The 90,250-nt window shown below is 63.2% G+C and carries 81 protein-coding genes; 54 read left to right on the top strand and 27 right to left on the bottom strand.

The features are described 5' to 3' along the window. Nucleotides 1-3,944, top strand: a 3,944-nt coding sequence (locus EWH21_RS15740; RefSeq protein WP_277698793.1) for a type I secretion C-terminal target domain-containing protein, incomplete at its 5' end; no start/stop codon positions are given. A 69-nt stretch (nucleotides 3,945-4,013) separates the two neighbouring features. Then, on the top strand, nucleotides 4,014-4,355 hold the full coding sequence (locus EWH21_RS15735) for a tryptophan synthase subunit beta (protein WP_277698792.1): 342 nt from the start codon (nucleotides 4,014-4,016) through the stop codon (nucleotides 4,353-4,355). A 72-nt stretch (nucleotides 4,356-4,427) separates the two neighbouring features. Here EWH21_RS15735 and lapD read toward each other — a convergent pair whose 3' ends face one another. The 4 genes from lapD to EWH21_RS15715 all read right to left on the bottom strand — a co-directional run bounded on the left by lapD (nucleotide 4,428) and on the right by EWH21_RS15715 (nucleotide 8,158). Continuing rightward, complete coding sequence (gene lapD / locus EWH21_RS15730) at nucleotides 4,428-6,374, bottom strand: cyclic di-GMP receptor LapD (protein ID WP_277698791.1); 1,947 nt, start codon at nucleotides 6,372-6,374, stop codon at nucleotides 4,428-4,430. A 10-nt stretch (nucleotides 6,375-6,384) separates the two neighbouring features. Further along, nucleotides 6,385-7,065 (bottom strand): cysteine protease LapG, encoded by a 681-nt coding sequence (gene lapG, locus EWH21_RS15725; protein ID WP_047587481.1) that lies wholly within the window; start codon nucleotides 7,063-7,065, stop codon nucleotides 6,385-6,387. A 72-nt stretch (nucleotides 7,066-7,137) separates the two neighbouring features. Further along, complete coding sequence (locus tag EWH21_RS15720; protein ID WP_037054230.1) at nucleotides 7,138-7,536, bottom strand: YbaN family protein; 399 nt, start codon at nucleotides 7,534-7,536, stop codon at nucleotides 7,138-7,140. A 37-nt stretch (nucleotides 7,537-7,573) separates the two neighbouring features. Then, entirely contained in the window at nucleotides 7,574-8,158 is a 585-nt protein-coding gene (locus tag EWH21_RS15715; RefSeq protein WP_037054229.1) for a YecA family protein, read from the bottom strand. A gap of 167 nt (nucleotides 8,159-8,325) precedes the next feature. Between EWH21_RS15715 and recQ the strand changes: the two genes are divergently transcribed. From recQ to EWH21_RS15695, 4 genes are all read left to right on the top strand, one after another. Further along, nucleotides 8,326-10,458: a DNA helicase RecQ gene (gene recQ, locus EWH21_RS15710; protein WP_277698790.1), complete on the top strand. Its 2,133-nt coding sequence runs from the start codon at nucleotides 8,326-8,328 to the stop codon at nucleotides 10,456-10,458. 74 nt (nucleotides 10,459-10,532) lie between these two features. Next, nucleotides 10,533-11,693, top strand: a complete 1,161-nt coding sequence (locus EWH21_RS15705) for a GGDEF domain-containing protein (protein ID WP_134678201.1) — start codon at nucleotides 10,533-10,535, stop codon at nucleotides 11,691-11,693. A gap of 121 nt (nucleotides 11,694-11,814) precedes the next feature. Continuing rightward, nucleotides 11,815-12,246, top strand: coding sequence for a MarR family transcriptional regulator (locus tag EWH21_RS15700; protein WP_037054223.1), 432 nt, complete (start codon nucleotides 11,815-11,817; stop codon nucleotides 12,244-12,246). 334 nt (nucleotides 12,247-12,580) lie between these two features. Next, entirely contained in the window at nucleotides 12,581-14,617 is a 2,037-nt protein-coding gene (locus EWH21_RS15695) for a FimV/HubP family polar landmark protein (RefSeq protein WP_277698789.1), read from the top strand. Between the two features lie 60 nt (nucleotides 14,618-14,677). Here the strand turns inward: EWH21_RS15695 and EWH21_RS15690 are convergent, their stop codons facing one another. Next, entirely contained in the window at nucleotides 14,678-16,864 is a 2,187-nt protein-coding gene (locus EWH21_RS15690) for a patatin-like phospholipase family protein (protein ID WP_277698788.1), read from the bottom strand. Nucleotides 16,865-16,936: 72 nt separating this feature from the next. On the opposite strand from EWH21_RS15690, the gene EWH21_RS15685 reads away from it, so the two are divergent. Both EWH21_RS15685 and EWH21_RS15680 read left to right on the top strand, forming a co-directional pair. Beyond that, nucleotides 16,937-17,221, top strand: coding sequence for a SelT/SelW/SelH family protein (locus EWH21_RS15685; RefSeq protein WP_134678199.1), 285 nt, complete (start codon nucleotides 16,937-16,939; stop codon nucleotides 17,219-17,221). A gap of 114 nt (nucleotides 17,222-17,335) precedes the next feature. Next, nucleotides 17,336-17,836 (top strand): hypothetical protein, encoded by a 501-nt coding sequence (locus EWH21_RS15680; protein WP_150609198.1) that lies wholly within the window; start codon nucleotides 17,336-17,338, stop codon nucleotides 17,834-17,836. A gap of 54 nt (nucleotides 17,837-17,890) precedes the next feature. Here EWH21_RS15680 and EWH21_RS15675 read toward each other — a convergent pair whose 3' ends face one another. From EWH21_RS15675 to EWH21_RS15665, 3 genes are all read right to left on the bottom strand, one after another. Next, complete coding sequence (locus EWH21_RS15675; RefSeq protein ID WP_277698787.1) at nucleotides 17,891-18,742, bottom strand: DMT family transporter; 852 nt, start codon at nucleotides 18,740-18,742, stop codon at nucleotides 17,891-17,893. Next, nucleotides 18,739-19,074, bottom strand: coding sequence for a tRNA-binding protein (locus tag EWH21_RS15670; RefSeq protein ID WP_277698786.1), 336 nt, complete (start codon nucleotides 19,072-19,074; stop codon nucleotides 18,739-18,741). The genes EWH21_RS15675 and EWH21_RS15670 overlap by 4 nt, the downstream gene beginning before the upstream one ends. 86 nt (nucleotides 19,075-19,160) lie before the next feature. After that, entirely contained in the window at nucleotides 19,161-19,925 is a 765-nt protein-coding gene (locus EWH21_RS15665) for an AraC family transcriptional regulator (RefSeq protein ID WP_037054212.1), read from the bottom strand. 134 nt (nucleotides 19,926-20,059) lie between these two features. On the opposite strand from EWH21_RS15665, the gene EWH21_RS15660 reads away from it, so the two are divergent. Further along, on the top strand, nucleotides 20,060-20,878 hold the full coding sequence (locus EWH21_RS15660; protein WP_277698785.1) for a UDP-2,3-diacylglucosamine diphosphatase: 819 nt from the start codon (nucleotides 20,060-20,062) through the stop codon (nucleotides 20,876-20,878). Then, on the top strand, nucleotides 20,875-21,915 hold the full coding sequence (locus tag EWH21_RS15655) for a glycosyltransferase family 1 protein (RefSeq protein WP_277698784.1): 1,041 nt from the start codon (nucleotides 20,875-20,877) through the stop codon (nucleotides 21,913-21,915). Before EWH21_RS15660 ends, EWH21_RS15655 begins: the two co-directional genes overlap by 4 nt. A 56-nt stretch (nucleotides 21,916-21,971) precedes the next feature. On the opposite strand, the gene EWH21_RS15650 is transcribed toward EWH21_RS15655, so the two are convergent. The 3 genes from EWH21_RS15650 to EWH21_RS15640 form a co-directional block, all read right to left on the bottom strand. Beyond that, nucleotides 21,972-23,360, bottom strand: a complete 1,389-nt coding sequence (locus EWH21_RS15650) for an adenylate/guanylate cyclase domain-containing protein (RefSeq protein ID WP_047584563.1) — start codon at nucleotides 23,358-23,360, stop codon at nucleotides 21,972-21,974. Nucleotides 23,361-23,519: 159 nt separating this feature from the next. Next, nucleotides 23,520-24,107 (bottom strand): HD domain-containing protein, encoded by a 588-nt coding sequence (locus EWH21_RS15645; RefSeq protein ID WP_277698783.1) that lies wholly within the window; start codon nucleotides 24,105-24,107, stop codon nucleotides 23,520-23,522. 39 nt (nucleotides 24,108-24,146) lie between these two features. Then, the gene (locus EWH21_RS15640) at nucleotides 24,147-24,464 is read right to left on the bottom strand and encodes an Mpo1-like protein (protein WP_037054201.1); all 318 of its coding nucleotides are present in this window, start codon (nucleotides 24,462-24,464) and stop codon (nucleotides 24,147-24,149) included. Nucleotides 24,465-24,597: 133 nt separating this feature from the next. Between EWH21_RS15640 and EWH21_RS15635 the strand changes: the two genes are divergently transcribed. Beyond that, complete coding sequence (locus tag EWH21_RS15635) at nucleotides 24,598-25,611, top strand: AraC family transcriptional regulator (protein ID WP_037054198.1); 1,014 nt, start codon at nucleotides 24,598-24,600, stop codon at nucleotides 25,609-25,611. Between the two features lie 18 nt (nucleotides 25,612-25,629). On the opposite strand, the gene EWH21_RS15630 is transcribed toward EWH21_RS15635, so the two are convergent. Together EWH21_RS15630 and EWH21_RS15625 are read right to left on the bottom strand one after the other, a co-directional pair. After that, nucleotides 25,630-27,084, bottom strand: coding sequence for a TrkH family potassium uptake protein (locus EWH21_RS15630; RefSeq protein ID WP_277698782.1), 1,455 nt, complete (start codon nucleotides 27,082-27,084; stop codon nucleotides 25,630-25,632). 3 nt (nucleotides 27,085-27,087) lie between these two features. Then, complete coding sequence (locus tag EWH21_RS15625) at nucleotides 27,088-28,542, bottom strand: TrkH family potassium uptake protein (protein WP_150609210.1); 1,455 nt, start codon at nucleotides 28,540-28,542, stop codon at nucleotides 27,088-27,090. 298 nt (nucleotides 28,543-28,840) lie between these two features. Between EWH21_RS15625 and EWH21_RS15620 the strand changes: the two genes are divergently transcribed. Further along, nucleotides 28,841-29,212 (top strand): YkgJ family cysteine cluster protein, encoded by a 372-nt coding sequence (locus EWH21_RS15620; protein WP_152488469.1) that lies wholly within the window; start codon nucleotides 28,841-28,843, stop codon nucleotides 29,210-29,212. A gap of 116 nt (nucleotides 29,213-29,328) precedes the next feature. Then, nucleotides 29,329-29,889, top strand: coding sequence for a nitroreductase (locus EWH21_RS15615; RefSeq protein ID WP_277698781.1), 561 nt, complete (start codon nucleotides 29,329-29,331; stop codon nucleotides 29,887-29,889). A 12-nt stretch (nucleotides 29,890-29,901) separates the two neighbouring features. On the opposite strand, the gene EWH21_RS15610 is transcribed toward EWH21_RS15615, so the two are convergent. The 5 genes from EWH21_RS15610 to EWH21_RS15590 all read right to left on the bottom strand — a co-directional run bounded on the left by EWH21_RS15610 (nucleotide 29,902) and on the right by EWH21_RS15590 (nucleotide 33,250). Further along, nucleotides 29,902-31,230 (bottom strand): HAMP domain-containing sensor histidine kinase, encoded by a 1,329-nt coding sequence (locus EWH21_RS15610; protein ID WP_277698780.1) that lies wholly within the window; start codon nucleotides 31,228-31,230, stop codon nucleotides 29,902-29,904. Between the two features lie 65 nt (nucleotides 31,231-31,295). Continuing rightward, nucleotides 31,296-31,709, bottom strand: a complete 414-nt coding sequence (locus EWH21_RS15605) for a Spy/CpxP family protein refolding chaperone (RefSeq protein WP_134678192.1) — start codon at nucleotides 31,707-31,709, stop codon at nucleotides 31,296-31,298. Nucleotides 31,710-31,847: 138 nt separating this feature from the next. Next, nucleotides 31,848-32,525, bottom strand: coding sequence for a response regulator transcription factor (locus tag EWH21_RS15600; protein WP_277698779.1), 678 nt, complete (start codon nucleotides 32,523-32,525; stop codon nucleotides 31,848-31,850). A 3-nt stretch (nucleotides 32,526-32,528) separates the two neighbouring features. Next, the gene (locus EWH21_RS15595; protein WP_277698778.1) at nucleotides 32,529-32,909 is read right to left on the bottom strand and encodes a translation initiation factor 2 (IF-2, GTPase); all 381 of its coding nucleotides are present in this window, start codon (nucleotides 32,907-32,909) and stop codon (nucleotides 32,529-32,531) included. A 41-nt stretch (nucleotides 32,910-32,950) separates the two neighbouring features. Further along, complete coding sequence (locus EWH21_RS15590; RefSeq protein ID WP_037054175.1) at nucleotides 32,951-33,250, bottom strand: YciI family protein; 300 nt, start codon at nucleotides 33,248-33,250, stop codon at nucleotides 32,951-32,953. 119 nt (nucleotides 33,251-33,369) lie between these two features. Between EWH21_RS15590 and EWH21_RS15585 the strand changes: the two genes are divergently transcribed. From EWH21_RS15585 to scpB, 6 genes are all read left to right on the top strand, one after another. Next, nucleotides 33,370-34,236 carry a PHP domain-containing protein gene (locus EWH21_RS15585; protein WP_037054174.1) on the top strand — a complete coding sequence of 289 codons (867 nt, stop codon included), beginning with the start codon at nucleotides 33,370-33,372 and terminating at the stop codon, nucleotides 34,234-34,236. Nucleotides 34,237-34,249: 13 nt separating this feature from the next. After that, nucleotides 34,250-34,876, top strand: a complete 627-nt coding sequence (locus EWH21_RS15580) for an L-threonylcarbamoyladenylate synthase (RefSeq protein WP_037054172.1) — start codon at nucleotides 34,250-34,252, stop codon at nucleotides 34,874-34,876. An 82-nt stretch (nucleotides 34,877-34,958) separates the two neighbouring features. Beyond that, entirely contained in the window at nucleotides 34,959-36,173 is a 1,215-nt protein-coding gene (locus EWH21_RS15575) for a tryptophan--tRNA ligase (protein WP_080756945.1), read from the top strand. A 139-nt stretch (nucleotides 36,174-36,312) separates the two neighbouring features. After that, on the top strand, nucleotides 36,313-37,026 hold the full coding sequence (locus EWH21_RS15570; RefSeq protein ID WP_167494400.1) for a ScpA family protein: 714 nt from the start codon (nucleotides 36,313-36,315) through the stop codon (nucleotides 37,024-37,026). 43 nt (nucleotides 37,027-37,069) lie between these two features. After that, on the top strand, nucleotides 37,070-37,963 hold the full coding sequence (locus EWH21_RS15565; protein WP_037054166.1) for a DUF4261 domain-containing protein: 894 nt from the start codon (nucleotides 37,070-37,072) through the stop codon (nucleotides 37,961-37,963). 80 nt (nucleotides 37,964-38,043) lie between these two features. After that, nucleotides 38,044-38,841 carry an SMC-Scp complex subunit ScpB gene (gene scpB / locus EWH21_RS15560; protein WP_277698777.1) on the top strand — a complete coding sequence of 266 codons (798 nt, stop codon included), beginning with the start codon at nucleotides 38,044-38,046 and terminating at the stop codon, nucleotides 38,839-38,841. An 18-nt stretch (nucleotides 38,842-38,859) separates the two neighbouring features. Here the strand turns inward: scpB and gltS are convergent, their stop codons facing one another. From gltS to EWH21_RS15545, 3 genes are read right to left on the bottom strand one after another with little or no spacing between them, the layout of a single operon-like run. Beyond that, nucleotides 38,860-40,071: a sodium/glutamate symporter gene (gltS, locus tag EWH21_RS15555; protein ID WP_277698776.1), complete on the bottom strand. Its 1,212-nt coding sequence runs from the start codon at nucleotides 40,069-40,071 to the stop codon at nucleotides 38,860-38,862. 35 nt (nucleotides 40,072-40,106) lie between these two features. Next, the gene (gene hutG / locus EWH21_RS15550; RefSeq protein WP_277698775.1) at nucleotides 40,107-41,048 is read right to left on the bottom strand and encodes a formimidoylglutamase; all 942 of its coding nucleotides are present in this window, start codon (nucleotides 41,046-41,048) and stop codon (nucleotides 40,107-40,109) included. A 20-nt stretch (nucleotides 41,049-41,068) separates the two neighbouring features. Next, complete coding sequence (locus EWH21_RS15545) at nucleotides 41,069-41,794, bottom strand: IclR family transcriptional regulator (protein ID WP_047588944.1); 726 nt, start codon at nucleotides 41,792-41,794, stop codon at nucleotides 41,069-41,071. 164 nt (nucleotides 41,795-41,958) lie between these two features. Between EWH21_RS15545 and rluB the strand changes: the two genes are divergently transcribed. Continuing rightward, nucleotides 41,959-43,074 (top strand): 23S rRNA pseudouridine(2605) synthase RluB, encoded by a 1,116-nt coding sequence (gene rluB / locus EWH21_RS15540; RefSeq protein ID WP_152488478.1) that lies wholly within the window; start codon nucleotides 41,959-41,961, stop codon nucleotides 43,072-43,074. 56 nt (nucleotides 43,075-43,130) lie between these two features. Here the strand turns inward: rluB and EWH21_RS15535 are convergent, their stop codons facing one another. The 5 genes from EWH21_RS15535 to EWH21_RS15515 form a co-directional block, all read right to left on the bottom strand. Continuing rightward, nucleotides 43,131-44,057, bottom strand: a complete 927-nt coding sequence (locus tag EWH21_RS15535; protein ID WP_150609223.1) for a GGDEF domain-containing protein — start codon at nucleotides 44,055-44,057, stop codon at nucleotides 43,131-43,133. Nucleotides 44,058-44,298: 241 nt separating this feature from the next. Continuing rightward, nucleotides 44,299-45,039 carry a YciK family oxidoreductase gene (locus EWH21_RS15530; protein ID WP_179553972.1) on the bottom strand — a complete coding sequence of 247 codons (741 nt, stop codon included), beginning with the start codon at nucleotides 45,037-45,039 and terminating at the stop codon, nucleotides 44,299-44,301. A 105-nt stretch (nucleotides 45,040-45,144) separates the two neighbouring features. After that, nucleotides 45,145-45,816 (bottom strand): N-acetylmuramic acid 6-phosphate phosphatase MupP, encoded by a 672-nt coding sequence (mupP, locus tag EWH21_RS15525; protein ID WP_037054143.1) that lies wholly within the window; start codon nucleotides 45,814-45,816, stop codon nucleotides 45,145-45,147. Then, a complete protein-coding gene (gene ubiG, locus EWH21_RS15520) occupies nucleotides 45,816-46,514 on the bottom strand; it encodes a bifunctional 2-polyprenyl-6-hydroxyphenol methylase/3-demethylubiquinol 3-O-methyltransferase UbiG (RefSeq protein WP_277698774.1) in 699 nt (232 codons plus the stop codon). The genes mupP and ubiG overlap by 1 nt, the downstream gene beginning before the upstream one ends. A 91-nt stretch (nucleotides 46,515-46,605) precedes the next feature. Further along, nucleotides 46,606-47,946, bottom strand: a complete 1,341-nt coding sequence (locus EWH21_RS15515) for a TRZ/ATZ family hydrolase (protein WP_277698773.1) — start codon at nucleotides 47,944-47,946, stop codon at nucleotides 46,606-46,608. A gap of 159 nt (nucleotides 47,947-48,105) precedes the next feature. Between EWH21_RS15515 and mtnA the strand changes: the two genes are divergently transcribed. From mtnA to EWH21_RS15345, 34 genes are all read left to right on the top strand, one after another. Then, nucleotides 48,106-49,182 carry an S-methyl-5-thioribose-1-phosphate isomerase gene (gene mtnA, locus EWH21_RS15510; RefSeq protein WP_277698772.1) on the top strand — a complete coding sequence of 359 codons (1,077 nt, stop codon included), beginning with the start codon at nucleotides 48,106-48,108 and terminating at the stop codon, nucleotides 49,180-49,182. Between the two features lie 224 nt (nucleotides 49,183-49,406). Next, complete coding sequence (gene gyrA, locus EWH21_RS15505) at nucleotides 49,407-52,178, top strand: DNA gyrase subunit A (protein ID WP_277698771.1); 2,772 nt, start codon at nucleotides 49,407-49,409, stop codon at nucleotides 52,176-52,178. A gap of 119 nt (nucleotides 52,179-52,297) precedes the next feature. Beyond that, nucleotides 52,298-53,383, top strand: coding sequence for a 3-phosphoserine/phosphohydroxythreonine transaminase (serC, locus tag EWH21_RS15500; RefSeq protein WP_277698770.1), 1,086 nt, complete (start codon nucleotides 52,298-52,300; stop codon nucleotides 53,381-53,383). Then, nucleotides 53,376-54,479, top strand: a complete 1,104-nt coding sequence (gene pheA / locus EWH21_RS15495; RefSeq protein ID WP_172979143.1) for a prephenate dehydratase — start codon at nucleotides 53,376-53,378, stop codon at nucleotides 54,477-54,479. The genes serC and pheA overlap by 8 nt, the downstream gene beginning before the upstream one ends. An 87-nt stretch (nucleotides 54,480-54,566) precedes the next feature. Then, nucleotides 54,567-55,676 (top strand): histidinol-phosphate transaminase, encoded by a 1,110-nt coding sequence (hisC, locus tag EWH21_RS15490; RefSeq protein WP_277698769.1) that lies wholly within the window; start codon nucleotides 54,567-54,569, stop codon nucleotides 55,674-55,676. Beyond that, nucleotides 55,673-57,913, top strand: coding sequence for a bifunctional prephenate dehydrogenase/3-phosphoshikimate 1-carboxyvinyltransferase (locus tag EWH21_RS15485; RefSeq protein ID WP_134678180.1), 2,241 nt, complete (start codon nucleotides 55,673-55,675; stop codon nucleotides 57,911-57,913). Before hisC ends, EWH21_RS15485 begins: the two co-directional genes overlap by 4 nt. Beyond that, nucleotides 57,910-58,575, top strand: a complete 666-nt coding sequence (gene cmk / locus EWH21_RS15480) for a (d)CMP kinase (RefSeq protein WP_277698768.1) — start codon at nucleotides 57,910-57,912, stop codon at nucleotides 58,573-58,575. Before EWH21_RS15485 ends, cmk begins: the two co-directional genes overlap by 4 nt. A 148-nt stretch (nucleotides 58,576-58,723) precedes the next feature. Next, nucleotides 58,724-60,406, top strand: coding sequence for a 30S ribosomal protein S1 (gene rpsA / locus EWH21_RS15475; RefSeq protein WP_047588966.1), 1,683 nt, complete (start codon nucleotides 58,724-58,726; stop codon nucleotides 60,404-60,406). 266 nt (nucleotides 60,407-60,672) lie between these two features. Next, nucleotides 60,673-60,957, top strand: coding sequence for an integration host factor subunit beta (gene ihfB / locus EWH21_RS15470; protein WP_003243558.1), 285 nt, complete (start codon nucleotides 60,673-60,675; stop codon nucleotides 60,955-60,957). Between the two features lie 618 nt (nucleotides 60,958-61,575). Then, nucleotides 61,576-62,895 (top strand): UDP-N-acetyl-D-glucosamine 6-dehydrogenase, encoded by a 1,320-nt coding sequence (gene wbpA, locus EWH21_RS15465; protein WP_277698767.1) that lies wholly within the window; start codon nucleotides 61,576-61,578, stop codon nucleotides 62,893-62,895. A 64-nt stretch (nucleotides 62,896-62,959) separates the two neighbouring features. After that, a complete protein-coding gene (locus EWH21_RS15460) occupies nucleotides 62,960-63,910 on the top strand; it encodes a Gfo/Idh/MocA family oxidoreductase (protein WP_277698766.1) in 951 nt (316 codons plus the stop codon). Nucleotides 63,911-63,914: 4 nt separating this feature from the next. Next, a complete protein-coding gene (gene wbpD / locus EWH21_RS15455) occupies nucleotides 63,915-64,499 on the top strand; it encodes a UDP-2-acetamido-3-amino-2,3-dideoxy-D-glucuronate N-acetyltransferase (RefSeq protein ID WP_277698765.1) in 585 nt (194 codons plus the stop codon). Beyond that, nucleotides 64,496-65,584 (top strand): DegT/DnrJ/EryC1/StrS family aminotransferase, encoded by a 1,089-nt coding sequence (locus EWH21_RS15450; RefSeq protein ID WP_277698764.1) that lies wholly within the window; start codon nucleotides 64,496-64,498, stop codon nucleotides 65,582-65,584. The genes wbpD and EWH21_RS15450 overlap by 4 nt, the downstream gene beginning before the upstream one ends. Next, nucleotides 65,581-66,663, top strand: a complete 1,083-nt coding sequence (wecB, locus tag EWH21_RS15445; RefSeq protein ID WP_277698763.1) for a UDP-N-acetylglucosamine 2-epimerase (non-hydrolyzing) — start codon at nucleotides 65,581-65,583, stop codon at nucleotides 66,661-66,663. The genes EWH21_RS15450 and wecB (EWH21_RS15445) overlap by 4 nt, the downstream gene beginning before the upstream one ends. A gap of 129 nt (nucleotides 66,664-66,792) precedes the next feature. Further along, the gene (locus EWH21_RS15440; protein WP_277698762.1) at nucleotides 66,793-67,929 is read left to right on the top strand and encodes a DegT/DnrJ/EryC1/StrS family aminotransferase; all 1,137 of its coding nucleotides are present in this window, start codon (nucleotides 66,793-66,795) and stop codon (nucleotides 67,927-67,929) included. Continuing rightward, the gene (locus EWH21_RS15435) at nucleotides 67,919-68,425 is read left to right on the top strand and encodes an acyltransferase (RefSeq protein WP_175254280.1); all 507 of its coding nucleotides are present in this window, start codon (nucleotides 67,919-67,921) and stop codon (nucleotides 68,423-68,425) included. Before EWH21_RS15440 ends, EWH21_RS15435 begins: the two co-directional genes overlap by 11 nt. Beyond that, nucleotides 68,394-69,383, top strand: a complete 990-nt coding sequence (locus EWH21_RS15430; protein WP_277700624.1) for a Gfo/Idh/MocA family oxidoreductase — start codon at nucleotides 68,394-68,396, stop codon at nucleotides 69,381-69,383. Before EWH21_RS15435 ends, EWH21_RS15430 begins: the two co-directional genes overlap by 32 nt. Next, nucleotides 69,380-70,357, top strand: coding sequence for an NAD-dependent epimerase/dehydratase family protein (locus tag EWH21_RS15425; protein WP_277698761.1), 978 nt, complete (start codon nucleotides 69,380-69,382; stop codon nucleotides 70,355-70,357). Before EWH21_RS15430 ends, EWH21_RS15425 begins: the two co-directional genes overlap by 4 nt. Beyond that, nucleotides 70,354-71,442: a DegT/DnrJ/EryC1/StrS family aminotransferase gene (locus tag EWH21_RS15420; RefSeq protein ID WP_277698760.1), complete on the top strand. Its 1,089-nt coding sequence runs from the start codon at nucleotides 70,354-70,356 to the stop codon at nucleotides 71,440-71,442. Before EWH21_RS15425 ends, EWH21_RS15420 begins: the two co-directional genes overlap by 4 nt. 13 nt (nucleotides 71,443-71,455) lie before the next feature. Beyond that, complete coding sequence (locus tag EWH21_RS15415; RefSeq protein ID WP_277698759.1) at nucleotides 71,456-71,968, top strand: acyltransferase; 513 nt, start codon at nucleotides 71,456-71,458, stop codon at nucleotides 71,966-71,968. After that, nucleotides 71,965-73,299 (top strand): hypothetical protein, encoded by a 1,335-nt coding sequence (locus tag EWH21_RS15410; protein ID WP_277698758.1) that lies wholly within the window; start codon nucleotides 71,965-71,967, stop codon nucleotides 73,297-73,299. Before EWH21_RS15415 ends, EWH21_RS15410 begins: the two co-directional genes overlap by 4 nt. Next, complete coding sequence (locus tag EWH21_RS15405) at nucleotides 73,292-74,752, top strand: oligosaccharide flippase family protein (RefSeq protein ID WP_277698757.1); 1,461 nt, start codon at nucleotides 73,292-73,294, stop codon at nucleotides 74,750-74,752. The genes EWH21_RS15410 and EWH21_RS15405 overlap by 8 nt, the downstream gene beginning before the upstream one ends. A 99-nt stretch (nucleotides 74,753-74,851) precedes the next feature. Beyond that, nucleotides 74,852-76,681, top strand: coding sequence for an asparagine synthase (glutamine-hydrolyzing) (gene asnB / locus EWH21_RS15400; protein WP_277698756.1), 1,830 nt, complete (start codon nucleotides 74,852-74,854; stop codon nucleotides 76,679-76,681). Between the two features lie 61 nt (nucleotides 76,682-76,742). Next, complete coding sequence (locus tag EWH21_RS15395) at nucleotides 76,743-78,047, top strand: glycosyltransferase (protein WP_175254288.1); 1,305 nt, start codon at nucleotides 76,743-76,745, stop codon at nucleotides 78,045-78,047. Further along, nucleotides 78,044-79,261: a glycosyltransferase family 4 protein gene (locus tag EWH21_RS15390; protein ID WP_277698755.1), complete on the top strand. Its 1,218-nt coding sequence runs from the start codon at nucleotides 78,044-78,046 to the stop codon at nucleotides 79,259-79,261. Before EWH21_RS15395 ends, EWH21_RS15390 begins: the two co-directional genes overlap by 4 nt. Next, entirely contained in the window at nucleotides 79,262-81,673 is a 2,412-nt protein-coding gene (locus EWH21_RS15385) for a hypothetical protein (protein ID WP_277698754.1), read from the top strand. 8 nt (nucleotides 81,674-81,681) lie between these two features. After that, a complete protein-coding gene (locus tag EWH21_RS15380) occupies nucleotides 81,682-82,539 on the top strand; it encodes an SDR family oxidoreductase (protein WP_206596539.1) in 858 nt (285 codons plus the stop codon). 119 nt (nucleotides 82,540-82,658) lie between these two features. Beyond that, entirely contained in the window at nucleotides 82,659-83,669 is a 1,011-nt protein-coding gene (locus EWH21_RS15375; protein ID WP_277698753.1) for a nucleoside-diphosphate sugar epimerase/dehydratase, read from the top strand. Beyond that, the gene (gene wecB, locus EWH21_RS15370) at nucleotides 83,662-84,789 is read left to right on the top strand and encodes a UDP-N-acetylglucosamine 2-epimerase (non-hydrolyzing) (protein WP_277698752.1); all 1,128 of its coding nucleotides are present in this window, start codon (nucleotides 83,662-83,664) and stop codon (nucleotides 84,787-84,789) included. Before EWH21_RS15375 ends, wecB (EWH21_RS15370) begins: the two co-directional genes overlap by 8 nt. A gap of 2 nt (nucleotides 84,790-84,791) precedes the next feature. Beyond that, complete coding sequence (locus EWH21_RS15365; protein ID WP_277698751.1) at nucleotides 84,792-85,754, top strand: SDR family oxidoreductase; 963 nt, start codon at nucleotides 84,792-84,794, stop codon at nucleotides 85,752-85,754. Continuing rightward, entirely contained in the window at nucleotides 85,751-86,767 is a 1,017-nt protein-coding gene (locus tag EWH21_RS15360) for a glycosyltransferase family 4 protein (protein ID WP_277698750.1), read from the top strand. Before EWH21_RS15365 ends, EWH21_RS15360 begins: the two co-directional genes overlap by 4 nt. Then, nucleotides 86,764-87,351 (top strand): acetyltransferase, encoded by a 588-nt coding sequence (locus tag EWH21_RS15355; protein ID WP_277698749.1) that lies wholly within the window; start codon nucleotides 86,764-86,766, stop codon nucleotides 87,349-87,351. The genes EWH21_RS15360 and EWH21_RS15355 overlap by 4 nt, the downstream gene beginning before the upstream one ends. 9 nt (nucleotides 87,352-87,360) lie before the next feature. Then, entirely contained in the window at nucleotides 87,361-89,361 is a 2,001-nt protein-coding gene (locus tag EWH21_RS15350; protein ID WP_277698748.1) for a nucleoside-diphosphate sugar epimerase/dehydratase, read from the top strand. Nucleotides 89,362-89,450: 89 nt separating this feature from the next. Next, on the top strand, nucleotides 89,451-89,774 hold the full coding sequence (locus EWH21_RS15345; protein ID WP_175254297.1) for a helix-hairpin-helix domain-containing protein: 324 nt from the start codon (nucleotides 89,451-89,453) through the stop codon (nucleotides 89,772-89,774). Between the two features lie 272 nt (nucleotides 89,775-90,046). Here EWH21_RS15345 and EWH21_RS15340 read toward each other — a convergent pair. Further along, nucleotides 90,047-90,250 (bottom strand): IS3 family transposase (locus tag EWH21_RS15340; RefSeq protein WP_277698747.1); only part of this gene is annotated, 204 nt, incomplete at its 5' end.

Below are 90,250 nucleotides of genomic sequence, written 5' to 3'. Positions count from 1 at the left end.
GTGGCGGCCTGGTCGGCCTGTTCACCGCCAGTGGTGACTATGGCCAGGACGGTCCTGGCAGCCTCAGCACCAGCCTGTACTTCAGCGGCATCCCGGCGGGTGGCGAGCTGAGCACCAACCTGGAAGCCACCGATGGCGGCGCCATCGTGCTGCAGATGGATGGTGACGATGTGGTGGGTGTGGACGGCGACGGCCACGTGGTCTTCCGCCTGGAAATCATCGACACGCTCGATGGTCCGCAACTGCAGACCACCCTGTACGAAGCGATCCGCCATGACGGCACCACCACCACGTTCGACGAAGCGCTGAACCTGCTGCTCGGCGACGACGGTGCCAGCCTGGGCCTGACCTACGAAGTGGTGCGCACCGATGGTGATGGCGACCAGATCACCGCCTCGGAAACCCTGGTACTGGCTGACGAACAAGGCTCGATCCTGACCTTCGACGACGACGGCCCGACCGTGACTCCGCCCGAATGCGCCGAAGTCGAGGAGGTCAACGGCTACGTCACGCAAGGGGTCATCGAAGCCGACTACGGCAGTGACGGAGGTGGCTTCGACCTCTCCGCCAACGCCGGGCCGACCGCGGATGGCCTGTTCTATACCGTGGTCAAGCTGAACGGCGTGACGACGCTGACCGCAACGGTCGGTGACGCCAGCGGTGAGACGTTCTTCATCCTCACCGTGTATGACGACCCCGATGCGCTCGGCAACGGCAACAACTACCAGCTGGAGATCGTCAATTCGCGTCCGGTCACCACCGCCGACTTCAACCTGACGGGCATCTCTGCGGGGCAGCCGCAGCCGTCCTTCTACGTGGAAAGTGGCGAGGGCCTTGCGGTCACCCTGACGGGTAACGGCCTGGTCAATCCTTCCACGCAGGGGGTCGGTGTCGGTGGCAACAACCTCATCGACGTCGGCGAAGAGCTGCACATGACCTTCAGCGCCACCGTCTACTCGGCGGAGGTGGATGTGCAGAAGCTGTCCTCCGGTGACGAGCTGTTCTGGCAGGCCTATGACAGCAACGACGTCCTGGTGGCGGCGGGTACCTACACCGGCCAGGGCTCCGAGAGCTCGCTGTTCAGCTTCAACCTGGCCGATTCCGACTTCACCACCGGTTCGGCAGCGTCGCTGTTGAATGGCTTCATCAAGCTGACCTTCGGCTCCAATGACGGTGACTATCGGATTCAGGAAATCACCCTGGAGCAGACGTTCCTGCCTCCAGACCTCGATCTGTCCTTCCAGATCGATGTCGTCGACGGCGACAACGATACGGTGAGCACGCAGCTCGATGTCTGCTTCGTCGATGACACGCCGACTGGCGGCTACGCGTTCGACCTGGTCGACGAGGAAGGGCTGTCCGGCGGCATCATCGGTGGCGTCGAGGACGATGCCGGGGCTGCCACCACGGTGACCGGCAGTCTGGGCTACGACTACGGTGGCGATGGCTTCGGCAGCTTCACCTGGCTGACGGACGACCTGCCGAGCATCACCTCGGGTGGTCAGACGGTCGAGTACGTGGTCAGTGGCAATGGCCAGGTGCTGACGGCGCAGATCGAAGGCAGCGGACAGCCGGTGTTCACCGTGACGCTCACCAATCCGGCAACGGGTGGCTTCCAGTTCCAGCTGTTCGAGCCTCTGGACCATCCGGCCCCAGGCTCCGGGAGCGTGGAGAACAACCTGAACTTCGAGTTCGACTACCAGATGGTCGACGGCAATGGTTCACCGGCCGAGGGTGTGCTGGAAATCTCCGTGGATGACGACTCTCCACTGGCCCAGAACCTCAGCCAGAGCCGCGAGGCGTCCGGCGACGTCAACACCAACCTGCTGGTGGTGCTGGACGTTTCCGGCAGCATGAACAGCTCCGCTGACTTCGGCGGGCTGTCGCGCCTGGAGGCTGCCAAGCTGGCAGTGCTCGAACTGCTGGAGCAGTACGAGGCGATGGGTGACGTGAAGGTGAGGTTGGTGACATTCGCCAGCGGCGCGGCTGCCTACGGCACCACCTGGATGACGGTGGATGCGGCCAAGGCAGCGGTGATCGGCTTCCCGGAATCCTCCAACAGTGCGACGACCAACTACGATGCCGCGTTGGACACGGCGATGAGTGCCTGGCAGTCGGCTGGCAAGCTGACGCTCACCGACAACCCGGGCGAGCCGCTGCAGAACGTCTCGTACTTCCTGTCGGACGGTGTGCCGAACCAGCCGGATGGCAGCGCGGGTATCAACCCTGCCGAGGAGGCCGAATGGATCGACTTCCTCAATGCCCAGCACATCCAGTCCTACGCCCTGGGCATGGGACCGGCGGCAGAGGTCAATGACAACCCGCCCGGCAACTACAGCAACAACGATCAGCTCGATCCGATTGCCTACGATGGCACTTCAGGGAGCAACACCAATGCCATCGCGGTGAACGACTTCGCCGATCTGGAAGATGTTCTGGTCCAGACCGCGCAGGCGACACCGATCAGCGGCAATCTGACCGACGGCGTCAATGGCTTCGGTGCCGATGGCGGGCGGGTCAAGTCGGTGGTGGTCAATGGCGTGACCTACACCTTCAATGTCGGTGTCAACCCGACCATCACCGGTTCGGACGGCAGTGTGGTCAATGGCATGACCCTGAATCTGGTCCTGGCCGCCGGGGCGATGCTCTCGGTGAACATGGCGACGGGCGAGTACAGCTATGTGTCTGCCGCCAACGTGGGTAGCGGCACGACCCAGCAGGTCGGCTTCATCCTGATCGACAACGATGGCGACCAGAGCGGCCTGGCGAACCTGACCATCACGGTCGATCCGGCGGACGGCCCGATGGTGGCGCGCGATGACTATGTGATCGCACGCAGCAGCAGCTTCGACATCCCGGACTGGGCCCTGCTGGCCAATGACGGTGGGCCCAACAGCTCGATCCAGGCGATCACCAGCATCGTCTCGACTGCAGGCCTGACCGCAGTTCACGGCAGTTCCTCGGTCGCGGTGTCTTCGGCCAGCGATGGTGAGTCCTTCGTCTACCAGAGCCAGGCCGGAGGCCAGACTGCACAGGCCAAGGTGACGATCGTCGACATCGATAACAGCGGTTCGGTGGACGGCAGCTTCCTTGACGAAATACTCATCGATAGCAACAGCGGCAGGACCCTCAACGGCTACAGCGGTGACGACATCCTGATCGGCAATGGCGGCAATGACACGCTCAATGGCGGTGACGGTAACGACATCCTGGTGGGCGGTACGGGCAACGACACGCTCAACGGTGGCGATGGCAATGACACGGCCAGCTACATCGATGCCACCAGTGGGGTGAACATCACGCTGAACAACTCCGGCAACGCCAGTGGCGGTAGCGTGAGTGGCTGGGCCTCGGGTGATCAGTTGAGCAGTATCGAGAACCTGATCGGTTCGAACTTCAACGACACTCTCGTTGGCGGCAACCAGGACAACGTGCTTGGCGGCCTGTTGGGCAACGACACGCTGTACGGTGGCGGCGGTAACGATGTGCTGATCGGCGGTCGCGGTAACGACACCATGAGCGGTGGGTCGTTGGTCAACAGCAGTGGCCAGGACTCCTTCGTCTGGCTCAACGGCGACACGGGTATCGATACGGTGCTCAACTTCGTGCGCAACTTCAACGCGGGGGGCGACGGTGATCGCCTGGATCTCTCCGACCTGCTGGTCGGCGAGAATGGCTCCTCCGGCGATATCGGCAACCTGCTCGACTACCTGCAGATCACCTCCAGTGAGCTGCCCGGCCAGGGGACTTCGGCCTGGGATACGACGATCAAGATCAGTGCCATGGGCACGGGCGACTTCAGCAGCCCGGATCAGACCATCGTGTTGCAGGACGTCAACCTGCTGGGTGACAGCGGCGTGGGTGGATACGGTGCCGGGGGGGATACCGGTAGCGTGATCCTGGCCATGCTCAATGACGGTACTTTAAATGTAGATACGGTCTGACCTTCACTTATATGATCGACCCGCTACCTTTTCAGGTAGCGGGTTTTTTTTGGCCAGGAGAGAGCAGGCATGGTCTATGTACAGCGTGACGCCGCCGGGCGTTTGCTGCGAGTCGAATACGAACCCTTCGAGGGCATGACGGAAAACCTGGCAGTCGAAAGCGAAGAACTGCACAACTGGCTGGCCGCCAAGGAGGAGGTCAAGGCCCGCCTGGATAGCCTGAAACAATCCGACCTGGAGCTGGTGCGGGTACTCGAGGACGTCGTCAGCGTGCTGGTGGAGCGCGGTGTCATTCGCTACACGGACCTGCCTGAAGCGGCGCGCCAGAAACTCGACCAGCGTGCCATCGCCCGTGCCGAGATCGAAGGTCTCAGCGGTCTGCTCGGCGACGAAGAGCACCATCTGGTCTGATTCCCGGCGCTGCAGCGCCTGCCCCGCAGCGCACGAGGGCCATGCCGCTGCATCTGATCGGGGCGCCGGTCTCTAGCGATCGCTCCAGGGGGTGGGCGCACCGATCAGTCGGCCCATGGCCCCGTGGATGCCAAGTTCCGCCAGCACCGCGAGCTCTCCCTGCGTTTCCACCATCTCGGCGATCAATGGCAGGTCGATGCTGTTGGTCGCGCGATAGATGGCTTCGATGAACAGCCGCTTGTCGCTTTCCTGATCGATGGCCCGGATATAGGTGCCGTCGATCTTCAGGTAGGCCAGGCCCAGGTGCGTCAGGTTGCCGATCAGGCTGAAACGACCACCGAAGTGCTGCAGCCCCAGGTTGAAACCAAGCCCTCGAATGCTCTGGCTCAGGGCCTCCAGCTCGGCAGGCGGTGGCAGATAGTGTTCGTCGATCTCCAGCGTCATCAGGTGTGCCAGTTCTGTATGACGGCCGAGGACTTCCAGCAGGCGCGCCTTGTCCGTGGCGTTGCGCAATGTGGCCGCAGACAGGCTCAGGGCCAGCGGTCTGGGATGTCGCGCCAGGTGCTGCAGGCTGTGTTCGAGCATCGCCAGGTCGAAGCGCGCGGACCAGCCCAGGCGCTCGATCCAGGGCAGGAAGCGGCCGGCAGTGACCGCCTCGCCCTGCGCGTCGAGCAGGCGCGCCAGTACCTTGTACTGCATCACCGTGCCGCCGTGGCATTCGGCTACCGGCTGGAAATACAGCTGCAGCTTGCCCTGGTTCAGCGCGTCGTCGATCCAGCCGCGCCAGTCGTGCAGGCCCTGGTTGCTCTGCGCCGTGAAGTCGTCCAGGCGTGCCCAGCATCTGTCCGTGTGGCTCTGCGCCTGGGCCAGGGCCTGATCGGCGCGGCCGAGGACCGCAGTGGCTTGCTCGCCGGGGCGAAAGGCGGCGATGCCCAGGTGCGCGACCGGCTCGCAGTCGCTGGCACCGGTCTGCTTCAGGCTGTGCAGCGCGTCGCTGATCTCGTTCGCCAGGTGGTCCGCATCGTCGCCGCTCAGGCCCGGGGCGAGCAGGGTGAACTCGCCGCCACGGTTGCGCGACGCCAGCCACTTGCTGCGCCCCGGAGCGCTCAGCAGGTTGCGCAGTTGTTCGCCCAGCGCCTCGATCAGGGCGTCGGTGCGTTGTCCGCCCAGGCGCTGGTTGAGGCCGGCGAGATCGTTGACGCGCAGCAGCAGCAGGTAGCCCTCGGCATTCTGTTCGCTCTGCACCAGCTGATTGTTCAGGCGGATATCGAACTGGCGGCGGTTGGCCAGTCCGGTGAGGCTGTCCTGGTAGGCCTCGGCCCGCAGCTTCTCGCTGCGTGCGGCTTCCTCGGCGAACAGCGTCTTCAGCTTGTCGACCATCTGGTTCATCGCCAGTACCACGCGCTTGAGCTCCGGCGTGCGTGGTACCCGCGGCAGGGTGAGGAACTCCCGACGGGTGATGGCCTGTGCCTGACGCACCATGTTGTCCAGTGGACGCAGCTGCGTGCGCAGCAGCCAGCCGCCGAGGATGGCACTGACCAGGCCGCAGAGCATCAGCCAGAGCAGGCTGCCGATGGCACTGTCCCAGAGCCTGGCCAGGGCGAACTGCGGATGACTGAGCACCTCGACCCGCGCCGCCTGTTCCCAGCCGCGCATGATCAGCGCATCGCCGCCCTCGGGTTGCAGGTTCACCAGATCGATGAACCAGCCCGGAACGTTCTCCGGCCGGACGTCGTTGCTGCGTTCGACCACCACCTTGCCGTCGGCGATGTCGACCACACGGATGCTGGCGAAATAACCGCTGTCGAAGATCGAACTGACCATCAGCTCGAGCATCGCCGGGTCGTCGACATGCGGAGCCATCGACAGCCCCAGGGCGGTGGCGGCGTCCTGGGCGTGCGAGCGCAGCTGGCTGAGCAGTTGCTCGCGCGAGGTCTCGACGCTGGCCACGAAGCTGCCGGTGAAGGCCACCACGAGGAACAGGCAGATGGCCAGGAACAGTTGCTTGAGTAGAGACATGTCTTTCCTCCTAGCCTTCGCCCACGGCGAAGCCCTCGGCACGCATTTTTTTCAGGACGTCCTGCCAGCGCGAGAGCTTCTTCGAGTCGCTCTTGCGGGCGTTCGAACCCGGCAGGTAGAGCCCTTCGGCGTTGAAGGCGTACACCGGGAGCAGGTCCTTGCGCTGGGACGCGGGACGGATGTCGTTGATCAGGTTGTCGAGCACCAGCGGCTCGGCAGTCGGGCTGGCGTAATAGGTCAGCACCATGTGCGCCTGGTTGTAGTTCAGGGCCTTGACGTAGGTGATGCGCAGCTTCTCGCTGGGAATGCCGAGTCGGCGCAGGGTGAAGTACTTGGCCAGGGAGTAGTCCTCGCAGTCACCGGCACCCTTGACCAGCGCCTCGACCGGCGTGGCCCAGTAGTCGTTCTCGCGCCACAGCTTGATGTCGTCGACGAAGCGGAACTTGCGGTTGAAGAAGCGATTGACCTCGTTGAGCTTGTCGGCCTCGGTCAGCGCCGCGCTGCTCTTGATCAACGCCTCCCAGTCGAGGATGCGTTCGCGCGCCGGGCCGAGGCTACCGTAGCGACTCTCGGCATTCTTGAGAATCAGCGCGAAATCCCAGTCCGCCAGCGACAGGCCGGCCAGCAACCCGCCGCCGATCGAGAGGATCAGCAGCCGCCACCGCCATCCCTGAACGCGTAGCCGTCGCATGGGGTCGGGTCTCTGGGTCTGATCGAGGAAGTCTAGGCGATGGGCTGGCAATCTGCCGGCCGCCAGACGCCGTCAGCGGGTGCGCAGGGTTTTCTGCTTGAGGATGTACAGGCTGACCAGCACGGCGCTGGTCAGCATGAAGGCGCGCGCCCAGGGCAGCGGCACCAGGTAGCAGGAGAGGGCGATGCTCGCCCACATCAGCAGCAGGGCATAGACCTTACCCTTGAGCGGGATGCCCTGGCCTTCGAGGTAGTCGCGAATCCAGGGCCCGAGGTGCCGATGGGTGACCAGCCAGATGTAGAAGCGCCGTGAGCTGCGCACGAAGCAGGCCGCGGCCAGGAGCAGGAACGGGGTGGTGGGCAGCACCGGCAGGAAGATGCCGATGACGCCCAGAGCCACGCTCAGCCAGCCGATGCCCAGCAACAGGTAACGGACGCTGCGGTGGCGGCTGGGCTGGATATCACGTGGCATGGGCGGAAACAGCCGGGTTGACCCCGGCCGTGGCCAATCAGTGGCGGGGCTTGAGCAGCGCCGGCTTCTCTTCCGGTGCCTGGCACAGCAGGAACAGGGCGGTGAGCAGTTCCGGGATCTGGTCGATCATGCTGTCGACCAGGTCGCGGTCACGGGCGATCTCGGCGAACTCCTGCTGCTCGTCGAACAGACCGGAGCCGACCATGATCGGCAGCAGCAGCTCGCTGACTTCGTCTTCGGCGTCCTCGAACCACACGGCTTCGCGCAGGAACACACCTTCCATGAAACCGATGCACCAGCCGCGCAGGTCGGAGTCGTCCGGCTCGTCGCCCAGGTCCAGATCGCAAGGCAGCTCGGGTTCTTCCTCGCCAGCCAGCTGACGGGCGATATGCGCCTTGAGGTGAACCAGGGTGCTTTCGATCTCTTCGCGCTCGGCGTCGCTGCGGTAGTGCGGCGGCTCGGCGAACAGGGCGTCGATCCACTCGCGCTCGGGCACCTGGTCCGGGCAGATCGACAGGGCGGTGAGGTAGCCATGGGCGGCCACGTAGTCCAGCGCTTCTTCGTGCAGCTCGTCGGCATCGAGGAAGGCTTGCAGGCGGGACAGTTGCTCAGCGAAGGACATCGTGGGGCTACCTTGAAGGATTAAACGAGGCTGGATTCTAGTCTACACGGGGCCTTGCGGCCATAGCGGCAAGTCCGAGGGGGCAGAAAAAGAACGGCTTCGGACGGGGTGAGGAACCGTCACCGGCAAGAGTGCGGCATAATAGCCGGCTTCATTCGGAGGCCTTCATGCTCGACCACGCCCAGCGCATTCTCAAAGACGTTTTCGGCTACGACGCCTTTCGCGGCAATCAATCCGCGATCATCGAGCGCGTGGCCGGTGGTGGCGATGCCCTGGTGCTGATGCCCACGGGCGGCGGCAAGTCGCTGTGCTATCAGGTTCCCGCGCTGATGCGCGACGGCCTGGCCGTGGTGGTATCGCCGTTGATCGCGCTGATGGACGACCAGGTCGCGACGCTGGATGAGCTGGGTGTGGCGGCCGTGGCGCTGAACTCCACGCTGAGCCCCGATGAGCAGCGCGAAATCGCCGATCGCATCCGCCGTGGCCAGATCAAGATGCTCTACCTGGCTCCGGAGCGCCTGGTGCAGGCGCGGATGCTGAATTTCCTGCAGGGCCTCGACATCGCCCTGTTCGCCATCGACGAGGCGCACTGCGTGTCGCAGTGGGGGCATGATTTCCGCCCGGAGTACCTGCAGCTCGGCCAGCTCGCCGAACTGTTCCCGGCGGTGCCGCGCATCGCCCTGACCGCCACGGCGGACAAGCGTACCCGCGAGGAGATCGTCCAGCGCCTGCACCTGGAGCATGCCGAGCGCTTTCTCTCCAGCTTCGACCGGCCCAACATCTTCTATCGCATCCAGCCCAAGGATCAGCCACGCAAGCAGTTGCTGGGCTTTCTGGCGGCGCGCAAGGGCGATGCCGGCATCGTCTACTGCCTGTCGCGCAAGAAGGTCGAGGAGGTCGCCGATTTCCTCAGCAGCCAGGGCTTCCCGGCGCTGCCTTATCACGCGGGCTTGCCCAACGAGCTGCGGGCCTACCACCAGAAGCGCTTCCTCAATGAAGAAGGCCTGATCATGGTGGCCACCATCGCCTTCGGCATGGGCATCGACAAACCCAACGTGCGTTTCGTCTGCCACCTGGATCTGCCCAAGTCGCTGGAGGCCTATTACCAGGAAACCGGTCGTGCCGGGCGTGACGGCCTGCCTGCCGATGCCTGGATGGCCTACGGCCTGCAGGATGTGATCTTTCTCAAGCAGATGCTCAACAACTCCGAGGGCGACGAGCGCCACAAACGCATCGAGCAGCACAAGCTCGACGCCATGCTGGCCCTCTGCGAGGAGACCCGCTGCCGGCGCCAGGCGCTGCTGGCCTATTTCGACGAGGTGCTGGAACAGCCCTGCGGGCATTGCGACAACTGCATCGACGGCGTCGAAACCTGGGACGCCACCGAGCCGGCGCGGCAGGCGCTGTCGGCCATCTATCGCAGCGGCCAGCGCTACGGCGTCGGCCACCTGGTGGACATCCTGCTGGGGCGTGACAACGAGAAGATCCGCGCTTCCGGTCATCAGCACCTGGCGGTGTTCGGCGTGGGCAAGGGCTTCTCCGAGGTCGAGTGGCGCACCTTGTTCCGCCAGCTGGTCGCGCGTGGCCTGGCCGATGTCGACCTCGAGGGCTTCGGTGGCCTGCGCCTGGACGAGAGCTGCCGGCCGCTGCTGCGAGGCGAGGTTACCCTGCAACTGCGTCGCGAACCCAAGCCGGCGCAGGCGGTCAAGGCCTCCAGCAGTGCGGCCAGCCAGCTGGTGCAGGGGCATGAGCGGGAGATGTGGGAAGCCTTGCGCAGCCTGCGTCGCAAGCTGGCCGAGGAGCACAGCGTGCCGCCCTATGTGATCTTCCCCGATGCCACCCTGCTGGAGATGCTGCGCAGTCAGCCGGGTTCGCTGAGCGAGATGGCCGAGGTCAGCGGCGTGGGCGCGCGCAAGCTGGAGCGTTATGGTCAGGCCTTCCTCGAAGTGCTGGCTGGCAACGCCCAGGAGGAGGCACCGGCGCCGGTCGCGGACCTGCGTCACGAGCTGGTCAGCCTGGCACGCGCCGGCATGACCCCGGCGCAGATCGCCGGCCAGCTCAATTGCAGCGAGAAGAATGTCTACAGCCTGCTCGCCGAAGCCATCGCGCAGCAGCAACTGAGCCTGGAGCAGGCGCTGGACCTGCCGGAAGAGCTGCTGGGCGAGATCCAGGAGAGCTTCCTCGACGGTGAGGGCGAGTTGCCGGCGGTCAGTGAGATCGCGCCGCTGTTCGCCGGGCGGGTCGACGAGGCGGTGTTGTACTGCGTGCGCGCGGCCCTGCAGGCCGAGTTCGAACTCTAGCGGTTGGCTGTTTCTGGCGGCATCACGATGACGCGGCTAAGGTGTGGAGCAGGCCGCCTGACGACGAGGTAGCAGTGCCCAACTTTCACGCCTGGCTCGATGAAGTCCGCCCGAGCCCCTACGCAGACCAGCTGAGCCTGGGGTTTCGTGGTCTGCGCTTCGCGCGCGCGCTGGAGCGTGAATACCGCGCCCACCTGCTCGACGACAGCTTCGAACTCAAGCGTTTCGCGCTGAGTGTCGCCATGGTCATCTGGCTGGCACTGGCGGTGCTGGACCTGCTGGTGGTGCCCGCGTCGCACCTTGCCTGGGTGCTCGGCGTGAGGTTCGTGGTGCTGGTCATCCTGCTGGTCTGTGCCGCGCTGATCCTGCAGCGTCGCCACACCCATCTGCTGCTGCCGTTGAGCATGGCGTGCATCCTCACCCTGGGCGTGGGGGCCGCGCTGATCGTCGGCATCGTCCATCAGGTCGATCCCGGCTATCCCTACGAGGGGCTGCTGCTGGTGAGCATGGCCGCCTATTTCCTGGTGGGATTGCGCCTGAGCGAGGCGCTCGCCTGTTCGCTGGTCGTGCTGACGGCCTACGTGGTGGCGGAACTGCTCGCCGGCTTGCCGGCGGCGAGGCTGATCAACAATGTGCTGTTCCTCGCGTTCGGCAATCTCACCGGCGCCGTCGGTTGCTACCTGCTGGAATACAAATCGCGCGAGCACTTTCTGGTCAGTCGCCTGATGCGTCTGCTCGCCTATCACGACAGCCTCACCGGCCTGCACAACCGGCGCAGCTTCAACCGCCAGTTCGAGCGCCTGTGGCGCCAGGCGCAACGTGACGGCAAGCCGCTGGCTCTGCTGCTGTGCGACATCGACCACTTCAAGGCCTACAACGACTGTTACGGCCACCAGGCCGGCGATGCGGCCCTGCAGCGCGTGGGCATGCTCATCGAGCAGGCTGCACGGCGCCCGCTGGACATGGGCGTGCGCCTGGGTGGCGAGGAGTTCGCCTTGCTGCTGTTCGACATCGCTGCCGACGAGGCCCGGCAGCGTGCCGAGGCCCTGCGCCAGTCGCTGGAAGCGGCGGCCATCGCCCACCGCGGCTCCGACAGCGCCGAGGTGCTGACCATGTCCATCGGCGTCGCGTGCCTGACCCCGGGCGTCCAGGCCGAACTGGAGCAACTCTACGAGCAGGCGGACCGTGCGCTCTACGAGGCCAAGGCGTTCGGGCGCAATCAGGTCGCAGCCTGAGTAGGGGGCGTCGCCGTCGTATTCTGCAACGGACCGGCGAAATCCGCGCTTGCTCTGCGCCTCGGGTTATGGCTAGCTAGCTAATAATTAGTTTTTGACCTTTGTATGAGTTCGCTTGCCCATGTCTTACCCCGATCAACATCGCTTTGCCATGCAAGTCGCCCAACTGTCACGCGCGTGGCGCTCGGAACTGGACCGCCGCCTGGTCGGCCTGGGACTGTCCCAGGCCCGCTGGCTGGTGCTGCTGCACCTGGCCCGCTTCACTGAGATGCCCACCCAGCGCGAGCTCGCGCAGAGCGTGGGCGTGGAGGGGCCAACCCTGGCGCGCCTGCTCGACAGCCTGGAAAGCCAGGAACTGGTGACCCGCGTGGCGGTACCCGAGGACCGTCGCGCCAAGAAGATCGCGCTGCAACCCAAGGCGCAGCCGCTGATCGAGAAGATCGAAGCGATTTCCACCCAACTGCGCCATGAGGTCTTCGCCGGTATCGACGAAGACGACCTGCGGCGCTGCCAGCAGGTCCACGCGCGGGTGCTGGCCAACCTGGTGAAATGAGACCTGGTTGGCATTTTCATGCCCGCTCGGTCAAGCGCTTTTTGTGCCTTACTTTTGACTGAAGTTGGTTGATGGCACTGTGCTTTCGTCGGCAAACTGACGCCCAATCCGCTACTTTGTGAATTAGTAGCCATAATGCAATTCAGGACGGTCTGGACAGGGACTCTGTTGATCGTCCTTTGCGTTTTTCGAGGGCGCCAGCCTCCCGGCCAAGGGAAGCCCGGACAGGAAGTCGAGGAGGCGGCGTTCGAGCCTGGATAACCCTGGAGGTCACATGGCTCGGGTGCGTCAGTTGATGTTGGGTTTGGCGTCGGGTTCCGCTCTCTATTCGGGAATGGCACCGGCGCTTGGGTTGGGTGATATCACGCTGCATTCGGCGTTGAATCAGCCGTTGGAGGCCGAGATCGAGTTGCTCGAGGTCGGCGACCTGGGTGCGCAGGACGTACGCGTCGGCCTGGCGCCTGCCGAGGTATTCAGTCGTTCGGGTGTCGAGCGCCTGTACTTTCTCAACGACCTGCGCTTCACACCGCTGTTGCGCGGCTCGCGCAGCGTGATCCGGGTGGTGTCCAGTCGCCCGGTCCGTGAACCCTATCTGAACTTCATCGTCGAGGTGGCACGGCCCAGCGGCCAGTTGCTGCGTGAATACACCGTACTGCTCGATCCGCCGGGCTCCTCCGCCTATTCCTCGGTGGCAGCCTCCACTGCGGCGCCCGTTGCCCAGGCGCCTCGCCAGGCCGCACCGGCATCGTCGATACGTAGCGTGACGCCGCCGGCTGCCGTGGCGGGGCATCGTCATCAGGTGGTGCGCGGCGACAGCCTGTGGTCGATCGCGGCGCGTCTGCGCGAGGAGGGCAGCGGGCTGTCTCAGCAGGCGCTGATGGAAGGCATTCTTGCCCTCAATCCGGGGGCGTTCATCGGCGGCGACCCAGGCCTGCTGCAGGCCGGTGCCGACTTGCTGCTGCCCGATGCCGCGCGCGCCGCTGCGGCCAGCGCGCCGACCGCGCCCGTGGCGGAGCAAGCAGCGGAGCCCGTTGCCGAGAGCAGCCTCAGTGCCGAGGGGCCGGTGAGTGCGCCGCTGACCGCGCTGGAGCCGACGCCGGAGCAGACGGACAGCCTGCAACTGCTGGCCGAGAAACAGCGCCAGGTCGATCTGGAACTGGCCAGCCAGGCTGCCGAGAACCTGCAACTGCAGCAGGGCCTGGCCGAGTTGCAGCTGCAGGTTCAGCAACTGCAGGACCAGCTGGCGGCGAAAGACGCGCAACTGGCCGAGCTCGCCGCCGAGCGCACGCCGCAAGCGCCTGTCGTGCAACCCGCAGCCGAGGTGCCGGCCGAGCCGCAGGCACCGGCCACGGAAACAGGTGGCTGGTTCTCCACGCTGCTCGCCGGTGGCGCAGGTCTGTTGCTGCTGCTCGGTGCGCTGTTCTGGGCCACCCGGCGTCGCGAGAAGGCCTCGCCGGTGGTGCAGGTTGCCGCCAAGGCGCAGCCTGTGACTCGCCCCAGGGTCGTCGAGGCCGCGCCTGTCGCCGCCGTGGCGCCGGCCGCCAAGGTGACTCCGGCCCCGGTCGTGCAGCGCCCGCAGGCACCGACCGATCCGCTGGAGGCGGCCAACGTCTACATCGCCTATGGCCGCCTCAGCGAGGCGCGCGGCGAGTTGAACAAGGCGCTGCTGCAGGAGCCGCAACGCAGTGACCTGCGCTTCCGCCTGCTGGAAGTCCTGGCGCAGCAGGGCGATGGCCAGGCCTTCGCCCGCGAAGAAGCGGTTCTGCGCGCCGAGGGGTTCGACGAGGCGCGTCTCGACGCCCTGCAAGCCAGGCATCCCAACCTGCGGACGGCGCAGCCCGAGCCGAGCGAGCCTGTCGTTCAGGCAGCGGCGCCAGCACCGGACGAGCCGGTCATCGAGCCTGACTTTCAGCTCAACCTCGATGATCTGTCCCTGGATGCCGACTGGGACCTGGTCAGCCCGTTCTCGACCACCGTCCAGGCCAAGCCCAAGGCGGCCGCAGAGCCTGAGCTCGACGCGTCGTTCTCCAGCAACCTGCAGGAGCTGCCGGAGGTCTTCGAGCTGCCGCACGAGGATGAGCAACTGAGCGCGTTTGGCGAGATGGAGATGGTCCTGCTCGACGACGAGGAGCAGCTGGACGACAACTTCCTCGATGCGTTCGCCGGCGATGCCGATGCCACTGCCGCGCTGCAGGGGGATTTCGACCACCTGGCCGGCAACCCCGCGCACATGGCCAAGCTCAATCAGGCCCTGGCGTACATCAAGCAGGGCGATGTCGCCACCGCGTGTGACATCCTCAACGAGGTGATCGATCAGGGCGATGACGAGCAGAAGCGGGCCGCTCGCCAGTTGCTGGCGGAAATCGCCTGAGCCCGTTCACCGTGCTGGCCGACCAGGCCGCGCTCATGCGCGGCCTGGTCGTTGCTGGCCTCAGAAACTCTTGCCGAGGTTGAGGTACAGCGCTTTCTCGCGCTCGTCGTTGAAGCCGTAGCTGAAGTTCAGCGGTCCCAGGGGCGTGTCCAGGCCGAGGAAGACACTGGCGGCGTTGATGTAGCCGCTGTCGAAGGCATTGTCGTTGTTCCAGGCGCGGCCCCGTTCCAGCGAGAAGCCCAGGTAGAGCGGCAGGTCCAGTGGCAGCAGCGAACTCTGCGTCAGGCGACGGTAGTAGATCATGCGCGCCAGGGCCATGTTCTGCCCGCTCAGGGAGTCCTGACGAAAACCGGAGAGTTCCTGGGCACCACCGAGGATGAAGCCGGACGTCACCACCTCGGCTTCGTCCAGCGTGCGTCCGTAGCGACCACCTAGGAGCCAGGTGTTGGGGCCGTGGGTCAGCGCCTTGTTCAGCTCCAGCTGCCACTGCCTGTACTCGTCGTCCGAGCCCAGGCCCTTGTCGTACTGGCGCAACAGCAGGCCGATGTCTTCGCCCTTGATCGGGAAGTCGAGGTTGTCCAGGGTGTCGAAGGAGTACTTCAGTTCGTAGTAGCCCTCGCTGAAGCTGAAGCTGGGCAGGTCACGCTCGCCCACGCGCACGTCGGCCTCGCCCCAGGCCTGGCCGATGCCGAAGCGGATCTCGCCGTTGTTGGCGATCTGTCGGCCGAGATTGAGGCCGTAGCCATAGCGCTCCAGGCGGTATTCGGCGATGGGGTCGTTATCCAGTATCGCTTCGACGTTCTGCGCCTCGCCGAACAGGTAGGGGGCGACGAAGTAGCGTGAGCCGGCGTCGAGCGGCTGGTAGAACTCGCTGTACAGCTCCTGGCGGTCACCCAGCTGCAGGCGGGTGAGCCATTCGGCGCCGAGGGTGTTGATGCCGTTGACGCGGTAGCTGGCACCGATGTTGAAGGCGCTGTCGCCGCGCATGTCATCGGACAGGCTCAGCCCCAGGCGCAGGTAGTCGGTGCCGGTGCGCCTGCCACGGGCATCGATCACCAGGGCGCTGCCGCGCTGGTCCAGCGCCTCCACGCGGTACTGCACACGCTCGAAGTAGTCCAGGCCGTACAGCGTCCCCATGTCCTTCTGCAGACGCTCCACGTCGAGGGGTTCGCCCAGGGGCTGGCGGATGTGGCTACGGATGACCTCGTCGCCGACCTTGGAATCGTTCTCCACGTGGATTTCACGGATCACCGGGTTGCGCTGCTCGCGCGAGCGCGCCATGGCCAGTGCCGGGCTGCCGGCGTTGCTGGTGCGCAGGCGGGCGAGGCTTTCGGCCTTGATCTGCGTGGCGCGATAGCCGGCGAGGATCATCTGCTCGCCGCGATTGAAATCGGCGACCCCGAAGCCGGCCAGCGCCGGCTGGATCAGCACGTCGTCATCGACCAGGGTGGCCAGCTGTTCTTCGGAGTTCCTGCGCATCATCAGGTTGATCGACTGGTTCATCACATCGACCACGGTATGCAGTTCGTCGGCCGGCTTCAGCGGCATGCCGAGGTCGACCACGATGACATGGTCCACCCCCATCTGCCGTGCCACGTCGATCGGCACGTTGTTGAGCATGCCGCCATCGACCAGCAGGCGGCCGTCGACTTCCGTCGGCGCGAACACGGCAGGAATCGACATACTGGCGCGCATGACCTGCGGCAGGTGGCCGCTGCGCATGACCACCTGCTCGCCGCTGACCACGTCGGTGGCCACGGCCCGGTAGGGAATCGGCAGTTTGTCGAAGTCGCGGGTGGCGCTGCGGTGCACCAGCAGGCTTTCCAGCAGCAGCGCCAGGTTCTGCCCCTGGATCACGCCCAGCGGCAGGCCGAGGCTGCCGTCGTCGCGGAAGCTGAGCTTCTGCTTGATCAGGAAGTCGCGGTCATCCTGCTTGCGGCGAAAGGGGATGTCCTCGCGTGGCGGCGAATCGGACAGCGCCTGCTGCCAATCCAGCTCCAGGGCCAGGCGTTCCAGCTCTTCCACCGAATAGCCGGCGGCGTACAGCCCGCCGACGACGGCGCCCATGCTGGTGCCGGCGATGGCGTCGATGCGAATGCCTTGCTCCTCGAGCGCCTTGAGCACGCCGATGTGCGCCAGGCCTCGAGCCGCGCCACCGGAGAGCACCAGGCCGACGCGCTCGGCAGCGTGGCTGGGCAGGCCGTGAAGGGCGAGGAGACAGAACAGCGAGCAGAGCAGGCGGCGCATGACAGATACCGGGCGAGACGTATTCGAGGGCCGCTATTATAGGCACCGTCCGTCCAGTCCCAGAGCCTCTCCATGTCCGATAACAAGCCAGAAGTCATCATCACCTACTGCACCCAGTGCCAATGGCTGCTGCGCGCCGCCTGGCTGGCCCAGGAGCTGCTCAGCACCTTCTCCGACGAGCTGGGACGAGTCAGCCTGGAGCCGGGCACGGGAGGGGTGTTCCGCATCCTGTGCGATGGCCAGCAGGTCTGGGAGCGCAAGGCCGACGGCGGTTTTCCCGAAGCCAAGGAGCTCAAGCGGCGGGTGCGCGACCTGATCGACCCGGCGCGTGACCTGGGCCACAACGACCGTCCCTGAGGACCGTGTATCAGGAGTTTTACCCCCTCTTTACACAGGGCTTACCCCGCTGCCATAGCGGCGCGCGAATAATTTGCCTCGGGCCGATCAGGCCGTCACGTGAAGAGGTGAAACATGTCGCTGCAACGTTCAATGATCCTGGCCTTGATGACTCTGGCGCTGTCTACCCAGGCCCTGGCCGGTCCGCCCGGGCCTGGAGGTCCGGGTGGCCCTGGCGGGCCGGGCTGGGGCAATGCGGGTCCCGGTCCGGCTGGTGGACATCGCCACGGCCTGCCGGACGGCGCCCGTGAATTGTGGATCGGCAGCGCGCTGTATTTCGTCGCCGCTGGCACCTATTACCTGTGGAACGCCAATGCCCAGCGCTACGTCGTGGTCACGCCGCCACCTGCGGTGCAGGGCAACAGCGTCGCCAGCTATGAAGTGATCGCCTACCCGGCCAACGGCCAGAGCACCGAGCTGCAGGGGCGTGATCGCTACGAGTGCCACAGCTGGGCGGTGGGGCAGAGCGGTTTCGACCCCGCCACGGCGACCCGCCCGGTGGGGGCCGACTCCACCGAGCGTTACCGTCGCGCCCTGGGCGCCTGCCTGACGGGGCGTGGCTACAGCGTCAACTGAGCGGCTGACGTCCTTGGCGGGGTCGCTGCGCGCTGCAGCCTGATGCCGGCAGGCTCAGCGCGCCATCCGTGCCGAGACGAAGATGGCGCTGATGATCAGCAAGCCACCCGCGAGCATGCGCAGGGTGGGCTGTTCGCTGAACAGCCACCAGGCGAAGAGAATCCCGTAGACCGGCTCCAGGGCGAAGATCACCGCCGTGGTACGTGCCTTGAGCACACGCAGGCTGGCGACGAACAGGCTGTGCGCCAGGCCCGTGCAGAAGATCCCCAGCATCGCCAGCCAGAGCCAGTCCAGCGGGCGCAGGCTGGGCACCAGCGGGGCCGCGAGGGGCATGAACACGACGAGCACGGTGACGTTCTGGTACAGGGCCGCCTGTATCGGGTCGAGGCCATGTGTGCTGGCCCGATTGAGCAGCGACAGCAGGGCGAACAGCAGGCCCGACAACACGGCCCAGAGCAAGCCCACGGTGGCATCGCTGCCCAGGCTGAACTCGGGTGTCACCAGGATCAGCCCCAGGCACACCAGGGCGACCATGAGGAATTCGACGGGGCGTGTGCGCTCGCGGAACAGGGTGCCTTCGAGCAGTACGGTGAACGCCGGGAAGCTGGCGAAGCCCAGGGTGGCGATGGCCACGCCGGAGATTTTCACCGCCTCGAAGAAGGCCAGCCAGTGGCTGCCGAGCAGCAGGCCGCCGAGCACCAGCCGGGCCAGTTGGGGCCAGCTGGGGCGGGACGAGCCGGTGCGGCGCCAGAGCAGGGTCGCGAGGCCGAGGGCAAGCACGGCGAAGAAGGCGCGACCGCCGGCAATCATGTCCGGTGTGGTCGCCGCCAGTTTGCCGAAGATGCCCGACAGGCCGAACAGCAGGGCGCCCAGGTGAATCGCCAGCAGGGCGTTACGTTCCTTCATGCCAGACGCGCACCGTTGTCGAGCGGCTTGTCGAAGCCGGCGAGTACCACGCGGTTTTCGCTGTCGTAGACGCCCGTGACCAGCACTTCGGAGCGCACGCCGGCGATACGCTTGACGGGGAAGTTGCAGACGCACAGCACCTGGCGGCCGATCAGGCCGTCGCAGTCATAGTGTGCGGTGATCTGCGCGCTGGAGGTCCTGATGCCCAGCTCGCCAAGATCCACTTCCAGCACGTAGGCGGGTTTCAGCGCTTTTTCGTTGGGACGGGCGCTGCGAATGGTGCCGACGCGCAGCTCCACTTTTTCGAAATCCTGCCATTCGATGGTTTGCATGGGCTACTCCTCGGTGATGTCGCGCAGTCTAGAGGGGCTGGCGATGGCTGTCTGTCGCGGGAGTGACGGCTTTTGTCGCGAGGCTCTCAGCCGTGGCGCAGGGCCTGGCGATCGCGCCGCAGTTGCCGTGGGGTCATGCCCAGGTGGCGGGACAGCGCGGCGGTGAATGCACTTTGCGAGGTGTAGCCGACGCGGGCGGCGATCTCGCCGACGGGCAGTTCGCTGTCGCGCAGCAGCTGTTCGGCCCGTTGCAGGCGCAACTGGCGAATGTGTTCCATGGGCGTGCGCCCGGTATCGGCGAGAAAGCGGGCATGGAAGCGGGCGACCGACAGGCCGGCCAGCCGGGCCAGGTCGGCAACCTGCAACGGATGGGCGACATGCTGCTCGATGTAGTGGTCGAGCGCCGACAGCGGCAAGCGTGCCGCTTCGCCGGCGGGCTGCTGGCACGCCAGGCTGCCGAGCAGCAGGGCGGCGCCCTGGCCGGCGATCACCGCATCGTTGATCGGGCCGTTGGCCAGCCAGTTGAGCAACTGGCCCTGGGTCGGGTCGAGCTGCAGGGCGCCGGGGCGTTCGAGCAGGCGCTGGATGTTGTCCGCGTGATGGCCGAGCTGCCGTGCGAGCCAGTCGTTGGCTGGCAGGTCCAGCACCAGGCACTGGCTGCCACGCGGGCTGCCGCAGGTGTGGCGGGCCTCGGCCGGTACCACCGCCAGGTGATGACGCAGCACGCGGCTGCCCAGGCCCTCCACCTCGAACTGCAGCTCACCCGTCAGGCCGAACACCAACTGGGCGTGGTCATGGCTGTGGCAGAGCACTTCATGGCTGTAGTGGCGCAGGGACAGGGCAGGGAGCATGGCGGTTCCTCGGTGAGCGCAGGAGTGTAACGCCTTGGGGCGACGGCGTGCTGCGTCATCGAACGGTCTTTTGCCCGTCACAATCCTTTCACCGCCACGCCTCAAGCTCGTCTAAACCCAGCCGGAGGCAGCCCATGACCAGCGCCCAGCTCGCCAAGCCCACCCGCAAGCAACGTGTCCGCACCCTGTGGATCTCCGACGTGCATCTCGGCACTCGCGACTGTCAGGCCGAGCACCTGGCGGCCTTCCTCAAGCGCTATCACGCCGACCGCATCTACCTGGTGGGCGACATCATCGACGGCTGGAAGCTGCGCGGCGGTATCTACTGGCCGCAGGCGCACACCAACGTCATTCGCCGCCTGCTGACCATGAGCAAGCGGGGCACCGAGGTGATCTACGTCACCGGTAACCACGACGAGTTCCTGCGCCGTTATTCGAGCCTGCTGCTGGGCAACATCCAGCTGGTGGACGAGGTCGTGCACGTCACCGCCGATGGCCGCCAGCTGCTGGTCATCCATGGCGATCAGTTCGACGTGATCACCCGCTACCACCGCTGGCTGGCGTTTCTCGGCGACTCGGCCTACGAATTCACCCTGACCCTCAACCGCTGGCTGAACCACTGGCGCAGCCGCTGGGGCTACGGTTACTGGTCGCTGTCGGCGTACCTCAAGCACAAGGTCAAGACGGCGGTGAACTTCATCAGCGACTTCGAGGAAGCCATCGCACACGAGTGCGTCAAGCGTGGCCTGCAGGGCGTCGTCTGCGGTCATATCCACCACGCCGAGATCCGCCAGGTGAGTGGTGTCGAGTACATGAACTGCGGTGACTGGGTGGAGTCCTGCACGGCACTGATCGAGCACTGGGACGGGCAGATCGAACTCTACCGTCTGGCCGAGGCGCAGGCGCGCGAAGCCAGCGACGCGCAGGCCGTGGCGCTCGAGACCAGTGCATGAGAATACTGATCGTCTCCGATGCCTGGGCGCCTCAGGTCAATGGTGTGGTCACCAGCCTGGCGGCGCTGATCAGCGAGCTGCGCGGCCTCGGTCATCAGGTCAAGCTGCTGTCGCCCGCCGACTTCCGCTCCGTGCCGTGCCCGACCTACCCGGAGATTCCGCTGGTGTGGAATCTCTGGCGGGTCGGCGCGCTGATCCGCGACTTTCGCCCCGACTGCGTGCACCTGGCGACCGAAGGGCCGCTGGGCTGGGCGGCACGGCGCTGGCTGGTCAAGCGTGGTCTGGCCTTCTCCACGGCGATCCACACGCGCTTCCCCGAATATGTCAGCACCCGCTGGCCCTGGATCGCGCCGCGCTGGGGCTATGCCCTGCTGCGCGCCTTCCATCGCCCGAGCCAGGCGGTGCTGGTGACCACCGAACGCCTGCGCGAAGAGTTCGCCGGGTGGGACCTGCAGCGCCTGCAACTGTGGCGCAAGGGCGTGGATACCGGCCTGTTCAGCCCGAACGGGATGCGCCAGGCGAAGGCGCAGCCGGTGTTTCTCTACGTGGGGCGTATCGCGCCGGAAAAGAACCTGCAGGCGTTTCTCGACCTGGCTCTGCCCGGCGAGAAGCGTGTGGTAGGCGATGGCCCGCAGCGTGAAGCGCTGCAGCTGCGCTACCCGCAGGTGAGCTTTCTCGGCTATCGCCGTGGCCAGGCGCTGGCCGAGGCTTATCAGGACGCCTCGGTGCTGGTCTTCCCTTCGCGCACCGATACCTATGGCCTGGTGATGCTGGAGGCGCTGGCCTGTGGCACACCGGTTGCCGCGTTCCCCGTCGCGGGGCCGCTGGACGTGTTGCAGCAGGGACTCAGTGGCGTGATGGACGAGGACCTGGGCGCGGCCTGCCTGGCGGCCCTGGAACTGGATCGCGGGCGTTGCGCCGAGCTGGCGGCGGCACAGTCCTGGCGCGCCTCGGCGCTGGAATTCCTGGCGCTGCAGCCGCTGATCGACGGTGAGCCGGTGGTGCTGGACGAGGCCCTGGCGGATACCGCGCTCTAGGCGCTGTCCTAGCTACGCCGGGGGGGCGGGCAGCGCAGCTGCCCGGAGGGTTCAGCTCAGAGAATGACCTTGTCGCGCAGTTTCTCGGCCGCCTGGTTGAGCGCCTGGATCACGCGTTCCTTGTCGAAGTTCTGGATGCCGTTGGTGTCGAGGTACATGGAGAAGCCCGGCAGCTCGTGCTCGACGTAGCTGGAGGTGGCGCCCAGGTCGCGACGGAAATCCACCACCTGGTAGATCTGTACCGGACGGGTGAAGCCCTTGACCGTGATCTGGCCCTTGTCGCGGCACATGATCACATCCTTGACCAGCGAGTAGGTCTCGTGGGAGATGAGGATCTCGCCGGATTCCGCCGCGCTTTCCAGGCGGCTGGCGAGGTTCACGTCGCGGCCGATGATGGTGTAGTCCATGCGCGTGTCGGCGCCGAAGTTGCCCACCGTGCAGTAGCCGGTGTTGAGGCCCATGCGGATTTCCAGCGGCTTGGTGATGCCCTGGGCACGCCACTGCTGGCGTAGCACCTTCATGTGCTTGCGCATGGCGATGGCCATGGAAACCGCCGCTACCGCATCCTTCTTGGCGCCGTTGCTGCTGGGGTCGCCGAAGAACACCATGACGCAGTCGCCGATGAACTTGTCGATGGTGCCGCCGTACTTCAGGCAGATCTTCGACATCTCGTTGAGGTAGGTGTTGAGCAGGTCGGTCAGCGCTTCGGCTTCCAGCTCTTCGGAGAGCTCGGTGAAACCCTTGATGTCGGAGAAGAACACGGTGAGTTTCTTGCGCTGGGTCTCCAGGCGCACGGTCTTCTTGCCGGTGAAGATCGACTCCCACACCTGCGGGGACAGGTACTTGGCCAGGTTGCGGGCCAGGCGTGCGGCCTTTTCCTGCTCGCGCTTGATCTCGCTGCGCACCTGCGCCAGGCGCAATCCCTGCTGGTTGACGAAGTAGGCGGTGATGCAGATGTAGAAGGTGGCGAAGAGAATGCTGACCAGGGCCACGGGAGTCGGCGTGCTGGTATTGGGGTGGATCTCCACCAGCGCCGCACACAGCGCCATGCCGCTGCCGGCGACCAGCAGCGCCAGCCCCAGATAGCGCAGGCCGCCGATGACCAGGGCGCTGAAGCACAGGGTCAGCATGAACATCAGGCTGGGTACCGTGGAGAACCCCAGCAGCACGCAGGCCGCGCCGGCGTGGATAGCATCGAGGAACAGCAGGGTGAGGTCGGTCTGTTGCGGATAGTCGCGCTTGAAGCGGCGGCTGAGGTTGTGCGCCAGGTGCGGGTAGAGCAGCGCGTAGGGCACCATCCAGAGGACGTCGTAGGTGAAATGCCCGACGTAGGTTCCGGCGGCGATGGCCGCGGCCGTGGCGATATAGGCCAGCACGCGCGAATAGTATTCGCGCAACGGCGGCGTCGGCAGCCCGTTGGCACGGCTGAGGGTGACTGACTTCATCTGCTGGAACTGTCCCTGCTGGAATTCTGGCGTCTCTGCTGGACGCCTGGCTGGTCTGCAAGACCTGAGCCAGAGGCTCTACAGGGCAGGGATCATAACCAAGGGTACGGCGGCCAGCCAAGCATGACCGCCGAACGGTGGCGTAACAGTGGCCGGCGGTCAGGCGTTCGCGTCGTCCATGGCCGCCAGGTAGATGGAGTTCTTCGGCCTGGCGAAGACCCGTTGCAGCATGGCTTCGAAGTAGCTCAGGGGCAGGCTTTCGTAGTCCGGATCGAAGGCGGCGGCATCGTAGCGGGCGCAGAACTCGATGGTCGCCTGGTACTGCGGGTGGTCCTTGAACTGCTCGCGCAGGTGACGATCCATGCCCAGGTGATGGAAGAAGTAGTAGCCCTGGAAGATCCCGTGCTTCTCCACCATCCAGTGGTTCTCGGCGCTGACGAAGGGTTTGAGGATCGCCGCCGCGATATCCGGGTGGTTGTAGCTGCCGAGGGTATCGCCAATGTCGTGGAGCAGGGCGCAGACCACGTATTCCTCGTCACGCCCGTCGCGGTGCGCGCGGGTGGCGGTCTGCAGCGAGTGGGTCAGGCGGTCGACGGGGAAGCCGCCGAAGTCGCCATCGAGCAGGCGCAGGTGGTCGAGAATGCGCGCAGGCAGCTGGGCGGCATAGGCGGCGAAATCCTGGGCGATGATGGCCCAGTCCTCGGCCTGGCCGTCTTCCATGTGGGTGAAGCGGGCTCGGCTATTCATGGTCGTTCTCGTTCTTGTTGTTCTGGATTGGCGCCGGGGTCAGAAGCGAATCCGCCCGGTGAAGGCGTCCTTCAGCATCACCCAGTCGCCCATCAGGCTGTAGAGCGGGTACTGGAAGGTGGCGGGGCGGTTCTTCTCGAAGACGAAGTGGCCGACCCAGGCGAAGCCATAGCCGGCCAGCGGCATGGCCAGCAGCCACAGCCATTGCTGGGTGGCCAGGGCGTAGGCGAGGATCGTCAGCACCAGCAGGCTGCCGACATAGTGCAGGCGACGGCACACCGGGTTGCTGTGTTCCTGCAGGTAGTAGGGGTAGAACGCGGCGAAGCTCTGGAAGCGTTCGGTGGTCTGGGCGGTCATGGCGCACCTCCTGTTATTGTCACTGTCAGTCTAGAGCGGCTGTCTCCATGGGCCACTGACTTAAGGTGCCAGTCTAGTATCCTTGGGCCGCCAACTCTGACCTTGCTGGCCTGATCTACATAAGAACAAGACGATGAGTGAAAGAACCACATCTTCCAACTGGGCCTTGGCCATCGTGCAGGCACTGGAGCTGGGCGGTGTCGACTGTGCCGGGCTGTTCGCCGAACTGGGCATGGACTACGCCGCGCTGAACGACCCGGATGCGCGCTTTCCGCAAGATGGCATGACCCGCCTGTGGCAGCGCGCCGTGGCCCTGTCCGGCAACCCGGCGATCGGTCTGAACATGGCGCAGGTGGTGCGTCCTGCGTCCTTCCATGTGGTGGGTTACGCGCTGATGTCCAGCCGCAACCTGCGCGACGGCTTCACCCGCCTGGTGCGCTACCAGCGCATCATCGGCGAAGGGGCCGACCTGAATTTCCTGGCGCAGCCCGACGGTTACGCACTGACCCTGGCCATCCATGGCGACCGCCTGCCGCCGGCGCGGCAGAGCGCCGAGGCCTCGCTGGCCTACTGCCTGGCATTCTGTCGCTGGATGACCGGCAAGCTCATTCGCCCGCGTGAAATACGCCTGCAAGGCCCGGCGCCTGCCGATCTGGCCCCCTATCAGCAGGTGTTCCAGGCACCGCTGCGCTTCAATGCCGAGCACTACGGGCTGATCTTCGAACGCGCCGACCTGGAGGCCCCGCTGCCCAGCGCCAACGAAGCCCTGGCGCAGTTGCACGATCGCTTTGCCGGGGAGTACCTGGCGCGCTTCTGCAGCAGCCGGGTGACCCATCAGGCGCGCCAGGTGCTGTGCCGCCTGTTGCCGCAAGGGGAGCCGCGACGCGAGGTGGTGGCGCAGGCGCTGCACCTGTCGCAGCGCACCTTGCAGCGACGGCTGCAGGAGGAGGGCACCAGCTACCAGCAGTTGCTCGACGACACCCGCCGCGAGCTGGCCGAGCAGTACCTGGGGCAGGTCGATCTGACGCTGCTGGAGGTTGCCTATCTGCTCGGCTTTGCCGACCCCAGCAACTTCTTCAGGGCGTTTCGCCGCTGGTTCGGCGAGACGCCGGGGGAATACCGCAGCCGGCGTGTGCCCGGCCAGTGAAAGGGGCGGGCTGCCGTCTCAGTGGCGCCAGAAGGCAGGGAACAGCAGCACCAGCACGGTGAGGATCTCCAGGCGCCCGAGGAGCATGCCCAGGGTCAGCAGCCACTTGGCCAGGTCGGGGATGCCGGCGTAGTTGCCTGCCGGGCCGACCATCTCGCCCATCCCCGGGCCCACCCCGGAGACCATGGCGGCGGCGCCGGTGAGCGAGGTGATCCAGTCCACCCCGCACATGGCCACGGCCAGCGCCAGCGTCGCGATGGTGATGGTGTAGAAGAAGGCGAAGGCGAGGATCGAGCGAACGATGTCCTCGTCCAGGCGGTGGCGGTTGTACTGCTGCTTGATCACCGCGCGCGGGTGGATCAGCTGCTTGAGGTTGGCCTTGAGCAGGATGTAGGCCACCTGGAAACGGAACACCTTGAGACCGCCGGCGGTCGAGCCGGAGCAGCCGCCGACGAAGCCCAGGTAGAAAAAGATCATGCTGGCGAAGGGGCCCCACAGGTGATAGTCGCCGACGGCGAAGCCGGTGGTGGTCATGATCGAGGTGATGTTCACCGCCACCAGGCGCAGCGCATCGAGCCAGTAGAGGTCGGTGGTCATCCATTTCCAGGAGGCCAGCACCAGCCAGCTGCCCAGCAGCAGGAGCAGGAAGCCGTGCACCTGGGCATCCCGCAGCAGGGGCCGGTAATTGCCGCGCATCGCCGTGACGTAGAGGACGAAGGGCAGGCTGCCGAGAATCATCACCAGCACCGCGACCCAGTGGATGGCGGGCTGCTGCCATTTGCCCAGCGACGAGTCGGAGGTGGAGAAACCGCCGGTGGCGATGGCCGACATGGCGTGGTTGATCGAATCGAACAGGCCCATCCCGGCCAGCCAGAAGGCCAGTACGGCGATGGCGCTGAGGCCGACGTAGGCCAGCACCATGTACTTGGCGACCATGTGCGAGCGCGGCATGACCTTCTCCGAGCGGTCCGAGGACTCGGTCTGGAACAGGCGCATGCCACCGATGCGCAGCATCGGCAGGATCGCCACGGCCATGGCGATGAAGCCGATGCCGCCGAGCCAGTGCAGCAGCGAGCGCCAGATCAGCGTGCCCGGCGACATGTCGTCCAGGCCGCTGAAGACCGTCGCGCCGGTGGCGGTGATGCCGGACATGCTCTCGAAGTAGGCGTCGGTGATGCTCGCGCGCTCGGCGAAGATGAACGGCAAGGCGGCGAAGATCGACACCATCACCCAGCTCGAGACCGTCAGCATGTACATGTCGCGCGGACGCAGCTGGGTCTGCTGCGGTCGGCCCTGGGCGATCATGACGATGCCGGTCAGGGCGGTGATCAGGCTGGACCAGAGGAAGGCATTGATGCCCTGTGGCTGTTCGAAGATCAGCAGGGTGATCACCGGCACCAGCATGCTCAGCGCCAGGGTGATGAGGAAAATGCCGTTGATGAAGGCGAGAATGCGCAGGCTGGACAGAGGCATCGATCAGTGTTTCCAGAAGCTGCGGGTGACCAGCACCAGGACGGTAAGGATTTCCAGGCGGCCCAGCAGCATGCCGATGGACAGCAGCCATTTGGCCGAGTCGGGCAGGCTGGCGAAGTTGCCGGCCGGGCCGATGATCGGGCCGAGGCCCGGCCCGACGTTGCACACCGCGGTGGCGGCGCCGGTCAGGGCGGTGACCCAGTCCAGGCCGGTCAGGGTCAGTGCCAGCGCCAGGACGCCGATGGTGATGGTGAAGAAGAAGGAGAAGGTGATCAGCGAGCGCACGATCTCCTCGTCCAGGTTGTGGTTGTTGTACTGCTGCTTGATCACCGCCCGTGGGTGCACCAGCTGCATCAGGTTGGCCTTGAGCAGCACGTAGGCGACCTGGAAGCGGAAGATCTTCAGGCCGCCCGAGGTCGAGCCGGAGCAGCCGCCCATGAAGGTCAGGTAGAAGAACAGCAGGACCGCGAAGCTGCCCCAAGTGGTGTAGTCGCCGAGGGCGAAGCCGGTGGTGGTGACCACCGAGGTGACGTTCACCGCGACGATGCGGAGGGCGTCCAGCCAGGCGTATTCCGAGTTGATCCACAGCCAGGTGCCGAACACCAGCCAGGTCAGCAGCAGGAAACCGATGAAGCCGCGCACCTGATGATCCTTGAACAAGGCCTGGCGGTTGCCCCGGACGAAGGCGACGTAGAGCATGAAGGGCATGCCGCCGAGCAGCATCAGGACGACGGCCGTCCAGTGCACGGCCGGTTGTGGCCAGTTGGCCAGCGACGAGTCCGAGGTGGAGTAGCCACCGGTGGAAATCGAGGTCATGGCATGGTTGACGGCATCGAACAGGTTCATGCCGGCAGCCCAGTAGGCCAGAATGCCCAGCAGGGTGAGGGCCACGTACACCAGCAGCAGGTACTTGGCAGCCACGTGCGAGCGCGGCATCACTTTCTCGCCCCAGTCCGACGATTCGGTCTGGAACAGGCGCATGCCGCCCACGCGCAGCAGCGGCAGGATCGCCACCGCCATGCCGATGAAGCCGATGCCGCCGAGCCACTGCAGCATGGAGCGCCAGATGAGGATGCCCGGCGACATGTGATCCAGCCCCGTCAGCACCGTGGAACCGGTGGTGGTGATACCCGACATGGTCTCGAAAACCGCATCGGTGTAGCTGATGTGCGCGATCAGCATCATGGGCAGCGCGGCGAAGCTGCACACCACGCTCCAGCTGCCCGTGGTGAGCAGGTACATGTCGCGTGGGCGCAGCTGGGCGTTCTGCGGACGTCCGGGGATGACCAGCGCCAGGCCGGCAATCAGGGTGATCAGGCTGGACCAGAGGAAGGCGTTGAGGTCTTCGGGATGCTCGAAGATCAGCAGGGTCAGCATGGGGATGGCCATGCTCACCGCCAGGGTAATCAGGAATATGCCGATGATGAATCCGATGATGCGCAGCGTCGGCAAGGCCATGTAGGGGGCTCTGGCGGTTGGAAATGCGCCATTCTACCCACCGACGGGCGGCTGTAAACCGCTGCAACCCGGCTGGGTGAAAACCAGGCGGGCGTGGCGCTGGCAGGCGAGAACGCGCTTTGCGGACAGTGTAAACGAGCCTCTCCAGCGTGCTCGCGCATGCGCCTCTCAGCGCCCGGGCAGGGCCGCTTGCAGCGCTTTTCTCGCGAGCTGGGGGAGGGGGCTTTACAAGCGCATGGCCGCGCATAGAATAGCCGTCCGTTGCTGGCGTCCGTCGGTTTCCGAGTCCTTCCCCAAAATGTCCGAAGCTAATCCCTGCCTCACGTGCGGCGCCTGCTGCGCGTTCTTTCGTGTGTCCTTCTTCTGGGGCGAATGCCAATCCGCTGGCGGCAGCGTCCCCGATGAACAGGTGATCCAGATCAGCCCTCACTATGTCGCGATGCGTGGCACCGAGAGCAAGCCGGCACGTTGTGTCCAGCTGCTCGGCGATGTCGGCTGCGGCGTGCGCTGCACCCTGTACGAGCAGCGTTCGAGCAGTTGCCGCGACTTCCAGGCCTCCTGGGAGAACGGCGTGCACAACCCGCGTTGTGACGAGGCCCGCAAGGCACATGGGCTGCCGCCGCTGACGCCACCGGTGAAGCCGGTGATATCGCCCGACCGGGTCGCCTGACAGTCGCCTCCAGCAGCGCCTGCGCCGCAGTGCCGGGCTGCAGGCCTCCGCCTGAGCTTGCAGCCTGTAGCGTGCAGCACCGAGAATGCGCGTTCTTCGTTTCAAGGAGGTGGCCGATGGAGGCTCTCGACGCTCTGCTCAACCGTGTTTCCGTTCCCCGTCTGGTCGACCCGGCGCCGGATGCGGCGCAGCGTGAGCTGCTGTTCCGCGCCGCCCTGCGTGCCCCTGATCACGGGCAACTGCGTCCGTGGCGCTTTCTCACCATCGAGGGCGAGGCGCGTGGGCGCATGGGCGAATTGTTCGCCGAGGCGCTGCAGGTGAAGGATTCCCAGGCAACGCCCGAGGCGCTGAGCAAGGCCCGTGGCATGCCGCTGCGTGCGCCGCTGCTGGTGGTGGTGATCGCACGGGTCCAGGCGCATCCCAAGGTTCCCGAGTCCGAGCAGGTGATCGCAGCCGGGTGTGCGGCGCACGGCATGCTGCTGGCCGCTCATGCCCAGGGTATCGGTGCCGTCTGGCGCACCGGCGACATGGCCTACGACGCGCATGTCGGCAAGGGCCTGGGCCTGGCGGCGGACGAGCAGATCATCGCCTACCTCTACCTCGGCACAGCGGAGCGCGAGCTGCGTCGCGCGCCGGAGCTCGCGCTCGAGGATTTCGTCAGCCCCTGGAACGGCTGAGCGCTGCGCTGATCAGCCCGCCTGCTGCTTGAGTGGCAGGCTGAGGGTGGCGACGAAGCCGCCCTCCGGGTGATTGGCCAGCAGCAGCTCGCCACTGTGGCGCTGTGCCGCGCGGCGGGCGATGGCCAGCCCCAGGCCATGCCCGGCTGCGCTCTGACCCGGCGCGCGAAAGAACGGCTTGCCCAGCTGCTGCAGGTGCGCCTCGGCAACGCCCGGGCCGTGGTCGCGCACGCTCAGCAGCAGGCGCTGTTGCTGGCGCTGTACCCGGATCAGCACCGGCTGCTCGGGTGGATTGAAGCGCAGGGCATTGCGCAGCAGGTTGTCGAGCGCACGTTCGAGCATGTCCGGCCAGCCCATGAGCTGAATGCCCGGCTCCAGGTCGATCTGCAGTCGCTGTTCGGGAGCGGTCAGGCGCGCGTCCTCCTGCAGCTTGTCGAGCAGGGCGGCGAGGTCGACCGGCTGGGCTGCACCCGTGTCGGCATCCAGGCGGGCGAGGGCCAGGATCTCGCTGATCAGTGCTTCCAGGCGATCGCATTCCTGGCTGAGACGCGGCCACAGCTTGTCCCGTTCTGCCGGGCTGGCCCGTTCCGCCAGGGCCAGGGCGATGCGCAGGCGGGCCAGGGGCGAGCGCAGCTCGTGGGAAACGTCGCGCAGCAACTGGCGCTGGCTGCCAATCAGTCCTTGCAGGCGTTCGCCCATACGGTTGAAGTCCTTGGCCAGCAGGCCCAGTTCGTCGCGGCGCGTGGCCAGACGCGCCAGGCTGTTCTGCTGGTAGGCGGTCTGCCCCAGGTCGTGCACGGCGCCGCGCAGGCGGTCCAGCGGACGGGTGATCGACAGCGTCAGCAGCAGGCTGAACAGCGTCAGTACCACCAGGGCGATCGCCAGCGCGCTGAGCGGCCAGAACAGGCTGCCCCGGTGCCAGGCGGCGAGTTCGGGGTGCGGGATACGGTAGATGAACAGGTAGCTCTCGCCGCTTTCCGGGCTGGTGTACTCGGCCGTCAGACGGCGCCAGGGCAGGCGTCGTTCATCGTGCTGGCGCGCCTCGAAGGCGGCGGCGCGTGATGGAAAGGTGCCCCTGACCAGCGACTGTCCGCTTTCGCCGAGCACCTGGGTGTCGATGCGGTAGCGGCGCTTGCGCTGTTCGAGGAAGTCCTGGGCGGCCTCCTGCCCATCGTGCTCATAGCGCCGGACCCACTCGCTGTCGAGGCCGTCCAGGCCCGGGTGCATGCTGAGGACCCAGGCGTCCTGGTTAAGGGCGCGGCCCAGCAGCAGGAACAGGCCGGCCACCAGGGCGATGGCCAGCCAGAATGTCGCCAGGATGCGCCAGAACAATGAACGCACGCGATGTCCTCATGCAGAAGCCGCCGGGCCCGGAGGGCGCGGCGGCGGATCGATGGAGATGGATGTCAGTTGGCGTTCTTGTCCTTGTCGGCCTTCCAGGCCTTGAACTCGGCCATTTCGGCGCGACGTGCCTCCATCTTCTTCTGGTGCTCGTCGAACGCCTTCTGCTGTTCCGGGTTGAGCAGGTCACGCAGGGCCTTGTGCTGGTCGGCGCGCGCCTTGTCCAGCTCTTTCTTCATGGCCTGCTTCTCGGCTTCCGGCAGCTTGTCCAGGTAGCGCTTGGTGATGTCGCGATGGCTCTTCATCTGCTCGCCCATCAGCTTGCGGAACTCCTGGCGCTGCTCCTTGCTCAGGTTCAGCTCCTTGAACATGTCGGGGCCACGGTCATGATGGCGCGGGCCGCCGTCTTCCATGGGCATGGCGAAAGCCAGGGTCGGCAGGGTCGCGGCGAACAGCAGGGCGGTGAGGGTCTTGCGCATGGTGATTCTCCTTGTCTCGAAACCGGTAACGACCGGATGGGCTCAGTATGCGGCGGTCAAGGTCAAGGGCGGTCAGGCGACGGTAAAGCTTGGGTAAAGGCGATGTTGCAGGCTGTTTACGCAGCGCCGGCAGCGCCTTCAGGGGGTGTAGTAATAGCCACGGCTGCGCAGGGCAACGATGCGCGGGCGGCCATCCGGGTGCGGGCCGAGCTTCTTGCGCAGGTTGCTGACATGCATGTCGAGGCTGCGGTCGTAGAGCGTCAGCTTGCGGCCCAGGGCGAGCTGCGCCAGGGCCTGCTTGTCCACCGGCTCGCCGGGCTGACGCAGCAGGGCTTCCAGTAGGCGACTCTCGGACAGGGTCAGCGGCACGTCATGTTCGGCGATGCTGACCACGCCGCGATTGGGGCTGAAGCTGAGGTCGCCCAGCTCCAGCTGGCTGCTCGCCGGTGCGGGTGCCGTGCGCCGCAGCACGGCGCGCAGGCGGGCGGTCAGCTCGCGTGGGTCGCAGGGTTTGGCCAGGTAGTCGTCGGCGCCCAGCTCCAGGCCGAGAATGCGGTCCAGCGGCTCGCCTCGGGCCGAGAGCATCAGTACCGGCAGCTCCGCATGTTCACCGCGCAGCTGCTTGAGCAGCTCCAGGCCGCTGCCGTCCGGCAGCATCACGTCCAGCACCACGGCGTCGGGCGCCTGCGAGGCGAGGGCCTGGCGGGCGCTGCCGGCTTCATGGCAGGCGGTGACCTGGAAGCCTTCCTGGGTCAGCCAGCTGGCGAGCAGCTCGCAGAGTTCCTGGTCGTCGTCGATCAGCAGCAGTCGGCTCATGGTTCAGTTGATCCACTCGCGGCGGCTCTTGCGATTGCCGCGCAGCAACGCGCCGACGAAGATCGAGACCAGGCTGAGCCCGGCGCCCAGGGCGAACCAGGTCTGCGTGTCGCTCAGCAGGCTGGGTTGCACCTGCGCCTGGCTTTCCTTGAGCTGCATGCGCAGGCGCTGGTTCTCCTGGCGCAGGCGCTGCAACTGCACGGTGCTGCTCGCTTCCTGCTCGCTGCGCAGTTGTTCGCTTTGCGCCAGGCGCTGTTCGAGCACCTGATGGTCGGCGTCTACGCTGGCTGGCGCAGGGGCAGGCGGAACGGTTTCCTCTTCTGCCTGTGCCGCAGAGCCGATCAGCACCAGGGCGACCAGCAGGGACAACGGGATCGAGCGCATGGCGATTCCTTGTAGGCGCGAGCAGCGTGGCGGCTGTCCGTTCAGGGCAGCACTTTCTTGAAGGGTTTGACCAGCACGTTGGCATAGACGCCCGCGGCACGGTACGGGTCGGCGTCGGCCCAGCTCTGCGCCGCTTCCAGAGAGTCGAACTCGGCAACGATCAGGCTGCCGCTGAAACCTGCCGGGCCCGGATCGTTGCTGTCGATCGCCGGGTGCGGACCGGCCAGCAGCAGGCGGCCTTCCTGCTTCAGCTGTTCCAGGCGGGCGAGGTGCGCAGGGCGCGCGGCCAGGCGGTTTTCCAGGGAGTTTTCGACGTCGGTGGCGATGATGGCGTAGAGCATCTCAATCCTTAATTCAGGGTCGAAGCGGGGGAGGGATGAGGCATTTGCGCCATACGGCGACGGCGTTGGCGCGGATGTGGGGCATAATAACAAACATCAATCTCAACGAAAGCGCCGCCATGATTGTCGATCTGCACTGCCACAGCACCGCCTCCGATGGCGCCCTGGCCCCCGCCGTACTGGTGGCCCGGGCGCATGAGCGTGGCGTGCGGGTGCTGGCGCTGACCGATCACGACACCCTGGAAGGCCTCGATGAGGCGCGGCGTGCGGCGACTGCCCTGGACATGCGCCTGATCAACGGCATCGAGCTGTCCTGCACCTGGGGTGGTGCGACCATCCATGTGCTCGGCTATGCCTTCGAGCGCGAGGCGCCGGCGCTGCGCGATGCCATCGAGGCCCTGCACCATGGGCGCTGGCAGCGCGCCGAGGAAATCGACCGGCGCCTGGCGGCCAAGGGCATGCCGGGTGCGCTGCAGGGCGCCCGGGCCGTGCAGCAGGAACTGGGCGACAGTGGCAATGCGCCGGCGCGGCCGCATTTCGCCGAATTCCTCGTGCGTGCCGGCCATGTGCGTGACCGCGCCGAGGCGTTTCGCAAGTGGCTGGGCTCGGGCAAGCTGGGCGATGTCAAACAGCATTGGCCAACGCTGGAGGAAACCCTCGCCACCTTGCGTTCGGCCAGGGCCTGGATCAGCCTGGCGCATCCGTGGCAGTACGACTTTACTCGCAGTAAGCGCCGACGTCTGGTGGCCGACTTCGCGGCATTGGGTGGGCATGCCTTGGAAGTGGTGAATGGCATGCAGCCGGCCGAGCAGGTCGGTGGCCTGGCGATCCTGGCGCGTGAATTTGGCTTGATGGCCAGTGTCGGCAGCGATTTCCATGCGCCGGGCGACTGGTCCGAACTGGGCATGTACCGCCCGTTGCCCGATGACCTGACGGCGCTCTGGGAGCGCTTCGAACATGCACAGCCATCCGCTGTCACTCAATGAGCAGGGAGCAAGCGTGAGTCAATTTTTCCAGGTGCACCCGGAAAACCCCCAGGCACGCCTGATCAAACAGGCCGTGGAGATCATTCGTGGCGGCGGCGTGGTGGTCTATCCGACCGACTCGTCCTATGCCCTGGGTTGTGCCATCGGCGACAAGAATGCGGTCGAGCGCATTCGTCGCCTGCGCCAGCTCGACGACAAGCACAACTTCACCCTGGTCTGCCGCGACCTGTCGCAGATCGGCCTGTTCGCCAAGGTCGATACCGCCGCCTTCCGCCTGCTGAAGAATCACACCCCCGGCCCCTATACCTTCATCCTCAATGCCACGCGCGAAGTGCCGCGCATGCTCCTGCACCCCAAGCGCCGCACCATCGGTATCCGGGTGCCCAGCCATCCCATCGCCCTGGCGCTGCTGGAGCAGCTCGGCGAACCGCTGATGAGCGTCAGCCTGATCATGCCGGGCGACGAGCTGCCGATGTCCGACCCGTACGAGATGCGCCAGGTGCTCGAGCATCATGTCGACCTGATCATCGACGGCGGCTTCGGCGGGCTGGAGGCCTCCACCGTGGTCAATCTGGCGGACGACAGCCCCGAGGTCGTGCGGGTCGGTTGCGGCGATCCCGCGCCGTTTCACGATCTCTGAGACGGCCTGTCACGCGGCTTTTCCGTTGTGACCGCTGCTGCCCTATACTCCGTGGCCTTGTCTGGATTTTGGGTAGAACGGTTTGAGCCTTAACGACTCCGAACGTCGGGTGCTTTCTGGAATGCGTCCGAGCGGTCGTCTGCACCTCGGGCACTATCACGGCGTGCTGAAGAACTGGGTCAGGTTGCAGCACGAGTACGACTGCTTCTTCTGCATCGTCGACTGGCATGCGCTGACCACCGAGTACGCGGAGGTCGGCCAGCTGTCCCAGCACGTCATGGACATGGCGGTCGACTGGCTGTCGGCCGGCGTCAGCCCCAGTTCGGCGACGCTGTTCGTGCAGTCGCAGGTGCCCGAGCACGCCGAGCTGCATCTGCTGCTGTCGATGATCTGCCCGCTGAGCTGGCTGGAACGCGTGCCGTCGTACAAGGAGCAGCAGGACGGTCAGTCCGGCAAGGACCTTTCCACCTACGGCTTCCTCGGTTATCCGCTGCTGCAGGCCGCCGATATCCTGCTGTATCGGGCCGGGCAGGTCCCGGTCGGCGCTGATCAGCTGCCGCACATCGAGTTCGCCCGCGAAGTGGCGCGGCGTTTCAACCATCTGTATGGCAGCGAGCCGGACTTCGAGGTGAAGGCCGAAGCCGCCATCGGCAAACTCGGCAAGAAGCTCGGCAAGCTCTACAGCAACCTGCGCAAGGCCTACCAGGAGCAGGGCGATGCGCAGGCGCTGGAAACCGCCCGCGCCCTGCTCAAGGAGCAGAGCACCCTCACCCTGGGAGACCAGGAGCGCCTGTTCGGCTATCTGGAGGGTGGCGGCAAGGTGATCCTGGCCGAGCCGCAGCCGATTCTCGCCGAGTTCTCGCGGGTGCCGGGGCTGGACGGGCAGAAAATGGCCAAGTCCAGCGGTAATGCGATATTCCTGCGCGACAGTGATGCCGAGCTGGAGGAAAAACTGCGGCGCATGCCCACCGACCCGGCGCGCGTGCACCGCGACGATCCGGGCGAACCGCAACGCTGCCCGGTGTGGTCGCTGCACCAGCTGTACTCCAGCGACGAGCAGTTGCACTGGGTCATCGAAGGCTGCCGCAGCGCCGCGATCGGCTGCCTCGACTGCAAGAGCCGCCTGTGCTCCTCGCTGCAGAGCGAGCTGGCGCCCTTGCAGCGGCGTGCGATCGACTACGAGGACAGCCCGGACCTGGTCCGCAGCATCCTCGCCGAAGGGGCCGAGCGCGCACGTGACGAGGCACGCGACACCCTGGCCGAGGTGCGCATGGCCATGGGCCTGAACTACCGCTGAAGGAGCGCTCGCCGTGAGTGAACCCGTCACGCCGTCGATGGACAACCAGGCTGGTGCCCAGCAGGAACTGCCGTTCGCCCTGGTATATGGCGAAGCGGTCACCGAACTGCCGCTGGACCTGTACATCCCCCCGGACGCCCTGGAGGTGTTTCTCGAGGCGTTCGAGGGGCCGCTGGACCTGCTGCTCTATCTGATCCGCAAGCAGAACATCGACATCCTCGACATCCCCGTCGCGGAAATCACCAAGCAGTACATGGGCTATGTCGAGCTGATGAAGTCGGTGCGCCTGGAGCTGGCTGCCGAGTACCTGGTGATGGCCGCCATGCTCGCCGAGATCAAGTCGCGCATGCTGCTGCCACGCTCGACCGAGACCGAGGACGAAGAGGATGACCCGCGTGCGGAGCTGATCCGCCGTCTGCAGGAGTACGAGCGCTTCAAGGCGGCCGCCGAAGACCTCGATGAGCTGCCGCGAGTCGGCCGCGACGTCATCGTGCCCAGGCTGGATGCCCCCGAGGCCAGGGCGCGCAAGCTGCTGCCGGATGTCAGCCTGGAAGAGGTGCTGCTGTCGATGGCCGAGGTGTTGCGCCGCGCCGACATGTTCGAAAGCCATCAGGTCACCCGTGAGGCGCTGTCTACCCGCGAGCGCATGAGCGAGGTGCTGGAGCGTCTCAAGGGCGGCGCGTTCGTGCCCTTCGTCGAGCTGTTCGCTGCGGAGGAAGGGCGGCTCGGCGTGGTTGTGACCTTCATGGCAATTCTCGAGTTGATCAAGGAATCGCTGGTCGAACTGGTGCAGAATGCGCCGTTTGCCGCCATCCATGTACGAGCCCGCATCGAGCAGGATGTGGAGGCGTAACGCGCGAGTCGTCCTGGGAAGCGTTGAACAAAGGGAGTTTCAGGTGAGTATCTTTTCGCGTTTCTTCGGTCGCCGCGACGACGCTGCCGCAGAGCCGGCCCGTCTGGTCGCCAATCCCGCCAGCGAAGGGCGAGTCAGCCTGCAGGTGCTGTTCCCGGCTGCGCTGCAGCTGGATCAGGACGAGCTGACCCGCGTCCTGCGTGCCTATCACCCGGAAATGGCCGCAGCGAGCTGCGAGGTGTCCGACGAAGTCGAGCAGTTCTTCGCCCTGGCCGGCTGGGGAGAGCACGTGGTGCGGCTGCTCGGCTTCGATGCGCCGTTCCCTGCGCAATCGCTGGAGTCCTGCGTGGCCCCCGCGCATTATCCGCAGGCGCTCAAGGATGAGGTGCGCGCCCATGCCAGCCATGTCCTGCTGTACTACGCCGGGCATGACGACGACCCCCTGGAGCAATACGTGGTGCTGGCCGCAGTCGCCGGTGCGCTGGCGCATTTCGGTGCCATCGCGGTGCTCAACGAGAGTGGCAGGACCTCCTTGCCCGCAGCGATCTTCAATGACCAGGGGCTGGGGCGCGAGAGCCTGGACGTGCTGCGCGGCATGCCGCTGACCGCGCTCTACTGCGGCTTCGTCAAATACGACGTCGAAGGCGTGCAGGGCACCTGGATGCGTACCTACGGCGGTGGTGTGTTCGGTATCGCCGACTTCGCCGTGCTGGCCGAGGGGCACCATGAGGGCGAACGCTACTCGGAGCTGTTCGACAACGTGATGAGCTACCTGCTGAGCAGCGGCGCGCAGATGGCCCCCGGGCACACCCTGCAGGTCGGCGAGGACGCCTTCATGCGCCTGCGGGCACCGCTGGCCGAGGAATACTTTCTCGACGGGCCGGACCCGCTGCTGGTCGCCGAGATCATCGCGGCGCATGAGGCCAATCCGGCCTGAAGCGCTCCTCGGCATTTGCTAGACTGCCGGGCCGCATTTAATGTGGCCCTTTCACTTCTTGTCCCCAGGTTTGCCAGATCATGACGCTGTCCGATCCGCACCAGCTTGCCACCGTGCTCGAAGGCCTGCTCCTGGCGGCGGGCAAGCCCATGTCCCTGGAGCGCCTGTTCGAGCTGTTCGAGGAGCACGAGCGTCCGGACAGCGGCGTCTTTCGCGAGGCCCTGAGCATCCTGGCGCGCAGCTGCGAGGGGCGTGCATTCGAGTTGAAGGAAGTCGCTTCGGGCTACCGCCTGCAAGTGCGTGAGCGCTTCGCCCCCTGGGTCGGACGGCTGTGGGAGGAGCGGCCGCAGCGCTACTCGCGCGCGCTGCTGGAAACCCTGGCGCTGATCGCCTATCGGCAGCCGATCACCCGTGGCGAGATCGAGGATGTGCGCGGCGTGGCGGTCAACAGCAACATCACCAAGACCCTGCTCGAGCGCGAGTGGATTCGCGTGGTGGGCTATCGCGACGTCCCGGGGCGGCCGGCCATGTTCGCCACCACCAAGGGCTTTCTCGATCACTTCAACCTCAGGAGCCTCGACGAACTGCCGCCGCTGGCCGCGCTGCGGGAGCTGGAACCCGAGCCGCAACTGGCGCTGGATGACGAGGCGGAAGTGCCGGAAGGGCTGCAGGCGCGCGCCGATCTGGCGCTGCAGGAGGAGGGCGAGGCCGCCGAGCCGCGGGAGGAAACCAGTTTCCGCAGCCTGCTGGCCGAACTCGACACCATGGAGCTGGGGCTCAAGACCGATTTCGACGACTTGCCCGAGCCGGAGTCCGAACCCGAGCCCGAGGCGCTGGAAGTCGACGAGCCCGAGCCACGGCCAGCGGCGGACGACTGAGGTCCGCCGCCCGCTGTATCAACCGGCGAAGGCGTTGATGAACCAGGTGATCGCCGGCAGCGCGACGATATCGATCAGCACGGCGCCGCACAGCGGCACGATGATGAACGCCTTGTAGGAAAACACCTTGTAGTGCTCGCAGACCGCGCCCATGTTCGCCACCGCGTTGGGCGTGGCGCCCAGGCCGTGGCCCATGAAGCCGGCGCAGAGCACGGCGGCGTCGTAGTCGCGGCCGAGCAGGCGGAACAGCACGAACACGGTCAGTAGCAGCATGATCACCACCTGGATCAGCAGCACGCCCAGCAGCGGCAGGCCGAGTTGTTCCAGCTCCCAGAATTTCAGGCTCATCATCGCCATGGTCAGGAACAGCCCGAGGCTGACGTCGCCCAGGGTGCTGATGGCGCTGTCGGGCAGTTCCAGCAGGCGCATGCGGTCATTCAGGTTGCGCACGATGATGGCCACGAACATGGCGCCGACGTAGCTCGGCAGGACCACGCCCAGGTGCGCATCGAGCGCGCCGCCGAGCCAGAAACCCAGCACCATGATCACCAGGATGCAGGTCAGCAGACGCAGCAGGGTGGCGCTGTCGAGCGTGCCCACGCTGCCCTGGCTGGCGCGTTCGAGCTGGCTCAGCTCGGCGCTGTTGTGGCTGTCCAGGCGCAGCTGGTGGCGGCTGATCAGCCAGCGCGCCACCGGTGTGCCGAGCAGGCCGCCAGCGACCATGCCGAAGGTGGCCGCAGCCAGCGCCGCGGTGGCCGCGCCCTGGGCGCCGAGCCCTTCGGCCACCGGGCCGAATGCCGCCGCCGCACCGAAGCCGCCTTCGAGCGACACCGCGCCGGCCATCAGGCCCAGCAGCGGGTCGAGGTTGAACAGCCCGGCGGCGCCGACGCCGACCAGGTTCTGCAGGATGGCCAGCGCCCAGCAGGCGCCGAGGTAGATGAACAGCGTCCTGCCGCCGTGGCGCAGCAGGCCGAGGCTGCCGCCGAGGCCGACGGTGGTGAAGAAGGCCACCATCAGCGGGCCTTGCAGGGCGGTGTCGAGGGTCAGTTCGAGCACGCCGAGCTTGCGCAGCAGCCAGATCACCAGGGCGAAGCCGAAACCGGCGACCACCGGTGCCGGTACGCAGAGGAAGGTCAGCACGCGGCTGTGGCGCTTGAGCAGCACGCCGCCGCCGAGCAGCAGCAAGGCGAGCGCCGTGGTGGTCAGGGCGTCGAGGTTCAGAGTCATCATTGTCATTGTTCTCTAGGGGTGGGCGGTGGCAGGGGTCACTCGAGCAGGCAGGCGGCCAGGCGTGCGGCGCAGCGAGCGGTATGGGCGTCGATGTCCAGACGCGGGTTGAGTTCGGCGATGTCGGCCAGGCGCAGCTTGCCGCTGGCCGTGACCAGGCGCAGCAGGCGCTCCACCAGCGCCAGCTCCACGCCATGCGCGGACGGGGCGCTGACGCCGGGCGCCTGGGCGGCGGGCAGCACGTCCAGGCACAGGGTCAGGTAGAGCTGGTCGATCTCGCCGAGAAAGAGTTCCAGGGTCTGCTCGATTTGTGCCTGGTTGCCGGCGTGCATCTGGTGGTCGAGCAGGTAACGCACCTCGAGGCGCTCGGCCTCGGCGAACAGCGCGGCGGTGTTGTTGGGCCGGCTGACGCCCAGGCAGCAGTAGTGGAAAGGCCGGCCCTGGCGCGCGCAGCGCTCGGCGATCTGGCGAAACGGCGTGCCCGAGGAGGCCCGCTCGGCGTGGCGCAGGTCGAAATGGGCATCGAAGTTGAGGATGCCGATGCGTGCCTCGGGGGCGTGCTCGGCCAGGTGATCGGCCAGGCCGCTGTAGCTGGCGAAGGCGATCTCATGGCCGCCGCCGAGGCCCAGCGGCAGGTGGCCGGCGTCGAGCAGGTGGCGGATATCGGCGGCAAAGCGTTGCTGGGCCTGCTCCAGGTCGGCATCCTCGCAGCGCACGTCACCGGCATCGTAGAGGGCGTGGGGCGCGTGCCAGGCGAGATTGGCCAGGGCCCGGCGCAGGGCCAGCGGGCCTTCGCAGGCACCGGGGCGACCCTGGTTGCGCTGCACGCCCTCGTCGCAGGCGAAGCCCAGTAGGGCCACGCCTGGGGGCTGCGGCGCGTGGTCCAGTGGCTGTACCCACTGGTGCCAGCGCCGGGCGCCGCTGCCTTCGCCGGCGTCGATGCGGCCTTGCCAGGGGGTCATGTCCAGGTGTGCGTGCATGGGGCTCGTTCTCTCTCGTCTCAGTCCAGGCGCGCGCTGACTCGCGCGGCGCTCTCCAGGGTCCAGCGTTGCAGCTGCTCTGCGCGCGCCTGCACGCGGCTGGCCGGGCCCATCAGGCTCAGCGCGCCGTGCAGGCGGCCACGGCTGTCGAGCAGGGCGGCGCTCACGCCCCACACGCCCTCGTCGATCTCGCCCAGGCTGGTGCTGTAGCCGCAGGCGCGAATCTGCTCCAGCTCTTCGCGCAGCGCTGCGTGTTGACTGGCGTCCAGCCCCTGCTGGGTCAGCAGCGCCTCGAGCTCGCTGGACTCCAGGTGGGCCAGCAGGGTCTTGGCCGAGGCGCCGTGCAGCAGCGGCTGGGCCAGGCCTTTCTGGTAGCAGCAGCGCAGCGGCTGCGGGCTGTCGATCAGCTCCACGCAGATCACCTGGCCGTTGCTCGGCAGCATCAGCCCGACGCTTTCCTTGCTCAGCTCGGCCAGGCGCCGCAGCTCGGGCTTGGCCAGGCTGACCAGGGTCGAGTCGCGGTCGAAGCGCTTGGCCAGCAGCAGGCAGGCCGGTCCCGGCAGGTAGCGGCCGTGGCCCTGGTCTTCGGCCAGACCCCAGCGCAGCAGGGTGTTGAGGTGCCGGTAGGTGCTGCTCAGCGGCTGGCCCAGGCTGGCCGACAGTTCCTTGGCCGACAGCGCCTGTGGCGAGCGGCCCAGGGTGACGAGAATCTGCAGCAGGCGGTCGGTGGGGTTCGAATAGTTCATGCTCGGCATCCTTGATGATTTTTTTCGTCTAGTGAAATCAGGTTCCCGCTGGGTGGGAATTTTTAGCGATTTTCCCCACTTGCGCCTGGCCTGCTAGGCTTCAGGAGCCCACACGCGTATGATTCGCGCCCGTTTCTACCCTTGTCACACCGGGAGGTGCCCAGATGAACGAACACGAACAACCACGCCCTGCAGGCGAGAAACTGCAGAAAGTCCTGGCCCGCATGGGGCTGGCCTCACGTCGTGAGATCGAGACCTGGATCGGCGAAGGCCGCGTCAAGGTCAATGGCGTTGCCGCGACCCTCGGCCAGCGCGTCGACAGTCACGACGCCATCGCGCTCGATGGGCGCCTGCTCAAGCGCGAAGAGATCGCCGGCTCGGTACGCCGCGTGCTGATCTACAACAAGCCCGATGGCGAGATCTGCACCCGCGACGATCCGGAAGGCCGTCCGACCGTCTTCGACCGCTTGCCGCGACCGAAGGAAGGCCGCTGGATCAACATCGGTCGCCTCGACATCAACACCACCGGCCTGCTGCTGTTCACCACCGACGGTGAGCTGGCCAACCGCCTGATGCACCCGTCCTACCAGATGGACCGCGAATACGCGGTGCGGGTACGCGGCGAGGTGACCGAGGAAATGCTCGAGAACCTGAAGAAGGGCGTCATGCTCGAGGACGGTCCGGCCAAGTTCACCGACATCAAGGAAGCGCCTGGCGGTGAAGGCTTCAACCACTGGTACCACTGCGTGGTGATGGAAGGCCGCAACCGCGAGGTGCGCCGTCTGTGGGAATCCCAGGGGCTGGTGGTCAGCCGTCTGAAGCGCGTGCGCTTCGGCCCGGTATTCCTGACCTCCAACCTGACCATGGGGCGCTGGCGCGAGATGGATCAGCGCGAGGTCGACATCCTCAGCGCCGAAGTCGGGCTCACCCCGCAGGCGTTGCCGGCGATGAAGGAAAAGACCCGCGAGAAGCTCGACCGCCTGCAGCGCAAGTCGGCCAAACCGGTGGATGTGCGCGGCAAGCGCGTGCTGCGTCCGGCCAAGGACGAAGCCGCTGGCGAGGCCCGTCCGGGGCGTGCGCCGCGCAAGGGTGCCGATGAACGCCGTGAGGGTGGGCGTGGTACGCCGGTCGCCGAGCGTCCGGGCGATACCAAGAAGCGCCAGCCGCGCCCGGCGGTCGAACTCGCCGATCGCCCCGCCCGCAAGCCGCGCCCGGCAGGGCCGGACAAGCGTTCGCCCACTGGCGATGGTCAGCGCCCAGGCTTCGGCCGCAAGCGCTGAGTGATGAAAAAAGGGACTCCATGGAGTCCCTTTTTCATTGCCGGCGTGGCGCGCTTTCAGCCTGCCATCGACAGGCGGTTGCGTCCTTCGCGCTTGGCCACGTAGAGGGCGTTGTCGGCGCGGCGCAGCAGGCTTTCACTCGACTCGCCGGGCAGCAGGCAGGCACAGCCAAGGCTGATCGACACGTCGATGGGGCGACCGGCGTCCAGGCATTGCAGCTCCATCACCGCGAAGCGCAGGCGTTCGCCGACCAGGGCTGCGCCTTCGCGACTGGTGCCCGAGAGCACGACCAGGAATTCCTCGCCGCCGAAGCGAAACACCATGTCGATGTTGCGCAGCTGGTTCTTCAGGGTCTGGGCCACGGCCTTGAGCACTTCGTCGCCCAGTGCGTGGCCATGGTTGTCGTTGATCGACTTGAAGTGGTCGATGTCCAGCATCAGCAGGGACAGCGGCTGCAGGTTGCGGCGGGCCAGATCCACCTCGCGCTGCAGCACCTGGTCCATGGCGATGCGGTTGCCGGTGTCGGTCAGCGGGTCGCGCAGCGCGCTCTGCAGGGCCGTGCGGTAGAGCAGGGCATTGCGCAGTGGGAACAGCAGGCAAGCCAGCAGCGCCTCCAGTTGCACCAGTTCCTCTTCGGAGAAGCGCTGCTTGCGCCTGAAGATCAGTTCGCCCAGGTATTCCCCTTCATGACTCAGGCGATAGCCGGCCGAGTGCGGCGCGCGTTCCCCCAGTTCCAGGCGCAGGTCCTGCGACGGGTGCTGGAAGGCCAGGGCGTCGAGTGGCACCAAGCGCTGCACTTCGCGGAAGAACAGGTTGAGGATGCGCTCCGCATCCAGGCTGGTCTGCAGTTGCAGGCTCAGCTGATGGTACAGCTCCACAAGGCTGGCGGGCTTGAGCGGCAGGTTGCGATTGCCGGCGAAGCCGAGACGCTGCAGCTTGGCCGCGTCGAAATCGATGGTGTTGGAACGGCTGGGGGGGACCATGGAGCAGAACCTCTGGCGCGATGGTGCGACGAGAGGGTTAGAGCGAATATCATGCCAAGTGGTTCAAGTGAGCTGAAACTCCTGTGAAGTCAGTCACTTAGCTGGTTGAAAAAATGTCACGTGGCAAGCGTTTGCCGGTTGTCTGACGCCGATGCTGGCAATGTGCTGCCGCCAGGGCAGGGTGGTGGCAGATTTCTGTCATGTGGCGGGCCGCAGGTGCCTGCGGCCCGCAGTGGGCGGGTCACTGGGCGTCGAAGGCCTGACCGTTGACCCCTTGGCTGTCCGGCCCCATCAGGTAGAGGTACAGCGGCATGATGTCCTCGGGCAGCGGGCGGGTGGCCGGATTTTCCCCCGGATAGGCCTGGGCACGCATGGCGGTGCGCGTAGCGCCGGGGTTGATGCTGTTGGCGCGCACGTTGCTGATACCGTCCAGTTCGTCGGCCATCACCTGCATCAGCCCTTCGGTGGCGAATTTGGAGACCGCGTAGGCGCCCCAGTAGGCGCGCCCCTTGCGGCCGACGCTGCTGGAGGTGAAGGCGACGGAGGCGTCCTGCGACAGCTTGAGCAGGGGCAGCAGGGTGCTGCTGAGCATGAACATGGCGTTGACGTTGATGTGCATCACGCGCATGAAGTTGTCGCCGGAGAGTTGTTCCAGCGGCGTGCGCGGGCCGAGGACCGAGGCGTTGTGCAGCAGGCCGTCGAGGCGCCCGAACTCGTTCTCGATCATCACCGCCAGCTCGTCGTACTGGTGCGGCAGGGCGGTTTCCAGGTTGAAGGGGATCACCACCGGCTGCGGGTGACCGGCCGCCTCGATCTCGTCATAGACCTGGCTCAGGTTGGCCTCGGTCTTGCCCAGCAGCAGCACGGTCGCGCCGTGGGCCGCGAAGCTCTTGGCGGCGGCGGCACCGATACCCCGGCCGGCGCCGGTGATCAGGATGACGCGATCCTTGAGCAGGTCTGGGCGGGCGCTGTAATCGAACATGAACAATCTCCTTCGGCGAGCTGCAAGCCTCGGGCTGCAAGTCTCAAGATAAAGCGAAAGACGGGGGCAGGCAGCATGCCTGGTGTGGCGCGAGCGGCGGCTGCGTCAGCAGCCGCACAGGGCGCGGTCGAGCACCGCGCGCAGTTCCTGCGGGTGGTCGACCACGACGTCGGCCCCCCAGTTGCGCGGGTTGTCTTCGGGGTGGATATAGCCGTAGGTCACGGCGGCGGTACGGCAGCCGGCGGCGCGACCCGACTCGATGTCGCGGGCGTCATCGCCGATGAACAGCACTTCCTCGGGCTTGACGTTCATCTGCTGGCAGGCGAGCAGCAGCATGTCCGGGGCCGGCTTGCTCTGCTTGACGTGATCCGGGCAGACCAGCACCGCCGAGCGCTCGGCGAGATTCAGGCGCTGCATGATCGGCTCGGCGTAGCGCACCGGCTTGTTGGTGGCGACGCCCCACTGCAGGCGCGCCAGCTCGATGTCGCCGAGCAGTGCTTCGATGCCGTCGAACGGGCGCGTCAGGACCGCGCAGTGTTCCTGGTAGCGCTCGAGAAACTCCTGGCGCAGGGTCTCGAAGGCCGCGGAATCCGGGTCCTCGTCGAAGGCGCAGGCGACCATGGCGCGAGCACCGCCGGAAACCTGGTCACGAATGGCCTTGTCCGCCAGTGGCGGCAGGCCACGAGCGGCGCGCATGGCCTGGGTGATGGCGATGAAGTCCGGCGCCGAATCGAGGAGGGTGCCGTCCATGTCGAACAGAACTGCGCGCAAACGCATCAGTCTTTCCTCAGCGTCTGGATCATGTAGTTGACGTCGACATCCGCTTCCAGCTTGTAGTGCTTGGTCAGCGGGTTGTAGGTCAGGCCGATGATGTCCTTGACCTCGAGGCCCGCCGCGCGGCTCCAGGCGCCGAGCTCGGAGGGGCGGATGAACTTCTTGAAGTCGTGGGTGCTGCGTGGCAGCAGGCGCAGGATGTACTCGGCGCCGATGACGGCGAACAGGTAGGCCTTGGGGTTGCGGTTGATGGTGGAGAAGAACACCTGGCCGCCCGGCTTGACCAGCTTGTGGCAGGCGCGGATCACGGAGGAGGGATCCGGTACGTGCTCGAGCATCTCCAGGCAGGTGACCACGTCGAACTGGCCGGGCATTTCCTCGGCCATGGCTTCGGCGGTGATCTGCCGGTATTCGACCTCGACGCCGGACTCCAGCTGGTGCAACTGGGCGACGGAGAGCGGGGCTTCGCCCATGTCGATGCCGGTGACCTTCGCGCCGCGCTGGGCCATGGCCTCGCTGAGGATGCCGCCGCCGCAACCGACGTCCAGTACGCGCTTGCCGGCCAGGCTGACGCGTTCATCGATCCAGTTGACCCGCAGCGGGTTGATGTCGTGCAGGGGTTTGAACTCGCTCTCGCGGTCCCACCAGCGGTGTGCCAGGGCCTCGAATTTGGCGATTTCGGCGCGGTCGACGTTGCTCATAAGCATCTCTTTCAAAGCATGGAAAGCGTATCGCCGTCATGTTGCCAGTTTAAGTCCTGGCGTGGGGCGGCGCGGGTTCGTTCAATGTATGTCAGTTTGTCGCAGGTTCGGGCGAGCCTCTGCCGATTTTCCTGCCCCAGTCCCTGGCTCTGGCGATCAGTTCGCGCTCGTCCATGCGGGTCAGACGGCCCTCGTCCAGCAATTGCTTGCCGCCCACCCAGAGGTGTTTCACGCAGTCGCGAGCGCTGGCGTAGACAAGCTGCGATACCGGATCGTAGACCGGTTGCTGGGCCAGGCCGGAGAGGTCGAAGGCGACGAGGTCGGCCAGCTTGCCGGTTTCCAGCGAGCCGACCTGGGTGTCCAGGCCGAGGGCGCGGGCGCCGTTGAGCGTGGCCATGCGCAGTGCGCTGTGGGCGTTCAGGGCCGTGGCCGAGCCCGATACGGCCTTGGCCAGCAGGGCGGCGGTGCGCGTTTCGCCGAGCAGGTCCAGGTCGTTGTTGCTGGCGGCGCCGTCGGTGCCGATGGCGACGTTGACGCCGGCCTGCCACAGGCGCTCGACCGGGCAGAAGCCGCTGGCCAGCTTGAGGTTGGACTCCGGGCAATGGACGATGCTGCAGTTGTGCTCGACCAGCAGGGCCAGGTCGTCGTCGTCGATCTGGGTCATGTGCACGGCCTGGAAGCGCGGGCCGAGCAGGCCCAGGCGGGCCAGGCGGGCCAGGGGGCGCTCGCCGTGCTTGGCGACGGCCTCGGCCACTTCCTGCGCGGTTTCATGCACGTGCATGTGAATGCCGGCATCCAGCTCGTCGGCCAGCATGCGCACCTGTTCGAGCTTGTCGTCGCTGACCGTGTAGGGCGCGTGCGGGCCGAAGGCGATGCGGATGCGCGGGTGCTGCTTGAGGTCGTCGAACAGTTGCAGGCCCTTGCGCAGCGCCTCGGCGGCGTTGAGTGCGCCGGGGACGGGGAAGTCCAGCACGGGGACGGTGATCTGCGCGCGTACGCCTGCCTTGTGCACGCACTCGACGGCCGTCTGCGGGTAGAAGTACATGTCGGAGAAGCAGCTGATGCCGCCCTTGATCTGTTCGGCGATGGCCAGGTCGGTGCCGTCGCGGACGAAGGCCTCGTCGACCCATTTGCCCTCGGCCGGCCAGATATGCTCGTGCAGCCAGGTCATCAGCGGCAGGTCGTCGGCGATGCCACGCAGCAGGGTCATCGCCGCATGGCCGTGGGCGTTGATCAGGCCGGGGGCGAGCAGGCAGTCCGGCAGTTCGCGCACCTCGCTGGCGGGATGGCGCAGGGCCTCGGCGCGCGGGGCGATCAGCACGATGTGCCCGTCGCGAATGCCCAGGCCATGCTCGCGCAGCACCACACCAGCCGGCTCCACGGGCACCAGCCAGGTCGGCAGGAGCAGAAGGTCGAGAGGAGCTTGGGGCATGGGAGCGTGTCCGTCTGGCTTGAAGGCTGCATGGAAGGCCGCCAGTGTATAGATGAACGCGCGTTGCTTGAAGTCGCCGGGGCTGCTGGATTGTTCGGTTGGCGCCTGCTTCTCTGCGTATAATCCGCGATTTTTTGATGGTTAAGGGTGGGGTGCGCGATGCGCGAGCAATTGCTGGCGGTGGAGAAGGTCCAGGCGATCGAGTGGCGCGATGGTGCGCTTTATCTGCTCGACCAGCGCCTGTTGCCGCATCGGCAGACCTGGTTGCGCTACGACTCCGCGGCAGCAGTGGCGGATGCGATTCGCGACATGGTGGTGCGCGGTGCGCCGGCGATCGGGATCGCGGCGGCCTATGGCCTGGTGCTGGCGGCGCGCGCCAGGCTGCAGGCGGGCGGTGACTGGCGCGATGCGCTGGAGGCGGACTTCGCTCGTCTGGAGCAGGCGCGTCCTACTGCGGTGAACCTGTCCTGGGCCCTGCAGCGCATGCGCGAGCGCCTGGCGCGGCTCAAGGATGACGAACAGGCGCTGCAGCAGCTGGAGGCCGAGGCGATCGGCATTCACGCCAGTGACCGTGAGGCCAACCTGACCATGGCGCAGCTCGGCATGGAGCTGATTCGCAAGCACCAGGGCAATCCGCAGGTGCTGCTGACCCATTGCAATGCCGGGGCGCTGGCCACCGGCGGTTTTGGTACCGCGCTCGGGGTGATCCGCGCTGCGCACCTGGAAGGGCTGGTCGAGCATGTCTATGTCGACGAGACCCGTCCCTGGTTGCAGGGCGCGCGCCTGACCGCCTGGGAGCTGGCCGGCGACGGCGTGCCGGTCAGCCTCAACGCCGATGCGGCGGCCGCGCACCTGATGAAGACCAAGGGCATCACCTGGGTGATAGTCGGCGCCGATCGCATCACTGCCAACGGCGACGTGGCCAACAAGATCGGGACCTATCAGCTGGCGGTCAATGCCATGCACCATGGCGTGCGGCTGATGGTGGTAGCGCCCAGTTCGACCATCGACATGAACCTGGAAAGCGGCGAGGACATCCTGCTCGAGGAGCGCGATGGGCGTGAGCTGCTGGATGTTGCCGGGCACCGGATGGCGGCGGATGTGCATGCGGTCAATCCGGTGTTCGACGTGACGCCAGCTGACCTGGTCGACTACATCGTGACCGAAAAGGGCGTGGTCGAGCGTCCGGACAGCGCGAAGATGGCGCAACTGATGTGCCGCAAGCGCCTGCACTGAGTGCGCCGCGCACTCCCTGTCGCGGGGTAGGTGTGCGGCACGCTTTGTGGTAATCTCCGGCAGTTTTCAGGGGGGCTGGTCACAGCCGCCTTCACTGCATCGAATCGTGACATAACTCGTTGATTTGTCGTGAGTCGCTGATGGCTCGAAGCTATCGCGACGTGCTCCATGGCGTTCAGGAAGAATGACGCGGAGTTTCACCAGAAAAAGGAACCAGGCTTCTCATGGGCGAACTGGCCAAAGAAATCCTCCCGGTCAATATCGAAGACGAGCTGAAACAGTCCTACCTCGACTACGCGATGAGCGTGATCGTCGGGCGTGCGCTGCCGGATGCGCGCGATGGCTTGAAGCCCGTCCACCGTCGTGTGCTGTACGCCATGAGCGAACTGGGCAACGACTGGAACAAGCCCTACAAGAAATCCGCCCGTGTGGTCGGTGACGTGATCGGTAAATACCACCCGCACGGCGACACCGCGGTGTACGACACCATCGTGCGGATGGCGCAGGACTTCTCCCTGCGTTACCTGCTGGTCGACGGTCAGGGCAACTTCGGTTCGGTGGACGGCGACAACGCCGCCGCCATGCGTTACACCGAAGTGCGCATGACCAAGCTGGCCCACGAGCTGCTGGCCGACCTGGACAAGGAAACCGTGGACTGGGTGCCGAACTACGACGGCACCGAGCAGATTCCGGCGGTGATGCCGACCAAGGTGCCGAACCTGCTGGTCAACGGCTCGTCGGGTATCGCCGTGGGCATGGCCACCAACATCCCGCCGCACAACCTCACCGAGGTGATCGATGGCTGCCTGGCGCTGATCGACAACGCCGAGCTGACCGTCGATGACCTGATGCAGTACATCCCCGGCCCGGACTTCCCCACCGCCGGCATCATCAACGGCCGTGCCGGGATCATCGAGGCCTACCGTACCGGTCGCGGGCGCATCTACATCCGTGCCCGCGTCGAGGTCGAGGATATCGACAAGTCCGGCAACCGCCAGCAGCTGGTGGTCACCGAGCTGCCGTACCAGCTGAACAAGGCGCGTCTGATCGAGAAGATCGCCGAGCTGGTCAAAGAGAAGAAGATCGAAGGCATCACCGAGCTGCGTGACGAGTCCGACAAGGACGGCATGCGCGTGGTGATCGAGCTGCGTCGTGGCGAAGTGCCGGACGTGGTGCTGAACAACCTCTACGCCCAGACTCAGATGCAGAGCGTGTTCGGTATCAACGTGGTGGCGCTGGTCGATGGTCAGCCGAAGACCCTGAACCTCAAGGAAATGCTCGAGGTGTTCGTTCGTCACCGCCGTGAGGTGGTGACCCGCCGCACCGTCTACGAGCTGCGCAAGGCCCGCGAACGTGGCCACATCCTCGAAGGCCAGGCCGTGGCGCTGTCCAACATCGACCCGGTGATCGAGCTGATCAAGGCCTCGCCGACGCCGGCCGAGGCCAAGGAGCGTCTGCTTGCCACGGCCTGGGAATCCAGCGCGGTGGAAGCCATGGTCGAGCGCGCCGGCGCCGACTCCTGCCGCCCGGAAGGGCTGGACGAGCAATACGGTCTGCGTGACGGCAAGTACTACCTGTCGCCGGAACAGGCGCAAGCCATTCTGGAACTGCGTCTGCACCGCCTGACCGGCCTGGAGCACGAGAAGCTGCTGGCCGAGTACCAGGAAATCCTCGCCCTGATCGGTGAGCTGATCCGTATCCTGACCAGCCCCGAGCGTCTGATGGAAGTCATCCGCGAGGAGCTGGAGAAGGTCAAGGCCGAGTTCGGTGACGCCCGTCGTACCGAGATCATCGCCTCGCGTCAGGACCTGACCATCGCCGACCTGATCACCGAGGAAGAGCGCGTCGTCACCATCTCCCACGGCGGTTATGCCAAGAGCCAGCCGCTGGCGGCCTACGAGGCCCAGCGCCGTGGCGGCAAGGGCAAGTCGGCCACCGGGGTGAAGGACGAGGACTACGTCGAGCACCTGCTGGTCGCCAACAGCCATGCCACCCTGCTGCTGTTCTCCAGCAAGGGCAAGGTGTACTGGCTGCGCACGTTCGAGATCCCCGAGGCGTCGCGCACCGCGCGCGGCCGCCCGCTGGTCAACCTGCTGCCGCTGGACGAGGGTGAGCGCATCACCGCCATGCTGCAGATCGACCTCGAGGCCCTGCAGCAGAGCGCCGGTGCCGACGAGGACCTGGACGAAGAAGGCGTGGTGATCGAAGGCGAAGCCGTCGAAGTCGCCGAGGTCGAGGAAGTCGAGGAAGTCGAGGGCGAAACCCCCGAGCTGGTCGCCGAGCCGACAGGCGCCTACATCTTCATGGCCACCGCCTTCGGTACCGTGAAGAAGACGCCGCTGGTGCAGTTCAGCCGTCCGCGCAGCGCCGGCCTGATCGCACTGCGCCTGGAAGAGGGGGACACCCTGATCGCCGCCGCGATCACCGATGGCGCCAAGGAAGTCATGCTGTTCTCCGACGCTGGCAAGGTGCTGCGTTTCGCCGAAAGCAAGGTGCGCACCATGGGTCGTACTGCGCGCGGTGTACGTGGCATGCGCCTGGGCAAGGATCAGGAGCTGATCTCCATGCTCATTCCCGAGTCCGGTGCGCAGATCCTCACGGCATCCGAGCGCGGCTTCGGCAAGCGCACCGGCCTGGGCAAGTTCCCGCGTCGCGGTCGTGGTGGCCAGGGCGTCATCGGCATGGTGACCAGCGAGCGCAACGGCAAGCTGGTCGGTGCCATCCAGGTGCAGGACGGCGAGGAAATCATGCTCATCTCCGACCAGGGCACGCTGGTGCGTACCCGCGTCGACGAAGTCTCCAGCTCGGGTCGTAACACTCAGGGCGTGACGCTGATCAAGCTGGCCAAGGATGAAACCCTGGTCGGTCTGGAGCGTGTGCAGGAGCCGACGCCGGTCGAGGATGACGAATTGCTCGAAGGTGAGGAGGGCGTCGAGGTCGCCGAAGAGGGCTCCGAGGCACCAGTCACCGACGCCGAGGAAGGCAGCGAGGAATAAATACGCGCCTCGTGGGAGGGGCTTCAGCCGCGACTGTCGCCGCTGAAGCCCCTCCCACAGATCGCGGGTTCAGGTCATAGGATGGGGTGAACCCATCGAAATGAATTGAGAGAAGAGAAGTGAGCAAGCGAGCTTTTAACTTCTGCGCCGGCCCAGCCGCGCTGCCGACCGCTGTACTGCAACGTGCCCAGGCCGAAATGCTCGACTGGCAGGGCAAGGGCCTGTCGGTCATGGAGATGAGTCACCGTAGCGACGAGTACGTGACCATCGCCAGCCAGGCCGAACAGGACCTGCGCGATCTGCTCGCTGTGCCCAGTGATTACAAGGTGCTGTTCCTGCAGGGCGGTGCCAGCCAGCAGTTCGCCGAGATCCCGCTGAACCTGCTGCCGGAAGACGGCGTGGCGGATTACGTCGAGACCGGTATCTGGTCGAAGAAGGCCATCGAAGAGGCGCGTCGCTATGGCGCCATCAATGTCGCCGCCAGCGCCAAGGCGCACGACTATTTCGCCATTCCCGGGCAGAACGACTGGCAGCTGTCGAAAGATGCCGCCTACGTGCATTACTGCAGCAACGAAACCATCGGCGGCCTGCAGTTCGACTGGATTCCGCAGGTGGGCGACACGCCCCTGGTGGCGGACATGTCCTCGGACATCCTCTCGCGTCCGCTGGATGTCTCGCAGTTCGGTCTGATCTACGCCGGTGCGCAGAAGAACATCGGCCCCAGCGGCCTGGTGGTGGTGATCGTCCGCGAAGACCTGCTCGGCCGCGCTCGTTCGAGCTGCCCGACCATGCTCGACTACAAGGTCTCGGCGGACAACGGCTCGATGTACAACACCCCGGCGACCTATTCCTGGTACCTCTCCGGCCTGGTGTTCCAGTGGCTGAAGGAGCAGGGCGGCGTCGAGGCCATGGAGCGCATCAACCGCGCCAAGAAAGACCTGCTGTACAAGACCATCGACGACAGCGACTTCTACAGCAACCCGGTCGCGCACAATGCGCGCTCCTGGATGAACGTGCCGTTCCGTCTGGCCGACGAGAAGCTGGACAAGGTGTTCCTGGCCGGCGCCGACGAGCGTGGCCTGCTCAACCTCAAGGGGCACCGCTCGGTGGGTGGCATGCGCGCCTCCATCTACAACGCCGTCGGCCTGGATGCGGTCGAGGCGCTGGTGGCCTACATGGTCGAGTTCGAGAAGGAGCATGGCTGACATGTCCGAGCAGGAACTGCAGGCGCTGCGGGTTCGCATCGACAACCTCGACGAGCGCATCCTCGAGCTGATCAGCGACCGTGCGCGCTGCGCCGAAGAAGTCGCGCGGGTGAAGATGAAGGAGCTGAAGGAGGGCGAGTCGCCCGTCTTCTACCGTCCCGAGCGTGAAGCCCAGGTGCTCAAGCGCGTGATGGAACGCAACCAGGGGCCGTTGGGCAACGAGGAAATGGCGCGGCTGTTCCGCGAAATCATGTCCTCCTGCCTGGCCCTGGAGAACCCGCTGAAAGTCGCTTACCTCGGCCCGGAAGGCACCTTCAGCCAGGCGGCGGCGATGAAGCACTTCGGTCACGCGGTGGTCAGCGTGCCGATGGCCGCCATCGACGAGGTGTTCCGTGAGGTCGCCGCCGGCGCGGTGAACTTCGGCGTGGTGCCGGTGGAGAACTCCACCGAAGGGGCGATCAACCACACGCTGGACAGCTTCCTCGAGCACGACATGGTCATCTGCGGTGAGGTGGAGCTGCGCATTCACCACCACCTGCTGGTGGGCGAGACCACCAAGACCGACAAGATCACCCGTATCTATTCCCATGCCCAGTCGCTGGCGCAGTGCCGCAAGTGGCTGGACGCGCATTACCCCAACGTCGAGCGCGTGGCGGTTTCCAGCAATGCCGATGCGGCCAAGCGCGTGAAGAGCGAGTGGAACAGCGCGGCCATCGCCGGTGACATGGCCGCCAACCTGTATGGCCTGACCAAGCTGGCCGAGAAGATCGAGGATCGCCCGGACAACTCCACGCGCTTCCTCATCATCGGCAGCCAGGAAGTGCCGCCGACCGGCGACGACAAGACGTCGATCATCGTCTCCATGCGCAACAAGCCGGGTGCCTTGCACGAGCTGCTGGTGCCGTTTCACAACAACGGCATCGACCTGACCCGCATCGAGACCCGTCCGTCGCGCAGCGGCAAGTGGACCTATGTGTTCTTCATCGACTTCATCGGCCACCATCGCGATCCGCTGATCAAGGACGTGCTGGAAAAACTGGCTCAGGAGGCCGTGGCGCTGAAGGTGCTGGGTTCCTATCCGAAGGCGGTACTTTAAACTGCAGCCACAAGCTGCGAGCCACAGGCTGCAAGTGAGCGGCGCTCTGGCTCCTGGCTTGTGGCTTAGAGCTTGAGGCTTGCAGCTATGACTTGTGATTTCCTGACCCTGGCCCAGCCGGGCGTGCAGAAGCTTTCCCCCTACGTGCCAGGCAAACCGGTCGATGAGCTGGCTCGCGAGCTGGGGCTCGATCCGGCCGGTATCGTCAAGCTGGCCAGCAACGAGAATCCGCTGGGCCCCAGTGACAAGGTGCTGGCGGCGATTCGTGCCGAACTGGATGAGCTGACCCGCTATCCGGATGGCAACGGCTTCACCCTCAAGGCTGCCCTGGCCAGTCGCTACGCTGTCGATGCGGCGCAGGTCACCTTGGGCAATGGCTCCAACGACATCCTCGAGCTGGTCGCTCGCGCCTACCTGGCGCCGGGCCTCAATGCCGTGTTCAGCGACTACGCCTTCGCCGTGTACCCCATCGCCACCCAGGCTGTCGGTGCCCAGGGCAAGATCGTGCCGGCCCGGGACTACGGTCACGACCTGGACGCGATGCTCGCCGCGATCGACGACGACACCCGCGTCGTGTTCATCGCCAACCCCAACAACCCGACCGGTACCTGGTTCGGTCCCGAGGCGCTGGAAACCTTCCTGGCCAAGGTGCCGGAGTCGGTGCTGGTGGTGCTGGACGAGGCCTACATCGAGTATGCCGAGGGTGATGAGCTGCCGGATGGTCTGGACTACCTGGCGCGTTATCCCAATCTGCTGGTCTCGCGTACCTTCTCCAAGGCCTATGGCCTGGCGTCGCTGCGGGTCGGCTACGCGATCAGCTCGCCGGCCATCGCTGACGTGCTCAACCGGGTGCGGCAGCCGTTCAACGTCAACAGCCTGGCGCTGGCCGCCGCCTGCGCGGCCCTGGCCGACAGCGACTACCTGGCCGAGAGCCGTCGTCTCAATGACGCCGGCATGCAGCAGCTGGAAGACGGCTTGCGCGCCCTGGGGCTCGGCTGGATTCCGTCCAAGGGCAACTTCATTGCCGTCGACTTCGGGCGTGACACCGCTGCGATCAACCAGGCGCTGCTGCGCGAAGGGGTGATCGTGCGACCGATGGCGGGCTACCGTATGCCGAGCTTCCTGCGCGTTTCCATCGGTTTGCCGAGGGAGAATGCGCGCTTCCTCGAGGCGTTGGCCAAGGTGCTCTCGGCGTGACTGTAACGGCCGTGCAATCGAATGCCCCTAAGATCGGCCGCCTCGTGGTGGTGGGCCTCGGGTTGATCGGTGGCTCCTTCGCCAAGGGGCTGCGTGAGCGTGGCCTGTGTCGCGAAGTGGTGGGGGTCGACCTGGATGCCGAGTCGCGGCGACTGGCCGTGCAGCTGGGGGTGGTCGATCGCTGCGAGTCTGACCTGGCCACCGCCTGTCAGGGTGCCGATGTCATCCAGCTGGCAGTGCCTATCCTGGCCATGGAGAAGCTGCTCGCCGAGCTGGCGAAGCTCGATCTCGGCACGGCAGTGCTGACCGATGTCGGCAGTGCCAAGGGCAATGTCGTGCGTGCCGCGCGCCTGGCCTTCGCCGGCAAGCACGTGCGCCTGGTGCCCGGGCACCCTATCGCCGGTTCCGAGCAGAGCGGGGTGGAGGCTGCCAACGCCGGCTTGTTCCGCCGGCACAAGGTCATCCTCACGCCTTGCGAGCACAGCGATGAGTCAGCCGTGGCACTGGTCGAGAGCCTGTGGCGCGAGCTGGGGGCGGCTGTCGAGGTGATGGAGGTGGAGCATCATGACCAGGTGCTCGCCGCGACCAGTCATCTCCCGCATCTGCTGGCTTTCACCCTGGTCGACTCGCTGGCCAAGCGCAGCGAGAACCTGGAGATTTTCCGTTACGCCGCTGGTGGTTTCCGCGATTTCACGCGGATCGCCGGCAGTGATCCGGTGATGTGGCACGATATCTTCCTCGCCAATCGCGAGGCCGTGCTGCGTACGCTGGACACGTTTCGCGACGACCTCGACGCCCTGCGCGACGCGGTTGACGCTGGGGATGGGCATCAACTGCTGGGCGTGTTCACCCGCGCCCGTGTGGCCCGCGAACATTTCAGCAAAATTCTGGCCCGCAGGGCCTATGTGGACGCTATGCACTCGACCGATCTGATTTTCCTGGCAAAACCCGGTAGCTCGCTGGCCGGCCGTATTCGCGTACCCGGTGACAAATCCATCTCGCATCGTTCGATCATGCTGGGTTCGCTGGCCGAAGGCACGACCGAGGTCGAGGGTTTCCTCGAGGGTGAAGATGCCCTGGCTACCCTGCAGGCGTTTCGCGACATGGGCGTGGTCATCGAAGGCCCGCATCATGGCCGCGTGACCATCCATGGTGTCGGGCTCAATGGCCTGAAGGCGCCGGCCGGCCCGCTGTACATGGGTAACTCCGGTACCTCCATGCGCCTGCTCTCGGGGCTGCTGGCCGCGCAGCCGTTCGATACCACCCTGACCGGCGATGCCTCGCTGTCCAAGCGTCCGATGAATCGCGTGGCGAAGCCGCTGCGGGAAATGGGCGCGGTGATCGAGACCGCTCCGGAAGGTCGTCCGCCGTTGACCATCAAGGGTGGTCAGCGTCTGACCGGCATGGCGTACGAGATGCCGATGGCCAGTGCTCAGGTCAAATCCTGCCTGCTGCTGGCCGGCCTGTACGCCGCAGGCAGCACCTCGGTGACCGAGCCGGCGCCTACTCGCGACCACACCGAGCGTATGCTGCGCGGCTTCGGCTATCCCGTCAGCGTCGAGGGTGCCACGGCGTGCGTCGAGTCCGGGCACAAGCTCAGCGCGACCCGTATCGAGGTGCCCGCCGACATTTCCTCGGCAGCCTTCTTCCTGGTCGCTGCCAGCATCGCCGAGGGTTCCGAGCTGGTGCTCGAGCATGTGGGCATCAACCCGACCCGTACCGGTGTGATCGACATCCTCAAGCTGATGGGCGGCGACATCACCCTGGAGAACCAGCGTGAAGTCGGCGGCGAGCCGGTTGCGGACATCCGTGTGCGCGCGGCCAGGCTCAAGGGCATCGATATCCCGGAAGACCTGGTACCGCTGGCCATCGACGAGTTCCCCGTGCTGTTCGTGGCTGCTGCCTGCGCCGAAGGCCGCACCGTGCTGCGCGGCGCCGAAGAGCTGCGGGTCAAGGAGTCCGACCGTATCCAGGTCATGGCCGATGGTCTGGTCGCGCTGGGCGTCAAGGCCGAGCCGACCCCGGACGGTATCGTCATCGAAGGCGGCGCCATCGGTGGTGGTGAGGTCTGGGCGCATGGCGACCACCGCATCGCCATGTCCTTCAGCGTCGCCTCGCTGCGTGCCAGCGCGCCGATCCGCATTCACGACTGCGCCAACGTCGCCACCTCCTTCCCCAACTTCCTCGCCCTGGCGGCCGAAGTGGGCATCAACGTGGCAGAAGAGGGCAAGGCATGAGCGCCCCGGTCATCACCGTCGACGGGCCGAGCGGCTCGGGCAAGGGCACGCTCTGCGCGCTGCTGGCCAAGCAGCTGGGCTGGAACCTGCTCGACTCCGGCGCCCTGTATCGCCTGCTGGCCTTCGCCGCCGGTAATCACGGCATCGACCTGACCAACGAGGAAGCGCTCAAGCAACTGGCGGCGCATCTGGATGTGCAGTTCATCGACAAGCGCATCATCCTCGAAGGCGAGGAAGTCACCGACGCCATCCGCAACGAACAGGTGGGGGCGGGCGCTTCCATGGTCGCCTCGCTGCCGGCGGTGCGTGAAGCGCTGCTGCAGCGCCAGCGCGCGTTCCAGGAAATGCCGGGCCTGGTCGCCGATGGCCGCGACATGGGAACGGTGGTGTTCACCGAGGCGCCGCTGAAGGTTTTCCTCACGGCCAGCGCCGAGGAGCGTGCTCGCCGCCGCTACCTGCAGTTGAAGACCAAGGGCGATGATGTTAATCTCGCGAGTCTTCTCGATGAGATTCGGGCGCGCGATGAGCGCGATACCCAGCGCGCAGTGGCACCGCTGAAGCCTGCCGCAGATGCAATCCTGCTGGATTCGACCGAGCTTTCCATCGAGCAAGTGCTAGAACGAATTCTGCGTGAGGTCGCCGAGCGCGATCTCGCCGGGTAAGAGCTCCGGCTGTCCTAAGTCGGAAAGCTCGCAAGGAGGCATGCGGGAGACCAGTCCTTGTCCCGCAGGCCTCTTTTTACATGAACGAACCCACATGGTCTGGAATGTGGTTTGGGCGAATCCCCGCCCTTGATCAACAGGAATCAACATGAGCGAAAGCTTTGCAGAACTATTTGAAGAAAGCCTGAAATCCCTCGACATGCAGCCGGGTGCCATCATCACCGGTATCGTGGTCGACATCGACGGTGACTGGGTTACCGTACACGCCGGCCTGAAGTCCGAGGGCGTCATCCCGCTCGACCAGTTCTTCAACGAACAAGGCGAGCTGACCATCAAGGTCGGTGACGAAGTCCACGTTGCGCTGGACGCGGTTGAAGATGGCTTCGGTGAAACCAAGCTGTCCCGCGAGAAAGCCAAGCGCGCTGAATCCTGGCTGGTTCTGGAAGCTGCGTTCAACGCTGAAGAAGTGGTCAAGGGCGTTATCAACGGTAAGGTCAAAGGCGGCTTCACCGTTGACGTCAACGGCATCCGCGCGTTCCTGCCGGGTTCCCTGGTCGACGTCCGTCCGGTGCGTGATACCACTCACCTGGAAGGCAAAGAGCTGGAATTCAAGGTCATCAAGCTGGACCAGAAGCGCAACAACGTTGTCGTTTCCCGTCGCAGTGTCCTGGAAGCCGAGAACAGCGCCGAGCGCGAAGCTCTGCTGGAATCCCTGCAGGAAGGCCAGCAGGTCAAAGGTATCGTCAAGAACCTCACCGACTACGGTGCGTTCGTTGACCTGGGCGGCGTAGATGGTCTGCTGCACATCACCGACATGGCCTGGAAGCGCATCAAGCACCCGTCCGAAATCGTCAACGTTGGCGACGAGATCGACGTCAAGGTTCTGAAGTACGACCGCGAGCGCAACCGCGTATCCCTGGGCCTGAAGCAACTGGGCGAAGACCCATGGGTTGCCATCAAAGCCCGTTACCCGGAAAACACCCGCGTCATGGCGCGCGTCACCAACCTGACCGACTACGGCTGCTTCGCTGAGCTGGAAGAAGGCGTTGAAGGTCTGGTGCACGTTTCCGAAATGGACTGGACCAACAAGAACATCCACCCGTCGAAAGTCGTCAACGTCGGCGACGAAGTGGAAGTCATGGTTCTGGACATCGACGAAGAGCGTCGTCGTATCTCCCTGGGTATCAAGCAGTGCAAGACCAACCCGTGGGAGGACTTCTCCGGTCAGTTCAACAAGGGTGACAAGATCTCCGGCACCATCAAGTCGATCACCGATTTCGGTATCTTCATTGGTCTGGACGGCGGCATCGACGGCCTGGTTCACCTGTCCGACATCTCCTGGAACGAAGCCGGCGAAGAAGCCGTGCGTCGCTTCAAGAAGGGCGACGAGCTGGAAACCGTCATCCTGTCGGTCGACCCGGAGCGCGAGCGCATCTCCCTGGGCATCAAGCAGCTGGAAGACGATCCGTTCAGCAACTACGTCTCCCTCAACGACAAGGGCACCATCGTCCGCGGCGTTGTGAAGGAAGTGGATGCCAAGGGCGCCATCATCGACCTGGGCAACGAGATCGAAGCCACTCTGAAAGCTTCCGAAATCAGCCGTGACCGCGTTGAAGACGCGCGCAACGTCCTGAAGGAAGGCGACGAAGTAGAAGCCAAGATCATCAGCGTTGACCGCAAGTCCCGCGTTATCAGCCTGTCCATCAAGTCGAAAGACGTCGAGGACGAGAAGGACGCGATGAAGGAACTGCGCAGCAAGCAAGACGCTGAAAGCACCGGCCCGACCACCATTGGTGATCTGATCCGTGCTCAGATGGAAAACCAGAACTAAGTTCAGGTAATTCATCGAAGAAAAGGGCGGCCCTCGGGCCGCCCTTTTTCGTTTCTGCAGCTCTCATCGGTCCGTTGCCATGCAGCGGCTGGTGGTGCTCGCCGCGCCCGCTGAATGTGTGCCTGATGCGGTGCTTATGCCTGAGTCATCAACTCTCAATCCGGATATTGCGCTAACACCTTGTTTTTTGGGCTGTTCAAAAGCTGACCAGCGTGCTAAAACCGATCCATCGAGTCTTCTAGCCGCTTGAAAAAGAAGGGAAAACCATGACCAAGTCGGAGTTGATCGAACGAATCGTCACTCACCAGGGTCAGCTCTCCTCCAAGGATGTCGAGCTGGCCATCAAGACCATGCTGGAGCAGATGTCCCAGGCGCTGGCGACAGGGGATCGCATCGAGATCCGTGGCTTCGGCAGCTTCTCCCTGCACTACCGCGCCCCGCGCGTAGGGCGCAACCCGAAAACCGGCCAGTCGGTGCGCCTGGACGGCAAGTTCGTGCCGCATTTCAAGCCAGGCAAGGAGCTGCGGGATCGGGTCAACGAAGACGAGTGACCTGGTTCGCAGGGCCTGCTGAACCGCTTGCCGGCGTCATCCCTTTGTCATGGTTGCGAAATAACAGAAAACCGGGAAAATGTGCGGGTTTTCATATCGCTGCCTAGTTGGCCAGTCTTACTGACCACATTGCTTCCGCAAAGGCTGAATCTAACCCGTGCTACTGGGCCGAGTCCCTCTAGGCTTCTGTCGTTAAGGGATTGACCTTTGCGGTACCTCTCTGTTGCTGATCATGATGCTGCTACTCGTAGCGCTTGTCTCCGTCATAGAAAACGCTCGGTAGCAAGGCTTTGCTCGAGTCTCATGTTCATGCTGATGGTATTGATTCTCGCTCCCTTGTTTTCGCTGGCTGCTTCAAGGGACCGCTTGCTTTTGCAAGCCTTCGATCTAGTGCATTGGTCATTGTAATGTCAGCGTGGGAGTAAACGAGGAGTGCTATGAGGCTCGAGTGCAAGTACATGCCATAAATGGCGCTACTCATGCCGACTGGTAGCGTTGGCTTGAGCTGAATGATGCACGTTGTGTATGGCGAGCTTTGATAACATCCTGTGGCTGCGTTGCGACGTGGCTGACAGGAGTCTGATAATTGTAGTTCTGTGAAGTTTTTGATGGGGTGTAATGGTGAAGGCTGACTCGCTGCAGATGTATATCGATAAATTTAAGAATCGAGACGCATTGGTAGGAATTGTCGGTCTCGGCTATGTTGGTTTGCCGTTGATGCTGCGTTATAACGCCATCGGTTTTCGCGTTCTCGGCATTGATATCGATATGGTCAAGGTTGATAAGCTCAATGCTGGTCAGAGCTATATTGAGCATATTTCTGGCAAACATATATCGAAGGCACGTGCGAGCGGTTTCGAGGCGACCAGCGATTTCGCTCGTGCCAGCGAATGTGATGCATTGATTCTTTGTGTGCCGACCCCGCTCAACAAGTATCGCGAACCCGACATGAGCTTCGTGATCAATACGACGGATGCGATCACACCTTACCTCCGCGCAGGGCAAGTGGTTTCGCTGGAAAGCACCACCTATCCAGGCACCACAGAAGAAGAGCTACTGCCGCGTGTCGAATCTACAGGCCTGAAAGTCGGCGAGAGCATCTTTCTGGTTTACTCGCCAGAGCGTGAGGATCCAGGCAATCCCGATTTTGAAACACGGACCATTCCCAAGGTGATTGGTGGTCACACGTCTGCGTGCCTGCAAGTTGGTGTTGCCCTCTATGAACAGGCGATCGACCAGGTCGTAGCAGTCAGCTCAACAAAAGCTGCAGAAATGACCAAGTTGCTGGAAAACATTCATCGTGCCGTGAATATCGGCCTGGTCAATGAAATGAAAGTGGTCGCGGACCGTATGGGTATCGATATCTTCGAGGTGGTCGATGCCGCTGCGACCAAACCCTTTGGATTTACCCCGTACTATCCTGGGCCAGGTCTGGGCGGGCACTGTATCCCAATCGACCCGTTCTACCTGACCTGGAAGGCGCGTGAGTATGGGTTGCATACCCGCTTCATCGAGCTGTCTGGGGAAGTAAACCAGGCCATGCCCGAATATGTCCTCGGCAAGCTGATGGATGGTCTGAACGATCAAGGGCAGGCTCTCCGGGGCAGTCGGGTTCTGATATTGGGCATCGCCTACAAGAAGAACGTAGACGACATGCGTGAGTCTCCATCAGTTGAGATCATGGAGCTCATTCAGGCAAAAGGTGGTGTTGTTGCTTACAGCGATCCGCATGTGCCTGCGTTTCCCCAGATGCGTGAGCATCATTTCGATCTGAGCAGCGAGCCTCTGACCGCAGAGAACATCGCCAGCTTCGATGCCGTGGTTCTGGCCACCGATCATGAGCGTTTCGATTACGAGCTGATCAAGGCTAACGCGAACCTGATTGTCGACACTCGGGGTAGGTATCGCGCCCCGCATCCGAACATCATCAAGGCCTGATTCTGGAAGACGGGTTGGTGTGCGTTACGTGCATACCGCCCGTTAATTCTTGTGAGACACGAACATGAAAAAATTCGCCCTGGTCGGTGCTGCCGGCTATATCGCTCCGCGCCATATGCGTGCCATCAAAGACACTGGCAACCAGTTGGTCTGTGCTTATGATATTAACGACTCGGTCGGTATCATCGACAGCATCTCGCCACAAAGCGAGTTCTTCACCGAGTTCGAGCGGTTCCATGATTATGCTTCGCGCCTTAAGCGTGACCCGTCGACTACTCTCGATTACGTTTCTATCTGCTCGCCGAATTACTTGCATCATCCGCACATCACGGCGGGTCTGCGTCTCGGCTGCGACGTCATCTGTGAAAAGCCACTGGTGCCGACCAGCGATTTGCTCGACGATCTGGCATTGGTCGAGCGCGAGACGGGTAAGCGTCTCTACAACATCCTGCAGCTCAGGCATCACCAAGCGATCATCGATCTGAAGCAGCGTGTGGGTGCTGGCGATAAGGCGCACAAGCACGAAGTCGAGCTCACATACATCACCAGTCGTGGCAACTGGTACATGGAGAGCTGGAAGGGGGATCCACGCAAATCCTTCGGCGTTGCCACGAACATCGGCGTCCACTTCTTCGACATGTTGCACTTCATCTTCGGCGCGCTACAGCGCAACGTGGTGCATTACGTCGATAACTACAAGGCTACCGGCTACCTGGAGTACGAAAATGCTCGCGTTCGCTGGTTCCTTTCCATCGATGCGAACGACCTGCCTGATGCGGTAAAGGGCAAGAAGCCGACTTACCGCTCCATCACCTGCGATGGTGTAGAGATTGAGTTCTCCGAAGGTTTCACTGACCTGCACACAGTCAGCTACCAAGCTATTCTCGACGGCAATGGATATGGAATCGAGGACGCTCGCCACTGCGTGGAAACCGTGGAGACCATCCGTACCCTGGCCGCTACTCGCGCAAGGAACGGTGAGGATCATCCGTTCCTTGCGCGCCTGCTGGGTTGAACCTATGAGCTACTACCAGCATCCCAGCGCAATCGTCGATGAAGGCGCACAGATTGGCGAAGATTCGCGTATCTGGCATTTCGTCCACGTATGCGCGGGCGCCCGGATTGGCAAAGGTGTGTCCCTGGGGCAAAACGTATTCGTCGGTAACAAGGTGCTGATCGGCGATCATTGCAAGATCCAGAACAACGTCTCTGTGTATGACAACGTCACACTCGAGGAAGGCGTCTTCTGTGGTCCGAGTATGGTTTTCACCAACGTCTACAATCCGCGTTCGCTGATCGAACGCAAGAGCGAATATCGCGACACTTGGGTGAAGAAGGGCGCCACGCTAGGTGCAAACTGCACCATAGTCTGTGGCGTCACTATCGGCGAGTTCGCCTTCATAGGTGCAGGCGCTGTAGTCAACAAGGACGTTCCTGCTCATGCACTGATGGTCGGGGTTCCGGCTCGGCAGATTGGCTGGATGAGCGAGTTCGGCGAGCAACTGGATCTGCCGCTCGCCGGGGAGGGGAGTGCACCATGCATTCACTCCGGAGAGCTCTATGTGCTTGAGGGCGGCATTCTGAGAAAGGAGCAAGCGCAGTGATCGAATTCATCGATCTCAAGGCACAACAGGTGCTGATCAAAGACAAGATCGATGCCAATATCCAGCGCGTACTGGCCCACGGTCAGTACATTCTTGGCCCTGAAGTGGCCGAACTGGAGGAAAAGCTGGCGGCTTTCGTGGGCGCCAAGTACTGCATCAGCGTGGCTAACGGTACCGATGCGCTGCAGATTGCGCAGATGGCGCTGGGTATCGGTCCGGGCGATGAAGTGATTACCCCCGGGTTCACCTACATCGCGACTGCAGAAACCGTCGCTCTGTTAGGGGCCAAACCGGTGTATGTGGACATCGATCCGCGTACCTACAACCTTGATCCTCAGCTGCTCGAGGCTGCGATTACGCCGCGCACTAAAGCGATCATTCCCGTTTCGCTGTATGGCCAATGCGCTGACTTTGATGCGATCAATGCCATCGCAGATCGGCACGGCATCCCTGTGATTGAGGACGCGGCGCAAAGCTTTGGTGCCACGTACAAGGGCAAGCGTTCCTGCAATCTCACGACCATTGCCTGTACTAGCTTCTTCCCCAGCAAGCCCCTCGGATGTTACGGCGATGGCGGAGCGATTTTCACCAGCGATGACGAATTGGCCAAGGTAATGCGGCAGATCGCGCGTCATGGTCAGGATCGTCGTTATCACCACATACGTGTGGGTGTTAACAGTCGACTTGATACATTGCAAGCGGCGATCCTATTGCCCAAGTTGGAGATTTTTCCGCGCGAACTGGAACAGCGCGGGCAAGTCGCCCACTCTTATGGTCGCTTGTTGGGTGAGGCTGGTATTACCGCTCCCTTCGTCGAAAGTTACAACCACAGCGCGTGGGCTCAGTACACGGTGCAGATCACTGCCCGCGATCAGGTGCAGGAGCGCCTCAAGGTCGTAGGTATTCCGACCGCAGTGCATTACCCGATACCGCTCAACCGCCAGCCGGCGGTGCAGGACGATGTGTGTCTACCGGTGGGCGATGCCATTGCCGAGCGGGTGATGAGCCTGCCGATGCATCCGTACCTGGGCGTGGCGAAACAGGCCACCATCATCCAGTCCCTGCAGGAGAGCCTGGGCATATGAGCAAGAAAATCGTCACTATCGTCGGGGCGCGTCCTCAGTTCATCAAGGCGGCAGCGGTCTCGCGCGAGATTCTCAAGCGCCCCGGCCAGCTTGAAGAAGTCATGGTGCATACCGGCCAGCACTTCGACCCGAACATGTCCCAGGTGTTCTTCGACGAGCTGGAGATCCCTGCGCCACGCTACAATCTGGAAGTCTCCGGCGGCAGCCATGGCGCCATGACCGGACGCATGCTTGAAGGTATCGAGCACATTCTGCTGGACGAGAAGCCAGACTGGGTGCTGATCTATGGCGATACTAACTCGACCCTGGCTGGCGCTCTGGCGGCGGCCAAGTTGCATATCCCGGTCTCGCATGTGGAGGCTGGATTGCGTTCGTTCAATATGCGCATGCCTGAGGAAATCAATCGAATCCTCTCTGATCGTGTATCAAGCTTGCTGCTGTGTCCGACGGATGCGGCCGTCGACAATCTGGCGCGCGAGGGCGTAACTCAGGGGGTGCACAATGTCGGCGACGTCATGTACGACGTTGCCCTCTATTATCGCGAGCGCGCCCGGGTTGGCAGCAGTATTTTGCAGGTGCTGGGCCTGAGGGAAAAAGCTTTTGCTTTGGCGACTTGCCATCGGGCCGAAAACACCGATGATCCCTTGCGCTTGGAGGGCATCGTTAGCGCGCTGGCGCAGATTGCCTGTGACGTGCCCGTGGTCCTGCCGCTGCATCCGCGTACCCGTAAGCTGCTGAATCAGTTCGGCTTGGAACGATATCTTTCCGATCTCACTGTAGTAGAGCCGCTGTCGTTCCTCGATATGGTGGCGTTGGAGCAGGCGGCTCGCGTCATCCTTACCGACTCCGGTGGCGTGCAGAAGGAGGCCTTCTTCTACCGTGTACCCTGTATCACCATGCGTGATGAAACCGAGTGGGTTGAGACTGTCGAGTTAGGCTGGAACCGCTTGGTTGGTGCCGAGCAGGCACGCATCCTTGAAGCTTATGCAGCCTTGGCAGCGGGTAGTGCGGATGTGTCTGGTCGGCCTTATGGCGATGGGCGGGCTGCCGCGCGCATTCTTGCACTATTGCTGGTGTGAGGGCGCGATTCGATTTGGGTCGATGTTATCCAGCATTGTTGGTAAAGAATCTGTGCATCCTCATTGTTTATGACTATCACCCCTCTTGCTGGTACAGTGCCGGCCGTTCCGGTCGCCTCGTCAAGGAGATTGAAAATTAACGTTCCCTTTATCGACCTCAAGCGCCTGGAGCCCGGTTTCCACGCGGCGCTGATGGAAAAATTCCATGCCATGACTCTGGGTGCCCAGTTTATCGGCGGTACTGAGGTAGCTACGCTTGAAAGCCGTCTGCAGGCCGAACTGCAGGTCGCGCATGCAGTGACCTGCGCCAACGGTACCGATGCCCTGCAGCTGGCGCTGCGTGCAGTGGGTGTGGGCGAGGGCGACGTGGTGCTGGTGCCGAACGTGACCTTCTGGGCGACCTTCGAGGCTGTGGTGAATGTCGGCGCCAGGCCGGTGACGGTGGATGCAGACCTCAGCGATGGCGGCGTATGCTTCGAAGCCTTTGCTCAGGCAATCCGCGAGTCCCGGCCCAAGGCAGCACTGGTGGCACACCTGTATGGCTGGGGCACTGCCCGTCTGCTCGAATTGCGTGCGTTGTGCCGCGATCAGGGCGTGGTGCTGGTGGAGGACGGTGCTCAGTCCTTTGGCGCCCGTTATCAGGGTGCGCCCATCTACAAGGGTGCGCACATCTCGACTACGTCCTTCTATCCGGCCAAGGTGCTGGGCGCTGCTGGTGACGGTGGTGCAGTGTTCACCGATGATGCCGATTTGGCCGACAAGGTCCGCCGCCTGGGCAACCATGGCCGCACTGCCCACTACGGCTACGGTGACGTGGGTTGGAACTCGCGACTGGATTCGCTGCAGGCGGCCTTCCTCAACCTGGCGCTGGATCACATCGAAGCACGGGTCGCCTCGCGCCGCGAGGCCGTGGCGTTTTACCAGAAGTACCTGCCGGCCACCGGCATCCAGCTGATGAATGCGCCGGCCGGCTATGAAGAGAACGGCTACTGCAATGTCTGTCTGGTGCCGGATGCCGCACTAAAGGCCAGCCTGGAGGCTCGCCTCAAGGCCGAGGGTATTGGTTTTGGCAATATCTATCCCAGCGTCATGTCCAGTCAGCCTGGCGCTGCGGCCTACATCAAGGGCCATTTTGGCGGCCAGGTCGGCGAGCAGTTGTGTGCCTCTGTGTTGAACCTGCCGCTGTTCCCCTACATGAAGGAGGCCGAGCAACTGCGCGTGGTCGAAGTTGTCGGTTCGGTGCTCGGAGATGGCAATGTCCGCTAACGATCTCTACATCCATCCCAGTGCCAATGTTTCGGACAAGGCCAGCATTGGCGCTGGTACCAAGGTCTGGATCAACGTACAGATTCGCGAGAACGCAGTGATCGGCGAGGGCTGCATCCTATCCAAGGACGTCTATGTCGACCACGCTGTGAAGATTGGCAGCCGTTGTAAGATTCAGAACAGCGTCTCGGTTTACAACGGTGTGGAGATTGGCGATGACGTGTTCGTCGGGCCTAATGCCTGCTTCACCAACGACAAGGTGCCACGCGCCTTCAATGCCGACTGGACGATCACTCCAACGCGCATCGAAGACGGTGCCAGCATCGGCGCCAACGCCACCATCGTATGCGGCATCACCATTGGTGAGTTCGCCATGGTCGCCGCTGGCAGTGTGGTGACCAAGGACGTTGCGCCCTACACCCTGGTCATGGGCAACCCCGCACGTGCGGTGGCTCGTATTGACCGTGAAGGTAATCGCGTTTCTGGAGATGTTTGACGTTATGCAACAAGTGCTCAAGGTAGGCCTGATCGGCCTTGGTAACATGGGGCGCAACCATCTGCGCGTACTGTCGATGCTCAAGGGAGTCGATTTGGCCTTTGTCGCCGATGCCAATGCCGAAGTCGCCGCTAGAGCCGGTGAGGCGCATGGCATCCCTGGCGTGGTCGACCCGACACCGCTGCTGGCCGACGTCGATGCGGTGGTGATCTGCACTCCAACTGTGACCCACGCCGACTACATCCGCCTTGCTGCAGGCCATGTGAAGAACATCTTCGTCGAGAAGCCGCTGGCCGCCACCCTGGATGAGGCGCGGGAAATTGCGACCTTTGCCAGGGACAAGGGGCTCAATGTTCAGGTCGGATTCATCGAGCGTTTCAATCCCGCAGTGCAGGCACTTAAGACGGTACTTGATCGTACCGAGCGCGTCATCAGCCTGGACTTCACCCGAACCAACAAAGTCAGCGCGCGCATCACCGATGTCGATGTGGTGACCGATCTGATGATTCACGACATTGATTTGGCCCTGTACCTCAACGGCCCAGCCCAGTCGGTAGCCGCACACGGCTTTGCACACGGCGACATGATCGACTTCGCCTCGGCACTCATCACCCACGAGAACGGTCAGTTCTCGCGCATCCAGGCCAGTCGCGTGACGGACAAGAAAATCCGCCAGATCGAAGGCACCTGCGTCGATATGTTCGTTGACTGCGACCTTCTGCGTAAAGAAATCCTGATCAACCGCCAGTCCGAGACGCGTGATAGTGGCAGCCTGCCCTACGCCATATCGGCGATCCAGGAGGCTGTCGCCGTTCCACCACAGGAAGCCCTGCTGACCGAACTGCAGGCATTCATGGCTAGTTGCCGTCAGCCGGCCGCCGGTCAGGTTCCGGGTGTCGACGCTGGTGTCGATGCAATGAAGATATGTGCACAAATTCAGGCGGCGGTTCAGGCATGACGATTCGAGAAGGTTTTGCGGGCAAGGGTATTCTGGTCACGGGCGGCGCCGGCTTCATCGGCAGCCACCTGGTGGACCGCTTGCTGGCCGAAGGTGCCGCTCACGTGGTGGTGATCGACAACCTCTTCGTCGGCTCTGAAGACAACCTCGTCGAGGCCCTGGCCAGCGGCAAGGTCACTTTCTATCGCGATGACGCTGAGTTGAGCACCAGTCTGGAGTACATCTTTGCCAGCCACGCTATCGACGTGGTGTTCAACTGTGCCACCAAGGCGCTGAACTACTCCTTCCTCAATCCGGCCAATGCCTTCGACACCAACGTCAAGGTTGTGCTCAATCTGCTCGAGCTGCAGCGCCGTGGGCTGTTCAAGACCTTGTGCCACTTCTCCACCTCGGAGGTGTATGGTTCGGCGGTGTACGAGCCGATGGACGAGGCGCATCCGCGTAACCCCACCACCACCTACGCCGCGGGCAAGGCTGCGGCCGATCTGGCGGTGGAGAGCTACGTGCGTATGTTCGGCGTGGATGCCTATATCGTCCGCCCGTTCAACAATTACGGGCCACGGCAGAACCACAAGGGCATGCTGGCCGGGGTGATCCCGATCACTGCCGTGCGTCTGCTCACCGGCGGCATCCCGGAAATTCATGGCGAAGGCACCCAGAGCCGTGACTTCATCTATGTCCGTGACACCGTGGATGCTGTGGTCAAGCTGCATACCGTGCTGCCGTCTGGCGAAACGGTGAACATCTCCACCGATAACCAGATCTCGATCAATGAGCTGATCCCACGCATCTGCAGCCACTACGGCTACAGCGGCGAAATCCTGCGCAAGCCCGCGCGCCATTCCGACGTGCTGTCGCACAACGCCAGTAACGAGAGGGTCAAGGGGCTGATCCAGTATTCGTTGACCCCGTTCGAGCAAGGGTTGGCGGAAACCCTGGACTGGTACACCCATCTGATTGGAAGTCGCGTATGAGCCAGATCCGTTTGATGAGACCCTATATCGGCTTCGATGAAGTCGAGGCCGAGTTCCGCGAGGTGTTTGATAGCGGCATCTTCACCAGGGGGCAGCATGTCGAAGCGTTTCGTGCAGAGCTGGCTGCCTATGCCGGCGTCAAGCATGCTTTCCTGACCACCTCAGCAACCACTTCGCTATGGATGTGTCTGAAGCTGTTGGAGGTTGGCCCGGGTGACGAGGTGATCGTCTCCGACTTCTCGTTCCCGGCGTCGGCGAACGTGATCGAGGATCTGGGCGCACGGCCGGTGTTCGCCGATGTCTGCCCGGAAACCTTCAACATGCGTCCTGAAGTGCTCGAAGCCCTGATTGGCCCGCGTACTAAGGCTGTCATCTTCGTCGATGCTCTGGGCAACCCGACTGGCATTACTGCGATCAAGCGCATTTGCTCGTCTCGCAGCATACCCTTGATTGAGGACGCCGCCTGTGCCATTGGCAGCTCTGAGAACGGTGTTCGTTGTGGTGCGATTGCCGACCTGACGTGCTTCAGTTTCCATCCGCGCAAGCTCATCAGCACCGGTGAAGGCGGTGCGATCACGACTCATAGCGACGAATGGGCGCAATGGCTCGCCGTCAAGCTGGCGCATGGCGCCTCCGGCATGAAGGGTGTCGCGCTGGATTTTGTTGATTACGGTTACAACTTCCGACTGTCCGAGCTGCAGGCAGTGATGGGGCGCAAGCAGTTGGCGAAGATCGATGCCATCGTCCTAGAACGCAACGGCATCCGTGAGCGATACGTGGAGCAGCTTTCCGAGCTGGGTTTCGTTGCGCAGAAGGTGGGCTCCGGCGTGGTCCACAACGTGCAGTCGATGGTGTTCAGGGTGCCCGAAGGATGTGATCGGAACCAGCTCATTGCCGATCTGCGTGGCACAGTGGAAACCACTATCGGTACCTATGCTTTGAGTTCAGGCAGCTACTTCTTGAACAAATACCGTGATGCACAGCCAACGGCGGCGAAGCTCGAAGCTACCACTATCACCTTCCCGTGCTTTACCGGGCTGGACGTAGATGCAGTGGCTTCAGCCGTGCGTGCCGTTCTGCGTTGAGGGAGGGGAGAGGGTGGAGTTGCTGAATCAGTTGAAGCGCTTCTGGCTGGAGCGCCGACGTGAGGTGGACGACCGTTTCAAGCGCACTCTGCCCCTGGGTGACTACATCGTGGATCGCTGGGAGAAGGCCCGGGAGCTGGGGTTTGGCGAGGGCGCGTCTATCTATGACAGCAGTCTGGTGTTTGGTGATGTCCGTGTGGGTGAACATACCTGGATCGGACCGTTCACTCTGCTGGATGGGTCGGGTGGTGGACTGGAGATTGGTTCGCACTGTTCGATCTCGGCTGGTGTGCAGATATACACCCACGATACGGTGGAGCGCTCTCTGAGCGGCGGTAAGGCCCCGATAGTTACCGCGCCGACCCGCATCGGTGCCAACTGCTACATCGGCCCCAATAGCGTGATCGTCAAAGGTGTGACCATTGGCGATGGCGTGGTTATCGGTGCCAATAGCCTTGTACTGAAAGACGTTCCGGCAGGCAGCAAGGCCTTTGGTACACCCTGTCGGGTGGTGGGACGATCTTGAGTTCTGCTGGGCGAAAAATTCCACGGGTATTTGTTGGGCCGGTAGAAATCGCGGGTATCGCAGGTGCTCTGGCGGAGGGTTTGCGTGCGTTGCAGGTCGATGCTCAGGTGATACTCAGCATTGTCCATCCCTTCAACTATGGCGATCAGTCCCACTCATGGCTAGTCAGGACATGGCAACGGATTGGCGCTGCTCGTAATGCGACAACACGCGATAACCTGCTGCGCAAATTACTGCTAGTGGCGGCACATGACCTGTGGGGCTGGCTCGTACTGCTGCGGGTTATCACCCGCTTTGATGCCTTCATCTTCATCTACGGCCAGACCATTACCAACTCGGCTTTTGAACTCTGGCTGCTCAAGCGTCTCGGAAAAAAGATCGTTTTCGTTTACACCGGCAGCGACAGCAGGCCTCCTTACATGGATGGCGGCTGGTTTCCAGGCCAGGTGGCAGATAAACTGCCTTTACCTACGGCATTGCTGAGTACAGTCCGCCGCTGCAAGCGAAAGCTCCGTCTGCATGAGCGCTATGCCGACTATCTGGTTAATTCACCTGCTACTGCTCACTTCCATGAGCGCCCATACATCAACTGGTTTGCTCTGGGCATTCCCAAGGCCTTACCTGTCTGTCCCAGGATTGCACCGCGGCATGCAGGCAGACCGGGACCTGTAAGAGTGCTGCATGGGCCGTCGAACCCTCTGGTCAAGGGCACCGCCGAGATTCTTGAGGTGCTGGACCGGCTGCGGCGCAAAGGGCATTCGATTGAATTGGTGAAAATTCAGGGTATGCCGAACGAGGTCGTGCTGCAGGAACTGGCTCGCTGCGATTTCATCGTCGATCAGTTGTACGCGGACACACCCTTGGCGGCCTTTGCCACCGAAGCGGCTTTTTTTGGCAAGCCGGCCGTTGTTGGGGGCTACTTCGCCGAGGCGATTGATCAGTGCCTTGAATCAGCCGATATTCCGCCGAGTCTGTTTGTTGCGCCGGATGATATTGAAATGGCCATCGAGCGGTTGGTGGTGGACTCGGCGTTCCGTGTGCAACTGGGTGAGCAGGCGCGACAGTTCGTCCTGTCTAGCTGGAACCTGAAGGGCGTAGCGGGGCGCTATTTACAGTTGCTGAATGGCGATGTTCCCAGCCAGTGGTGGTGTGATCCGGCTGCCGTGCGCTATCTGAGAGGATGCGGGCTCCCACAGGGGCGCAGCAGAAAACTGGTAGCGTTGCTGCTTGAGCACTTTGGCTCGAGCGCCTTGCAGGTGCAGGACAAGCCTGGCCTGGAACGTGCTCTGGTCGAGTTCGCCCGAGTGGGTGAGGAGCCGGTAGATGCTTAAGGCTGCATTGCGCGACAGCCTCGTATACGGCCTGGCGTCTGTATTTTCCAAGGGACTGGCGATCTTCTTGCTGCCGCTCTATACCCGTGTACTGTCGCCAGGCGACTACGGCGCTTATGACCTGCTGATTACCCTCGGGGCGCTGGCCAATCTGGTGGTGGCCCTGGAGATTGCCCAGGGCCTGGCGCGCTATTGGGCCGATGCACCCGAACCGGCCGAGCGTAAACGCCTGGCCAGCACCAGCCTGTGGTTCAGTGTGCTGATGTATGGATTGTTTTTGCTGATCGGTCTGCTGGCTGCGCCGCAGCTCAACGTGCTGGTGCTGGGCGATGCCCGCTACCTGGATGCGTTTCGCCTGGGGGTCGGCTTCATTGCGGTCAACGGCATCTATTACTTGCTGCTCAACCAGTTCCGTTGGGAGCTGCGCAGCAAGGCCTATGCCTTGGCCAGCGTGGCTTATGCGTTGTTCACGCTGCTGTTTGCCCTGGTTTTCTGCCTCTGGCTGGACTTCGGGCTGGTCGGAGTGATGCTGGCTCAGCTAATGGCGGCGCTGCTGTCTGGCCTGCTGTGCCTGTGGCTACTGCGCCGGACCTTCGGTTGGCTGTTCGATGTGGGTCAGCTGCATGCCATGCTGCGCTTTTCAATACCGCTGGTGCCGGCCGGCCTGGCGGTGTTCATCAGTCTGTATATCAACCGTTTTGCCCTCAATCACTTCGGTAGCCTGGAGGATGTGGGGCATTTTGGTATTGGTAGCCGTATCGCCGGCCTGGCGGCACTACTGATCCTGGGGATTCAGGCGGCGCTGACGCCGCTGGTCTACCAGCACTATCGAGACCCGCAGACGCCAGGCCAGATCGCCCGACTGTTCAGCTGGTTCATGGCGGTGGCACTGGCCGGCTGCCTGTTCCTGGCGCTGTTTGCCCGCGAACTGCTGATGCTGTTCGCGACCCCCGAGTTCATGGCCGGTGCGGCGCTGGTGGGTGTGCTGGCGCCATCGCTGCTGCTCTCGCAGATGTACATCTTCGCGCCGGGTATTGCCATTGCGAAGAAGACCCACTGGCAGCTTTGGGTGACGCTGCTGTCGGCGGTGGCCAGCGTGGCTGGTAACTGGCTGCTTGTGCCGCTTTGGGGGATCTGGGGGGCGGCGCTGGCCACCTTGCTGGCATCCACGCTGTTCTTCTTTTGCTGGCTGTCGCTCAGTCAACGTCTGTACAGGATTCCTTATGCCTGGCGGGCATTGCTGCTGTCGAGCCTGGGCTTCGTGGTGTGCGCCGGGGTGGGCGTGCAGCTTGAGGCAACGGAGCTGGCGCTGCCTTTGACGCTGTTGCTCAAGAGTCTGCTGATGTGTGTGCTGCTGGGGCTGGTCGTGGTATGCGGGCTGTTGCCCCTGGCAGACCTGAGGGCCCTGCTGCAGCAACTAAGACGCCGTGTGAGTGGATCTGCTCGTGTGTGATTTGCAAGGCGGGATCGCCTTGTCTTTGGAGATTGGATAGTCATGTGCGGTATCACGGGGGGGTGGTGGCCTGGCAGGCCGGCCAAGCTGGACGAGAGGTTGAGTCAGGCGCTGGCGGCGATGCACAGGCGTGGCCCGGATGACCGTGGCTACGAGCTGTACACAAGTCAGGGCGGGGTGACTGCGCTCGGGCATACCCGGTTGTCGATCATCGACCTTTCTGCGGCAGGGCATCAGCCTATGCAGTCGCAGGACAAGGCCGTGTCGATCGTCTTCAACGGCGAGATCTACAACTATCGCGAGCTGCGCACGGAGCTGGAGCCGCTGGGGCATCGCTTTGTCTCCGGCTCGGATACCGAGGTGCTACTGGCTGCCTGGCGTCAGTGGGGGCGCGCGTGCCTGCCGCGGCTGGTGGGCATGTTTGCCTTCGTGGTGTTCGACAGCGCGCGGGGTACCCTGACCTGCGTGCGCGATGCCTTTGGCATCAAGCCGTTCTTCTACACCCGTGAGCAGGGCAGCTTTCTGTTCGCCTCCGAGGTGGCGGCGATCAAGGCGCTCAAGCAGGAGCGGGTGCAGCTGGACTGGCAGCGCGCCTACGACTACCTGGTGCATGCCGACTACGACAGTGGCGCGTACAGCTTCCTCGATGGCGTGCTGCACCTGTTGCCCGGCCACCTGGTCGAACTGGATCTGACTTCTGGTGCGCTGGGTGAGCCGCAGCGCTGGTGGACGCCATGCATCGAGGAACGCAGTGACCTCAGTTTTGCCGATGCCACCGAGCAGTTGCGCGAGCGCTTCCTGTCTAGCGTGCGGCTGCATCTGCGCAGCGACGTGCCGCTGGGCGCGGCGCTATCCGGTGGCATCGACTCCTCTGCAGTGGTCTGTGCCATGCGTCATGTGGCGCCGGATTTGCCGATCAACACCTTCAGCTACATCGCCCAGGGCAGTGCGATGTCCGAGGAGGTGTGGGTCGACCGAGTCAACCAGCATGTGGGCGCCCGGCCGCACAAGGTGATGGTCAGTGGCGACGAACTGGCCCGCGATCTGGACGACATGATTGCTGCGCAGGGCGAGCCCTTCGGTAGTACCAGCATCTACGCTCAGTACCGAGTATTCCAACTGGCCCGCGAGCAGGGCGTGACCGTGACCCTGGACGGGCAGGGTGCCGACGAGATGCTGGCCGGCTATAACGGTTATCCGGGGCAGCGCCTGCGCAGCCTGCTGGAAAAAGGCCGGCTGGCCGAGGCCTGGCACTTTCTCGACCAATGGGCGCGCTGGCCGGGGCGCAGCCGTATGGCCGGAGCCAAGCGCGCGGCGGCGGAAATGAGCCAGGGTACGCTCTACGATGTCCTGCGCCGGCTCAATGGTATGGACAGCCTGCCGCGCTGGATTCGCTCGGCGTCGCTTGAGGAGCGCGGTATCATCCGTCGCTACCCGCGCCAGCTCGCTCAGGCCGGCAGTGCCGGGCGGCGGGTGATGGCCGAACTGGCCCTGTGCCTCACTCAGCGCGGGTTACCGGCGCTGCTACGCCATGGGGATCGCAACTCGATGCGTTTCTCGGTTGAGAGTCGTGTGCCATTTCTCACCCTGGACATGGTCGAGCTGGCGCTGTCGATGCCCGAGTCCTACCTGATTTCCCCGCAGGGCGAGACCAAGCACATTTTCCGCGCAGCCATGCGAGGAATAGTGCCGGATGATATCCTCGACCGCCGCGACAAAATCGGCTTCGCCACGCCCGAGCAGGAATGGCTGTTGGGCATGGCCGGCCAGGTGCGCAGCTGGCTCGTCGAAGACCTGCAGCTACCGTTCCTCGATCAGGCAGCCATGCTGGCCGAGTTCGACCGCGTGATGGCGGGCAAACAGGCGTTTTCCTGGCAGGTCTGGCGCTGGATCAATTTCTGTCGTTGGTATCGCACGTTCATGGACTAGGCCGTCCGATGGACGGCATCAATCCTTTTACCCTCGGTTGTTAATCAGTTAGGCGCGTGGCGTGAAGATCCTCATTATTTCCAGTTACTTTGGCCCGGAAACCTCCGTTGGCGTGCTCAGGGTCAATGCGTTCGCGAACCACTGGTCCCGTCAGGGGCATGAAGTGCATGTGCTGACCATGCCTTTCACCGGGGAGCTACCCGCCGGACTAAGGAATAATCCTCTTATTCACGTACAGCAGATCGCCCCTTGGCTGATTCGCGGGGGCCAGGCCGGCGGAGTCCAAGGTTACTCCAAGGGGGTGAAGGGCTGGCGCCGGGTGCTGCTGTCATTCCAGTACTGGCTGAAGCGCCGGTTGCTGAGCAATTATCTCGATCCGCGCGTGCTCTGGTGGCCGCGCGTGGCGCTCGTCGGGCGGAGCCTGCTACGTGAACAGCATTTCGACCTGCTCTATTCGACGGTGCCGTCGTACACCGCGCACTCTGCGGCGGCCTGGATCAAGCAAGGGAGCCGACAGCTGTTCTGGGTCGCCGACTATCGCGATCTGTGGGCAGGCAACCCGATCTTTCCCGGCTGTGCGCCGGTGCGGGCCTTCGAGCGCTGGCACGAGCGCACGGTACTGGCCCGCGCCGACCTGATCTGTTCGATCAATACGCCGTTGCTGCAGGAATTGCGTGAACTGCATGGTCCACGCGATTACCTGGAACTGCCCAACGGCTTCGAGGATAGCGAGGTTGATGTGTTCCGCAATGCGGCTCGGATTAGCCTGCCGGCAAAGGTGAACATCGTCTATGCCGGGAGCATCCTGCCGGGCCTGCAGAATCCAACCCCGCTGTTCTTGGCAATTCGTCAACTGGTGACTGAAGGGCTGCTGGCTGAGGGTGACCTTGCCATCTCTTTCTATGGGGACTATGCCGCGCTGGACGACTTCCCGGTTGCCCGCGATCCGCTTGTGGCGCCTTTTGTAAAACTCGCCGGCAAGGTACCCCGGCAGGAAATCCTGGCGGTGCAGAAGAGCGCTGACTTCCTGCTTTTCCTCGGTTCGCAGCCAGTAGCTGATGGTGTCGGTTCGACCAAGGGTGTGGTCAGTGGCAAGATCTTCGAGTACCTGATATCTGGCACTGAAGTGCTGGCTGTTGGGGTTACCGACGATATGTTGGTAGCAGATATGCTGCGCCAAGCAGCTGTCGGCACCCATTATGCTGCTGACGTGGCGCGGATTAGGCAGCGCCTGTTGGCTGCTGTTCAGGGCGAAACGGCCAAGGTGCAACCGAATATGGACTACCTTGACCAGTTCAGACGCAGCGTCCAGGCCGCTGCACTGCTGGATCAGGTGAGAGCCCTCAAAGGTAGCGATCGACTATGAGGATTCTCGTACTGTCGCAGTACTTCTGGCCGGAAAGCTTCATCATCAACGACGTCGTGCGCACGCTCGACGAGCAGGGCCACGAGGTGGTGGTAGCCACCGGCAAGCCTAACTACCCTGACGGTAAAGTTTTCGATGGCTACCGTGCTGCGGGTACGCAGCGCGAACGTTACCAGGGGCGTATCGAGGTGCTGCGGGTGCCGCTGTGGCCGCGTGGGCAGGGTGGCGCGAAGAATCTGGTCCTCAATTACCTGTCCTTTGCCTTCAGCGGTCTGCTGTGTCTACCTTGGATGCTGCGCGGGCGCGAGTTCGACGCCATCCTGGTGTTCGCCCCATCACCGATCACCCAGGCGATACCCGCGATCCTGCTCAAATGGTTGAAGAGGGCGAAACTGGCTCTGTGGGTCCAGGACCTCTGGCCAGAAAGTCTTGCCGCCACCGGGTTCATCCGTAATCCGCGTGTGCTCAAGGCAGTGGGGTGGATGGTCAAGGCCATCTATCGCTGCTGCGATCTTCTGTTGGTGCAGTCCCAGGCTTTTGTCGAGCCGGTTGCCCGCTACGCGGAACGTCAGAAGATTATTTATTACCCCAATTCCATTGATGTCCAATACTCTCGCGTAGTAGGCATCCCGGAGGATTTGATCGAGACCCTGGATAATCACTTTTGCGTGACCTTTGCCGGCAATCTCGGGACGGCTCAGGCCCTGGAAACTCTGGTTCAAGCCGCTGTTCATCTGCGTGATGACCCAGATATTCGCCTGGTTTTGGTGGGCAGCGGTAGTCGCTTGCCCTGGCTCCAGGCACAAAAGCAGGCCCACGGGCTGGATAATCTGATCCTTCCTGGGCGCTTCCCCATGGAGGCTATGCCGTCGATCTTCGAACGCTCATCCGCGCTGCTGGTTTCCCTTAATGCAGAACCCATATTTGCCCAGACCATACCCAGCAAGATTCAGGCTTATCTTGCTGCTGGTAGGCCTATAGTTGCAGCCCTTGATGGCGAAGGAGCGCGTGTTGTGCATGAGGCGAAAGCAGGGTTGGCATCTCCGGCCGGGCAGGTGCTGCCGCTGGTCGCGAACATTCGCAGCATGTTTGCTTTGAGTGCTGAAGCACGCGCCGCAATGGGAGGCTCCGGGCAGGCATATTTTACTGAGCATTTTGAAATGCAAATGCAAACCCGCCGCCTCACGGAGTTGTTAGAGCAGGCGTGTAAATAAATGACCTTGTACCTGTTTCCTGCAGCATTCATGGCCAACACGTTTGCCATGATGTTGGTGATGATCGGCTTGAGTCTTTTGGGGCGATCCGAGCTGGCAGCTGATTTCGGGATCGTTCATGGTGCTACTGTCGCCTTGTTTTATGCGTTCTCCGGTAATGCTCGTAGCTTGATTATCGGCGGTAGCCAGATTGGTACTGTTGATATTCTGCGTCTTCGCAGCCTGATGGTGGCCCCGCTCTTTGTTCTGGCATTCGCGCTCAGTGTGGGTGTCGTGGACGTGCAATGGCCGATTGCCTTGCTACTCGTGAGCCGGCGCGCTTGTGAGTGGCTCGCTGAGGTGTTTCTCAGTGAGCATGAGGTCAACAGGTCCGGCAACCTGGTGCTGTGGTTCTTCCTTACCCAGGGGGCATTAAGCCTGGGTCTGCTTCTGGTTTTGGGATTTGATGCGCCATTCTCGCTGGCCGTTTTGGCGGTCTGGGCATTCTCTCCTCTGCTCTGGAGTGTGCGTGGGAGCTTGCTGCATTCGGCGTGGAATAGTCACAGCAATATGCTCATTGTGCGTAGCATGTTGCCGCACCTGGGCTCCACCGCAGTTATCGGTGTCTGCGTCTATGTATTTCGGCTATTCATTCTGCACCTGACTGGTAAGTCGGTCGCCGGGGATTTGTTTGCTGCGTTTGCCATAGGCGGCATTCTCGGGGCGGTCTTTTCGCAGGTCCTCGGGCCTACCCTGGTCAAAGCCGAGCGGGATGCTGGCGGCGCTCCTCTGTTGCCGACAGTGTTGACGATTGCCTGTGCACTGTCGTTGTTCGGAGGAATTGCGTTATCAGGTGTTGTGCTCGTATTCCCGACTGCACTGGATTGGACTGGTAAAGGCAACCTGTTCTGGTTTGCCATAGGTTGTTCGCTTGTCGGCGGTGTAGTCATGGTGTTGGCACAACGAATTCGCTTGCGGATTCTTCAGAACAGTGCTGGGCAGGACGTATTTGGTTCGGACATGCTCGCTAATGTGTTGCTGATCAGTTGCGTACCATTCTTTTATTATGTTCTAGGTGTTGAGTCGCTGGCCGCCTTGTACTTGTCGGGGGCGCTGCTCTCGCTGATTTTCTATGCCACTGAGGCCAAGGGGTTGTTTATGGGGGGGGGCTTTATGTCGCGGGTCAATCACTGGATATTGCCGGTGCTCGCATTCCTGTTATTCGTTCCCGTGTTCTTTCAGCTGTCGAACGGTTTGTTCCGCGATATGTCCGGTCATTTCAGTAGTGAGGGCAATTTGTCGTTGCTGCCTTTACCTCTGTCCATTGCTGCGTGTTGTGCCGGGATCGTTTTGTTGGGAGGGTATGCCCGGGCGCGGGGTACGCTGGTGGTGGTGTTCCTGACGTTCATGGGTATGTTGTTCAGTACGGTACTGCTTGCCTCTGAGCATGGTGCTTACGAACGAGCCAAGTTGATCCTGTTGATCCAGTATATATTGCCGATGTTCGCGCTTGTCCTGGGGCAGCAGTTTGGTTATCGTCGCGAGGCGTTGAATTGTCTGGGGCTTGTGTTGTTCTGGATACTACTGGTAATTATCCCTTTGCAGTTGGCCTTTACGCTTGGCTCCGGTTTGAGCTATCTGTCTCCTTCGGTTTTTTTATTCAGTATTTATCAGCATCTACAGTATGTGCCGGTACTGTTCGCCGGGGGGGGGTTGATTGCGCTGTTCGCTTTATGGGAGCGCCCGCGTATGCAGCCCTGGCTTCTGCTGCTTTCGCTGCTGATGGGGCTTTATGCAGCGCTTTCTTTGTCAATGCTTGCAATGGCCCTTCTATTGGTTGGTGCGGCCTGTTTTTCTGTGCGTTACCTGCGCGTCTCGTCGGGACGCTCGGCATGGGTGTTTGTACTGGTGTTGATAAGCCTGGTGCTCGGGTTTTACTACATTGCGAACGCTCAGGTTCTGGGGCAAAAATTTGGTGTTGACATAGAGGGCGGTGGACCGAAAAACCTGCAGGAACGTATCGTCTACTGGCGCTACTATCTGGCCGGGATTGGTGAGAGTGGTTACTCACTGCTGCTGGGGCATCTTAACGCCCCAGATCGCAACAGCTACCCCAGTGCCCATAATTATTATCTGGACTTCACCTATAACTTTGGCCTGTTGGCGCTTTTGCCGATACTGAGCCTGCTTGCATGGACGTTGCATCGGCTCCTGCGTCATTTTGGAGTGCTATGGAATCACCCGGCTACATTGGGTGTTGCGGGTGTCGTAGTGTTTCTCTTACTGGCAGACAACAGCCTCAAGGTCGGGATGCGACAGCCATATCCCGGTATCATTACGTTCTTTCTATGGGGTGTGCTAGTAGCCTGGTTGTTCCGTCTGGATGCATCTGGCACGGATGCAGCAGAAATTGCCCCCACCAAAAACGGATAACGCAAGCGATGAAGATTCTGGTTCTGGGCGTAACGGGTATGTTGGGGAGCGCGGTATTCCGGGTGTTCGCCCAGGAAGCTCAATATGAAACCTGGGGAACCCTACGCAACCGTTCGGGGCTTAAATTTTTTGTAGAGTCCGATCAGGCCCGTTTGGTGCCGGGGGTCGATGTGTTGGATCAGGACATGCTGATTGCCGTCCTGGGCAAGGTGCGGCCGGATGTAGTGATCAACTGCGTGGGCCTGATCAAGCAACTGGCCGATGCCAAGGACCCTCTCACGGCATTACCCATAAACGCCATGCTGCCGCATCGTCTTTCTCGTCTCTGTGCGCTGGCCGGAGCACGATTGATTCACGTAAGCACCGATTGTGTGTTTTCAGGCCGCAAGGGTGGCTATCTGGAACGTGATCTTTCCGACGCCGAGGACCTGTACGGAAAATCCAAGTTCATCGGTGAGCTCAATGATCAGCCGCAGGCGATTACCTTGCGTACCTCTATCATTGGTCATGAGCTGAGTTCGAATTATGCGCTGATCGATTGGTTCCTTTCCCAGCAAGGGGCGGTGAAGGGGTTCTCTCGGGCCATTTTCTCGGGGTTGCCGACGGTCGAGCTGGCTCGGGTAATGAAAGATTTCGTGGTGCCACACCCTGAGCTGAGTGGGTTGTATCATGTCGCCGCTGAGCCCATCGCCAAATTGGACCTGCTGCAGTTGGTGGCGGCGCAATATCGCAAGACAATCGAGATTCAACCCGACGACACGCTGGTCATAGACCGTTCCCTGAACGGCTCACGTTTCTCCGCAGCTACAGGGTATCTGGCTCCGGCCTGGCCCGAGCTGATTCGTCGGATGCACGAGCAACGGTAACAAGGGCGTTGGACGACGATTGTCGCCCTCGCGTCAGCCCCGCTCCCGTAGGGTGGGGCCTTACTACACTACAAATAGTCGCGCATGCACAAGCCTGCGCCCGTGGCCTGGAAAGTTTTATGTTTGACGACAAGGTATTGATGATCACCGGTGGCACCGGTTCCTTTGGGCATACGGTGTTGCGGCGCTTCCTCGATACCAATGTGCGCGAGATCCGCATCTTCTCCCGTGATGAGAAGAAGCAGGAAGACATGCGCATTGCCCTGGCCAATGACAAGGTCAAGTTCTACATCGGCGATGTTCGTGACTACGACAGCCTCAAACAGGCCATGGCCGGTGTCGACTACATTTTCCATGCCGCGGCGCTTAAGCAGGTGCCGTCCTGCGAGTTCTACCCGATGGAGGCGGTGCGTACTAACGTCAACGGTACCGAGAATGTGCTCAATGCCGCCATCGCCAGCGATGTGAAGCGCGTGGTAGTGCTCTCGACCGACAAGGCTGTGTACCCGATCAACGCCATGGGCATCTCCAAGGCCATGGCAGAGAAACTTATGGTCGCCAAGTCGCGGATGATTCCCGAAGGTGGCACAGTGGTCTGTGCCACCCGCTACGGCAACGTGATGGCCTCGCGCGGTTCGGTAATTCCTCTGTTCATCGATCAATTGCGCAGCGGCGAGCCGCTGACCGTGACTGATCCGCAGATGACACGTTTTCTGATGTCGTTGGAAGACTCGGTCGATCTGGTTCTGCATGCCTTCGAGCATGGCGAGCAGGGCGACTTGTTCGTGCAGAAGGCGCCCGCCTCAACCGTCGGAGATTTGGCCCAGGCGCTCAAGGAGTTGTTCGGCCTCGACAACCCGGTGCGAGTCATCGGTACTCGGCATGGCGAGAAACTTTACGAGTCGCTGGTATCGCGCGAGGAAATGGCCAAGGCCGAGGACATGGGGCGCTACTACCGCATCCCAGCCGATAACCGCGATCTGAACTACAAGAAATACTTCGTCGAGGGCGAGGAGAAGATCTCCGAGCTGGACGACTACACCTCGCACAATACCCATCGCCTGGACGTACCCGGCATCAAGGAGCTCCTGCTCAAGCTCGATTACATCAAGGAGCAGCTCGATGCTTAAGGTCATGACGCTGGTCGGGACCCGCCCGGAACTGATCAAGATGAGCCGGGTGATCGCCGAGATGGATCGCCAAGTCAACCACGTGCTGGTGCACTCGGGGCAGAATTACGACTACGAGCTCAATCAGGTCTTCTTTGACGATCTGGAGATCCGCAAGCCCGATCACTTTCTCGGTGCCGCTGGCGAGACCGCCGCGCAGACCATCGCCGAGGTGATTGCCAAGGCGGACGCCGTATTCGAACTGGAAAAGCCTGATGCGTTGCTTCTCTATGGCGATACCAATACCTGTCTGGCGGTAATAGCTGCCAAACGTCGTAAAATTCCGGTTTTCCACATGGAGGCGGGCAACCGCTGCTTCGATCAGCGGGTTCCGGAAGAGCTCAACCGCAAGGTGCTCGATCATCTCTCCGACATCAACCTGGTGCTTACCGAGCATGCCCGTCGCTATTTGATCGCCGAGGGCATTCGCCCTGAGACCATCATCAAGACTGGCTCGCATATGCACGAGGTGCTGGATTACTACCGGCCGAAGATCGAGGCCTCCGACGTGCTTGCCCGCGAGGGGCTTGAGGCCGGAAAGTTCTTCATCGTCAGCACTCATCGTGAAGAGAACGTCGACACGCCGGACAACCTGCGCGATCTGCTTGCCACCTTGCGAGCGCTGGCCGACGAGTATGGCTTCCCGCTGATTGTCTCGACCCATCCGCGTACACGTAAGCGACTGGAGACGCTGGGAGAATCGCTGGATCACCCACTGATCCGCTTCTCTAAGCCATTCGGTCTGCTCGATTACATCAAGCTGCAGATGAACGCCTTCTGCGTGCTTTCCGACAGCGGCACCATCACCGAGGAAGCCTCTCTGCTCAACCTGCCAGCGGTGACGCTGCGCAATGCTCATGAACGCCCTGAGGGTATGGATCAGGGCACGTTGATCATGAGCGGGTTGAAGAAGGATTCGGTGTTGGCTGCGGTCAGGGTCATCACCAGTCAGCATCAGGCCGGTGAGCGAATGATCCCGCTGGTGCCGGACTACGAGGGCGGTCCAGTATCGCTGCAGGTGGTGCGGGTGGTGCTCAGTTATACCGACTACGTAAACCGTACTGTCTGGCGCAAGGACTGAGCATGCGTGTTCTGCTGACTGGCGCCAGCGGCTTCGTTGGCCGTGCTGTGCAGGCGCGTCTGCTGGCCGACGGTTTGCATCGGTTGCGCTGTGCCCAGCGCAAGGCTCCGGTTGTTCCGCTTGCCGGGGTGGAGTACTGCCTGGCTCCCTCGCTGGAGGCTGAGGCCGACTGGTCGCAGGCTCTCGCGGATGTGGATGCGGTCATTCACTGTGCGGCGCGGGTGCATGTGATGCATGAGCAGGCCGCCGATCCACTGGCGGAGTTTCGTCGAGCCAACGTAGAGGGCACGCTACGTCTGGCTCAGCAGGCTGTTGCTGCGGGCGTGCGACGTTTCGTCTTCGTCAGTTCGATCAAGGTCAATGGTGAGCAGACTCTGCCGGGGCAGGCTTACAGAGCTGACGATGTTTCGGATGCGACGGACCCTTACGGCATCTCAAAACGAGAGGCTGAGGATGAATTGCTGGCTCTTGCTGCTGAAACAGGGCTGGAGGTGGTCATCGTTCGTCCGCCGTTGATCTATGGCCCTGGGGTCAAGGCCAACTTCTTGAGCATGATGCGCTGGCTGCAGCGGGGTGTACCGTTGCCGTTCGGTGCTATAGGTAACCGCCGCAGTCTGGTTGCATTGGATAACCTGGTGGATTTGCTGGTTGTGTGCCTTACCCATCCGGCGGCCAGCGGGCAGCGTTTTCTGGTTTGCGACGGTGAGGATCTATCTACTACCGAGTTGCTGCGACGTCTGAGCGCCGCTCTCGGGCGCTCTGCACGGCTCTTGCCGGTGCCGCAGGCGTTGATTGAGTGGGCTGCGATCTTGCTGGGGCGTCGCCAGCTTAATCAGCGCCTGTGCGGCTCCTTGCAGATCAACATGGACAAGACCCGCGAACGACTGGGGTGGGCTCCACCTCTTTCCGTTGATCAGGCTTTGGCCAAGACTGCTGCGCATTACTTAAAAGAAATATCTAAATGAAAGTTATGGTTCTGATGCTGGTCATCGCTGTCTTGGCGTGGGGGCTGACAGCGTTGCTGCGACGCTATGCGCTGGCCCGCAGTCTGATGGATATACCCAACGCGCGTAGCTCGCATAGCCAACCAACGCCTCGTGGAGGTGGGGTCGCCATTGTTGTGGCATTCCTCTTGGGGCTGTGCTCTACGTCTGCTGCAGGTCTGGATCTACCCGTTGAGATTTATTGCTTGCTGATGGGCGCGGGTGCGGCAATTGCATTGCTTGGATTCCTGGATGACCACGGGCACATAGCTGCTCGCTGGCGTTTGCTTGGACATTTCGCTGCTGCTGCTTGGGCACTTTTCTGGCTCGGTGGGCTGCCGCCGTTGACAATACTTGGGCTCTCAGTTGATTTTGGTTGGTTGGGTTATGTGCTGGCCTCTTTGTATCTGGTTTGGTTACTCAACCTTTACAACTTCATGGATGGAATCGATGGTATTGCCAGCATCGAGGCGATCTGTGTTTGTGTAGGGGGCGCCCTGTTGTATGTCCTCCAGGGGCATGCTGAGGCTGCAGCACTGCCGCTGTTGTTGTCATTTGCGGTGGCGGGATTTCTCTACTGGAATTTTCCCCCTGCAAAAATTTTCATGGGTGATGCGGGGAGTGGCTTTCTGGGTGTCGTGCTTGGCGTGCTTTCCTTACAGGCAGCGTGGATCGATCAGTCCCTGCTTTGGGGCTGGCTGATCTTGTTGGGTGTTTTTGTTGTGGACGCGACCTTTACTCTACTTCGGCGTTTGCTGCGCGGAGACAAGGTGTATGAGGCTCATCGAAGCCACGCGTATCAATACGCTGCACGTCAGTTTGGTCGTCACCTGCCGGTTACTCTGGCGGTAGGCATGATCAATCTCTGCTGGTTATTGCCAGTAGCCATTTGGGTAGCGCAAGGCGGCGATGGTTTAGTCGGACTATTGTTGGCTTACGTACCTTTGATCGTGCTGGCTATCAAGTTCCGTGCTGGCGAACTGGAGCGCAGATGAGCCAGTTACGTAAATTGCTCGTTCTTGGGGGCGGTGGTCACGGCAAGGCCGTTGCGGAGGCTGCGTTACTTTCTGGTGAGTGGCAGCAGGTAGTTTTCCTTGACGATAGATGGCCTGAGCTGAAGATCGTTTGTGGGCTGCCTGTGGTTGGTGATCTGCGCCACTTGGCTGAAAATGCAGGAACAACTGACGGAGCTATCGCGGCGGTTGGCAATAATGGCTTGCGCCGCACCTGGCAACGAAAGATCACCGCTGCAGGCGTCCCCTTGGTCAGCGTAGTTCACCCTCGTGCTTGTGTAAGTCCTTCAGCTTCAATCCGCCCAGGTTCGGCCATCATGTCACTGGCAGTAGTGGGTACTGAGGCGCGCGTGGGGCAAGGGGTGATTGTCAACGCGGGAGCGGTGGTCGACCATGACGTGACGTTGGACGACTATGCGCATCTTGGCGTAGGTGTCTGCTTGGCTGGCGGAGTTACGGTCGGCGAGGCTGCTTGGCTTCAGGCCGGTTGCAGTGCCGGATATGGTGTCGTAATCGAGCCGGGTTTAGTCATTGAGCCTGGCAGGGCTCTGATTGCCAAGGATTGAGGTGTTGGGATGATTCGTCGACGAATAGAGTTGTTACGCCGATCTCTTCTGCATTTGTCCCGTCGGGAAAAGCGGGTTCTTCAGCTTGCGGTTGACGTAGTGCTTATTTGGCTCGCGCTGTGGTTGTCCTTTGCCGTTCGTATGGGAGATTGGGATGCTGCCAGACCTTTTTCTGGTCATGGCTGGCTGTTTTTGTTGGCGCCTGTTATCGCACTTCCCATTTTCATCAGGTTGGGTATGTATCGTGCGGTAATGCGTTATGTGGGCAATGATGCTCTTGTGACGATAGCCAAGGCAGTGACCTTGTCTGCATTGCTGCTATCTCTGGCTGTTTATTGGTATCGCGGGCCGACGGCCCTCGTTCCAAGGTCCATGGTTTTCAATTACTGGTGGCTGAGCCTGCTGCTGCTGGGTGGTTTGCGCTTGACCATGCGCCAGTTCTTTATCGGTGATTGGTTTGAGCCGTTTACCCGCAAGCGCGATATCGAGTCCTGCACGTCCAAAGTGGCCATATATGGGGCTGGGGCGGCCGGTAATCAACTCGTAGCAGCGTTGCGTTTGGGTAAAACGATGCGTCCAGTTGCGTTCATTGATGATGATTCCAGTATTGCTACTCGCACGATTGCGGGGCTGCGTGTTTACTCGCCCAAGCACATTCAGCAAATGATCGACGAGACGGGGGTGACAGAGGTTTTGCTGGCAATGCCCTCGATTCCTCGAGCGCGTAGGCGAGAAATACTCGAGGCGCTGGAGCCGCACGCGCTCCATGTGCGCAGTATCCCTGGTTTCATGGATCTGGCCAGTGGGCGAGTGAAGGTCGAAGACCTTCAGGAGGTCGACATCGCTGACCTTCTTGGTCGTGATGCGGTGCCGCCTCGCCAGGATCTGTTCGAGCGCTGCATCAAGGATCAGGTCGTGCTGGTAACGGGAGCCGGTGGTTCCATCGGTTCCGAATTGTGCCGGCAGATACTGGCCAGTGGTGCGCGCACCTTGCTGCTTTTCGAGCACAGCGAGTTCAATCTCTACAGCATTCACAACGAGTTGCAGCAGCGGATCGAGCGGGAGTCGCTGTCTATCCGGCTGGTGCCGATTCTGGGGTCTATTCGTAACTTCGAGCGCTTGTTCGACATTCTGCAGACCTGGCGGGTGAATACCGTTTATCACGCCGCGGCTTACAAGCATGTGCCGATGGTCGAGCACAATGTTGCCGAGGGGGTGCTGAACAATCTGGTGGGTACCACCAATGCTGCGCAGGCCTCGATCAAGGCGGGGGTCGCCAACTTCGTGCTGATTTCCACGGACAAGGCCGTGCGTCCCACCAATGTCATGGGCAGCACCAAGCGCCTGGCCGAGATGGTGCTGCAGGCGCTGAGTCGTGAGTCGGCGCCGTTGCTCTTCGGCCAGGAGCAGGGCGTCCACCAGGTCAACAAGACGCGCTTTACCATGGTGCGCTTCGGTAACGTGCTGGGTTCTTCCGGTTCGGTCATTCCGCTGTTCAGGGAGCAGATCAAGCAGGGTGGGCCGGTGACGGTGACGCATCCGAACATCACGCGTTATTTCATGACCATTCCCGAGGCTGCGCAGCTGGTGATCCAGGCGGGGTCGATGGGGCAGGGCGGCGACGTGTTCGTGCTCGACATGGGCTCGCCTGTGAAGATTGCCGATCTGGCTGAGAAGATGATTCGCCTCTCCGGACTTTCCGTCCGCGACGAGAGCACGCCGCATGGCGACATCACCATCGAGTTCACGGGCTTGCGTCCCGGCGAGAAGCTTTATGAGGAGCTGCTGATTGGCGAGGATGTGAAGCCGACCGAGCATCCGATGATCATGCGTGCCGAGGAGGACATGCTGCCCTGGGAGGAGCTCAAGGCGCGTCTTCAGGCGCTGCTGGCAGCCGTCGACGAGGATGACTACGCGCGCGTGCGCATGTTGCTGCGCGAGACGGTACATGGCTACGTGCCTGAGGGTGAGATCGTCGACTGGATCCACCTGCGAAACCGGGAGCGCTGAGGCGAGGATTTGACAGCCGGGGGATAAGGTGTAGTTTGGAGGGCGAAGCCAAGAAGGCTTCGCTTTTTCATTTACAAGGAGTGTTTCCCATGTTGAAAGTCCGTCTTTCTTCACTGCTTTTGGCTGTCCTCGTTTCCCTTCCCCTGGCCGTGACTGCAGCAGAGTCCCCAAAGACCGAGCCTGCGAAAGCGGCTGCCACTCAGGTGGCGCAAACCGGTCTGGTCAATCTGAATACTGCTGATGTGGCAACGCTGCAACGTGAGCTTGCCGGCATCGGTGCGACCAAGGCTCAGGCGATCGTCGCGTACCGTGAGGAGCACGGTGATTTCGCCACGGTCGATGAGTTGCTGGAGGTGAAGGGAATTGGCGAGGCGACGCTGGAGAAGAATCGCGACAAGCTGAGTGTGAAATGACGCTTGCGGGCGTCCCTGCCCAGGCCGGTCCTTGACCGGCCTTTTGCGTTTTTGTGGGTGCTGACCGGGGCCAGTCCAGGAGCAGGGAGTGGGAAGACGCCAACCAGGTGGCGATTCACGCGGCCCCGAAGGGGTGGGCGAAGCGAATAACCTGGGACATAGTCCCTGGTGAGAGTCCGCAGGCAATAAAAAACCAGCGCTAGGCTGGGCTTTTGAATTTGGCTCCGCGACTTGGACTCGACAGCGAAGCTGAATGAATCGCCCCAGGTTTCCTAGACACTCTCCAAGCTCTGAAAATAGCGCTTTTCATACTCCACTGGCGATAGCTGCATAGCGCTGCTGTGCCGGCGCTTGGGGTTATAAAACATCTCGATGTAATCGAACACATCACTGCGAGCTTCTTCGCGGGTGCTGTAGGTTTTCCGTCGGATGCGCTCCCGCTTCAGTAACTGGAAAAAGCTCTCCGCGACCGCGTT

The sequence above is a fragment of the Pseudomonas sp. REST10 genome, from assembly GCF_029542605.1.
Lineage (GTDB): Bacteria > Pseudomonadota > Gammaproteobacteria > Pseudomonadales > Pseudomonadaceae > Aquipseudomonas > Aquipseudomonas khazarica.
The sequence above is the reverse complement of the archived record's forward strand: the minus strand, read 5'-3'. Positions and strand labels throughout refer to the sequence as shown.

Excerpts from the sequence above, each read along its gene's own strand:
- EWH21_RS15680 (WP_150609198.1), top strand. The coding sequence starts at position 17,336 with ATGTCGCTGCAACGTTCAATGATCCTGGCCTTGATGACTCTGGCGCTG.
- scpB (WP_277698777.1), top strand. The coding sequence starts at position 38,044 with ATGACGCTGTCCGATCCGCACCAGCTTGCCACCGTGCTCGAAGGCCTG.
- EWH21_RS15645 (WP_277698783.1), bottom strand. The coding sequence starts at position 24,107 with ATGAATAGCCGAGCCCGCTTCACCCACATGGAAGACGGCCAGGCCGAG.
- hisC (WP_277698769.1), top strand. The coding sequence starts at position 54,567 with ATGACTTGTGATTTCCTGACCCTGGCCCAGCCGGGCGTGCAGAAGCTT.
- EWH21_RS15640 (WP_037054201.1), bottom strand. The coding sequence starts at position 24,464 with ATGACCGCCCAGACCACCGAACGCTTCCAGAGCTTCGCCGCGTTCTAC.
- gltS (WP_277698776.1), bottom strand. The coding sequence starts at position 40,071 with ATGATGACTCTGAACCTCGACGCCCTGACCACCACGGCGCTCGCCTTG.
- EWH21_RS15530 (WP_179553972.1), bottom strand. The coding sequence starts at position 45,039 with ATGTTCGATTACAGCGCCCGCCCAGACCTGCTCAAGGATCGCGTCATC.
- wbpD (WP_277698765.1), top strand. The coding sequence starts at position 63,915 with ATGAGCTACTACCAGCATCCCAGCGCAATCGTCGATGAAGGCGCACAG.
- EWH21_RS15690 (WP_277698788.1), bottom strand. The coding sequence starts at position 16,864 with ATGCGCCGCCTGCTCTGCTCGCTGTTCTGTCTCCTCGCCCTTCACGGC.
- EWH21_RS15420 (WP_277698760.1), top strand. The coding sequence starts at position 70,354 with ATGAGCCAGATCCGTTTGATGAGACCCTATATCGGCTTCGATGAAGTC.
- EWH21_RS15360 (WP_277698750.1), top strand. The coding sequence starts at position 85,751 with ATGAAAGTTATGGTTCTGATGCTGGTCATCGCTGTCTTGGCGTGGGGG.
- EWH21_RS15365 (WP_277698751.1), top strand. The coding sequence starts at position 84,792 with ATGCGTGTTCTGCTGACTGGCGCCAGCGGCTTCGTTGGCCGTGCTGTG.
- EWH21_RS15675 (WP_277698787.1), bottom strand. The coding sequence starts at position 18,742 with ATGAAGGAACGTAACGCCCTGCTGGCGATTCACCTGGGCGCCCTGCTG.
- ubiG (WP_277698774.1), bottom strand. The coding sequence starts at position 46,514 with ATGAGCAACGTCGACCGCGCCGAAATCGCCAAATTCGAGGCCCTGGCA.
- hutG (WP_277698775.1), bottom strand. The coding sequence starts at position 41,048 with ATGCACGCACACCTGGACATGACCCCCTGGCAAGGCCGCATCGACGCC.
- wbpA (WP_277698767.1), top strand. The coding sequence starts at position 61,576 with ATGGTGAAGGCTGACTCGCTGCAGATGTATATCGATAAATTTAAGAAT.
- EWH21_RS15515 (WP_277698773.1), bottom strand. The coding sequence starts at position 47,946 with ATGCCCCAAGCTCCTCTCGACCTTCTGCTCCTGCCGACCTGGCTGGTG.
- EWH21_RS15605 (WP_134678192.1), bottom strand. The coding sequence starts at position 31,709 with ATGCGCAAGACCCTCACCGCCCTGCTGTTCGCCGCGACCCTGCCGACC.
- gyrA (WP_277698771.1), top strand. The coding sequence starts at position 49,407 with ATGGGCGAACTGGCCAAAGAAATCCTCCCGGTCAATATCGAAGACGAG.
- ihfB (WP_003243558.1), top strand. The coding sequence starts at position 60,673 with ATGACCAAGTCGGAGTTGATCGAACGAATCGTCACTCACCAGGGTCAG.
- rluB (WP_152488478.1), top strand. The coding sequence starts at position 41,959 with ATGAACGAACACGAACAACCACGCCCTGCAGGCGAGAAACTGCAGAAA.
- EWH21_RS15350 (WP_277698748.1), top strand. The coding sequence starts at position 87,361 with ATGATTCGTCGACGAATAGAGTTGTTACGCCGATCTCTTCTGCATTTG.
- EWH21_RS15615 (WP_277698781.1), top strand. The coding sequence starts at position 29,329 with ATGGAGGCTCTCGACGCTCTGCTCAACCGTGTTTCCGTTCCCCGTCTG.
- EWH21_RS15635 (WP_037054198.1), top strand. The coding sequence starts at position 24,598 with ATGAGTGAAAGAACCACATCTTCCAACTGGGCCTTGGCCATCGTGCAG.
- lapD (WP_277698791.1), bottom strand. The coding sequence starts at position 6,374 with ATGTCTCTACTCAAGCAACTGTTCCTGGCCATCTGCCTGTTCCTCGTG.
- EWH21_RS15700 (WP_037054223.1), top strand. The coding sequence starts at position 11,815 with ATGTCTTACCCCGATCAACATCGCTTTGCCATGCAAGTCGCCCAACTG.
- wecB (WP_277698752.1), top strand. The coding sequence starts at position 83,662 with ATGCTTAAGGTCATGACGCTGGTCGGGACCCGCCCGGAACTGATCAAG.
- mupP (WP_037054143.1), bottom strand. The coding sequence starts at position 45,816 with ATGCGTTTGCGCGCAGTTCTGTTCGACATGGACGGCACCCTCCTCGAT.
- EWH21_RS15630 (WP_277698782.1), bottom strand. The coding sequence starts at position 27,084 with ATGCCTCTGTCCAGCCTGCGCATTCTCGCCTTCATCAACGGCATTTTC.
- EWH21_RS15355 (WP_277698749.1), top strand. The coding sequence starts at position 86,764 with ATGAGCCAGTTACGTAAATTGCTCGTTCTTGGGGGCGGTGGTCACGGC.
- EWH21_RS15670 (WP_277698786.1), bottom strand. The coding sequence starts at position 19,074 with ATGCAAACCATCGAATGGCAGGATTTCGAAAAAGTGGAGCTGCGCGTC.
- EWH21_RS15545 (WP_047588944.1), bottom strand. The coding sequence starts at position 41,794 with ATGAACTATTCGAACCCCACCGACCGCCTGCTGCAGATTCTCGTCACC.
- EWH21_RS15665 (WP_037054212.1), bottom strand. The coding sequence starts at position 19,925 with ATGCTCCCTGCCCTGTCCCTGCGCCACTACAGCCATGAAGTGCTCTGC.
- EWH21_RS15695 (WP_277698789.1), top strand. The coding sequence starts at position 12,581 with ATGGCACCGGCGCTTGGGTTGGGTGATATCACGCTGCATTCGGCGTTG.
- EWH21_RS15620 (WP_152488469.1), top strand. The coding sequence starts at position 28,841 with ATGTCCGAAGCTAATCCCTGCCTCACGTGCGGCGCCTGCTGCGCGTTC.
- mtnA (WP_277698772.1), top strand. The coding sequence starts at position 48,106 with ATGCGCGAGCAATTGCTGGCGGTGGAGAAGGTCCAGGCGATCGAGTGG.
- EWH21_RS15425 (WP_277698761.1), top strand. The coding sequence starts at position 69,380 with ATGACGATTCGAGAAGGTTTTGCGGGCAAGGGTATTCTGGTCACGGGC.
- EWH21_RS15585 (WP_037054174.1), top strand. The coding sequence starts at position 33,370 with ATGATTGTCGATCTGCACTGCCACAGCACCGCCTCCGATGGCGCCCTG.
- EWH21_RS15650 (WP_047584563.1), bottom strand. The coding sequence starts at position 23,360 with ATGAAGTCAGTCACCCTCAGCCGTGCCAACGGGCTGCCGACGCCGCCG.
- EWH21_RS15345 (WP_175254297.1), top strand. The coding sequence starts at position 89,451 with ATGTTGAAAGTCCGTCTTTCTTCACTGCTTTTGGCTGTCCTCGTTTCC.
- EWH21_RS15375 (WP_277698753.1), top strand. The coding sequence starts at position 82,659 with ATGTTTGACGACAAGGTATTGATGATCACCGGTGGCACCGGTTCCTTT.
- EWH21_RS15535 (WP_150609223.1), bottom strand. The coding sequence starts at position 44,057 with ATGGTCCCCCCCAGCCGTTCCAACACCATCGATTTCGACGCGGCCAAG.
- EWH21_RS15460 (WP_277698766.1), top strand. The coding sequence starts at position 62,960 with ATGAAAAAATTCGCCCTGGTCGGTGCTGCCGGCTATATCGCTCCGCGC.
- EWH21_RS15715 (WP_037054229.1), bottom strand. The coding sequence starts at position 8,158 with ATGTCCTTCGCTGAGCAACTGTCCCGCCTGCAAGCCTTCCTCGATGCC.
- EWH21_RS15405 (WP_277698757.1), top strand. The coding sequence starts at position 73,292 with ATGCTTAAGGCTGCATTGCGCGACAGCCTCGTATACGGCCTGGCGTCT.
- EWH21_RS15595 (WP_277698778.1), bottom strand. The coding sequence starts at position 32,909 with ATGCGCTCGATCCCGTTGTCCCTGCTGGTCGCCCTGGTGCTGATCGGC.
- wecB (WP_277698763.1), top strand. The coding sequence starts at position 65,581 with ATGAGCAAGAAAATCGTCACTATCGTCGGGGCGCGTCCTCAGTTCATC.
- lapG (WP_047587481.1), bottom strand. The coding sequence starts at position 7,065 with ATGCGACGGCTACGCGTTCAGGGATGGCGGTGGCGGCTGCTGATCCTC.
- EWH21_RS15600 (WP_277698779.1), bottom strand. The coding sequence starts at position 32,525 with ATGAGCCGACTGCTGCTGATCGACGACGACCAGGAACTCTGCGAGCTG.
- EWH21_RS15685 (WP_134678199.1), top strand. The coding sequence starts at position 16,937 with ATGTCCGATAACAAGCCAGAAGTCATCATCACCTACTGCACCCAGTGC.
- EWH21_RS15720 (WP_037054230.1), bottom strand. The coding sequence starts at position 7,536 with ATGCCACGTGATATCCAGCCCAGCCGCCACCGCAGCGTCCGTTACCTG.
- EWH21_RS15660 (WP_277698785.1), top strand. The coding sequence starts at position 20,060 with ATGACCAGCGCCCAGCTCGCCAAGCCCACCCGCAAGCAACGTGTCCGC.
- EWH21_RS15590 (WP_037054175.1), bottom strand. The coding sequence starts at position 33,250 with ATGCTCTACGCCATCATCGCCACCGACGTCGAAAACTCCCTGGAAAAC.
- rpsA (WP_047588966.1), top strand. The coding sequence starts at position 58,724 with ATGAGCGAAAGCTTTGCAGAACTATTTGAAGAAAGCCTGAAATCCCTC.
- pheA (WP_172979143.1), top strand. The coding sequence starts at position 53,376 with ATGGCTGACATGTCCGAGCAGGAACTGCAGGCGCTGCGGGTTCGCATC.
- EWH21_RS15385 (WP_277698754.1), top strand. The coding sequence starts at position 79,262 with ATGACCTTGTACCTGTTTCCTGCAGCATTCATGGCCAACACGTTTGCC.
- EWH21_RS15380 (WP_206596539.1), top strand. The coding sequence starts at position 81,682 with ATGAAGATTCTGGTTCTGGGCGTAACGGGTATGTTGGGGAGCGCGGTA.
- EWH21_RS15390 (WP_277698755.1), top strand. The coding sequence starts at position 78,044 with ATGAGGATTCTCGTACTGTCGCAGTACTTCTGGCCGGAAAGCTTCATC.
- EWH21_RS15655 (WP_277698784.1), top strand. The coding sequence starts at position 20,875 with ATGAGAATACTGATCGTCTCCGATGCCTGGGCGCCTCAGGTCAATGGT.
- EWH21_RS15735 (WP_277698792.1), top strand. The coding sequence starts at position 4,014 with ATGGTCTATGTACAGCGTGACGCCGCCGGGCGTTTGCTGCGAGTCGAA.
- EWH21_RS15625 (WP_150609210.1), bottom strand. The coding sequence starts at position 28,542 with ATGGCCTTGCCGACGCTGCGCATCATCGGATTCATCATCGGCATATTC.
- EWH21_RS15435 (WP_175254280.1), top strand. The coding sequence starts at position 67,919 with ATGTCCGCTAACGATCTCTACATCCATCCCAGTGCCAATGTTTCGGAC.
- recQ (WP_277698790.1), top strand. The coding sequence starts at position 8,326 with ATGCTCGACCACGCCCAGCGCATTCTCAAAGACGTTTTCGGCTACGAC.
- cmk (WP_277698768.1), top strand. The coding sequence starts at position 57,910 with ATGAGCGCCCCGGTCATCACCGTCGACGGGCCGAGCGGCTCGGGCAAG.